92 protein-coding genes, 1 tRNA gene and 1 pseudogene (2 of these 94 running past the window's edge) are annotated in these 115,343 nt (G+C 45.2%); 42 read left to right on the top strand and 52 right to left on the bottom strand.

Translation table 11 applies throughout. The features are described 5' to 3' along the window. From C1S74_RS23970 to secF, 3 genes are all read left to right on the top strand, one after another. Positions 1 to 312, top strand: partial view of a hypothetical protein gene (locus tag C1S74_RS23970; RefSeq protein WP_045398405.1) — the 3' portion only. The gene continues 168 nt to the left of window position 1, outside the view; only the last 312 of its 480 coding nucleotides appear in the window; its start codon lies off the left edge, out of view; the stop codon is at positions 310 to 312. Positions 313 to 479: 167 nt separating this feature from the next. After that, positions 480 to 2,318, top strand: a complete 1,839-nt coding sequence (secD, locus tag C1S74_RS23965) for a protein translocase subunit SecD (protein ID WP_045398402.1) — start codon at positions 480 to 482, stop codon at positions 2,316 to 2,318. A gap of 3 nt (positions 2,319 to 2,321) precedes the next feature. Beyond that, complete coding sequence (gene secF / locus C1S74_RS23960) at positions 2,322 to 3,224, top strand: protein translocase subunit SecF (protein ID WP_045398400.1); 903 nt, start codon at positions 2,322 to 2,324, stop codon at positions 3,222 to 3,224. A 98-nt stretch (positions 3,225 to 3,322) separates the two neighbouring features. Here secF and C1S74_RS23955 read toward each other — a convergent pair whose 3' ends face one another. Beyond that, a complete protein-coding gene (locus C1S74_RS23955) occupies positions 3,323 to 3,589 on the bottom strand; it encodes a hypothetical protein (protein WP_045398917.1) in 267 nt (88 codons plus the stop codon). Between the two features lie 11 nt (positions 3,590 to 3,600). After that, a complete protein-coding gene (locus C1S74_RS23950; protein ID WP_045398397.1) occupies positions 3,601 to 4,221 on the bottom strand; it encodes a LysE family translocator in 621 nt (206 codons plus the stop codon). Between the two features lie 751 nt (positions 4,222 to 4,972). On the opposite strand from C1S74_RS23950, the gene C1S74_RS23945 reads away from it, so the two are divergent. The 4 genes from C1S74_RS23945 to phaC all read left to right on the top strand — a co-directional run bounded on the left by C1S74_RS23945 (position 4,973) and on the right by phaC (position 9,164). Next, positions 4,973 to 5,713, top strand: coding sequence for an SDR family oxidoreductase (locus C1S74_RS23945; protein ID WP_045398395.1), 741 nt, complete (start codon positions 4,973 to 4,975; stop codon positions 5,711 to 5,713). 9 nt (positions 5,714 to 5,722) lie between these two features. After that, positions 5,723 to 6,931 (top strand): acetyl-CoA C-acetyltransferase, encoded by a 1,209-nt coding sequence (locus C1S74_RS23940; RefSeq protein ID WP_045398392.1) that lies wholly within the window; start codon positions 5,723 to 5,725, stop codon positions 6,929 to 6,931. A gap of 43 nt (positions 6,932 to 6,974) precedes the next feature. After that, positions 6,975 to 7,322, top strand: a complete 348-nt coding sequence (locus C1S74_RS23935; RefSeq protein ID WP_045398390.1) for a phasin family protein — start codon at positions 6,975 to 6,977, stop codon at positions 7,320 to 7,322. A 66-nt stretch (positions 7,323 to 7,388) separates the two neighbouring features. After that, positions 7,389 to 9,164, top strand: a complete 1,776-nt coding sequence (gene phaC, locus C1S74_RS23930; RefSeq protein WP_045398388.1) for a class I poly(R)-hydroxyalkanoic acid synthase — start codon at positions 7,389 to 7,391, stop codon at positions 9,162 to 9,164. A gap of 267 nt (positions 9,165 to 9,431) precedes the next feature. Here the strand turns inward: phaC and C1S74_RS23925 are convergent, their stop codons facing one another. The 6 genes from C1S74_RS23925 to napF form a co-directional block, all read right to left on the bottom strand. Next, positions 9,432 to 9,566 (bottom strand): TIGR02808 family protein, encoded by a 135-nt coding sequence (locus tag C1S74_RS23925; RefSeq protein ID WP_009704753.1) that lies wholly within the window; start codon positions 9,564 to 9,566, stop codon positions 9,432 to 9,434. A gap of 15 nt (positions 9,567 to 9,581) precedes the next feature. Then, positions 9,582 to 10,160: a NapC/NirT family cytochrome c gene (locus C1S74_RS23920; RefSeq protein WP_038867399.1), complete on the bottom strand. Its 579-nt coding sequence runs from the start codon at positions 10,158 to 10,160 to the stop codon at positions 9,582 to 9,584. 28 nt (positions 10,161 to 10,188) lie between these two features. Next, positions 10,189 to 10,644, bottom strand: a complete 456-nt coding sequence (locus C1S74_RS23915) for a nitrate reductase cytochrome c-type subunit (protein WP_038867487.1) — start codon at positions 10,642 to 10,644, stop codon at positions 10,189 to 10,191. 78 nt (positions 10,645 to 10,722) lie between these two features. Further along, complete coding sequence (gene napA / locus C1S74_RS23910; RefSeq protein WP_045398382.1) at positions 10,723 to 13,212, bottom strand: periplasmic nitrate reductase subunit alpha; 2,490 nt, start codon at positions 13,210 to 13,212, stop codon at positions 10,723 to 10,725. Then, complete coding sequence (locus C1S74_RS23905) at positions 13,209 to 13,517, bottom strand: chaperone NapD (protein ID WP_038877602.1); 309 nt, start codon at positions 13,515 to 13,517, stop codon at positions 13,209 to 13,211. The genes napA and C1S74_RS23905 overlap by 4 nt, the downstream gene beginning before the upstream one ends. 42 nt (positions 13,518 to 13,559) lie before the next feature. Next, entirely contained in the window at positions 13,560 to 14,045 is a 486-nt protein-coding gene (gene napF / locus C1S74_RS23900) for a ferredoxin-type protein NapF (RefSeq protein ID WP_082037669.1), read from the bottom strand. 246 nt (positions 14,046 to 14,291) lie between these two features. Between napF and narQ the strand changes: the two genes are divergently transcribed. After that, on the top strand, positions 14,292 to 16,028 hold the full coding sequence (narQ, locus tag C1S74_RS23895; RefSeq protein ID WP_045398915.1) for a nitrate/nitrite two-component system sensor histidine kinase NarQ: 1,737 nt from the start codon (positions 14,292 to 14,294) through the stop codon (positions 16,026 to 16,028). Beyond that, positions 16,015 to 16,647: a response regulator gene (locus tag C1S74_RS23890; RefSeq protein ID WP_231565438.1), complete on the top strand. Its 633-nt coding sequence runs from the start codon at positions 16,015 to 16,017 to the stop codon at positions 16,645 to 16,647. Before narQ ends, C1S74_RS23890 begins: the two co-directional genes overlap by 14 nt. 51 nt (positions 16,648 to 16,698) lie before the next feature. Here the strand turns inward: C1S74_RS23890 and C1S74_RS23885 are convergent, their stop codons facing one another. After that, positions 16,699 to 16,872, bottom strand: a complete 174-nt coding sequence (locus tag C1S74_RS23885) for a hypothetical protein (protein ID WP_045398378.1) — start codon at positions 16,870 to 16,872, stop codon at positions 16,699 to 16,701. 263 nt (positions 16,873 to 17,135) lie between these two features. Between C1S74_RS23885 and C1S74_RS23880 the strand changes: the two genes are divergently transcribed. Next, positions 17,136 to 17,996 (top strand): DUF6279 family lipoprotein, encoded by an 861-nt coding sequence (locus C1S74_RS23880; RefSeq protein WP_045398375.1) that lies wholly within the window; start codon positions 17,136 to 17,138, stop codon positions 17,994 to 17,996. Between the two features lie 190 nt (positions 17,997 to 18,186). Next, positions 18,187 to 19,416, top strand: coding sequence for a peptidase T (gene pepT, locus C1S74_RS23875; RefSeq protein WP_045398372.1), 1,230 nt, complete (start codon positions 18,187 to 18,189; stop codon positions 19,414 to 19,416). A 69-nt stretch (positions 19,417 to 19,485) separates the two neighbouring features. On the opposite strand, the gene C1S74_RS23870 is transcribed toward pepT, so the two are convergent. Beyond that, positions 19,486 to 19,944 carry a dCMP deaminase family protein gene (locus C1S74_RS23870; protein WP_045398369.1) on the bottom strand — a complete coding sequence of 153 codons (459 nt, stop codon included), beginning with the start codon at positions 19,942 to 19,944 and terminating at the stop codon, positions 19,486 to 19,488. Between the two features lie 349 nt (positions 19,945 to 20,293). Here C1S74_RS23870 and vmeY point away from each other — a divergent pair, with 349 nt between their 5' ends. Continuing rightward, complete coding sequence (gene vmeY, locus C1S74_RS23865; RefSeq protein ID WP_045398367.1) at positions 20,294 to 21,421, top strand: multidrug efflux RND transporter periplasmic adaptor subunit VmeY; 1,128 nt, start codon at positions 20,294 to 20,296, stop codon at positions 21,419 to 21,421. A gap of 8 nt (positions 21,422 to 21,429) precedes the next feature. Next, entirely contained in the window at positions 21,430 to 24,582 is a 3,153-nt protein-coding gene (gene vmeZ, locus C1S74_RS23860; RefSeq protein WP_045398364.1) for a multidrug efflux RND transporter permease subunit VmeZ, read from the top strand. A 95-nt stretch (positions 24,583 to 24,677) separates the two neighbouring features. Here vmeZ and C1S74_RS23855 read toward each other — a convergent pair whose 3' ends face one another. Further along, positions 24,678 to 26,447 (bottom strand): methyl-accepting chemotaxis protein, encoded by a 1,770-nt coding sequence (locus C1S74_RS23855; protein ID WP_045398362.1) that lies wholly within the window; start codon positions 26,445 to 26,447, stop codon positions 24,678 to 24,680. A gap of 70 nt (positions 26,448 to 26,517) precedes the next feature. Then, positions 26,518 to 26,931 (bottom strand): alternative ribosome rescue aminoacyl-tRNA hydrolase ArfB, encoded by a 414-nt coding sequence (gene arfB / locus C1S74_RS23850; RefSeq protein WP_045398360.1) that lies wholly within the window; start codon positions 26,929 to 26,931, stop codon positions 26,518 to 26,520. Between the two features lie 76 nt (positions 26,932 to 27,007). Here arfB and C1S74_RS23845 point away from each other — a divergent pair, with 76 nt between their 5' ends. Then, on the top strand, positions 27,008 to 27,610 hold the full coding sequence (locus C1S74_RS23845) for a beta-phosphoglucomutase family hydrolase (protein ID WP_045398358.1): 603 nt from the start codon (positions 27,008 to 27,010) through the stop codon (positions 27,608 to 27,610). A gap of 67 nt (positions 27,611 to 27,677) precedes the next feature. Here the strand turns inward: C1S74_RS23845 and bamJ are convergent, their stop codons facing one another. Both bamJ and C1S74_RS23835 read right to left on the bottom strand, forming a co-directional pair. After that, positions 27,678 to 28,151 carry a BamJ family beta-barrel-assembly machinery protein gene (gene bamJ / locus C1S74_RS23840; protein ID WP_045398355.1) on the bottom strand — a complete coding sequence of 158 codons (474 nt, stop codon included), beginning with the start codon at positions 28,149 to 28,151 and terminating at the stop codon, positions 27,678 to 27,680. A gap of 14 nt (positions 28,152 to 28,165) precedes the next feature. Next, positions 28,166 to 28,798 (bottom strand): thiol:disulfide interchange protein DsbA/DsbL, encoded by a 633-nt coding sequence (locus C1S74_RS23835; RefSeq protein WP_045398353.1) that lies wholly within the window; start codon positions 28,796 to 28,798, stop codon positions 28,166 to 28,168. Positions 28,799 to 29,168: 370 nt separating this feature from the next. Between C1S74_RS23835 and C1S74_RS23830 the strand changes: the two genes are divergently transcribed. Further along, positions 29,169 to 29,795, top strand: coding sequence for an OmpA family protein (locus C1S74_RS23830; RefSeq protein WP_045398351.1), 627 nt, complete (start codon positions 29,169 to 29,171; stop codon positions 29,793 to 29,795). Between the two features lie 82 nt (positions 29,796 to 29,877). On the opposite strand, the gene C1S74_RS23825 is transcribed toward C1S74_RS23830, so the two are convergent. Continuing rightward, positions 29,878 to 30,237 carry a glutaredoxin family protein gene (locus C1S74_RS23825; protein WP_045398349.1) on the bottom strand — a complete coding sequence of 120 codons (360 nt, stop codon included), beginning with the start codon at positions 30,235 to 30,237 and terminating at the stop codon, positions 29,878 to 29,880. A gap of 215 nt (positions 30,238 to 30,452) precedes the next feature. On the opposite strand from C1S74_RS23825, the pseudogene C1S74_RS23820 reads away from it, so the two are divergent. Continuing rightward, positions 30,453 to 31,374 (top strand): annotated as a pseudogene (locus tag C1S74_RS23820) (IS5 family transposase). Between the two features lie 39 nt (positions 31,375 to 31,413). Here the strand turns inward: C1S74_RS23820 and C1S74_RS23815 are convergent. From C1S74_RS23815 to C1S74_RS23795, 6 genes are all read right to left on the bottom strand, one after another. Next, positions 31,414 to 31,605 carry a TraY domain-containing protein gene (locus C1S74_RS23815; protein WP_231578777.1) on the bottom strand — a complete coding sequence of 64 codons (192 nt, stop codon included), beginning with the start codon at positions 31,603 to 31,605 and terminating at the stop codon, positions 31,414 to 31,416. A 48-nt stretch (positions 31,606 to 31,653) separates the two neighbouring features. Then, positions 31,654 to 31,836: a TraY domain-containing protein gene (locus C1S74_RS23810; protein WP_038869329.1), complete on the bottom strand. Its 183-nt coding sequence runs from the start codon at positions 31,834 to 31,836 to the stop codon at positions 31,654 to 31,656. A gap of 5 nt (positions 31,837 to 31,841) precedes the next feature. After that, entirely contained in the window at positions 31,842 to 32,003 is a 162-nt protein-coding gene (locus tag C1S74_RS26570; RefSeq protein ID WP_167391156.1) for a hypothetical protein, read from the bottom strand. A 789-nt stretch (positions 32,004 to 32,792) separates the two neighbouring features. After that, a complete protein-coding gene (locus C1S74_RS23805) occupies positions 32,793 to 33,335 on the bottom strand; it encodes a hypothetical protein (protein ID WP_045398347.1) in 543 nt (180 codons plus the stop codon). After that, a complete protein-coding gene (locus C1S74_RS23800) occupies positions 33,322 to 33,867 on the bottom strand; it encodes a YaeQ family protein (protein WP_045398342.1) in 546 nt (181 codons plus the stop codon). The genes C1S74_RS23805 and C1S74_RS23800 overlap by 14 nt, the downstream gene beginning before the upstream one ends. Positions 33,868 to 33,940: 73 nt before the next feature. Then, positions 33,941 to 34,150: a cold-shock protein gene (locus C1S74_RS23795; RefSeq protein ID WP_005433440.1), complete on the bottom strand. Its 210-nt coding sequence runs from the start codon at positions 34,148 to 34,150 to the stop codon at positions 33,941 to 33,943. A 368-nt stretch (positions 34,151 to 34,518) separates the two neighbouring features. Here C1S74_RS23795 and C1S74_RS23790 point away from each other — a divergent pair, with 368 nt between their 5' ends. Continuing rightward, on the top strand, positions 34,519 to 34,815 hold the full coding sequence (locus tag C1S74_RS23790) for an alternative ribosome-rescue factor A (protein ID WP_082039025.1): 297 nt from the start codon (positions 34,519 to 34,521) through the stop codon (positions 34,813 to 34,815). Here C1S74_RS23790 and C1S74_RS23785 read toward each other — a convergent pair. Beyond that, a complete protein-coding gene (locus tag C1S74_RS23785) occupies positions 34,775 to 35,938 on the bottom strand; it encodes a threonine/serine exporter family protein (RefSeq protein WP_045398339.1) in 1,164 nt (387 codons plus the stop codon). The genes C1S74_RS23790 and C1S74_RS23785 overlap by 41 nt on opposite strands. Positions 35,939 to 36,299: 361 nt before the next feature. Between C1S74_RS23785 and C1S74_RS23780 the strand changes: the two genes are divergently transcribed. Both C1S74_RS23780 and C1S74_RS23775 read left to right on the top strand, forming a co-directional pair. Continuing rightward, entirely contained in the window at positions 36,300 to 37,742 is a 1,443-nt protein-coding gene (locus C1S74_RS23780; protein ID WP_045398336.1) for a transporter substrate-binding domain-containing diguanylate cyclase, read from the top strand. 632 nt (positions 37,743 to 38,374) lie between these two features. Beyond that, positions 38,375 to 39,265: a sigma-70 family RNA polymerase sigma factor gene (locus C1S74_RS23775; RefSeq protein WP_045398334.1), complete on the top strand. Its 891-nt coding sequence runs from the start codon at positions 38,375 to 38,377 to the stop codon at positions 39,263 to 39,265. A gap of 35 nt (positions 39,266 to 39,300) precedes the next feature. Here C1S74_RS23775 and C1S74_RS23770 read toward each other — a convergent pair whose 3' ends face one another. The 7 genes from C1S74_RS23770 to C1S74_RS23740 all read right to left on the bottom strand — a co-directional run bounded on the left by C1S74_RS23770 (position 39,301) and on the right by C1S74_RS23740 (position 48,846). Further along, positions 39,301 to 39,678, bottom strand: a complete 378-nt coding sequence (locus C1S74_RS23770; RefSeq protein ID WP_045398912.1) for a hypothetical protein — start codon at positions 39,676 to 39,678, stop codon at positions 39,301 to 39,303. Between the two features lie 107 nt (positions 39,679 to 39,785). Further along, entirely contained in the window at positions 39,786 to 41,924 is a 2,139-nt protein-coding gene (locus C1S74_RS23765) for an ATP-binding cassette domain-containing protein (RefSeq protein WP_045398329.1), read from the bottom strand. Next, positions 41,921 to 43,507, bottom strand: a complete 1,587-nt coding sequence (locus tag C1S74_RS23760) for an ABC transporter transmembrane domain-containing protein (RefSeq protein ID WP_045398326.1) — start codon at positions 43,505 to 43,507, stop codon at positions 41,921 to 41,923. Before C1S74_RS23760 ends, C1S74_RS23765 begins: the two co-directional genes overlap by 4 nt. Continuing rightward, entirely contained in the window at positions 43,497 to 44,921 is a 1,425-nt protein-coding gene (locus C1S74_RS23755; RefSeq protein WP_045398323.1) for a TolC family protein, read from the bottom strand. The genes C1S74_RS23760 and C1S74_RS23755 overlap by 11 nt, the downstream gene beginning before the upstream one ends. Then, positions 44,896 to 47,127, bottom strand: a complete 2,232-nt coding sequence (locus C1S74_RS23750; protein WP_045398320.1) for an ATP-binding response regulator — start codon at positions 47,125 to 47,127, stop codon at positions 44,896 to 44,898. The genes C1S74_RS23755 and C1S74_RS23750 overlap by 26 nt, the downstream gene beginning before the upstream one ends. Positions 47,128 to 47,130: 3 nt before the next feature. Continuing rightward, entirely contained in the window at positions 47,131 to 48,480 is a 1,350-nt protein-coding gene (locus tag C1S74_RS23745; RefSeq protein WP_045398317.1) for an HlyD family type I secretion periplasmic adaptor subunit, read from the bottom strand. A 12-nt stretch (positions 48,481 to 48,492) separates the two neighbouring features. Further along, a complete protein-coding gene (locus C1S74_RS23740; RefSeq protein WP_045398314.1) occupies positions 48,493 to 48,846 on the bottom strand; it encodes a hypothetical protein in 354 nt (117 codons plus the stop codon). Between the two features lie 204 nt (positions 48,847 to 49,050). Here C1S74_RS23740 and C1S74_RS23735 point away from each other — a divergent pair, with 204 nt between their 5' ends. The 4 genes from C1S74_RS23735 (at position 49,051) to C1S74_RS23720 (ending at position 70,593) form a co-directional block, all read left to right on the top strand. Further along, on the top strand, positions 49,051 to 67,170 hold the full coding sequence (locus tag C1S74_RS23735) for a tandem-95 repeat protein (protein ID WP_045398311.1): 18,120 nt from the start codon (positions 49,051 to 49,053) through the stop codon (positions 67,168 to 67,170). A gap of 167 nt (positions 67,171 to 67,337) precedes the next feature. Beyond that, positions 67,338 to 67,691, top strand: coding sequence for a hypothetical protein (locus C1S74_RS23730; protein ID WP_045398308.1), 354 nt, complete (start codon positions 67,338 to 67,340; stop codon positions 67,689 to 67,691). Between the two features lie 121 nt (positions 67,692 to 67,812). Next, a complete protein-coding gene (locus C1S74_RS23725; protein WP_045398306.1) occupies positions 67,813 to 69,813 on the top strand; it encodes a HAMP domain-containing methyl-accepting chemotaxis protein in 2,001 nt (666 codons plus the stop codon). Between the two features lie 300 nt (positions 69,814 to 70,113). Continuing rightward, entirely contained in the window at positions 70,114 to 70,593 is a 480-nt protein-coding gene (locus tag C1S74_RS23720; RefSeq protein WP_045398304.1) for a Dps family protein, read from the top strand. Between the two features lie 109 nt (positions 70,594 to 70,702). Here C1S74_RS23720 and C1S74_RS23715 read toward each other — a convergent pair whose 3' ends face one another. After that, complete coding sequence (locus C1S74_RS23715) at positions 70,703 to 71,317, bottom strand: HAD family hydrolase (protein ID WP_045398301.1); 615 nt, start codon at positions 71,315 to 71,317, stop codon at positions 70,703 to 70,705. A gap of 124 nt (positions 71,318 to 71,441) precedes the next feature. Between C1S74_RS23715 and C1S74_RS23710 the strand changes: the two genes are divergently transcribed. Next, the gene (locus C1S74_RS23710) at positions 71,442 to 72,437 is read left to right on the top strand and encodes a S66 family peptidase (protein ID WP_045398298.1); all 996 of its coding nucleotides are present in this window, start codon (positions 71,442 to 71,444) and stop codon (positions 72,435 to 72,437) included. Positions 72,438 to 72,465: 28 nt separating this feature from the next. Here C1S74_RS23710 and C1S74_RS23705 read toward each other — a convergent pair whose 3' ends face one another. The 4 genes from C1S74_RS23705 to C1S74_RS26565 form a co-directional block, all read right to left on the bottom strand. Beyond that, positions 72,466 to 73,542 carry a PQQ-dependent sugar dehydrogenase gene (locus tag C1S74_RS23705; protein WP_045398295.1) on the bottom strand — a complete coding sequence of 359 codons (1,077 nt, stop codon included), beginning with the start codon at positions 73,540 to 73,542 and terminating at the stop codon, positions 72,466 to 72,468. A 149-nt stretch (positions 73,543 to 73,691) separates the two neighbouring features. Then, positions 73,692 to 74,840, bottom strand: a complete 1,149-nt coding sequence (yiaY, locus tag C1S74_RS23700) for an L-threonine dehydrogenase (RefSeq protein ID WP_005388247.1) — start codon at positions 74,838 to 74,840, stop codon at positions 73,692 to 73,694. A gap of 334 nt (positions 74,841 to 75,174) precedes the next feature. Continuing rightward, a complete protein-coding gene (gene elbB, locus C1S74_RS23695; protein WP_045398294.1) occupies positions 75,175 to 75,825 on the bottom strand; it encodes an isoprenoid biosynthesis glyoxalase ElbB in 651 nt (216 codons plus the stop codon). A gap of 12 nt (positions 75,826 to 75,837) precedes the next feature. Then, positions 75,838 to 75,987 carry a hypothetical protein gene (locus tag C1S74_RS26565; protein WP_167391155.1) on the bottom strand — a complete coding sequence of 50 codons (150 nt, stop codon included), beginning with the start codon at positions 75,985 to 75,987 and terminating at the stop codon, positions 75,838 to 75,840. A 129-nt stretch (positions 75,988 to 76,116) separates the two neighbouring features. Between C1S74_RS26565 and yddG the strand changes: the two genes are divergently transcribed. Next, positions 76,117 to 77,019, top strand: a complete 903-nt coding sequence (gene yddG, locus C1S74_RS23690; RefSeq protein ID WP_045398292.1) for an aromatic amino acid DMT transporter YddG — start codon at positions 76,117 to 76,119, stop codon at positions 77,017 to 77,019. Positions 77,020 to 78,265: 1,246 nt separating this feature from the next. On the opposite strand, the gene C1S74_RS23685 is transcribed toward yddG, so the two are convergent. Then, positions 78,266 to 79,159 (bottom strand): cation diffusion facilitator family transporter, encoded by an 894-nt coding sequence (locus C1S74_RS23685; RefSeq protein ID WP_045398289.1) that lies wholly within the window; start codon positions 79,157 to 79,159, stop codon positions 78,266 to 78,268. 175 nt (positions 79,160 to 79,334) lie between these two features. Continuing rightward, positions 79,335 to 80,213: a LysR family transcriptional regulator gene (locus C1S74_RS23680; protein WP_045398285.1), complete on the bottom strand. Its 879-nt coding sequence runs from the start codon at positions 80,211 to 80,213 to the stop codon at positions 79,335 to 79,337. Between the two features lie 172 nt (positions 80,214 to 80,385). Between C1S74_RS23680 and C1S74_RS23675 the strand changes: the two genes are divergently transcribed. Next, a complete protein-coding gene (locus C1S74_RS23675; RefSeq protein ID WP_045398283.1) occupies positions 80,386 to 80,961 on the top strand; it encodes a class I SAM-dependent DNA methyltransferase in 576 nt (191 codons plus the stop codon). An 81-nt stretch (positions 80,962 to 81,042) separates the two neighbouring features. Here C1S74_RS23675 and C1S74_RS23670 read toward each other — a convergent pair whose 3' ends face one another. Beyond that, positions 81,043 to 83,013 carry an acetoacetate--CoA ligase gene (locus C1S74_RS23670; protein WP_045398280.1) on the bottom strand — a complete coding sequence of 657 codons (1,971 nt, stop codon included), beginning with the start codon at positions 83,011 to 83,013 and terminating at the stop codon, positions 81,043 to 81,045. Positions 83,014 to 83,234: 221 nt separating this feature from the next. Here C1S74_RS23670 and phhA point away from each other — a divergent pair, with 221 nt between their 5' ends. Next, the gene (gene phhA, locus C1S74_RS23660) at positions 83,235 to 84,029 is read left to right on the top strand and encodes a phenylalanine 4-monooxygenase (RefSeq protein WP_045398276.1); all 795 of its coding nucleotides are present in this window, start codon (positions 83,235 to 83,237) and stop codon (positions 84,027 to 84,029) included. After that, positions 84,019 to 84,357, top strand: coding sequence for a 4a-hydroxytetrahydrobiopterin dehydratase (locus tag C1S74_RS23655; RefSeq protein WP_005433587.1), 339 nt, complete (start codon positions 84,019 to 84,021; stop codon positions 84,355 to 84,357). Before phhA ends, C1S74_RS23655 begins: the two co-directional genes overlap by 11 nt. Before the next feature lie 95 nt (positions 84,358 to 84,452). On the opposite strand, the gene C1S74_RS23650 is transcribed toward C1S74_RS23655, so the two are convergent. Then, on the bottom strand, positions 84,453 to 86,222 hold the full coding sequence (locus C1S74_RS23650) for a choice-of-anchor I family protein (protein WP_045398274.1): 1,770 nt from the start codon (positions 86,220 to 86,222) through the stop codon (positions 84,453 to 84,455). Between the two features lie 232 nt (positions 86,223 to 86,454). Here C1S74_RS23650 and C1S74_RS23640 point away from each other — a divergent pair, with 232 nt between their 5' ends. Beyond that, entirely contained in the window at positions 86,455 to 86,799 is a 345-nt protein-coding gene (locus tag C1S74_RS23640; protein ID WP_045398273.1) for a HopJ type III effector protein, read from the top strand. 60 nt (positions 86,800 to 86,859) lie between these two features. Here C1S74_RS23640 and C1S74_RS23635 read toward each other — a convergent pair whose 3' ends face one another. After that, positions 86,860 to 87,168 (bottom strand): cysteine-rich CWC family protein, encoded by a 309-nt coding sequence (locus tag C1S74_RS23635; protein ID WP_045398271.1) that lies wholly within the window; start codon positions 87,166 to 87,168, stop codon positions 86,860 to 86,862. A 161-nt stretch (positions 87,169 to 87,329) separates the two neighbouring features. Between C1S74_RS23635 and C1S74_RS23630 the strand changes: the two genes are divergently transcribed. Genes C1S74_RS23630 through C1S74_RS23620 form a run of 3 tightly spaced genes read left to right on the top strand, consistent with a single transcriptional unit; the run spans position 87,330 to position 88,531 of the window. Continuing rightward, a complete protein-coding gene (locus C1S74_RS23630; RefSeq protein WP_045398269.1) occupies positions 87,330 to 88,028 on the top strand; it encodes a DUF3313 domain-containing protein in 699 nt (232 codons plus the stop codon). A 3-nt stretch (positions 88,029 to 88,031) separates the two neighbouring features. Continuing rightward, a complete protein-coding gene (locus tag C1S74_RS23625; RefSeq protein ID WP_005433583.1) occupies positions 88,032 to 88,247 on the top strand; it encodes a DUF3820 family protein in 216 nt (71 codons plus the stop codon). Between the two features lie 41 nt (positions 88,248 to 88,288). Then, on the top strand, positions 88,289 to 88,531 hold the full coding sequence (locus C1S74_RS23620) for a hypothetical protein (protein ID WP_045398267.1): 243 nt from the start codon (positions 88,289 to 88,291) through the stop codon (positions 88,529 to 88,531). A gap of 162 nt (positions 88,532 to 88,693) precedes the next feature. On the opposite strand, the gene C1S74_RS23615 is transcribed toward C1S74_RS23620, so the two are convergent. Together C1S74_RS23615 and C1S74_RS23610 are read right to left on the bottom strand one after the other, a co-directional pair. Next, positions 88,694 to 89,032: a hypothetical protein gene (locus C1S74_RS23615; RefSeq protein ID WP_045398265.1), complete on the bottom strand. Its 339-nt coding sequence runs from the start codon at positions 89,030 to 89,032 to the stop codon at positions 88,694 to 88,696. 484 nt (positions 89,033 to 89,516) lie between these two features. Beyond that, a complete protein-coding gene (locus tag C1S74_RS23610) occupies positions 89,517 to 89,765 on the bottom strand; it encodes a hypothetical protein (RefSeq protein WP_038869647.1) in 249 nt (82 codons plus the stop codon). 172 nt (positions 89,766 to 89,937) lie between these two features. Between C1S74_RS23610 and pcp the strand changes: the two genes are divergently transcribed. The 4 genes from pcp (at position 89,938) to C1S74_RS23590 (ending at position 93,837) form a co-directional block, all read left to right on the top strand. Continuing rightward, a complete protein-coding gene (pcp, locus tag C1S74_RS23605; protein ID WP_045398910.1) occupies positions 89,938 to 90,576 on the top strand; it encodes a pyroglutamyl-peptidase I in 639 nt (212 codons plus the stop codon). A 174-nt stretch (positions 90,577 to 90,750) separates the two neighbouring features. Beyond that, on the top strand, positions 90,751 to 91,014 hold the full coding sequence (locus C1S74_RS23600; RefSeq protein WP_038869651.1) for a hypothetical protein: 264 nt from the start codon (positions 90,751 to 90,753) through the stop codon (positions 91,012 to 91,014). A 64-nt stretch (positions 91,015 to 91,078) separates the two neighbouring features. Then, positions 91,079 to 92,062, top strand: a complete 984-nt coding sequence (locus tag C1S74_RS23595) for a CobW family GTP-binding protein (protein ID WP_045398262.1) — start codon at positions 91,079 to 91,081, stop codon at positions 92,060 to 92,062. A gap of 155 nt (positions 92,063 to 92,217) precedes the next feature. Then, entirely contained in the window at positions 92,218 to 93,837 is a 1,620-nt protein-coding gene (locus C1S74_RS23590; protein WP_045398261.1) for a sensor domain-containing diguanylate cyclase, read from the top strand. Positions 93,838 to 93,915: 78 nt separating this feature from the next. Here C1S74_RS23590 and C1S74_RS23585 read toward each other — a convergent pair whose 3' ends face one another. Together C1S74_RS23585 and C1S74_RS23580 are read right to left on the bottom strand one after the other, a co-directional pair. Beyond that, positions 93,916 to 94,191, bottom strand: a complete 276-nt coding sequence (locus C1S74_RS23585; protein WP_045398260.1) for a hypothetical protein — start codon at positions 94,189 to 94,191, stop codon at positions 93,916 to 93,918. A gap of 208 nt (positions 94,192 to 94,399) precedes the next feature. After that, entirely contained in the window at positions 94,400 to 94,642 is a 243-nt protein-coding gene (locus C1S74_RS23580) for a hypothetical protein (protein ID WP_045398258.1), read from the bottom strand. Positions 94,643 to 94,834: 192 nt separating this feature from the next. Here C1S74_RS23580 and C1S74_RS23575 point away from each other — a divergent pair, with 192 nt between their 5' ends. After that, positions 94,835 to 96,127 carry a DEAD/DEAH box helicase gene (locus tag C1S74_RS23575; RefSeq protein WP_045398255.1) on the top strand — a complete coding sequence of 431 codons (1,293 nt, stop codon included), beginning with the start codon at positions 94,835 to 94,837 and terminating at the stop codon, positions 96,125 to 96,127. 87 nt (positions 96,128 to 96,214) lie between these two features. Here the strand turns inward: C1S74_RS23575 and C1S74_RS23570 are convergent, their stop codons facing one another. The 3 genes from C1S74_RS23570 to C1S74_RS23560 all read right to left on the bottom strand — a co-directional run bounded on the left by C1S74_RS23570 (position 96,215) and on the right by C1S74_RS23560 (position 101,105). After that, on the bottom strand, positions 96,215 to 99,205 hold the full coding sequence (locus C1S74_RS23570) for a DUF6701 domain-containing protein (protein ID WP_231578774.1): 2,991 nt from the start codon (positions 99,203 to 99,205) through the stop codon (positions 96,215 to 96,217). A 319-nt stretch (positions 99,206 to 99,524) separates the two neighbouring features. Continuing rightward, on the bottom strand, positions 99,525 to 100,364 hold the full coding sequence (locus C1S74_RS23565) for an arginase (RefSeq protein ID WP_045398253.1): 840 nt from the start codon (positions 100,362 to 100,364) through the stop codon (positions 99,525 to 99,527). A 6-nt stretch (positions 100,365 to 100,370) separates the two neighbouring features. Continuing rightward, the gene (locus tag C1S74_RS23560; RefSeq protein WP_038869667.1) at positions 100,371 to 101,105 is read right to left on the bottom strand and encodes an IclR family transcriptional regulator; all 735 of its coding nucleotides are present in this window, start codon (positions 101,103 to 101,105) and stop codon (positions 100,371 to 100,373) included. Positions 101,106 to 101,555: 450 nt separating this feature from the next. Here C1S74_RS23560 and C1S74_RS23555 point away from each other — a divergent pair, with 450 nt between their 5' ends. Next, positions 101,556 to 103,022, top strand: a complete 1,467-nt coding sequence (locus C1S74_RS23555) for an EAL domain-containing protein (RefSeq protein ID WP_045398250.1) — start codon at positions 101,556 to 101,558, stop codon at positions 103,020 to 103,022. A 5-nt stretch (positions 103,023 to 103,027) separates the two neighbouring features. Here C1S74_RS23555 and modF read toward each other — a convergent pair whose 3' ends face one another. Then, positions 103,028 to 104,476: a molybdate ABC transporter ATP-binding protein ModF gene (modF, locus tag C1S74_RS23550; protein ID WP_045398247.1), complete on the bottom strand. Its 1,449-nt coding sequence runs from the start codon at positions 104,474 to 104,476 to the stop codon at positions 103,028 to 103,030. Between the two features lie 254 nt (positions 104,477 to 104,730). Continuing rightward, a tRNA-Ser gene (locus C1S74_RS23545) sits at positions 104,731 to 104,821 on the bottom strand. A gap of 330 nt (positions 104,822 to 105,151) precedes the next feature. On the opposite strand from C1S74_RS23545, the gene C1S74_RS23540 reads away from it, so the two are divergent. Next, on the top strand, positions 105,152 to 105,832 hold the full coding sequence (locus C1S74_RS23540) for a MaoC family dehydratase (protein ID WP_038866605.1): 681 nt from the start codon (positions 105,152 to 105,154) through the stop codon (positions 105,830 to 105,832). 64 nt (positions 105,833 to 105,896) lie between these two features. On the opposite strand, the gene C1S74_RS23535 is transcribed toward C1S74_RS23540, so the two are convergent. Next, positions 105,897 to 106,724, bottom strand: coding sequence for a phosphate ABC transporter substrate-binding protein (locus C1S74_RS23535; protein WP_045402586.1), 828 nt, complete (start codon positions 106,722 to 106,724; stop codon positions 105,897 to 105,899). A gap of 299 nt (positions 106,725 to 107,023) precedes the next feature. Here C1S74_RS23535 and C1S74_RS23530 point away from each other — a divergent pair, with 299 nt between their 5' ends. Next, complete coding sequence (locus C1S74_RS23530; RefSeq protein WP_045402583.1) at positions 107,024 to 107,380, top strand: DUF3024 domain-containing protein; 357 nt, start codon at positions 107,024 to 107,026, stop codon at positions 107,378 to 107,380. A gap of 24 nt (positions 107,381 to 107,404) precedes the next feature. Here the strand turns inward: C1S74_RS23530 and C1S74_RS23525 are convergent, their stop codons facing one another. Then, the gene (locus C1S74_RS23525; RefSeq protein WP_038877240.1) at positions 107,405 to 108,199 is read right to left on the bottom strand and encodes a helix-turn-helix transcriptional regulator; all 795 of its coding nucleotides are present in this window, start codon (positions 108,197 to 108,199) and stop codon (positions 107,405 to 107,407) included. Between the two features lie 72 nt (positions 108,200 to 108,271). After that, on the bottom strand, positions 108,272 to 110,275 hold the full coding sequence (rnb, locus tag C1S74_RS23520; protein WP_045402580.1) for an exoribonuclease II: 2,004 nt from the start codon (positions 110,273 to 110,275) through the stop codon (positions 108,272 to 108,274). Between the two features lie 379 nt (positions 110,276 to 110,654). On the opposite strand from rnb, the gene C1S74_RS23515 reads away from it, so the two are divergent. Then, positions 110,655 to 112,613, top strand: a complete 1,959-nt coding sequence (locus C1S74_RS23515) for a DEAD/DEAH box helicase (RefSeq protein ID WP_045402578.1) — start codon at positions 110,655 to 110,657, stop codon at positions 112,611 to 112,613. Positions 112,614 to 112,976: 363 nt separating this feature from the next. Further along, complete coding sequence (locus C1S74_RS23510) at positions 112,977 to 114,170, top strand: acetate/propionate family kinase (RefSeq protein ID WP_045402575.1); 1,194 nt, start codon at positions 112,977 to 112,979, stop codon at positions 114,168 to 114,170. Between the two features lie 82 nt (positions 114,171 to 114,252). On the opposite strand, the gene C1S74_RS23505 is transcribed toward C1S74_RS23510, so the two are convergent. Beyond that, positions 114,253 to 115,343: the 3' portion of a c-type cytochrome gene (locus C1S74_RS23505; RefSeq protein WP_045402572.1), read on the bottom strand. It continues 1,063 nt past the right edge of the window; only the last 1,091 of its 2,154 coding nucleotides appear in the window; its start codon lies off the right edge, out of view; it ends in the stop codon at positions 114,253 to 114,255.

The following is a 115,343-nucleotide window of genomic DNA, read 5'->3' as shown; positions in this document are numbered from 1 at the left end:
TCCGAGCTGACAGAAGAGTCTACTCAGTCTCCAGTTTCAGAAGGGCACGCCAGCCAAGATTCATTTGCCATTTTTAACTCTCAACGTTGGACATCGCACCTGCGTGAGAATATCGACGACGAACATGTTGATTTCGTTGGCGACCTAACCAGCCCTTTTTATGCTGATGCTGGCTATGCTTATAGCCTAATGGACATCAGTTGGCGTCAAAACCAATCTACCTTTCATCATTTTGTTAGTGACCATCGCATTTCTGGTTGGAAAGAAACCAATGCCATGTACGTCGCCCTCAATAGTCAGTTTTCAGCTTAAACACCATCACTCTGCACATCTTGTGCATTCTTAACACGACAACATTTTTACAGGGCGAGTGATCGTTCTGCGCATTCCGTACCTGCGTTTTAGTTAGGTAATTGTTTTGTCGTGTCTTGAATCTAACTATTTGAATCTTCGCTGATTAGTGAAGGGATGATGTTTACATGAAGAAAACACCGAAACCACAAAAAACCAGAAAAGTGCTGAACCATTACTCAGCATGGAAATATGTCGTATTGATTACGACCGTTATCATCTTAACCCTGAGTGCAATCCCAACTTGGTTTGGTGAGCAACCTTCTATTCAGGTAACGTTTGCTGACCAAAACAACAGTGCGATGTCAGTGGTTCAATTGGATCAGCTATTAAAGTCGCATCACATTCCTGCGTCGAAGATCATTGAGAAAGACGGCCAAACTACAATCGTTTTCGATGGCGAAGATGCACAAAGTAAAGCGCGGGCTCTGTTAAACGAACAATTGAACAAAGACGACAGCATTACGTTCTCTTACGTATCGGTTGCACCAGAGTGGCTAAATGAAATGGGCTTTAGCCCAATCAAGCTGGGTCTGGACTTACGCGGTGGTGTGCAATTCCTACTGAACGTAGACGTAAATAAAGCATTTGAAGAACAACGTGATGCACTGATTGATGAAATCAAAGCTAGCCTACGTGAAGAGCGTGTTCGTGGTGTTCAGGTTCGTGCCGAAGCGGGCAACCACATTGCGGTAAACAGTGAAAATGAAGAAGGTTTGAAAGCAGCAAGCCAGTTTCTTCGTCAAAACTACCCCGGTTGGACAATGACGAGCACAGACCGTGGCTTTGAGCTTCAACCAAGTGAACAAAACATCCAAGAGTTCCAAACTACAACACTACAACAAAACTTGAAGATCATGCGCGGTCGTATCGAAGAACTTGGTATTACCGAGGCGATGGTTCAACGTCAAGGTAAAGAGAGCATTCGTATCGAGCTTCCTGGTGTTCAAGATCCTGCGCAAGCGAAAAACGTAATCGGTGCAACGGCTAGTCTTGCGTTCTACGAAGTAAAAGATGCAAGCCAAGCGCACAGTAGTCAAGATCTTGTCCTAAAAGATAACGATGGTCGTGCTGTGACTCTCGCTAAGCGTCCTGTTCTAACCGGTGAGCACATCGTTAACGCACGTGCTGGTGTTGATAAAATGGGCATGTCAGAAGTAAACATCTCACTAGACCATGCTGGTGGTAAGAAGATGAGCGACTTCTCGGCGACTCACATTGGTAAGCCAATGGCGACCGTATACCGTGAGTACAAGACAAATGAACGTGGCATGACAGAGCGTAGTGAGCGTGTCATCAGTGTGGCAACGATTCAATCTCAACTTGGTAGTCAATTCCGCATCACAGGTGCTGGCAGTATGGACGAAGCACAACAACTTGCGTTGCTTCTACGTGCGGGCTCTCTAACTGCGCCAGTAACGATTGTTGAAGAGCGCACGATTGGTGCTTCTCTTGGTGCAGAAAACATCCAAAACGGCTTTGCTGCGCTTGCGCTAGGTATGGGCTTAACGCTCACCTTTATGGCGCTTTGGTACCGTCGTTTAGGTTGGGTTGCAAACGTAGCACTTTGTGCAAACATGCTTTGTTTGCTTGGCTTAATCGCGCTGCTTCCAGGTGCGGTACTTACATTGCCTGGTATTGCCGGTTTGGTATTGACCGTAGGTATGGCAGTGGATACCAACGTAATTATCTTTGAACGTATTAAGGACAAAATGCGAGAGGGTCGCAGCTTCGCTCAAGCGATTGACCTCGGTTTTGACAGTGCATTTGCAACCATCCTTGATGCCAACATCACCACCATGATCACAGCAGTGATTCTATACGCGATCGGTAACGGTCCCATTCAGGGCTTTGCCTTAACACTAGGCTTGGGTTTGATGACTAGTATGTTTACTGGCGTATTCGCTTCTCGTGCAATGATTAATTTAATTTGGGGCCGCGATGGCCGTCGTGATGTAAGGGTTTAAATCATGGTTGAAATGCTAAAACAAAATATCCGTAAGATTCGTTACTTTACGACGTTTGTCTCTGTTGTTCTAACGGTCATTGCGCTGGTTGCCCTTGGTATGAAAGGGCTGAACCTAGGTCTCGATTTCACTGGTGGTATGGTTACCGAAGTGAAGGTTGATAAACAACTGACGAATCACGATTTACTGAATGCACTGCAACCAAAGCTAGGTGAATCAACATCAGTAACACGTTCAGGTGAGGATGGTCGTTGGGTTATTCGTTACTCAGCACCAACAGAGGGTCAAACTTTGCCAAGCGTGGCAGAGACGCTTAAGCCGATCTCACATGAAGTGAAAGTGGTAAGTAACAGTATCGTTGGGGCTCAAGTAGGGCAGGACCTGTTTGATCAAGGTGGTTTGGCACTATTGGTTTCAGTACTGACAATCCTTGGTTACTTGTGTTTCCGTTTCGAATGGCGCTTAGCAAGTGGTTCATTGTTCGCTCTAGCGCACGACGTTATTTTAGTTCTTGGTTTCTTTGCGATTACGCAAATGGAATTCAACTTAACGGTATTCGCAGCGATTCTCGCCATTCTCGGTTACTCGCTAAATGACTCGATTATCATTGCAGACCGAATTCGTGAGTTACTGGTTGCTAAGCAAAGTTGGAAAACGGAACAAATTAACGATGAAGCGGTACTGGCGACGTTCTCCCGTACTATGGTGACGTCTGGTACAACGCTTATCACTGTCGGAGCACTATGGATAATGGGGGGCTCAGCTCTTGCTGGTTTCTCAACAGCGATGTTCATTGGCGTACTATCGGGTACGTGGTCATCAATCTCAATTGGTACGGTTTTGCCGGAATGGCTGAAACTAGAACCAAAACACTACCTACCGGTAGAGATAGACACTGCGCCATAATGCTTGGTGTGTAAGGTAAAAGTGCTTGCGCCACTCAACTTGAGTGGCGCTTTTTTATCTAGAGAAACGAAAAACGAGAAACAAAATAGAAGAAGGTGTTACTTAACGCGCATTAGACGATGCTTCACTGAACCAAGATCGAACTCTATGATTTGGGAACGCTTCATCGATTCAACTTTGGTGAGCATGGCATCTTGATAATCTTTCTTCTTCATCCACTGTAATGGTTCCGAAAAGCTGTCCTCATTCACCACATAAGACTCGCCTTTGTGCTCTCCCGTATAGACGTTTACTACCCACACGCGAGCCTGAAAATCGAGTGCCTCACGAATGGTCTGTTTGAACTTATCTAAGATGTGTGTCATTGCTTGCTGAATTAGCTCAATAACAACCAAACACCGACACCCATCATCAAAGTGCCTGCAATTCGGTTCATCAAGCGCACGTTTTTTGATTGGCCTAGTAAACGTTTAAGTCCTTTGCCACCCGTGGCGTAAAGAGACATACAGATGAACTCAAATAGCAAAATAATAGAGACGAGAACAACAAGTTGAGGCGTGAGTGCTGTGCTTTGATCGATAAACGGAGGGAGAAGTGAAATCATGAACGCCCACCCCTTTGGGTTTGCGATGGCTGTAATAAACCCTTGAAGTACCAAATCCCAGTTACCACTAGTCGGGACATCAATACTATCGACATTGATTGCGAGCTTACCTCGTGAACGCCACATTTCAATTCCCAGATAGAGCAGGTAGCTAGCGCCAATCAGTTTGAGCGCAGTAAACAGCCATGGGTAGTTGAGCATGATTGCGGCAATACCAAGTACTGCTGAGACAGAAACCAGCGCCACCCCAACTAATTCTCCTGCCATCATCCACAGGGTTCTTCGGTAGCCGATGCTCATGCCTAACGTGAGCGCGAGTGTCATACACATGCCAGGCGTGATAGAAACAAAGAAAAAGGTGGGGATAAACATGGTCAGCAAAGCGGTATTCATATTAGTGATTATTGTATTATTAGCTAGTCAGGCAACAAAGATAGTGCAAAGTGCTCTTCGATGCCATAGATAAAAGTCGTTACCTTCTTGGACATCCATCTACCTTTCAACTATTTAATAAAAATAAAATAGTAATTAAATGATTGCGACATATTAGTGCTTGCATGCACCAAATGGTGACATTTATAAAAAGTCGGTTTTTAAATAAGCCTATATTAAGGAAAAGATTTCAGAGATTTTATTTATTTTACGTTGATTTAATTGTCATTAAAGGTTTGATGCTAATTAAAGTTTTAATGCAAGATGGCATCTAAATAAATGATATATTTAATATTTGCAAGGTCATCTATTGGAACTATTACTCCAATGATTTAATTGCGAATTATTAGTTTGAAATTGAAAGATGATCTTAAACGCCTTGCTAATGTAATAAACACAAAAATCCATGTAAGCCTCTGAATTTATATTGTTTTCCCTTGATGTTGACAAACTTGTCTTTAAGTTAAATTTATTTTAATCAATGACTTATGGTGAATTAACGTTTCTATAACATTTCATGGCTAGTGAGATCTAAATCAATCTTATGTAAACGAACTAGCTTTTTATTTGAAATGTAATATTTCTAGGTTAACTTAAAATAAAAGGCAGCAGAGGATTTGTTGCCACAAGAATAATTTTACACGTCAGTTGGTGAAGTATTTCGCCAGTGTCTTAATTCGCTTTTAAAATGCCGTTAAGAATGGAGTCTTCAATGAAGAAAGTCGCTTTGATCACTGGATCAAAAGGCGGAATTGGTTCTGCTATTTCCTCTCAATTAGTCAATGATGGTTACCGTGTTGTCGCAACATATTTTACGGGTAATTATGAGTGTGCGTTGGAATGGTTTAATGAAAAAGGGTTTACTAAAGATCAGGTTCGCCTTTTTGAATTAGATGTGACTAACACGACTCAATGTGCTGAAAAATTGGCACTATTGCTAGAGGAAGAAGGGACCGTTGATGTCGTAATCAACAATGCAGGTATCACGCGCGATGGTGTGTTTAAAAAGATGACTGCACAAGCTTGGAACGATGTCATTAATACCAACCTAAACAGCTTGTTCAACGTGACACAGCCACTTTTTGCAACCATGTGCGAAAAAGGTGGTGGTCGTATTATTAACATCTCTTCTGTTAATGGTCTGAAAGGCCAGTTTGGTCAAGCAAACTACTCAGCGGCTAAAGCTGGCATGATTGGTTTCTCTAAAGCCTTGGCGTATGAAGGTGCTCGCTCAGGTGTAACGGTTAACGTTATTGCTCCGGGTTACACAGGGACGCCAATGGTTGAGCAAATGAAACCGGAAGTGTTGGAGTCCATTACCAATCAGATCCCAATGAAGCGTTTAGCGACGCCAGAAGAAATTGCAGCATCAGTAAGCTTCTTAGTGAGTGATGCAGGCGCGTATATCACCGGAGAAACACTGTCGGTGAACGGCGGCCTATACATGAGCTAGGAGAAGATGATGGAAAAAGTATTTATTGTAGCGGCGAAACGTACTCCGATTGGTGCTTTTAGCGGAAGCTTAAAAAATATCTCAGCAGGTAATCTAGCGGCAGTGGCGATTAAAGGTGCGCTTGAAGAGGTTGCACTTCCTAGCGATAAGATTGATGAAGTGATTGTAGGTAACGTTATTGCAGCCGGACAAGGCATGGGCGTTGGACGTCAAGCGGCATTGTTTGCTGGCATTCCTGAGTCCGTGCCGGCTTATGGTGTGAACATGGTTTGTGGTAGTGGCATGAAAACCGTTATGGATGGCGTTTCTCATATTCGTAGCGGCGACGCACAAGTGGTTGTCGCTGCAGGTGTGGAGGTGATGTCACAAATCCCTTTTATTGTGCCTAGCAATGTACGTGACGGCCACAAAATGGGCCATATGGAACTCCAAGATTTGCTTATTGCGGATGGTCTAACGGACGTTTACAACCAATACCACATGGGTGTCACCGCCGAAAATGTTGCGAAAGAGGTTGGTTTGACGCGCCAACAGCAAGACGAATATGCCCTAGCTAGCCAACAAAAGGCCGTCGCTGCGATTGAAGCGGGCAAGTTCAAAGATGAAATTGTGCCGGTAGAAGTTAAACAACGTCGCGAAACCGTCGTGTTTGATACGGATGAATACCCTAAAGCAAATGCAACACTGGAAGGCTTGAGTAAACTGCGCCCAGCTTTTGACCGTGAAGGTACGGTAACAGCAGGCAACGCTTCCGGCATTAATGACGGTGCTAGTGCCATTATCCTTGCTTCTGAGAGTGCAGTTCAGGAACTCGGCTTAACGCCAATCGCTGAAATCGTGAGTTATGCGCAGTCTGGTCTGGATCCAAAAATTATGGGTCTTGGTCCGGTTGAATCGGTAAACAAAGCGTTGAACAAAGCCGACCTGAAAACCAGCGATATTGACGTTTATGAGTTGAATGAAGCCTTTGCTGCACAAGCTTTGGGTGTGATTCATAAATTGGCAGAAACCAACCAAGTACCAGTGAGCTCAATTCAAAATAAAGCCAACTTTAATGGTGGTGCAATCGCATTGGGCCACCCTCTAGGTGCATCAGGTAACCGTATTCTGGTTACGCTAGTACACGAACTTCACAAACAAGACGGTCAGTACGGTGTTGCTTCACTTTGTGTAGGCGGCGGTATGGGCACGGCTGTGGTTGTAAAAGCAGTTAGGTAGTTATTTAAACGGATATTTTAATTCTTTCTCTAGGAGATAAACCATGTACACTGATTTCTTCAAAACTTTTAGCGATCAAACTGAAAAGAACCTTGAACCATACTTGAAGTTCAACAAGCTAGTGACAAAGAACGTAGAAGTGCTTACAGAGCTTCAACTTAACGCAATCCGCACTTACAGCGAAGTTGGCCTAAACCAAATGAAAGCAGCGTCAGAAATCAAAGACGTGACTTCTCTAACGGCATTCAACAGCCAGCAGCTTACGGTTCTTACTAAGCTTTCTCAGCAAATGATGGATGACAGCAACAAGCTGCAATCTATTGCAAAAGAATTCAAAGAAGACGTTGAACAAATGACTTCGGAAAATCTAAAGACTGTTACTCCTGCGTAGTAGGTCCACTTTACGCCGCCCGAATTATTGGGCGGCGTTATTCTTTCCGAATATAGGAGTAAGACTATGTTTCAACACTTCTTTTCGGACTATCTTGTTAAGCTTCAAGAAACCAATCATCAGTGGTGGCATGATTTCGAAGTCAACAAGGCAGTCGTGAATTCTCCTTTGAATAAGGCCATGCAAGAAGTGAACTTCGAAGATACGGCTAAACTGTTTGAACAAGCTGCCAATCAACCCGGTGCGATTTTAAAGCTCCAAGCTGAGTGGTGGGAGCAACAACTGCAAATATGGCAGAACGTGGCGTTAGCTGGCAATCAGGCACAAATCATCGAAGCAGAGAAGGGCGACAAGCGTTTCTCTAACGAAGCTTGGCAAAACGAAGCAATGTACAGCTTCATCAAACAATCCTACCTATTGTTTAGTAAGACTTATCTCGACACGCTGGATTCTATCGAAGGGTTGGATGAGAAGACGAAAGAACGCATTACCTTCTTCTCTCGCCAAGCCATCAATGCACTCTCTCCTTCAAACTTTATCGCGACTAACCCAGAGCTGCTTAAGCTGACGTTAGAGCAAAATGGTGAAAACCTTCTAACAGGTTTGGAAAAGCTGAAAGAGGACGTAGAGTCAAGCGCAGACATTCTGAAAGTACGAATGACAAACAACAATGCTTTCCGTGTTGGTGATGATGTTGCGACAACCGCAGGCGATGTTGTGTTTCAAAATGAGTTGTTTGAACTCATTCAATACCGTCCATTGACAGAAAAAGTCAATGCAACGCCATTGTTGATCGTTCCTCCTTTCATCAACAAATATTACATCCTTGATCTTACCGCGAAGAACTCCATGGTTCGCTGGTTGTTAGAGCAAGGTCACAGCGTGTTTATGATGTCTTGGCGTAACCCAGGTAAAGAACAAGCTCAGGTGGAATTTGGTGATTATGTTACGGAAGGCGTAGCCAAAGCAGTTACGGCTATCGAAGACGTAACGGGCCAAGAGCAGATAAATGCGGCAGGTTACTGTATTGGTGGTACGGTCTTGGCCAGTACCGTGGCGTACTATGCTGCGAAACGTATGAAGAAACGCATTAAATCTGCAAGCTTCTTTACGACGCTATTGGACTTCTCACAACCGGGAGAAGTTGGCGCATACATTAACGACACCATCATCAGTGCAATAGAATCCCAAAATAATGCGAAAGGTTATATGGACGGCCGCTCACTCAGCGTCACCTTCAGTCTATTACGCGAGAATAGCCTGTACTGGAACTACTACGTGGACAATTACCTAAAAGGTAACAGCCCAGTAGACTTCGATTTATTGTACTGGAATAGCGACAGTACCAACGTCAGCGCAGCTTGCCATAACTTCTTATTACGAGAACTCTACTTAGAGAACAAGTTGATAGAAGATAAAGGTGTGAAGATTGGTGGTGTTTGGATTGACCTTAATAAGATCAAAATTCCGAGCTATTTTGTGTCCACTAAAGAAGACCACATAGCACTTTGGCAAGGAACTTACCGAGGTGCTCTCAATACTGGCGGTAACAAGACATTCGTTCTTGGTGAATCGGGTCATATTGCGGGGATCGTTAATCACCCTGCGAAAAACAAGTATGGCTACTGGTCAAACGACAACCTTGATGATTCTGCTGATGAATGGTTTCACAATGCCAACCATCAGGAGGGTTCTTGGTGGACACACTGGCATCAATGGTTAATGCAGTTCAACCCAGAAGAGCAGGTCGAACCGTTCCCAGTTGGTTCTGAGCAAAATCCGGCTATTGATGAAGCTCCAGGTCAATACGTTCGACAAGTTCTGCCTATTAAAGAGTCCTAAACTGCTCCTCACAGCAGTATTATTTGGCGGCCTATAGGGTCGCCTTTTTTGTTTCTGGCGTACCTTAAGGGAGCTTAGGAGGCTTAGTGAAGCTATAAAGCGTGAGTAGTGGTAATGAGAGTTTGAGTCGGTTGTGGGTAGAAAAAAACTTCTTCGAGCTTTGTCAGTGCTATTGAATTGTCAGAACCACAAAGAAAAAACGCCAAGTAAATGCTTGGCGTTTTCCGTCAACAAAATAGGCAAAAATGTTGACTGACTAGAGGTAAATTACACCTCTTTATCCTTACCTAGTGAAAGTAGCCATAGAGAGACTGCTGCTACCCCCACAAAGCCGGAAAGAATAATCACGGGCATTGCGCTATATCCAAGGAAATGCCAGATAAAGGATTCTAGATTGCTCATTGTCTGTGTTTCTCCTTATTGCCAGCCTTCAACACCGTGCATGTCAGGCAGTTTGTGTGCGATACCTTTGTGGCAATCTACACACGTTTTTTCACCTGAGGCAAGCGCAGTTGAGTGTTGTTCAGCTGCACGTTTACCCTGTTGTGAGTAGTCCATAAAGTCGAACTCGTGACAGTTTCGACACTCAAGAGAGTCATTCTTCTTCATGCGCGCCCATTCACGCTCTGCTAGATGTTCGCGACGTGCTTGGAATTTCTCTGGCGTATCGATGGTCTTCGTCACGTAGTGAGCAAACAACTCTTTTGACGCTTGAACTTTACGGACGATTTTATCTGTCCATTCATGTGGTACGTGACAGTCTGAACAGATAGCACGAACGCCAGAACGGTTAGAGTAGTGGATTGTCTCTTGGATTTCAGCAACGATTGGTGCGTGACAGCCAGAACAGAATTCCTCTGTGTTGGTTGCTTCCATACCTGTGTTGAATGCCCCCCAAAAGAGAAGACCACCGGCAAAGCCAAGAAATAAAACGACACCAGCGGCAGCCTTACTTGGGCGTGATAGCCTCTTCCAAAACGCTTTAAGTATTTTCATAAGTAACCTCTTAGTACTCGCGTTTCAATTACTGAAGCGAATCGACTGCCTTAAACTCGTTTTCCACTAGTGGGGTAGCACTGGTTTGTGGAACGTGACATTGCAAACAGAAGTAACGACGTGGAGACATATCTGCCAGTACCGCGTCTTCACGGTTGACGTAGTGCGTTACACTGATTTTGGTAGCGCCTGCGTCTTTAGCGTTTTTCCAGCTATGACACGCTAGACATTTGTTTGCGTTCAAAGACACTTCATAGTTGCGAATGCTATGTGGGATCAGCGGTGGCTGATAAACAAAGCTGTCTTCAACGATTTGATCTTTTGGGAAGTCTTTAAAGTCATCCGCAGGACGTGTGTCTTCAAGTTGCGCAGTGCCGCGTAGCGAGTCTAGACCGCCTGTGCCGCCTGGGTTATCCAGTTCAGCTTGCGCTACGCCTGTCAACAAAGCACCTACAGATAAAAGTGCGACAAGTAATTTTTTCATCATTTCATCTCCGCCTTTAAGGCTAAAATTCTTTTCTAGGCCGCCGCGCTGGCGGCCTGTGCATTCGTTATTTGACGGTTAAGCAATCTTAGTGATTTTGACTGGACACTTCTTAAAGTCTGTCTGCTTAGACAGTGGGTCAGTCGCATCAAGGATCAGCTTGTTGATCAAAATACGAGCATCAAAGAACGGTACGAATACCAAGCCTTTTGGCGGACGGTTACGACCGCGAGTTTCAACACGAACGCGAACTTCGCCACGTTTGTTTGCCATCAGTACTTCTTCACCGCGGCGAACGTTACGAGCTTTTGCGTCCTCTGGGTGCATGTAGCACACCGCATCTGGAACCGCTTTGTATAGCTCAGGGACACGACGCGTCATTGTGCCTGTGTGCCAATGCTCAAGAACACGGCCAGTACATAGCCACATATCGAACTCTTCGTTTGGTACTTCTGGTGGCGCTTCGTATGGTGCAGAGATGATCTTCGCTTTACCATCGGCGTTACCGTAGAAGTCCCAGCCAGAACCTGCTTTCGCATATGGATCTGAGCCTTCTTTAAAGCGCCATTGTGTTTCTTTGCCATCAACGACAGGCCAACGTAGACCGCGAACCGTGTGGTAAACATCATACGGTGCTAGGTCGTGACCATGGCCACGGCCGAACGTTGCGTACTCTTCGAACAAGCCTTTTTGGATGTAGTAACCGAAGTGGTGTGCATCATCGTTAAGCTCACGCGCTTCTTCGATAGGGAACTTGTCCACTTGACCATTCTTGAACAGCATGTCGTACATGGTTTTGCCACGGTACTCAGGTGCTTTAGCAAGTAATTCTTCTGGCCATACTTCTTCCATCTTGAAGCGTTTCGAGAATTCCATTACCTGCCATAGGTCAGACTTCGCATCACCAATCGTGCCAACTTGTTGGTACCATGCTTGAGTACGACGCTCAGCATTACCGTAAGCGCCTTCTTTCTCAATCCACATCGCTGTAGGAAGGATAAGGTCAGCCGCTTGCGCTGTTGCGGTTGGGTATGGGTCAGATACGACGATGAAGTTTTCAGGGTTACGGTAACCAGGAAGGCGCTCAGCGTTGATGTTCGGACCAGCTTGCATGTTGTTGTTACATTGAACCCAGTAACAGTTTAGAACGCCGTCATGCAACATACGGTCTTGCAGTACTGCGTGGAAACCCGGTTTCGGTGGGATAGTGCCTTCTGGTAGCTTCCAGATATCTTCTGCAATCTTACGGTGTTTAGGGTTAGCAACGACCATATCTGCTGGTAAGCGGTGAGCAAATGTACCAACTTCACGAGCCGTACCACACGCTGATGGTTGACCAGTTAGTGAGAATGGGCTGTTACCCGGAGTCGCAATCTTACCGGTTAGTAGGTGGATGTTGTAAACCAAGTTGTTCATCCATACGCCACGAGTATGTTGGTTCATACCCATCGTCCATAGAGACATCACTTTCGTGTTTGGATCCGCGTATTGCTTCGCAAGCTCAATCAGTTTTTCTTTTTCAACGCCAGAGATCTCCGACGCTTTTTCCACCGTATATGGTGCTACCGACTTTTTGTATTCTTCGAATGAGATAGAAGTTAGCTTGCCAGAGTTCGGATTCTTCGCTGCTTTTTGTAGCGGGTCGTCGTCACGCAGGCCGTAACCGATGTCAGTATCTGCTTGAGTGAAGTTTGTGTGCTTGTTTACGAAGTCCCAGTTCACTGCATCATTTTCGATGATGTAGTTTGCGATAAAGTTAGCAATCGCTAGGTCAGACTGAGGAGTGAAAATGTAGCCGTGATCTGCCAACTCAAATGAACGGTGGTAATAAGTAGAAAGCACGTTCACTTTAACGTGAGGGTGACTTAGGCGACGGTCAGTAATACGAGTCCAAAGTACAGGGTGCATTTCTGCCATGTTCGAACCCCAAAGAACGAAAGCGTCTGCGTTCTCGAAGTCATCGTAACAACCCATTGGCTCATCGATACCAAATGCGCGCATGAAGCCCACTACCGCAGAAGCCATACAGTGACGCGCGTTAGGGTCGATATTGTTAGAGCGGAAACCTGCTTTCATCATTTTTGCAGCAGCGTAACCTTCCATTACTGTCCATTGGCCAGAGCCGAACATACCCACACTGGTTGGGCCCTTTTTCTCTAGAGAGGCTTTCCATTTTTCCGCCATGATGTCGAAAGCAGCATCCCAAGAGACCGGTGCAAAATCACCGTTCTTATCGTATTTGCCATCTTTCATACGCAGCATTGGCGTAGTCAGACGGTCTTGGCCGTACATGATTTTTGAAAGGAAGTAACCTTTGATACAGTTCAGGCCTTTGTTTACCGGCGCTTCAGGGTCACCCTGTGTTGCTACTACTTTACCGTTTTGAGTACCAACAAGAACAGAACAGCCTGTACCACAGAAACGACAAGGCGCTTTGTCCCATGTGATTTTGGTTTGATCAGAGCTTGCAATCAGGTTAGTTGCAGAAGCTGGTAGTGTAATACCTGCGACAGCAGCAGCTGATGCAGCCGCGTTTGCTTTCACAAACGCACGTCTTGTCATTTTCATACTTCACCCTCAATTTGGGAATGTTGTGTTCCAGTGTCTTTTTCATCCGTTTCTTCTAGCCCAGTTTCGATTTGGTGGTAAACCAAAACCGTGCTCAAGACATTCGGTAAATTATTAATCGCATCGATAGTGTCTGTGATGAAACCTTGGTTCTCTGTTTCAAGCACAACGATGATTTTGCCTTCAGGACTGTCGCCGTAGATTTCCGCATTTTCATATGTTTCGATCTGGGTTTTCGTCTCTGCTAAATGTTCAGGCAGAACATGCACTACCAGACTTGAAATATGCACTTCGTTTAGTGACATACGTCTCTCTCGTTTTATTGCCTTTCACCGACCACTGACGGTTTAGGCTGTTATATTGCTCACATTGATGGATGAAGTAGGGCACACTGAAACACATGCGCCGCAGCCGTTACACTCATCAAGGTCTAAATTTGGTTGTGCCACCTTGCCCAGTTCCAATTTGAACCGGATTGCCATTGGGTCACACATGTCCCCACAGCTTCGGCACTCGACATTTTGCTTAGCTAAACAACTATCGCTGATGCTCGCTTTTGCCTGCCATGGTTGTTCTGTTTCTGCTAAGAACAGAGGTTCAGGACAAACATTGGCGCATTGATAACAAAAGGTGCATTCATCAATAGAAAAATCGACCGCAGGATATCCACCGTCGCTTTTGGTTATAATTTTGGTCTCACAGGCTTCAACGCATTTACCACAGCGAGTGCAGTCATCCGTGAACTGAGTCGGCTTTGCTAACCAAGGAAGACGTACGGAATTATCCAACTGCGTTTTTCTTGCAAAAAGTCTTCTTCGAGAAAGGTCTACCACTTAGTCACCTCAAAATTTGAAACCCAAACTAAGCATAGTCCACAATTTCATTAATAAACTGTCATTTAAGTACACGAAATTGTAGTTTTTGACATATATGTATAAATACCTCTTAGGAGGTAATTGGGATGCAATATTGTTTTGGATCAATAAATTCCGACGCAGGTGATCACATATTGATAAAGTTGAAAGATAATGTGTGTTGTAGAAAAGCAAACATGGTTATCAAATGAGCGGAGTTCAAAGTTGTTTAAAAATGTGAAAAAGTCGGTCACGCGTACGATCGCGTTAGCCATGATGTTGATTTTGCTTCTTTCCGTGGCGACGACTGGTTTTGCAATTTTCACTTTAGCATCAAGCTTAAATGACGCAGAAGCAGTAAACGTTGCGGGCTCTATGCGAATGCAGAGCTATCGCTTAGCGCATGATATCCAAAGTGAATCCGTTGACTATTCTTCACATATTGACTTATTTGAAGCGTCAATCTACTCCCATTCGATGCGCGCGCTTCAACATTGGTCAGTACCAGAAGACATAACAAAAGACTACTATCGACTCATTCTTCGCTGGCACGAGCTAAAATCGGTACTAAAAAGCCAAGATCGAACTCAATATCTGGTGTTAGTGGCTGGTTTTGTTCAACAAATTGATGCGTTCGTGTTCAAGCTACAGAACTACTCTGAACAAAAACTGATTAACTTAGCGTGGATTGGTGGGCTAGGTTTGGGCGGTATTTTGTGTGCGAGTATGTTTGTTGTTCACTTTATTCGCTTAGAAGTAGTGAGACCATTGCGGGCTTTGGTGGCCGCGAGTGAGCAGATTAAAAACCGCTCATTTGATGTGTCACTTAACGTATCAAGCGACAATGAGATGGGGATTTTAACCCGAACATTCAATCGGATGGCGATGGATTTGGGTAAGTTATATCGAGGATTAGAGCAAGCGGTTGACGAAAAAACTCGTAAGTTACAACATGCAAACCAGTCGCTTCAAGTACTGTACGATTCGTCAAAAGAGCTGACGGCTTCGCGTATTCATCAAGAAAATTTTCAGGCGATTTTACAACATATTGCAAGTTTGGAAGGAATTCGTGCGGTTAAGCTCGAAATTGACCAAATTGGTGAGCCAAATTGGATACTGACCGAAGGGGAAGAGTGTCGACACGGTTGTGACACCGATTGCCACAGTGAGACGCTTACGTTAGATGGCGCGCACCTTGGTTACTTACATTGGAAAGCTGGTTTACCTTGCCCTAATGAAACATTGATCGACAACTTTGTGCAAATCTTATCTCGTGCAGTATATTACAACCGAGCGCAACGACAAGCCGAGCAGCTATTGTTGATGGAAGAGCGTGCAACCATTGCGCGAGAATTGCATGATTCGCTTGCACAGGCACTCTCTTATTTGAAGATACAAGTGTCGCTATTGAAGCGCAGTGTGAAGAATATTCCAGATGAAAAAGCGATAGCCCAAACCAATCAAGTAATTGCTGAGTTGGATACGGGGTTATCGGCTGCCTACACACAGCTTCGTGAGCTTTTGACTACGTTCCGTTTAACGATTAAAGAAGGTAGTTTTGGTCAGGCACTGCAAGAAATGGTCGCGACGTTAGATGAACAGACAGCCGCGGAAATCTCTTTGAATAATAAGCTCTCATCAACGGAATTAGACGCGCATCAACAGGTGCATCTACTACAGTTGATCAGAGAAGCGACAATAAATGCGATAAAACACGCTCAAGCTAAGAATATTAAGATCCAATGTCTTGACTCTGAAGGGAAAGTCACAGTGACTGTAGCTGATGATGGTATAGGCTTTGAGCAACAAGATGAAAAATTAAATCATTACGGTATGAGCATCATGCAGGAACGTGCTGCAAGATTGCACGCGGACCTCAGTGTTGAGGCGGCAAAGAACGATGGCTGTATCGTAAGACTAGAATTCCAACATAGTAAGGAAGTAAACATTGACAGTGTGTAAAGTAATGCTGGTGGATGATCACCCACTCATGAGACGTGGTATTCATCAGTTGCTAAGTTTCGAGCCAGACTTTGAAGTTATCGCAGAAGCCAGTAGTGGTGCCGATGCGGTCGCAAAAGCTCACGAACTTGAGCTGGATTTGGTGCTTCTGGATCTGAACATGAAGGGCATGTCCGGATTGGACACGCTGAAAGCACTTCGTGCCGATGGTTGCGAAGCTCGAATTGTGATCCTGACGGTTTCTGATAGTCCTGCGGATATTGAAGCAATTGTGCGCAGTGGAGCAGACGGGTACTTACTGAAAGATACCGAGCCAGATGAATTGGTTGAGCTGCTAAAACAAGCGCATGAGGGTGACAAAGCCTACAGCCAAGCAGTCGCGAAATACTTGAACGAACGCTCAGGACAAGAGGATGTGTTTGACTCACTGACCGATCGTGAAACGCAGATCCTACAAGAGGTAGCACGTGGCTTCCGTAATAAACAGATTGCTGACCGACTGTTTATCTCTGAATCAACCGTTAAAGTGCACATGAAGAGCCTCCTTAAAAAGCTAAAAGTACCTTCACGTACTGCAGCAACTGTGCTTTACCTAGAGCGCTTTGGTGAAATTAAGTAACTTACTTAGAGCACTTTAGACACAAAAACCGCCCAAATTTAGGCGGTTTCTTTATTTGTCTGGGCGAATAGAGTACAAATCGCTATTGTATTTGCCGCACTCTAAATAGTAATGATGTGCCGCTTTCTTATCTTCCGCGACCACTCTCATACTGTGCATTTTCCCCTGTTCAAAGTAACGAATCTCGTACTCTACACTCGTATCAAGTTGCTCAGCAGCAGCCATGCTACGCCTCCATAAACTATCCTGTTATTATTGATGCAATTTATATGCCATTTAAGGAACGCCATCTTGTTCAAGTTTTGGTCAATAATTGCGCACTAACTCACTTTTTTGCGGATAGTTGTGATAAAAAAGTTAATTTCAAACTCTATATACTACGAGGGTGGCAAAAAGACTTTGCCATACTGACGAAAGTTTGCCGCAATACTAAGTGATTTAGGTTGAGTATAGAACTTAATCAATAAAAAAGGGAATATGGATCGGTGATGAAATTTAAAAGTTTATCTAATAAAGCGGTTCGATATGGATTTATATTGACATCTATTCTGTTGTTAGCCGGATGTGCAAAAAAGTTTTTATACAGTAATATCGATTGGGTCGTGATTGAATATTTAGATGATTACGTTTCTCTTGATGGAGAGCAAGAGTCATTGCTTGAAGAGCGTATTTTATTGCTGGCTGATTGGCACAAGGAAGAAGAATTACCTATATATATCGATCACTTAAAAGAACTTGAAGCACTACAAAAAGAAGATGTCACTCCTGAAGCATTACAAAAGAACCGCGACCAGATGCATGAGCATTACCAACGTCTTGTCTCGAAAGCCGCGCCGGACCTCTTCTCGCTGAGTATGCAGTTAGATACTAAGCAAGAATCGGAGTTCGTCGATAGTGTAAAAGAGCGTTACAAAGAAAGAGATGAAAAATACGCAGGGAAAACGGAACAAGAGCTGCGAGAAATTATCTTAGAGAATACAGAAGAGTGGATGGAAGAGTGGCTTGGTAAATTATCTAACCAGCAAAAAGTGCGCGCGAAACAACTTTCTAAAGAAGTGATTATAAATAGTCCGTTATGGCGAGATTACCGCTCGTCAATAATTCAGGAATTAGAGTACCTTTTCGAAAATAAAACCAACACCGTGGTTTACCAGCAGGTATTCATGCAACTCTTATTCGATCCGGAAAGTTATTATAGTGATCAATTGAGGGAGAATATTGATCGTAATATTGAACTGACGGATCAATTCACTCTAGATATATCCCAATCGATGAGTGATAAACAATGGCGACATTTTCATGGAAAAATTCGTGAATGGCGTGAGCTTGCTGAAGAACTACTGAATTAATACTCGATAAAACAATCTGTTAGTGTGAGTGCTGGTAGGGCATACCAGCACTTTCTGATGAAAAACTGATTCAAAGCAAATTCTTATTGTGGCATAAGCGTAACATGGCTTGTCGAACCATGTTGGATAGGATCCTCGCACACCCATGTATCCCTTGTGCGGGCCTTCACCCAAAACAATGAGAATAATTATGAAGCATTTAGTTGAAAGATTTCTTCGCTACGTCACGTTCGATACTCAATCAAATCCCCACGAGAGCGCATGCCCAAGTACTGGCGGCCAGTTAGTTTTTGCTCAGCATTTAAAGAAAGAGATGCTGGAACTAGGACTGAGCAACGTAACCTTGAGTGATAACGGTTATCTAATGGCAAAATTACCATCTAATGTTGATTACGATGTGCCCGCCATCGGTTTTATTGCTCATATGGATACCGCGCCTGATGCTTCAGGCAAAAACGTAAATCCCCAGTTTATTGAAGATTACCAAGGTGGTGACATCGCACTTGGCTTGGGGGATGAAGTACTTTCTCCTGTGCAGTACCCAGATTTGCACGAGCTTCATGGTCATAACCTAATTACCACTGATGGCACAACGTTGCTTGGCGCTGACAACAAAGCGGGTATTGCAGAGATTCTATCTGCCGTTGCTATGTTGATCGAAAACCCAGAAATCCCACACGGTGATATTTGTATCGGTTTTACTCCCGATGAAGAAATTGGTCGCGGTGCGGATCTGTTCGATGTAGAAAAATTTGGCGCGCAATGGGCATACACTATCGACGGTGGTCCTCAAGGTGAATTGGAATACGAAAACTTTAATGCAACCAGTGCGGACGTTATTTTCCATGGTGTGAGTGTTCACCCAGGCACTGCAAAAGGTAAACTGGTTAACGCGATGAACTTGGCTGCGAAATTCCAAGTGCAGATGCCAGAAGATCAAACGCCAGAAACGACAGAAGGCTACGAAGGTTTCTTTCATCTTAAATCTGGTGAACTTGGTGTCGCCCGCAGTGAGCTAGGTTACATCATCCGTGATTTCGATCGTGAAGGACTTGAAAGCCGTAAAGCCTTTATGCAGAAGCTAGTCGATGACATGAACGCGGGGCTAAAGCACGGCTCGGTCGATTTGAAGTTAACTGACAGTTATTACAACATGCGCGAGATGGTAGAGCCTTATCCTCACATCATCGACTTAGCGAAACAAGCGATGGAATCGTGTGATGTTGAGCCTTTGATCAAACCAATCCGCGGTGGCACAGATGGCGCGCGCTTGTCGTTTATGGGCTTGCCTTGTCCAAACATCTTTACTGGTGGTTATAACTTCCACGGTATCCATGAGTTTATCTCGGTAGAGATGATGGAGAAGTCAGTCCAAGTAATCGTTAAGATTGCTGAGCTAACCGCTAAGAAGCATGCTTAACCGCAGTGCTAAAAACAAAAAGCCCAGACACAGTCTGGGCTTTCTTATTTTGGACGTTTTTAATCAGAATTAGCGAACGTCTTTTTCTTCAATGTCACTGACTGGCAGCCAGTTTACTTCGACGCCTGCTTGGTCGAACATATCTTGACTAACCTGAATCTTATCCCCCCATCGAGACAAAAAGTCTTCCGATTGTTCAGGGCAACTTACGCGTGCAATGCCAGTTTGGATGATCTTCGCTGCGCAGTTTGGGCAAGGGAAGTGTGTGACCCAAATATCACAACCGTCTAAATCGCGTTTAGAGAAAAGAATCGCGTTCTCTTCTGCATGCAGGGTTTTTAGATATTTTAGTTCACGTTCATCCGTATCCACGCTGTCAGAAACACCATGTGGGTAGCCGTTAAAGCCAACAGAGACAATACGGTTCTGTTTAGTGATTACCGCACCTACCTGTGTCGATGGATCTTTACTCCAAGACGCGACTAGCTCGGCCATTTGGTAAAAACGTTTTTCCCATTTAGAAATCATGCACATCCTCTCGGTCGCAAGCTTATATTAGCTGCATGATAACTCATTTTGTTTAAAAAAATAGTCAAATGATATGCCGACGATGCGAAGAGCCTCTTTCTTTATCTTACGAAGAGGTCAGTGTGCAAAAAAAACGTCAATGAATGAGGGTGGGGTTGAGATGATTTTCATGTTAATTCACGAACATGATCGCAACATTTTTAGCGTGGTTATTACGATGTTTGCGAGTGGTTTCATCAGCTTACACTTTGAAACACTTTCCCTTATTTCTCTTGAAGTTTTCGGACAAAGCACCCTGTAAGGTTAGGGTATTTTCAATTGAATCCTGTTCTATAAAGACGGTATATACATGCAAAAGAAACCACTCGTCGCACTAATGGCGGCAACGGCTATCCTCGCAGGATGCGGAGAAGCAAACAATGCCCAGAAGGGGGGCCAAGCTCCTCTTGTTGTGACTCAGGATGTCACAATTATCGACTACCAACCGAGTAAATCTTATATCGGTCGCATTGAAGCAGTAGAAGATACAAATATTACGGCACAAGTCTCTGGCTATCTTGAAGCTCGCCATTTTGATGAAGGTCAAATGGTCGAGAAAGGTGCGTTGTTGTACTCCATTGAGCCTTCATCTTTTGAAGCGCAAGTGGCGAGTGCGAAAGCGGCATTAGCTCAAGCAAAAGCGGCGCTGAAAAAAGCAGAGCTTGATCATCAACGCGGTAAGAACTTGCTTCCTCGTGGCAGTATCTCACAATCTGAATTCGATGCATTGACGGCAACGCTTCTTGGCGGAAGAGCGGAATTGGAAGCCGCGAACGCACAGCTTAAATTGGCTGAAGTTAATCTTTCGTACACCCAGATTCGTGCGCCATTCAGCGGCCGTATCAGCGACAGTAAAGTGAGTACTGGTGACCTTGTCTCTCCTTCATCTGGTATTCTTACTACACTGGTCAGCCTCGATCCTGTTCATACCTCTTTTAGTGTATCAGAGCGCGAGCGTCTGGCGATGGGCATGGACAGAATAAAAGGAGACGGGAGTGCTCAGTCGAGTGGTGTTGAAGTCCAGCTCGAGCTTGAAAACGGCGCGTACTTCGAACATCTAGGTCAGTTGGATTTCTTAGGTAACCGAATCAACACGCAAACGGGTACGATCGCAATGCGTGCGTTGGTACCAAACCCCGATCAGAAATTACTTCCTGGTCAGCACATTAAAGTGAACCTACGTGATAAGAATGCGAAAGACGTGATCGTTGTGCCGCGTCGTGCGGTTCAAACTGACCTTGAAGGTGACTTCGTTATGGTAACGGTGGAAGGCAACATTGCTGAACGTCGTAATGTGAAACTTGGTCCACAAGTAGAGCAGGGCATCATCATTAGCGAAGGTCTGGAACAGGACGATACGGTCATTACACAAGGTCTGCAACGTGTGCGTAACGGCGTAGAAGTGCGTATTCAAGCACCTGCTGAAGATAAGCAGTAGGAGTCGAAATGTTAAGTCGTTTCTTTATACAAAGACCAAAGTTTGCACTGGTTATTTCGATCATTTTGACGTTGGCTGGTGCCATCTCCTTAGCGATCTTACCCGTTGCTGAATATCCTAAAATCAGTCCGCCATCGGTGAGCGTGACGGCGTTTTACACTGGCGCGAGTGCCGAAGTGGTTGAACAGGCAATAGCCGACCCCATAGAGACTTCCGTCAATGGCGTAGAAAACATGATTTACATGTCTTCAAAAAGCGCGAATGACGGTTCGTACAGCCTAAACGTCACCTTTGATGTAGGCACAGACCCAGACATGGCGCAGGTGAACGTGCAAAACCGAGTGTCACAGATTGAGTCTAAGTTGCCTCAAGAAGTGCGTATGGTCGGTGTCACGGTGAAAAAGCGTTCTCCGGATTTGTTGATGGTTCTGAACTTCTACTCGCCAGATGGTAAGTATGATGACAAGTTCCTTATCAACTACATCAACCTGAACGTGAAAGATCAGCTTGCGCGCGTCAAGGGTATCAGTGAGGTTAACGTAATCGGTGGCGGTGAATACGCAATGCGTGTTTGGTTGGACCCAGAGAAGATGGCCAACCTCAACCTAACCACGAGCGATGTATACGCGGCGTTAGCTGAACAAAACGTTCAAGTTGCCGCAGGACGTGTTGGTGCAGCGCCATACAATAATCCGCAAGAAGTTCAGTTTAACCTAGTGACCAAAGGTCGTTTGGAAAGTGTGAGTGAGTTCGAAGACGTGGTTCTTCGTGCGAATTCAGATGGCTCAACGGTGTACCTGAAAGACGTTGCTCGTGTTGAACTTGGTAAGAAGTTCTACGACGGTAACGGTAAGTTCCGTGGTCAAGATGCTTCTATCGTTGCGCTGTCGCTGCAATCGGATGCGAACGCATTGGAAAGTGGTCAAGCGGTGATGGATCTGCTTGAGCGTCTGAGCACGAACTTCCCTGAGGGCATGGCTTACGAAACCAGTTACGATACGACGGTCTTCGTTGCTGAGTCGATTAAAGGCGTGGCAAAAACGCTGATTGAGGCGATTTTGCTGGTAATCGCGGTGACTTATCTGTTCCTTGGCAGTGCCCGTGCAACCCTGATTCCTGTGGTGGCCATTCCAGTATCGCTTATCGGTACCTTTGCGATCATGCAGGCTACGGGCTTTACCATCAACACGGTAACCCTGTTCGGCTTGATACTCGCTATCGGTATCGTCGTAGATGATGCGATCTTGGTTATCGAGAACGTCGATACCACCATGGCCAAAGACCCAACCATTTCACCGCGTAAAGCTACCTTGCTGGCGATGAAAGAGGTAACGGGCCCAATCATCACATCGACTTTGGTTTTATTGGCGGTATTCCTTCCAGTTGCCATGCTTCCGGGTATCACAGGCATCATGTATCGTCAGTTCGCACTGACCATCTGTATCTCAGTAGTTATTTCCTCGATTAACGCACTGACACTGTCTCCTGCGTTATGTTCGTTGGTATTGAAACAGGGTGGCGGTAATACGGCAAACTGGTTCCAAGCGTTTAACCGTGGTCTTGAGCGAGTGACTGCGCGCTATGGTCAAATTGCGAGCTTCCTAGTGAAGAAATCGATCCTACTGATCACTTTCTTCTTTGTTGCAGTTGCCGCAGTAACCTTCTTTGCGAAAACGACGTCAACGGCGTTTGTTCCTCAAGAAGATAAGGGCATCTTGCTGGTTAACGTGCAGCTTCCGGATTCAGCCTCGCTCTCTCGTACTGAGGAAGTGACGAATGATCTGATGAAGATGGTTGAGCAAGAGCCGGGTGTTGATGGCGTAACTGTGGCAAATGGTTACTCGTTTATGACGGGTGCAGCGGCTTCAAACGGCGCTTCATTGTTCATCAAACTTCATGATTGGGATACGCGAAATGGCCTAGACGGAGAGCACTCAGCAAATGCGATTGCTAACCGTATTAACGGACGAGCTGCAATGGAGCTTCCTCAAGCTATCGTTTTTGCGATGGGGCCGCCTGCTGTTCCGGGTATGGGCGCGGCTTCAGGTTTTGAATTCGTACTTGAAGATACGTTAGGTCGTAGCCGTACTGACCTATCAATGGTCATGGGTGAGATGATTCAGGCGGCAAACCAAGCGCCAGAAATCGCTTACACCTTTAGTACGTTCCGTGCAAACGTTCCGCATTACTACGTCGACATTGACCGTGAAAAAGCGCAACAGTTAGGCATCCCACTGTCGTCTATTTTCCAAACTTTACAAGGTAACCTTGGTTCACTTTACGTGAATGACTTTACCATGTTCGGTAAGAACTTCCGCGTAACCATGCAGGCAGACAGTGAACACCGCAGCAGCATGGAAGATTTAGAGCGTTTCCACGTTCGTTCTTCTGGTGGTGATATGGTGCCGTTGAGTACGCTAGTGAGTTATGAGCAAGTGTTTGAACCGGATGTAGCATGGCGATACAACATGTACCGCAGTGCCATTATCCAAGGTCAGCCAGCTCCGGGTTACTCAAGTGGTGATGCCATTGCGGCAATGGAACGCGTTGCGGCAGAAGTTTTGCCACAAGGTTACACTTACGAATGGACGGGCATGGCTTACCAAGAGGTGCTAGCGGGTAACCAAGCGATTTATGCGTTTGCGTTGGCATTGATCTTCATTTATTTGTTCATGGTAGCGCAATATGAAAGTTGGACGATCCCACTTGCGATTATTTTGGTCGTGCCAGTGGCAACATTGGGGTCCTTCCTCGCATTGAATCTGACAGGCACACCACTCAACTTGTACGCGCAGATAGGTCTCGTCCTACTCATAGCGCTCGCGGCGAAGAACGCAATCCTTATTGTGGAATTCGCCAAGCAAGAGCGTGAAGAGAAAGATGTGGATATCGATAGTGCGGCTGTTCAAGGTGGTAAACTGCGTTTCCGTGCGGTGAACATGACGTCTTGGTCGTTCATCTTGGGTATCTTCCCACTGATCTTCGCGGCAGGTGCTGGTCATGTGAGTCAGAACTCGTTGGGTATCTCGCTGATAGGTGGTCTGCTCTGCGTGCTTCTAGCGGGTACTTTCTTGATCCCAGGTTTCTACGCATTGGTGCAGAGAAAGCGTGAGAAAATCCATGGCGGAAGCACCAAGCTTGTTCCTCTCGATGATGAGTAAGTGCTGAGTTAGCTCTGATAATAACAAGCCCGAAGCATGTGAGTGCTTCGGGCTTTTTGTTTGTTTCAATAATAGCGATGTTAAGCGAACGTAGCTTACGCGCTGCGTGTCTTAAATTTAGCGACTGCATCGTCCATATCATGGGCTTGGGCAGAAACCGAGTTCACCTCGTGCAAACATTCTTGGGCAGATTGCATGTTGTTTTCTGAAATTACATTCAGTTCAGTAATCGAATCGCTGACTTGGTTCATCACAATGCCTTGCTCTTCAATAGCTGATGCAATACGCTCCGAGTTGCCTTGAATCGCGTGCATGTCGGCAATGATTTGTTGCAAGCTTGAATCCAATTGTTCTGACGCCGATAGGGTTTGTTGCCCTTGGTCATTACATTGATCAATATCTGAAACCACCATCGACATTTGCGATTGAATGTCTGACACCACGCGAGTGATCTCTTCCGTCGATTGATGTGTGCGGCTTGCCAATGCACGAACCTCATCTGCTACGACCGCAAAGCCACGACCTTGCTCGCCAGCACGCGCTGCTTCAATTGCCGCGTTGAGAGCAAGCAGGTTAGTTTGTTCTGCAATGTCTTGGATGATGTTTACCGCTCCCCCGATTTTCGCAACGTGTTCGTTCAGAGAGCCAATAGACTGCTGGCTGTTCGAAAGAATACCGGTTAGCTGACCAACATTCGTCACCGTGGTCTCTACGACAGTACGCCCTTGTTCTGCGTTGTTTGCTGCTTGATGGACCCCCTCTACTGCGACTGATGTACTTTCTGAAATCTCACCAATCGTCGCCACCATTTGTTGTACGGCGGTTGCCATAGAAGAAGTGTGGTCAGCTTGTGCATGGAATTGCTCCATCACACCTTCAAGTTCGCGGTGCATATTGTCTGTGCTAGCAGATAACTGCGCGGACTTTTCTTGTGTGCCATGAATCAAGTGTTCTAGTTTGTCTAGTAGATCGTTTAAGTGATGACTGATGTCTACCAGTTCGTCTTTGCCTGTTAGCTCTGAACGTAGGCCCATGTTGTTGCTTTCACTGATGTTTTTGATCGTGGCTAATAAGCTACTGACTCGTAAGTTAATAGAACGAGAAATTTGCAAAATCAGGCTAAATATCACTACTAATACCAACGCAGTGATGGTCTGTTTCACAATGGCGTTCTGATCATCGCGTTCTTGGGCTGCATTGGTCAGTGCTGACGAGAACGTCTTAAACTGTTCTTCCACAGTGTGAGAAAGGGCACGTGTTTCGCCCAATAAACCTTTATTGTAAGCGATGCCCATGGTTTGCTTCTGAGCGGCGAGTTGACGCGCACTTTCAATCAATGCTGGTACATACAAGCCTTGTAATAGGCGCTCATTAATTTCACCTGCTTTTACGAGTTCATCGAATTGAGTCAAAGCGATAATTTGTTCGTGGTCAGCGGTTTTTTTCGCTTCAGAAAGCGCTTGCTGATACGGTGCAAGTAGGCCGCTTTGAACATTCAATCCATAGTGTTCATAGGCTGCAACGAGATTTTGAAAACCAGTCTGGTAAGACAACAGATCTTGCTTGAATTGGTAGCTAGAAGGGAGGTCATAACGGTTAAGGATGCCTGCCAATTCTTGTTCGATACTAAGGAACCTATCAACGTTACCGTCAAATTTACCAAGGTATTTGTTATCGCCACGCAGTAAAAAGTCCTTCTCATTACGGCGAAGATTTAACAACCGGATCTCTAGATCTCCAACGAGTTTAATCGCGTGATTAAGCTCTTGGCTTTGGTTAGTGAAGTGTGACGAGGTAGCCAGAAGGGTTACGATACCCAAAATGGCGATCACTCCTAGGGAGTAGAGCTTGTGCCTGATAGTCATAAAGTTTGTCCTGAATAGTTGACTAAAGTAAGGAGCCCAAAAAGGTTCCCAATGGCTAGCTCTGACGTTTTTAGTACAGCACTCTTTGGCGTTGCTGTTTTTTTGTCGCTTGCTTGTTTTTGCTATCAAGTCTGCGACGTTGTGAAGCGCGAGTTGGTTTGGTTTTAATACGCTTCTTTTCCGTCCGGCTAGCAGATTGGATTAACGCTTGTAATCGGTTTAATGCGTCTTCTTTGTTCTGCTCTTGCGTCCGAAATTGTTGTGCTTTGATGATGATCACGCCTTCTTTGGTGATCCGGCTATCTGAAAGCGCAAGTAACCGCTCTTTATAGAAATCCGGTAATGTAGAATGACGTACATCAAAGCGCAAATGTATCGCGGACGATACCTTATTAACGTTTTGCCCACCATTTCCTTGAGCGCGGATGGGGGATAATTGGATTTCCCAGTCTTGAATTGTGACGGAGTTCGAAATTTTGAGCATGTTTACTAAATGCCAATATGGTTTGTTGCAATGGCTGATAAATTACCACTAGAGATGTACAAATAGAAGAATTGACATGAACACGATAGATTTAAGCCCCTACAAAGGTCTGATTTTCGATATGGATGGCACATTGATTGATACCATGCCAGCGCACTTAGCCGCATGGCAAGCAACAGCCGATCGATTTAACTTCCCGTTCCATCAAGACTGGTTACACAGCTTAGGCGGTATGCCAAGCTTCAAAATTGTAGGCGAAGTGAACCGTGAACATGGTTTGTCTCTCGATCCTAAAACCGTCTCTCGTTTCAAAATGGAAACCTTTGCAGAGATGGAACAGCATGGCGAAATCATTTCATGCACTAATACTGTTCTTGACCAACACCTTGGTGAAAAGAAGATCGCTGTTGGGACTGGCAGTCAACGTGATAGCGCACTGCGCTTATTGGCGAAAGCGGGCATATTGAAGAAGCTAAACGCAGTCGTGACGGCAACAGATGTAGAAAACCACAAACCGTTCCCAGACACCTTCCTGATGGCTGCAGAACAACTCGGCCTCAACGCAAAAGATTGTGTGGTGTTTGAAGATACCGAGCTTGGCAAAAAAGCCGCTCATGCTGCGGACATGGATTGTGTAATGGTGGAAGGGGACAAGTTGGTGTTTTATCCGAAAGCTTAATAACTTTACCTAATAGAAATAAAAACGCCGCAATCAATGCGGCGTTTTTGTTTCATCTTGTTTTAGATTATTGGATGTCCAATAGTTCCACATCGAAGATCAATACACTTGCTGGTGGGATTGGGCCAGAACCACTTTTGCCATAGCCAAGAGTGCTTGGTACGAATAGGCGGACCTTTTCGCCAACAACCATGTACTGTAAGCCTTCTTGCCAACCTTTGATCACTTGGTTAAGACCAAATGAGATCGGCTCTCCACGATTTACTGAGCTATCGAACACAGTACCGTCGATAAGTGTACCGTGGTAGTGGACTTTCACTTTGCTGTTTGCCGTTGGGTGAATATCACCAGTGCCTTTTTCTAGTACTAGGTACTGTAGGCCGCTTTCTGTTGTAATGACGTTTTCTTCTTTGCTGTTTTCTAGCAAGAACGCTTGGCCTTTGGCAAAGTTTTCATCTGCGACTTTATGGTTCGTCCAAGTGCGGTAGATAAAAAATCCCGCTAGGATGAAAATGATAAGAGGAAACAGAAATTTAGACACAATTGCTCCTTGTCTTATTTTGGTTGTTTTAGCAGATAGTTGATGGTGTCAGCCATCGCTTCAACGGTTTCATGACCACCAGTGATCACTTGGTATTTGCCGTTTACGATAAAGGCAGGAACTGAGTTGATTTGACCACGAGTGGTGATTTCTTCTGCCTTTGTGATGTATTTGAACAGTTCAGCTTGTTGCGCTTCATCTAATTGATATGGGCTAATTAGGTTACGAGATTCAAATGCTTTCTCTACTGCTGCTTGACGCTCGTCAGCCGTTGCTTCTGAACCCATTTGAACGGCAGCGAACAGCTCTTCCATGAATGCTTTGTCTGGTGTGCCATCTAATTGTATGACCGCTGTGTAGAAGATGATGGCACTGATTTGCGCGCTTTCATTGAACGTCACATGCATTTTTTGCACTTTCTGCTCAGTGAGTGATTCGATTTGAGGAACAAAGGTCTCCATCGTACGGCAGTGGCCACAGTTAAGAGAGAAGACTTCCGTTAGAGGCGCTAGATCGTATTCCGTCAATGATGTCGGCAATACTTCGTATTGTTTGCCTTGTTGTGGCTGAGAATTGCCGTTATCGCAAGCAGCAAGTGCCGCTACTGCGGCAAAAAGGACAACGCCTTTAGAAATGGTTTTAAACATGGGTGACGCTCTAGATTGTAAAGTTATCGATAGTTTATCGGTTAACGTTATCAACGAAAACCATTAAAACGGCTTGTTACACTAAAGTGAGACAATCGAAGAAAGTTTAGTCAAAACATGGGTATGGCGTGTAGTTTGTTGCTTTAAATCGTGTTAGCGAATGTTAGCTCATAAAATTTGGTCGCTATTTACTGATGTGCATATGATGGGGTAGGCGGTTGAGTCTTTGGGAACACCGATAAATTGTCGGATAAAAGAGAACATTGGCACGATAGGTGCTTGGAAATTAGATTAGAAAAACGAAAGCACTAAAGTTTGGACATTTTGAGCCGACACAGTGAACAAGAATTCATTCTACGTTGGTAACAGTATGAAGCATTGGTTTTTAGTGGCATGCGGTATGTTGGCCGGATGCACTAGCATGGATCCTAACATGGTCCCTGGGGGGAACATTCTTGATACCGCCCCTCGAACAAATTCAGAGCTAAGACATCCAGAGTGGGGCTATGCACCTACTTCTTATGTTGCTGCGCCGAGACAGGCTGCACAAGCGCCGAGATCGATGGGAAAAAAGTCACAGGGCGTGATGTCACTGGAGATGTTTTTAAATAGGCATCAAATCGCCCACGAAACCATCAGTGGTGAGCATCTTATGGTGCGATTGAAAGAGCAGGTTCATTTTCAAACGGGGTCGGCAAGGCTGTCATCACAATCTCAAGATTGGATTCGTAGTCTAGGTCATTATTTGTCAGGCAGAACGGATATTGACGTTGTGATCGATGGTCATGCGGACAGTACTGGCGCGGCAAGCTTTAATGACTCGTTATCTGAGAAACGGGCGCGCGAGGTGGAAAAGCAATTGCTAGCTACAAGCTTACCGCGTCAGCGAGTGTTTTCCCGTGGTTTTGGGGAATACGTCCCACAATGCAGCAACGCGACGTCAAGTGGCAAAGCTTGTAACCGTCGAGTGGAACTAATGCTGATTGTTGATCAGTAATACACTTTGCAGATAATGCCAGATAAAGAAAAGAGGCACCGATTGGTGCCTCTTTTACATCCGCCAATGTTCTTAGGGGGAACTAGGCAAATTCTTTTTCAATGTAAGCGACAATGTCTGATGACTCGTAAAGCCACTGTGTTTCGCCGCCTTTCTCAATTCGTAGGCACGGTACTTTCACACGGCCACCGCCTTGTTCAAGTGCTTCACGGTGTGTTGGGTCATTTTTCGCATCACGCAATTCAATGTTTACAGATTGACGCTTCATAGCGCGACGAACTTTTACGCAGAAAGGACAAGCTTCAAATTGGTACAGTGCGTAGTTCTTGGCTTTGTCATCAACGCTTTTCTGTGCCTCTTCAGAGCGTTTTACGCCACGAGGTGAGAATACTGCGTTGAGAAGTAGAATGATTTTTCCCAAAATCCAACGGATAAACTTCATAATGATCCCTTGATGTTCAGTGGATGAGTGTCCTTGAATGTCATGCTACGCACTTACGTAACGAAATCGTTGCATGATAGGGGGTAGTGTATCAGGTGTTATGTTTGGACAAAACCATGTTTTTACTGAGGAAAAGGGCTTTGTTGCTTAAATCGATGGAACTAAATCAAGAAGCTACGATCTGATCGGCTACATCCATTAATCGTCGTAGCCTCATGCCTAAACCTCGTTACAAAACAACTAACTGGAAACAGTACAACAAAGCCTTAATAGACCGTGGTTCTCTGACCTTTTGGGTTGATGAGGAAGCGATAGCCGAGTGGAAGCAAAACAAACAAGGCAAGCGTGGTAGACCTCGCCGATTTAGCGACTTAGCCATTACTACCGCACTGATGGTGAAACGAATATTTTCAATGCCGTTGAGAGGTCTGCAAGGTTTTCTAGACTCAGTATTTAAGCTGGCTAACATCCCGCTTGTTTGCCCGCACTACACCTGTATAAGCCGCCGAGCTAAGGAAGTTGAGGTTTCATTTAAACCCAAAACCAGAGGAGCAATACAACATCTGGCCATTGATGCCACTGGTCTCAAAGTTTATGGCGAAGGTGAATGGAAGGTCAAGAAACATGGCACTGATGGGAAGCGCAGAGTCTGGCGTAAGCTGCATATCGCAGTAGATACAAGCACCCACGAAATAGTCGCAGCAGAGCTGAGTTTATCTAACGTAACCGATGCCGAAGTGCTCCCCAGCTTACTTAAGCAGACACGTCGTAAAATCATCGAGATATCAGGTGATGGAGCTTATGACACAAGGAATTGTCATGATGCTATACGAATCAAGCGAGCGGTTCCGCTCATCCCGCCACGAGAAGGGGCAGCCTTCTGGGAGCAAGGACACCCTCGCAATTTAGCAGTAGGTTGTCAGAAGCTCCACGGCTCCAACAAGAAGTGGAAAAAAGCGGTATGGCTATCATAAGCGCTCACTATCAGAGACAGCAATGTATCGGGTGAAACAGTTGTTAGGTGGGAAATTAAGCCTAAGAAATTACAATGCTCAGGTTGGCGAGACTTACGCTATGATCAAAGCGCTGAACAAGCTTACAGGGCTTGGTATGCCTGAAACTCAGTATGTTGTTTAAGAACTGATCAATATGGGGCTGCCATGTCTTCTCACCGAATTAAGCAACAAAGCCAACTATCTCATCAAGCTTGCTTTGTGGACTGTGATGAAATCGTTGTACGTGGTCAATCAAGCGAAGGGAAGCTTCCTTTTTTAAGGAGCGAAAAGAACGCTTAGATGCTTGGTTGATAAGGTCATATGCTTGTTGGTCGAGGGTAAGTTTGCCCTCTATGAGCTCTTTATTATCCATGTGAGACTCCTTTCGTCCCAAGATTGGATGTTTTGGGTTAAAAAAACGCTAAGGTTTAGCGCGAGGGGTCATGTGTCGGTCGAACTTAGTCAGATGGTCACTTAAACGAAAGCTTGCTTCTTGCCGTTTTGTTCGTTTGTTGAACTCGGCAGATTCTTCTAGCTTTCGGTTGGTTTCAGAGTCCATCTTGAACCAAATTCCAGTTGTATCTTTTTCTGCGTTTTGTGGCATTTCATTTACCTCAGTGCTAAGAACTCACGAGCATGAAACCGTCTGAAGTGATTACGTGTTCGCTCTAGTTCAATGTCATGTGGCGTTCGTTCTTTTGTTGCTTTATCGACCTTTGATTGAGTTCTTAGGTAGCGATAAGAACGAAACTGTATAAGTTTCTCGGTCATAACTTTTTCTCCTTACGAGAATGCTCTTTCACTTTCATCGGCTCAGAGCAAAACCGAACCCAGCCCGTTTGCGAAACGTCGGGTGTGTTTGGGGAATATTTCTTTCCACTAAGTTTTTAGTGGGGCTTCCCCGTCGATAAAACTGATGCAGTGGAGCACGTTTCCAACGTTCTGTTGCGGCGTTTTATCTGCCTAGGCACAAATTAACAAAGAGCGATATTTATATGTATATTTATACATATGTTTTTTGAGTTGGTGTCAAAGTTAAGGACACCAATTTTGTGTACCGTAGTTCACAGTTTTTATATTCTATTTGAATGGTGGATTTTTGTGTAAGTGATTGAATTTTATAGGTAAAAGTTTGGGTTGTGTCGAGGTCGGCTTTTGTCGGTCACTGTCGGTTGTAGAAGAAACCAAGGGAAGGAGGCGTTGAAGTAATTGTTAGATGTTTTATCACTTCGATATCTAATGCGCAGAACCTTCTAAACTCTAAAGCATCAGATTTAGTGGCGGCACTCGTCATTTTAGGCCAGTTTTTATCGGTTATTTTGGTGTTTAATTACTGTGATTATAAACAGTTAAATTTAGATGATGTATTGATTTAAAAAGGTTTTATTGGTTTTTTATGAAGTCCAACGGATAAACTTCATAATGATCCCTTGATGTTCAGTGGATGAGTGTCCTGAGTTTCATGCAACGCACTTAAGTAACGAAATCGTTTAGCGAAGAAGGCCGTTGCATGAGAGGGCATACTCTATCAGGTGTTTGGTTTTGACAAAACCATGTATTTTATGAGGAAAAAAGACGTTTTACCCAGCCCAATAGTCCGTTTGATTTTGCTGGATTCGCTTCTTTCCCTAAGTAGAAACTCTGCATTAAATCTGTTCGGAAAGCGTCGAGATCCATACGTTTAATCACGAGTTCGTGCTGAAGGCTTTCTTGAGTCTGTTCTGCATGGTCATGAGCAAGACTAAAATCCATGTTCAGGTAGCCTTGCGTATATAGCCAAAGGTGAGTGATAAGCACCAAATCTTCTGCGGACTGATTGGTAAACTTGTCCGCATGTTCGTCACCTAAGGTATCACTCAGAACTTTCTGCATGTGCTGAGAAGACGTCGAGTGCTGCTCGTACAGTGCGCTGGCTTCAATATGAGACTTGGTCAAAAGTCCGAGTAAATGCAGGGCAGGTGCCGTTTCAGGTTTGTTTTCACATACTCTAATGAACAATGGGGCTTGTTCTTTGGTCCAACGTCGTCTTGCGGCTTTATGCTCGTTAACGAAAGGGATGTTTTTGAACCCCATTTCTTGGATCAGTTCATTAAGAGGCGTCATTACTTTGTAATTCCTTCACTGTCACTTCGACGTGTTGTTCGTTAATATCAACGAAAATTGAGGTGCCGGTAATCATAACAGAAAGGCTAGTGCCACGGTCAAGGTGTTGTGAAATCAAGTCGATAGCGTCGTAATCCAAACTTGCCACATCAACAGGAAGCATGCCAAATTTGCCTGCCAATTTGTCCCACCAAACCGATGCTTTTGTGTTGTAGGTATACACTTTCACACGTTTTGCTAGGCGAGTTGCTTTCTTGATGCGATCCGGTTCTGGCTCACCAATTTCAATCCAGTGAGTGATACTTTGATCGTCTTCCACACGCCACAAATCTGGTTCTTCGGTTGTTGAAAGACCTTTTGTGAACTCTAAATCATCTTGTGCATTAAGACAGAAAGCCAAAATACGCGCTAGCATGCGTTGTGGTTTCTCTGAGGGATGAAGGGCGATGGTCAGGTTCTTAGAATCGTAGTAGTCGTTGTTCATATCGGAGATCGCGATACGAAACTTGTAAATTGTCGGTTTCAAAGCCATAAGAGGTATCAATAAATTAAGGGCAAAAAAATAGCCAGCTTAGAGCTGGCTACCATATCAAAATCTTAAAGGATTAAACTAGAGTGATTTTCTCAGCTTGTGGACCTTTTTGACCTTGAGTGATTTCGAATTCTACTTTCTGGCCTTCAACAAGAGTACGGAAGCCGTCACCTTGGATTGCAGAGAAGTGAGCGAAAACGTCAGGACCGTTTTCTTGTTGGATGAAGCCGAAGCCTTTAGTTTCGTTGAACCACTTAACTGTACCAGTAGCTTTGTTAGACATGTCTATTTCCTAAATATCTAATTTATGTAAATCTTCGCCTAATACGGCGCTTATAGCGTGGAAAAATAAATTGCTATTGCGTACCACAGGACGGGGGAATTACGAGTAATCCAACGAAATGTGAAAACAAAGAACTTTCTTTCTAGCCGTGAGAGAGTCTAGGTTAAATACAGGCAGAGTCAACATATATTGGTGCTTATAGGGCAAATATTTGTATTTAGTCACTTTTTAACCACTGTGTTTTTGATGAAATTTCAAATAAATGACGTTGTTGTGAAGTTTTTGACGAATAAAATGAATTTAATTCTACAAATTTGACTATTTTCGAAAATTATTGTCCAATCTGGTTCGACCATTGCGGAGGACTTATGGCAAAGAAAAAAACGAATCCTCAGCTGAATGAATGTCATCAAGATACCGAATTCGGCCGAGGCGAAATCAAAGATAACGCACTAAAAGCAGTAGTAACCAGTCAACTATTCAGAACACGAGTAGTAAAAGCGAAGAAAGGGAAAGGCAGTTTTAACAGAAAAGCGAAGCATAGAGGCAAAGAGCCCTATTCAAAGTTCTCACTACAGTGGATTTTGAATAGGGCTTTTTTCATGTCTGAAGCATCGACGTTGGTTAGCGTTCGATTTTTGGCGAGTAGATGGAGTACGCGGTGATTTGTCCGGCAACGATGGCCGAGAACATAAACAGGGCAGAAAGGCCAATGCTTGGTATTGGCAGAATCGATTGCTCAAACACAGATTGGCTCGCGCTAACCAGCACGCGACTGCCCGGAACCAAAATGATGATGCCTTGGACAATATAAATGGACCCAGTTAGGTCCATCTTTTTCGCTATCCAAGTGCCATATAACGTGATCAACACCGTTGTTACCCAAGTGCCTACCACCCAACCACTTTCGAATCCAAGGTAAAAAGGACCCCACATCCCAAGCATAGCGACGGGCAAGCCCAGCAAAATGTCGATCATACGGGCATTAAAAATCACACCTAAGCAAGCAGAGATTAAAAACAAGCCGCTGATGTGCATCCAAATGGGGATCTCGTTGGTATACGCGATGGATTGCGCTTGTCCCCAAATCGCCTCGCCAATATTGAGACCCATAGTGATTCCGACAAACAGTTTGATTAATGTGAGCGCACATTGTCCGAGCAAACTTGTTCCGGAAACCAAATCATTAAACGCTAAACACTCAAGTGAGTTGGCGATCGATAATCCGGGCACGAATAAGACAATGGTAGCGATACACAATGCCCAGACCGGAATAGGTAAACCTGTGCTGGAAAGATAGGCGACGATGATGCCAGTAAATAGGGCGGCAATGAATTCTACGGCTATTGCGCGTCGAGCACGACAGACCTGCTGGCAGCCCCACACCATAAAACCGAGTATAAATGCGAAACCAACGGCTTCTAATGTACTGCCTACTAGCATTAAATACGCTGGTGGTATGCCCATGTTCGCAAGCGCAATGACCCAAGGCGGGTAGCCCGCAGGTTCAGGGACGGGATCGCTGCTCGGTTGATTGATCCGAATAATGGTGTTCGCCAACAAGCTTAGATTAATTGACGCAGGTTTTAGGCGTTTTAGGACTACGGCATTGTTGTCATCGGGAAACTGGTAGTTGATCGCAGTAGGCGTCGCTTGGATCATCACATCGACACCGTGCTTTTTTGCGTAGTGTTGAGTGTACTTCTCTACTTTGTATGGTGCGCAACCACTACGGTGCAATGTATCGCCAATTTCGACGATTTTGTTAATTCTATATTGAGAAGGCATAGCGAAAGCGAAAAATTCGGGTCACAAAAAATTGCGCGTAAGTTAACAAAACCGTTGTTATCGAGCGAATAATCATTACATTTTTTATGTGTTTTTGTGGGCTGCGTCAGGTGTTTACAATGTGGAATGGTATTCTGCATAACCATTACGGTTGCGGCCCACTTTCATTCATATAGATCTCATAACAATTTGCTATTGATTAATAAAATAATATCGCAAAAAAGTACCATTTTTCAGGATAAAGGCATTAATTTAGATTCATATCAATAAGCACTTCTTTCCAACTAAAAACTGTCTGCTATACCTTAAGTTCTATGCAAGTAGTAGAACTTATTTCTGAAAAGGTTGATGAGAAGTCGGTATGTCCCCCAGACGTTATAGTACTAATGGTCGAAAAAGCACGGTATTAACTATGTTATGGCTGCTCATAATTGTGTTATACAGCGATGTGTCTGTAAGCCATGAAGTCAAGCGGGAAACGCTTATCGTCACTAATTCTAAAGCATGGAAGCCATTTTCTTACTTAACACCAGATGGTGAGCCTCAAGGCATCTTAATTGATTTTTGGCGAGAATTTGCAACTCGTAACGATCTAGATGTTCAATTTCTTTTGCTTGACTGGGATGAATCACTACAAGCGGTAAAGGAGGGAAGCGCAGACATTCACGCCGGGCTAATTTATTCCCGAGAAAGAGACAAATATCTAGATTTTGGCTCAGTGATTATGCCAATTGAAACTCAGCTTTACGTCAATCAAGACGTACTCGGTGTCGATGTGCATGCCGTATTGGAGAGGGGAGAAGGCATGGATGTCGGTGTTGTAAAAGGAGGGTATGAAGAGTTCTTCATCCGGAAAAGGTACCCCAACGCGATCATTGAGCTCTACCCGAATAATGATGCAATGTTACGGGCTGTTGTAGAGAGAAAGATATTTTTGTTTGTCGCAGACATGCAAGTAGCGAATTTTTATATGGCGACATCGCCAGATACAATTACCTTCGTTCCAGCATTACACCTTTACAGCAAGGATTTGAGAATTGCCGCTAGTGAGAACAGCACCATGCCAATCAAAGATATCTCCCGGGCTTTTGATACGGTGCTAGAAACAGACCGAGACCGAATTCTAAGTCGTTGGATTCATGTTAGGACTGTTTACCCAACTTATCTTGTCCCTGTCGCGATCTTTGCATTAGTTGTTGCTGCGATGTTCCATATCTTTTCATTAAAGAGAACTGTCGAGCTACGAACCCGGCAGTTGACTCTCGCCAACCAACAATTATTCGAGCTGACCCTGACCGACCCTTTAACAAAGCTCAATAACCGCCGCCATTTAATTGAGCGGCTTTCTACCTTGAGTGGCATTCGTAGCAACCTTACTGTGATGGTGTTTGATATCGATGACTTTAAGTCAATTAACGATCAATTTGGTCACTTAGTTGGGGATAGAGCGATTGTTGCTGTCGCCAATACGGCGAAATCTGTTACTGATGAACGAATGACGCTTGCGCGTATTGGCGGGGAAGAATTCGCCTTGGTAACGGCGGCGCTTTCTGCTGAAGAGGCGGAAGTGCTAGCCAGAGAAATTTGTACTCAAATCTATTGCTCCCCCATATGGTTGGATGGAAAAGTCATACAGGTCAGTGTAAGCCTTGGCTGCGCTTTTTATCCCAAGTTTAACGCAGCAATCAACTTACAAGATGCTGACCAACTTATGTATCGTGGCAAAGCAAGCGGTAAGAATCGCGCCGTCTTTCAAATTATAAATAGAAGTAACGTTGAGCCGCTACTTCGTAAAGTTCAATAAATTTTTGAATGAGCTCTCGCTGTGTGTGATGCCACTCTTGCTCTGGCAATTTTAATTTCTTGTTTTTATTGTTATTTTTTTGGCATTCTGACCATTGATACCAAAACGTTGAGCTTTACAAGAAATGCCTACAATACCGGTCTGAGCTTTGACTTAAGCTCACTCAACCTCATGACCTTTTCAACAAGTTACTATGATGACCACTTGTGTTTTTTAGGTTTGACGAGCAGTTATTAACTAGCTGCTGTTCACCGTTATTCAAAGCTTCAATGGTGCAAGTTGTAGCTTATTCGGTGGAGCGCCTGCAACGTCGTTGTTCGTTAATATCTAAATTAACCCATAACATTTTGTTTAACATCGAATTTTTTGATGTTAAACAAAGTGAGATTGCTTTATCAAACCCAATGTTAACTCAATACCGCACGTCACTCCATAAATGACGTGTTGCTCACGCTTTTACTTTCTCGTTACCTATTTGGCATGAGATTACATGCAAAACTTTGGTAAAGCGACAAGCCTTGTCTACACTCAACATAAAATGAATGATATTCGTTTTGTGGCATATTGATGAGCCATGAAAGAAAGTAGTCATAGAACTAAATAAAAAAAGTTGGCTTGATAAGGACGGGGAAATGAACAACGAATGTTATGCTAGGTCCCGAGGTGTCACGGATAAGATGCCAATAAAAGATTCTATTGCTACCGCTAAAGATCCTTACGCGCATTATCTCAAAGATATTGTCGGTATTGACTTGCTTTCACGTGAAGAAGAGCTGCATTACGCCCAACGCAATCGCGCAGGGGATAAAGAAGCACGTGAGGTAATGATTGAATCCAATTTGCGCTTGGTGGTTAAGATTGCGAAAAGCTACTTAAAGCGCACAGGTAACAACTTTACCCTGCTTGACTTGATTGAAGAGGGGAACATTGGTTTGATCAAAGCCATTGATAAGTATGATCCAGAGCCGGGCTTTCGCTTTTCGACTTATGCTGTATGGTGGATTCGCGAAAATATCGAATCGGCATTGATGAATAATGGTCGCACGGTTCGATTACCAGCTCATGTTTGCAAAGAGATAAACAGTCTTGCATCTAAAAAGCACGATGCGAGTAAAAACATGAGTAAAGACATTTCTATCTCAGAGCTTTCAGATTGTTCTGGCGTAAAGGTAGAGCGAGTCGATGAATTGGTCGCTTTGAGTGGCTTTATTGATGTTTCTACCACGGTTGATTTGCAACAAGCCCCGTTTGTTCTTGACCAATGTGAGAGTGAATATACGCCGGACCCTCAACAAGACTGCGAAGACCAGTGCTTTACTCAAGCACTAGAGCATGTGGTCAACACGTTGCCAATCAAGCTTCAACAAGTGTTAATCCATCGCTTTGGCTTGTTTGAACACAGCGTTAAGACACTTTCTGAAGTGGGTGGTTTGCTTAATGTCTCGAATGAACGAGTACGCCAAATGCAGATAGAAGCCGTTGAGCGTATTCAAAAACGTTTGAAATTTGATGGGTGGGTGTAGGGCTGCCAATCCAAAGTGAATTGTCTTGAAGCCAGCTAGATATTAGCTGGCTTTTTCATTTTCTCGACAGACAGCAACACCAATTGCAATTGAGTTTTGGCAGCTTGTTCTCGACTCCATACGCTTAGGACTCTTTTAAGAGCGGCTTGGTAAACTCGACTTTTGAGCAGAAAGGCAAGGGTGGCCGTGTCTGTGCGTAAGACATGACTCTGGGTCTTGATTAATTTCTCTTTGTTGTCGATTTCAATGCGCTGGAGGTTGAAGTCAGGCAAAAAGGCATCTTCATACCAAACGTCTATGATTTCTCGTATCTCGAGCTCTTCCTCAGGGACGTCACAATTCTGAAATTCATGGTTGTCTGGAATCGCTGATAAATAAACGGCATCGAGTTTGTCAGCAACGAATGTGTACATTTCATCCCTTATCATACGCCTTGTCCATGCGAATCATCTCTTTGGTCTATATGTTTGTCAATTGCATTCACTAAGTAATGTTGGATTTGTGAATAAGCGCCACAGTCTTAACTTAAACTGTTTAAGTATTTGTCTGTTAAGCCAAAATACTTCAAATTCCCATCCGGCTCCAACACTAAACTCATATTTGATGTGGCAATTAATCCAGGATCATTAGTGGAGAAAATCACTGTTTTGTTGAGCAGTTTGTCGGTGAACAAACGGTTGAAGTATTGAGCGTTCTCTTGCTCGGCACCGTTAAAGGGTTCGTCAATAATGATCAGCGATTGCTCGCAACTGCCAAGCCCTAATGCAAGGCGAAGCTTCTGTTGAATCCCGTTAGGTAAGTTCTTACATTTATCTACGCTAAGCTGGGTGTTTAGCCCTTCTGGTAGCCATTCATCGAGCTCAAAGAAGCTCACCATTTCTTGCATTTTCTCTGTTGGGATAAGCCCGTTGTGTAGGATGAAGTTGGTTTCCAATGAACCTTCGAAGATATGCAGATTAAATGGAATGTAATTAATGGACGTCCGATAGCGATAACTGTTGAACTGTTTAATGTTGTATCCATCTACGGAAACGGCACCTTGGTAGCGGTCTTCTAGCCCCGCGATGATAGAAATCAGCGTTGTTTTACCGCAACCTGTTGGGCCGCAAATCACCACTTTCGCGCCTGGCGCAATCTTAAAGCCCAGATTGGTTAAGCCTGTGGCCGCGCCTGTATATCTATGGCTCACACCGCTGCCGACAATACTGCCTTGGAAGAGACGGATCGGAGGGCTTTTCTCCAGCGTCAGCTTGTCATCGTTCATCGACATGAGGTTGTTGATTTGTGCGGATGACGCCTTAATCGATTGGAATTTAGAAATGGAATTATAGATGCCCATGATAGGGCCTAATGCTTTCCAGACTAAAATGACCGTTGCCAGCATGGCTCCCGCGTCTGAAGTGCCGTCCATTACCCCAATTACCGCGGTTACGATGCTGGCCGTACCGATGACTTGAATCAAGCTGCCACCTGCGGCTTGAACTTTGCTGTTCGTAACTGCAACGTTTTCCGCATCATTGGTGCTTTGAAGATGAGAAGCACTGAAACGAGATTGAATCACTCGCAGTAGCGGTAAGCCCTGAACGGTTTTAATTCCGCGAAGAATTTCGTTCCATTGATAAGAGACCATGGCATTGGCTCGTGAACTTTTTGACGTGGCTTGCGAATAGATATAACGAGAGTAAACACAGAATACCAACATCAAGACTAAGCCCGCCATCACCACCAACGCCGCAGTACCAGACATGATTGCGATGGCAACGATGAATACGATGACGAAAGGCATATCAAAGTAGCTTAAGGTCGATTCTGCGGTCACTAATCGGCGGAAGGTATCAATGTCTTTTAAACGTGCTAACTGAGAAGAAACACCAGCGGTGGATGTCATGGCATAAGGGAGCCATAACAGCTTAGAGATGACTGCTTGAGAAATATGCACTGCCAAGTCTTTGCCGGAAGTGGCAATAATGTTGACTCGCATCTTCTTAAAAAAGTATTCGGAGAAACCAACAATAATCGCAAACAACGTCAGCCAGTACAGGGTTGCTTGAGAGCTAGACGTTAACGCAAAGTTGTACACGCTCATGATGAAGAAAGGTTGGAGTGCGCCCAGAATACTGATGACAAAACTGAGAATAATCAAGCTTTTGAGTTCATTGTTGTAGCGATAGAACGCGTACTTAATCCAGTTACTGCGGTCTTGTGACTCTGGTGGTGGTTCACGGAATAGGCGGGAGTACTCACTGATGGACACCAATAAACAAGGCTTTTTACACAATGGGTACTCAATCGTGTTGTTGTTGGTGTAATCAAATAGGATCAGTTTGCCATCTCTAGTACCCAAGAAAATCGCAGTAAGGTTTTCGATTTCAATAAAGCATGGGTGAGGGTGACCTTCGATGTGTTCCAATGTTTTTAGTTTGGTTACGTCACATCGGTAACCGAGTCGCTCTATGGTGGCGGTAAAGCTGTCACTGTCCTTTGGTTTTGGAATAAAAGCGTCGCTAAGAATGGAAGGCGTTCCTTCCCATTCGAGAGCGATTAACGTGTAAGCCAGTCCACGAAGCAGAGGGGATTGGTTATAACGTTCATCGTAGCTGCGTGCTTCGAAATCCAGTAAACGTTGAGGAACATTGTTGAAGTCGACCAGTATGCTCATTGGTCACCTCCGGTTAGTTTTACTCGTTTTAGGCGGTGATTGAGCTTGTCCATTTTGTTGCTCACAATGATAAGGGTTTTGTCGTTGGCACGGTAGGCAGTACTGGTGAGCACCAGACGAGCAAAATCATCGTCATAAACACAGTCAATGTCGTCGAAGATCAACACGCGTTTGTTGGCAAGTAGGGCGCGAACCAAGAGTAGGGCATAGCCGACTTGGCGAGAAAATGGATTGCGCATATGACCTTTCAATTCGGTATAGAAACCTGCAGGTAACGCATCGATTTGCGCCTTAATATTCATGGTTTCACATAAAGCAAAGGCCGTGTTGTTTAAGCTTGGGCGAAAACACGTCAGATTGTCGATGATGGTCCCTTCAACAAAGGAGCTGGTTTTATCCACCATCAAAACGCTGTTGCGCCAGACGTTGTAGTTCATCTCATCCAGAGGTGTCTCATTGATTAATATATCCAACTTGTTGTCGGTGTTTTGCCGGGTAATGCAGTTGGCGAGATGGGTTTTTCCTGCACCACTTTTTCCAGTGAGAAGATACGCTTGGCCGCGTTCGAATTCGATCCGTTGCTTTTCTGAATACTTGACCGAAATACGTTCAACTTCTGTTGTTTCATGTTGGTGTTCCACCGACGCTGCTAGTTCCAATAACTCCGCAATGCGCTGAATATGGAGTTTGTTCAATTCCCAACGACTGGCGGTGCGCATCACTTGTTGATAAGGGGCGAAGTAACGGTTCGTCAACATGATGATGGCCGCCATGATGCCTTGACTCGACTGCATATTGATAACCGCGGTAGCGAGTACTACGACCACACACGCAATAGAAAGCTGTTGAATGAGAGATAAAATCAAGCCGAAGTTAGATTCAATTTGCTCGTATTTGATGTTTTCGATTTCACGTTCTTCGACCATTTGGGTCATCAAGCTTTCAACTCGGTACTCCATGTTTCGTGCTTTGATATCCAGTGGACTCGATATGATTTCGATGATTTTCGATGTGGTTAAGCCTTCAATGTCGGACTTGTTTTGTAGGCTATCTATTTTTTGTTTAGACAAGCTTAATGCACATATTGCCAAGATGATGGACGCCAACAGAATGGTCACGCCAGCCCACACGTTGATGAGACCGATGATAAGAATGGTTAAGATACTCACGGCAAGATTTATTAACGCCCGTACTGACTCGCCACCAAAGAAAGATTTTATTTCCGGTATGGTAGAAATTCGTTCCAAGTATTCGCCCGGTTCCAATCGTCGAAATTTAGAAATCTCAGCCAAACAAATCGATTGAAAGACCTTGTTGGTCAGGTTGGTTTCGAATTGCTTCATGATCACCGAGGAGATCTTCTCTTCCTGATTCTTCAAGTGATAATCAAGGAAGATGGTGATCAGGATAATGGCGAATAGCAGGAATAAGGTATCTTTGGCTTGATTGGGTAAGACTCGGTCAAAGATGATCAGAATCGAAAAGGGCAAGACCAAACCAAACAAGGTCGAAATGACCGTGGAAAAGGTGAGGTAAAACTTATCGGCCACATTGATTTTTTGGGAAAAGTGCTCAGTTTGCATTGTGGCCTCCTTTCTTTATCGATGGATTGGAGAGAAGGTGTTTAGGCACCAAGTCTTGATTATTACGCCCGGCAATATCTTCCATAAGCTGCATGATGCTCTCTATTGACTGAATCGACAGGACGCCTTTGATTTGCTCAAGCTTGATGGTTTCGATGATATAGTCATAACGTGCGCTTTCGTAATCACGAAGGGCACTGAACAGTTTGCTTTCTGCTGCGAGTAAATCGGTGATGGTACGAGTACCCAATTGGTAGGCTCGCTGAATGCCCTTATAAGAGGCGTAGTTTGCACGAATGATATTCTCATAGCTGCCAATAGAGCGTGAGAAATCATTGATGTTCAGGACCGATGTATTCACACTATTGCGCGTAGTGAATAAGGAGTCTTGATAGAGAAGTTCGGTACGCTCGATCGCTGTCGAAGACTTTTGGTATCCGTAGTAGTCCGAGCCCCCAGAGAAAATCGGTACGGCTAAGTTCAACCCAACGCTGGTGGAATTACTTTCACCTGTGGCGGTTGGGTCGGTTCGGTCGTAGTTGTTCGCATCATCGTGTCGATAACTGGCTGAAAGTGACACTGTCGGTAAGAAGTTGGAACCGCTTTCTTTTAAGCCTCTGCGGCTGCGTTCGACGGTTTTCTTCGCGACTAATAAATCGTTGTTAAGCTTTAAGGCCTGTTCAAGAATTGCTCTTTGTTCGGATTCGCTGATTTCTGCTAATGGCACGCTTTCATAGATGTCTTGTGAAGGCGTGATTGGGTATTGGATTTGAATTGAAAGCCCATTGAGTATCACTCGGCGATCTTTCTCTAACGTTCTTAATCGGTTTGCTATGCCTTCTTTTTGTGCGATAACTTCGTACAACTCACTGGCTGCGGTATTACCTAATTCCACGTTACGACGCATTTGGCGTTCGCGAGTTTCTGACGATTTTAGCTCCACCAGTGTGGCTTTGATTTGAGCGTTGTTCTTCAAGTATTCGAAGTACTGAGACGCGATGTCTGAAATCGTGCTCTGGATTTTGTTCTCGTGTTTGATCTCTTCGATATTGAAGTCGAGCTTGGCGGTGCCGTATTTGAAGATATCGCCAAGATTGAATACCGATTGCGACAAAGAAACACTGTAGCTGTTTGAGTTGTAACTAGAGCTCGTATCAGGCGTGCCTGTTAGCAAGGTTTCGTTTTCATTCCATGTCGTATCGGCAGCGCCGTTAAGTGAAGGCAGAAACTTAGAGCGACTAATACCGATGTTGTATTCGTTTTCTTCCACGCCTTTATCGCTCGCGCGAAGAGAGAGGTTGTTTTCAAGGCCGAGTTGAACCGCCTCAAGCAAGGTTGTCGCCAGTGCCCAAGGGGATAGGCTTATCACTAGCGTGGCGAGCACGCCGCTAGTTAAGTTTTTGTACCGCCACATATTTGTTGATCACCTTGATGATTTCGTCGTTCTTATAAGGTTTACTGATCACGTAATCCATCCCAGCTTCGATACAAGCTTGGTGTTCATTACTGCTGGTCAATGCGGTTGCACCAATGATGGTGCATGGGTTTTGTCCGCTTTCTTGCTCGAACTGCCTAATGCGTTTGGTGGCTTCAATGCCGCCCATGCCGGGCATAATGCAGTCCATAAAAATGATGTCGGAACGCTGGTTCATGAAATGCTGAACCGCATCGGCACCATCGCCTACGGTTTCGGCTTCGTACTCTTGTTTACTCAGAATACGTTTGAGCAGAATCTGCTGAACTCGATCATCCTCTACGATAAGGAATGAGCTGTTCTCCATCTGTTCTTCAGACGCTTCTGCTTCCATGATGGCAAGCAGGTTAGGGATAAACTCATAAGGAATGGCAGGGGAGTTTATGATCTTGTCGACAAAGGCATGGCTTTCTTGGGCTTGTTGAGTGCTGGTCACAGAGAGTAACAGCTTAGTGTTCGGGTGATTGCGCAGTTGCGATTTCACGGTTTTGCTCAGTGAGGGCAGTTTGTTTGGCTCGAACGTATCGGTCAGCATGATGGCATCGTATTCGCCAAAGGTTTTTGCGGCAGAGAAGAGTTCGTTCGGTGTGCGAATCGGTGTGATCTCCAATCCCAAATTGACCAGCATTTTGTTCATCACATCAATGCGAATCTGAGAGTTGGCACACAGCAATAAACGTTTATTGTCGAAGCGAGTTTTCTCGGTGTGGAAGCTTTTGGCTTTTAAATCGAGCTGAATTTGAAAACGTTCCTGATTGCCCGATTGATACCAATGGCTCTCGTAATAGCCGTAATTTTTCAGTACGCTTTTCGCCAAATCGTCTTTGGTTGCGGTGTGCTGTTTATGGTCGCTCCAGTGCAGGGTATTGAGCTTGGCAAACGGCACATCCAGTGTGGTTAAGAAGTTTAGATTGATGGTCAGGCGGGTGTTTTCAATGTCTGACGCCGCGCCCGATTCAATGGTGACGAACAGTTTCTTATCGGCTTTGAGTTGGATGGCATTCGATAGTTGTAGGAACAATACCCAAAATAGGCTGGTGGATTGGCCTGCCACGCGGTTTGGCAGATTATCTGAGATCAAGCAATCCAGCTCACTTTCGTTACGCTGAACTTTTGCGTTGATGTGCAGCATCAATTCACTCAATACATTGAGCAGTGAAAACTCTTTGGATTTACTTTCCGTGCCTTGAGATATCAGGCGGTTGTAGTTCTCAGCCAGTTCCGAGAGCGTGTTGGCCGCAGAGGTAATGTCTTGCGCCATCAAAACTCCGCTTTCATTGGTTTCTTGCACCAAATATTGCACGCCGCCGTTAATGGTGTTGGTGATCCCGCGAATCTCATAACCGATCAGCGCATACAGCTGTTTGTAAAGATCGTTGTTTCGTTTCTGCTCTTCTAGCTTGGTGAATATTAATTTGAGGTGAGAATAGATCTGGCGTTGTTTCGGATTGATGCTCACTTCATTCAATAACTCTTCGAGTCTTTGCAAATCCAGTTGTTTGAGTTCTTGGTAAAGCACGTCGAATTCTTGGTCAATATCGCGCTCATTGGTGCTTGATTTTTTGAGCTTTAGGATCGCAATCAAATTGGAGAAAACAACGATAGCCACAAGAACCACTACTACCATAAATAACCAGATGAAGAACTCGTTCTTTTCTCGCATCAGATCGCTGGCGTGATTGTTAAACATGGTGCGATAGTTGTCGTCCATTTGTAGGTAATTATTGGTGAGCGATAGATACAACGCCAAAACATCGTCCCGTGTTTTTGAGCTGTCGGAAAAGCGATTAATCGCGAGTTCGAGTTGCGAGTATTCGGTCGCACCCACCAAGCTAAACTCGGTTTTATTCAGCGAAGCGAGAGACTTAAATTGGTCAATTTCGTTCTTTAGAACATCAAAATCTAGCTCCGTCGTACTGCAATAACGTGCACCTAAACAGCGCTGAAGCGTTTGAATATCGAGTTCGATGGTTTGATTCAGTTTCTGAGCTTGAACCAACAAAGGGGCGTTTTGTACTTGCTCAACCGAATCGACTTTTCCCCAAGAAACATACAAATAAAAGGCGAGAGCGGCCAGCACCATGCTAAATGCAATGGCTAGGCGCATAACCGGAACAGAAATATTATAAGAAGGTTTCCCGCTCATTCATTACCTCTCATCGAACGCATCTTCGATAGCCGACATCACTGGCTTCGCAGCGTATTCGATAACCCGACGAGAACCTGTTTTCACATCGGCGGTGAATTCCATATAAGGGGATAACTTGTATTGCGTGCCCCCTCGTTCTAGAAAATTTTGGCTGATTTGGATTTCAGCAAGATAGAATTCTGCATCTTCTTCTTCATAGGATGAACGGCTGATAGAGGCAATTCGGCCTTCTAAAAATCCGTATTTGGCAAAGTTGTAGGTGTCCATCTTCACTTTAACTGCTTGGCCGATTTCGACGAAACCCATGTCTTTACGTGGGATCTTCGCCTCACCGTGAAGGGAGTTATTAATTGGCGCAATGTCCGCAATACTTTCACCCGGAGGAATGACCGCAGAGCGGAAGTTGAAGTGCACTTTATCGACAACGCCATCGACGGGGGCGTATACTACGAGTCGATCGACTTTATCGGAATGTTGTGGGCGTAAGATACGTTTTAGCTTGAGATCTTTATTTGCCTGAATAATTTGAGCTTGGTATTCCGAGTTACGGTTCTCTACTAAATCGCGGTATTGCTTTTCCAGTTTGTCGAGCTGAAAGCGTTCGTTCATCACCGACTCATCCAAGTTTTCAATTTCTCGAACCATATTGGATTCTTGAACCTGCATATTGAGTACATCAACGTAGGAGGCCATTTCCTCTTTGTAGAGCGTGTTTTTGATGTTGAGCTGTTTGCGGATCAAAGAAAGTTGGTTTTCCGAGCTTTTACGACGTTTTAACATCGAGTCGATCAGCGAGTTTTTGTGTTTGATGTCGTGAGTAATCAGTTCTTCATTGGAACGGTTTTTAGAGAACTCTTGCTGCCACGTATTCATGTTGACTTGAACAAGTTCGGGGTATTTATCGATATAAGCGGAAAAGTCGGGCTCTAACATGTCACGCAAACTCTCATAACGAAGCTTATCCAGTTCTAATTGAGTAATTTCCGTGGTGACCGTATCGAGTTGAGTGTTGCGATCTAATGAGCGTAGGCGCGCAATCGGCTGGCCTTCGTAAACCACTTCACCTTTGCGTACCAGCATTTCTTCTAGAATCCCGCCTTCTAAATGTTGGACTTTTTCCACATCTGATTCCAATAACAATTCCCCACGCACTGACACTACAATATCGATGCGCGCTTGGGATGCTACCGCGATAGCCACTAGTGCAAGGAGAAAGATGATCAACAACGTTTTGTGTACGCTGGTCATGGCACTGGCGAGTACGATGGTGTCGTCTGCGGTTACCTTAGAAGCCTCATTGTTTGATACGAGCGCTTTTCTGAGGTGATGTTCGATCTGCTTATTGCTCATCATCCACCTCGGTTATTCATCATCGGTACCGTCATCGATTGAATTCTCAATGTCTAACATCTGCCTGATCTGTTGATTTACGTTTTGAAGTTCGGTTTTTATGTCCTCAATAAGTTCTTCCGGGGCAGGAAAGCAATGCTTACTCAAGTGTTCTAGTTTTGCCATCTTAGGTGGTAAGTCATCGTCACACAGTAGGACTAAGATGGTCTTTAATTTCTTTGCGTAGCCGTTTAACTCGTCGAAACGGTTGTGCTGATGGAGCATCTCGATGTTCATTGCCGCACCTGCGAAATCCTTGTAAAAATCTCCCAATAGCAATTGCAGCCCTTTGTGGCTGTTGTCGACTGAGCGCAACAAATTCGTCATGTTTATCATTGTTCAACCGCCCTAATTGCTTTAATGACAACAACTAAGGATCTTTAAACCTAGTTTTCAAATTTTTTTTCTACCTATTTTTTTGGGTTAAACCAAAAAGGTATAAAAAAGTTGTATAAAAAAGTTGGTTTTCCAGAATGGTGTCCTTTACTGCCTCTAAACACGATCAGTTAGCTAATAGCAACGGAGGCTGTAATGGCAGGTAACGACAATCAAAATAACCAAAATCAAGACCTAAATGATGCGGTAGAACAAACGGAAACCAATGATACGGGTACGCCCTCCCAGCAGCAGAATCAACAAAATCAACAAAATACGATTGCTTCTACGGTAGCAACTGGCGCAGAAAATACTGACGCGGCGGACGAAGCCAATCAGGCGATGGAAGACAACCCAAGTGGTGCAGGTGCAGAGGAAGAAGCCTCGGCCTCCGGTGGTGCAGTTCAAGAAGATTCACCAGAAAGTAGTGGTGGTTCCGATGCGGCCCAATCGAACGTTGTAGACAGTGTGGCATCAGACGGCGGATCTGGTGAAGAAGCGGCAGGCAGCAGCGGCGGTGCATCGGGGGCAGGCGCGCAAGCTGTCGGTGGCGGTGATGCCTCTGGTTCAGAAGGTGGTAATGATGCAGAAGGCAATGACGTGCAAGGCCAAGCGGTGCAGACATCCGCAGCGCCAAGTGCTTCCTCTTCGGATTCTGAAGGTTCGCAAGGTGGCGACAATTTAGATTCAGAAACCACAGAAGAAACCTTTGCGGTTGATGTGCAGGATTTTAGCGAAGAAACCACCACTCAGGTGGAAGATGATTTCGATTCGGAAACCACCAGTGAAACCTTCCAGATTAATGTAGAAGGTGAAAATGATGCACCAGAAGTTGAGCAAGATCTGGCTTACATCATGGACGAAGATGGCACAATTACTTTCACTCAGGAGCAACTACTCGAATACGCAAGTGATGTTGATGGCGATGATCTGGTTGCTTCGAATGTGCAAGTTGGGGCAAACGCAACCGTCCAAGACAACGGTGATGGCACGTTCACGGTTGTTCCAGAAGCGGACTTTAATGGCGAACTCGATTTAACGTTTGATATCAGCGATGGGCAAGAAACGGTATCAAGCTCGATTGATTTAACCGTTCGTCCAATCAATGATGCGCCAGTGCCAGAAGACAAGGCTTTTGAGGTGGAAGAAGATGGCACCTTGATCTTCACTGATGCAGATCTTCTTGCTGGTGCCACTGATATTGAAGGTGACAATCTATCAATTGAAGGCGTTAGCTACGACGGTGGCGACGGCATCCTGACCGACAATGGCAATGGTACATACACTTTTGCACCAAATGAAAACTTCAATGGCGATGTAAACTTCAGCTTTGATGTGTCCGATGGTACGGATACGGTCTCTGCCAATATTGATGTAAGTGTCACGCCAGTCGATGATGCGCCAGTTTCTGGCAACCTTGCTTACTCGGTAGACGAAGACGGCTCGATTCGTTTGAGCCAAGAGCAATTGTTGTCGCAAGCTTCCGATGTGGAAGGCGATGACCTAACCGCAACGGGTTTGACGGTTGATGGTAATGCCACAGTCACACAAAACGACGACGGCAGCTTTACCATCACGCCAGATGAAAACTTTAATGGTGACATTGATATCAGCTTCGATATCTCAGACGGCACAAATACCGTCCAAGCCACCGCAGACCTTACCGTTAATCCAGTCAATGATTTGCCAGTTCCTCAAGACCAGCAATTCAGTGTTGAAGAAGATGGTACATTGCAATTCACCGACGCAGACCTCCTTGCCGGTGCAACTGACATTGAAGGCGATAATCTGACGGTTGAAGACGTAAGCTACGATGGTGGCGACGGTATCTTAACCGACAACGGCAACGGTACTTATACCTTCGCGCCAAATGAGAACTTCAATGGTGAGGTGAACTTCAGCTTTGATGTGTCTGATGGCACAGATACGGTCTCCGCCAATATTGATGTGAGTGTAACGCCTGTTGATGATGCGCCTGTATCTGGTGACTTAGCGTACTCAGTGGACGAAGATGGATCGATTCGTTTGAGCCAAGAGCAATTGTTGTCGCAAGCTTCCGATGTGGAAGGCGATGACCTAACCGCAACGGGTTTGACGGTTGATGGTAATGCCACAGTCACACAAAACGACGACGGCAGCTTTACCATCACGCCAGATGAAAACTTTAATGGTGACATCGATATCAGCTTCGATATCTCAGATGGCACTAATACCGTTCAAGCCACCGCAGACCTGACTGTTAATCCAATCAACGATCTGCCAGTACCTCAAGATCAGCAATTCAGTGTGGAAGAGGATGGCACGCTTCAATTTACCGATGCAGATCTGCTTGCAGGTGCGACCGACATTGAAGGCGATGACCTTTCTGTAACGGGAATCAGCTATGAAGGAACCGACGGCGTTCTAACTTACAATGGCGATGGCACATATAGCTTCGCGCCAAATGAGAACTTCAACGGCGATGTGAACTTTAGCTTTGACGTGTCTGACGGCGCAGATACGGTTTCAGCCAATGTGGATGTGAGCGTCACGCCAGTAAACGATCCTCCGGTGGCAGGCTCAACGTCTTACACGGTTCATGAAGACAATTCCATTACCATTTCTGATGCGCAACTGTTGGCAAACTCTTCGGATTTAGAAGGCGGAGTTTCGATAGATAGCGTGAGCTACTCTGGCAGCGATGGTGTCCTTCAAATTAATGGCGACGGTACATACACCTTCTCTCCAAATGAAAACTTTAATGGCGAAGTGACGCTTGATGTCGTCGTCGCTGACGAAGAAGGCGCAACAGATGCTACCACTGCTGGTATTACGGTTCTGGAAGTGAACGACCCACCAGTAGCTGGTCCGACTTCTTACACCATTGATGAAGATTCAGTGCTGATCTTTAGTGAATCGCAAGTGCTGCTGAATGCCTCTGATGTGGAAGGTGATGTTGAGCTTGTTGGCATTAGTTATGAAGGTCCGGATGGTATTTTTTCGGTTAACGGTGACGGCACATGTAGCTTTGCCCCAAATGAGAATTTTAATGGGCAAGTTCAGCTGGATGTGACCATTCGTGATGAAGACGGTGCGGAAGTTGATACGGTGATCAACGTTAATGTATTGCCAATTAATGATGCACCAGTCTCTGGTGATTTGGCTTACAACGTTGACGAAGATGGTTCAATTACGCTGAGCCAAGCGCAGTTGCTTTCTCAAGCGTCTGATGTCGAGGGCGAAGACCTTACCGCGAGTGACCTGACCGTTGACGGTAATGCGACAGTCACGGCGAATGATGATGGCAGCTTCACGATTACCCCAGATGCGGATTTCAATGGTGACATTGATATCCAATTCAACATTGCAGATGGCACAGACACCATTCAAGCAACCGCCGATCTGACGGTTAATCCAGTCAATGATTTGCCAGTGCCTCAAGACCAACAGTTCAGCGTTGAAGAAGATGGCACGCTACAGTTTACCGATGCCGATTTGCTAACCGGTGCGACAGACATTGATGGTGATGACTTAACAGTTGAAAGTATTAGCTATACAGGCGGGGATGGTGTGCTGACTGACCACGGTGATGGCACTTACACCTTTGCACCAAATGAAAACTTCAATGGTGATGTGAACTTCAGCTTTAATGTGTCGGATGGTACCGAAATAGTCAGTGCAGACATTGATGTAAGTGTCACACCAGTGAACGATCCGCCAGTTGCGGGCTCCACCTCTTACATGGTGAATGAAGACAACGCGATTACGATATCTGACGAGCAGCTGCTTGCGAACTCTTCTGATATTGAAGGCGCGGTTGCTGTAGACAGTGTGTCATACAGTGGTACGGATGGTGTGTTCCAAGACAACGGTGATGGTACTTATACCTTCCTACCAAACGAAAACTTCAGTGGTGATGTTAGCCTTGATGTGATAGTGGTGGATGAAGAAGGAGCGATTGACGAAACGACCGCGGGCATTACTGTTCTTGAGGTAAATGATCCACCTATTGCTGGCCCAACGTCTTACACTATTGATGAAGATTCGGTACTGACGTTCAGTGAATCTCAACTTCTTGCCAACGCCTCGGACGTGGAAGGTGATGTTGAACTTGTTGGCATCAACTATGAAGGATCCGACGGTATCTTCACGGTGAATGGCGACGGCACTTGTAGCTTTGCACCAAATGAGAACTTCAATGGTCAGGTTCAATTGGGGGTCACCATTCAAGATGAGAATGGCGCAACCGTTGATACGCATATTAACGTCGATGTACTGCCAATCAACGATCCACCAGTATCGGGGGATTTGGCTTACACCATCAACGAAGACAGCTCAATTACCTTGAGCCAAGAACAGTTATTGGCGCGCGCGGGCGATATTGATAGCGATAACTTAGAAGCCATCAATCTGTCGAACGATGACAACGCAACCATTCAATATAACGATGATGGCAGTTACACCATCACACCAGATGCGGATTACAACGGTGACTTAGACCTCACGTTCGACATCATTGATAACGATGGTGGTTCGGTGCAAGTCGGTTTGGATGTCACGGTGAATCCTGTTAATGACTTACCACAAGCGCAAGATCAACAGTTTACAGTAGAAGAAGACGGCACACTGCTGTTTACCGATGACGATCTACTGACGGGTGCGTCTGATATCGACGGCGATGATCTGTCTATAGAAAACGTGCTCTACACGGGGACGGACGGTGTACTAACCGATAACGGTGACGGCACTTACAGCTTCGCTCCAAATGAGAACTTTAATGGTGATGTTCAGTTCACCTTTGATGTGTCTGACGGCACCGGTTCGACGCCTGCATTTATTGATGTAAGCGTGACTCCTGTGAACGATCCGCCAGTTGCAGGTTCTACGTCTTATACGGTTCAAGAAGATGGTCAAATTACCATTAGTGACGAGCAACTGTTAGCGAACTCTTCTGATGTGGAAGGGGACGTGGCACTGGCTGATGTGACTTACAGTGGCAGCGATGGTTCATTTGTCGACAATGGTGACGGAACTTACACCTTCACGCCGAATGAAAACTTCGATGGTAGTATTTCTCTAGACGTTGTTGTGATTGACCAAGACGGCGCAACCGATACAACAACAGCAGGCATTGATGTTATCGCTGTCAATGATGCCCCTGAGACTTCTGGCATCCAAGCAGAAGTGGATGAAGACAACGCGATTACGATTACTCAAGATCAGTTGCTGGCTAACGCAACGGACATTGAAGGCGATGATCTTGTTGCTTCCAATCTGCAAACCAATGATCCAGATGCAACTATCGTGGCGAATGACGATGGTTCTTTCACCATTACGCATACCGAGAACTTCAACGGTGAGTTGGACTTCACTTACAACATTAGTGATGGTGAGAATGATGTTCTAACCACGTTAGATCTGACGGTTAACCCTGTCAACGATGCACCGGAAGCGGGTGACGAGATCTTCATTCAAGCAGAAGAAGACCAAACCGTTGGGGTTTCTCTGCGTGAAGAGCCTGCGCTACGTCTCGATCAAGCACCAGAAAACGGCATCATCGAAGCAAATTTAAACGATGAATGGGTGCAACTGGAAGTGGGCCAAGAAGTGCCTGCAGATACCGAAGTACGCTTCATTCCAAACGATGAAGCGCTAGCTAATGGTACTCATACGAGTCAAATCGGTACCTTTGATGACAATGCCAGCCTTGATGATTGGGGTACAGAAGTAGATCCTTATACTCGCCAGTTCACCGATGGTGATTTGACCGTAACGGTACAAAGTAATGATGATCCACTGGGTGCTTGGAATGGCAATACACACATTGGTCACGGTATTGGTGATACTGACCGCCAAGGTTTGAGTGGTGATGAAAAACTCACCGTGACGGTTGAAGGTCAAGACATCAACGAAATCAGCTTCCACCTAGATGGCTTAGGCGGTTGGTTTATGGAAGAGTCTCGCCACTTTACGGAAGTCGAAATTCGAGCATTCAACTCTGAGGGTGACTTGATCGACTCAATGACTTACCACAAAGAAGATCGTGGTAGCTATGAGACGGATTACACCCTAACGGTGAACGAGCCTGTGTCTTACTTTGAGTTAGGAACGATTCAAGGTAATGGTACTTACGTGGTTCAAAACATGACGGTTTCGCAAACTTGTCATGATGAAGCGGTGTTCACATCTATTGGCGTGGACGGAACGGAAATCACTGAAACGGTAGAACTGAATATCCGTGAAGGTGACAGTGAAATCGAACTGACCGCTGATCTGCCAAATGTGACCATCGATACCGAAGGTTCTACGCAGTTTGCCTCTGTGGTTATTACAGAAGAGCAGCTTTTAGCACAAGCGAGTGATATCGATAGCGACGTTCTTGATATTCAGAACCTAGAGCTGGTGGGAGAAAACGCCGAACACGCTACATTGACCGACAACGGCGATGGCACTTGGACGGTCACGCCGGATGAGAACTTCTATGGTGAGATTGAACTTGGCTACCAAGTTACTGATGGTGAGTTAACTGACGACAACATCATCAACATTAACTTCGAATCGGTGAACGATGCGCCAATTGTTTCTGGTCCGATTGTGTTGTCAACCGACGAAGATGTGGGCATTACGTTTAGCGCTGACGATCTGCTTGCGAATGCAAGTGATGTGGAAGGCGATGCTCTGTCTATTTCTGATATCTCTTACAGCGGTGATAACGGTGAGCTTGTCGATAATGGCGACGGCACTTACACCTTTATGCCGAATGAAAACTTCAATGGTGAAGTCGACATCGATTACAAAGTCTTCGATGGCACCGATGAAGTAGATACCCACCTAGACCTGACCGTTATTCCAGTCAACGATGTGCCAGTTCCTGGTGCACCGCTGCATACTCAAATGCTAGAAAACGGCACCATCATCATCGAAGCAAAAGACCTGTTATCAGGTGCGACCGATGTGGATGGCGACATTCTGCATATCGAAAATCTACTGCTTGTTGACCAGTCACAAGGTACTTTGACGGACAATGGCGACAACACCTTTACCTTCGAGCCAACTTCTAACTTCTATGGTGAAGTGAACTTGACCTTCGACATTAGTGATGGTCAAGCAAGCGCACCAAGTACCGCGAAGATCGATGTTGAGATCGTCAACGAAGGTCCAGACGTCAGCGGTCCAGTTGATGCGGTAGTGGACGAAGATGGCTCGATTACTATCACCCAAGAAGACTTGTTGGCGAACGCAACGGACGTGGACGGTGACAACCTTGAAGCGGTGAACCTATCGACCAACGATCCTAATGCAACCATCGTTGAGAACGCTGATGGTAGCTTTACGATTACGCCAAGTGAAAACTTTTTTGGTGAAATCGAATTTACTTATGACGTGACGGACGCGATTGAAACCGTCGCTGCGGATCTGAACCTAACCGTTAACCCAGTTAACGACCTGCCAGATGTACCTGATTTGTCGTTCACCACAGAAGATGGTGAAGCAATTACCATCACCGAAGCAGAGTTACTGGCTCAAGCGACGGATATTGAAGGCGATGAGTTGTCAGTCGTGAACGTGAGCAGTTTAAGCGATACGGTTCAAGTGACAGACAATGGCGACGGTACTTACACGCTAACGCCGGAACAGGGCTTCTTTGGTAATGTCGACCTAACGTTTGATGTGAGCGATGGCACCGATGTGGTGGCGGCGAACATCGATTTGAAAGTTGAGTTCGTCAACGACGCGCCAGAAGCAACCCCAATCGTGGCAGATGTGGATGAGGATGGTTCTATCCTCGTGACACAAGAAATGCTGCTTGAAAACGCTAGCGACCAAGACGGCGATGACCTATACGCAACCGCGCTAGAAACCAATGATCCGAATGCCTCTATCGTGGACAACGGTGACGGCACCTTTACCGTTACGCCTTCACAGCACTTCAACGGAGACATCGAGTTTACTTATGAAGTGAGCGACGGTGAATTGAGTGTTGCCAATGAAATGACATTGACGGTGAACCCAGTAAATGACATTCCAATTGTTGCGCCTAGCATGTACCACATTGAAGAGGATGGCAGCATCCTGTTCACGCAAGAAGATCTTCTGAGTGGTGCGATTGATATTGATGGTGATGACCTCACCGTTACCAGCATTAACTACTCGGGTGATGAAGGTACTGTAACGGACAACGGTGACGGTACATTTAGCTTTGTGCCAGAAGAGCATTTTAGTGGTGATTTACAGTTTAGCTTTACCGTGACAGACGGCACCGATGAAGTAGAGCAAGACATCAATGTCCACATCGAAGCCGTTGCGGATGCGCCAGACCTTGTCATCACAGACGGCGATGGCGTGAACGTGGATGACCAAGCTATCTTGGTTGACCCAGGCGGCATTGTTGAGCTGAATATTGCGGCTGCGCTGGTTGACCAAGATCTATCCGAAACACTTACCGTTACCGTTGACGGCGTGCCAGAAGGTTCAGTAATCAGCTATGACAACGAAGGTGTACTGAATGATCAAGACAACGGTATAACCAGTTTCAATGATACTGAAATTACGGTTACGTTCGAAGGTGAAACCGCTGGCTATCAAAATGCTGCTGGTTACTACAAAGTTGACGAAGATGGCAACATCACTGGTGTTGAAGTCGTTTATGAAAATGCTTCTCAAGTCGGTGGTGGCGGTGATCTGGTTCCTGGACAAGACCAATTCAGCTTCCAAATCTCGGAAGGGGAAAGCTTCAACCTGTTCTTGATTCCAAACGGTCATAACTTTAATGACTTCTCATCAATGCAAGATGGTCAGTACGAGTTCCGTGCAGCAGATGGCTCTCCTGCAAATATGGATACGGTTGACCCACAACTTGTTTTTGTCGGCGCGGATGGCTCTGAAACGGTTATTCAAAGCCAATTTGGTGATGCAGTTTTCCATGGTGGTTCAAGTCCTGAGCTAAACCAAGATGGCATTGAGCATACCCGCACCACCGTCAATGAAGATGGTGAGCTGGTTTACGGTTTTGAAGACCTATATGGTGGTGGGGATGCTGATTATTCCGACTTCAACTTCACTATTGATGTGGGTGAGGTGAACAGCCAAATCTACAGCGGTGAAGTGACTGTCGGCCCAGATGGTTCGGTTACCCTACCGACAACTGCGATTGACCAAGAGTTGCAAATTCAGTTGCCGGAAGATTTCAATCAACAGCTAGAAATTAACGTAACTGCGACTGCAACAGAGCTATCAAATGATGACTCTGAAACGGTATCTCAAACCATCTACGTTAACGCAACAGGTACGCATATTGAGCACGCTCCTGAAGCCTTGCCTGTATCGGCACAGGTTGAAGAAGACGGTTCAATCATCATCACGCAAGAGGATTTACTGGCGAATGCACGTGATTTGGATGGCGATCAACTCACGGCACTCAACCTTGCAACGGATGATGAAAACATCACCATCACTGACAATGGCGACGGCACTTACACCTTAACGCCGGATGCTGACTATAACGGTGACATCACCTTTACGTTTGACGTGTCTGACGGTAATGATGTTGTATCAACAAACTTAGAGCTTACGGTTTCACCTGTTAATGATGCGCCAGAACCACAAGACCAAGCATTCATTGTTGGTGAAGATGGCGTCTTAACCTTTACCGATGGCGAGCTATTAGCCGGTGCAACGGACATTGAAGGTGATGACTTGTCGGTAGAGGAGGTAACCTATACAGGTACGGATGGTGTCCTAACTGACAATGGTGACGGTACTTATAGCTTTGCACCAAACGAGAACTTCAATGGTGAGGTGAGCTTCACGTTCGATGTTTCAGATGGCACGGATACTGTGACCGCAAATATCGATGTGACTGTCACACCAGAGAACGATCCTCCTGTCGCAGGTAGCACGTCTTACACCGTTCATGAAGACAACTCCATCACCATCAGTAATGAGCAGTTATTAGCGAACTCTTCTGATATTGAAGGGGAAGTTGCAATTGATGGCGTGAGCTACAGTGGTAGCGATGGTGTTCTAGAAATCAATGGTGACGGAACATACACCTTCTCGCCAAACGAAAACTTCAATGGTGAAGTGACCCTAGATGTTGTTGTCGTGGATGAAGACGGCGCAACGGATTCAACCACCGCTGGCATTACCGTGCTTGAAGTAAACGATCCGCCAATCGCTGGTCCTACGGCATACACCATTGATGAAGATTCGGTACTGACATTCAACGAGTCACAAGTTCTGCTGAATGCTTCGGATGTGGAAGGGGAGGTTGAGCTAGTTGGCATCAACTACGATGGCCCAGACGGAATCTTCTCAGTAAACGGTGATGGCACTTGCAGCTTCGCACCAAATGAAAACTTCAACGGTCAAGTACAGTTGGATGTAACCATTCGTGATGAAGATGGTGCAGAGGTTGATACTTACATCACTGTCGATGTATTACCAATCAACGATGCGCCAGTATCAGGCAACTTGGCTTACAGCGTCGATGAAGACAATTCAATCACGCTAAGCCAAGAGCAGCTGTTAGCTCAAGCTTCAGATGTGGAAGGTGATGCGCTAACCGCATCTAACCTAGTGGTTGATGGCGATGCAACGGTAACTGCAAATGACGATGGTAGTTTCACTATTACGCCTGATGCGAACTTCAATGGCGACATTGATATCACGTTCGACATCAACGATGGCACCGATACTATCGTTGCAACGGCAGATCTAACGGTTAATCCAGTCAACGACTTGCCACAGCCGCAAGACCAAGCCTTTACCGTGGGTGAGGACGGTATTCTCATCTTCACCGATGAAGCTCTTCTTACTGGCGCAACAGATATCGATGGCGATGACCTATCGGTAGAAGGGGTGACTTATACAGGCGCTGACGGTGTCCTAACTGACAACGGTGATGGCACGTACAGCTTTGCTCCGAACGAGAACTTCAATGGCGATGTGAACTTCACGTTCGATGTGTTTGACGGTACCGATACGGTTACTGCGAACATCGATGTGAGTGTGACACCAGAGAACGATCCTCCGGTCGCAGGCAGTACGTCTTACACGGTTCATGAAGACAACTCCATTACCATTAGCAACGAACAGCTGTTGGCTAACTCGTCGGATATTGAAGGCGACGTTTCAATTGATAGCGTGAGCTACAGCGGCGCAGATGGCGTGTTCCAAGATAATGGTGATGGCACGTACACCTTCTCGCCAAACGAGAACTTCAACGGCGAAGTCAGCCTAGATGTAGTCGTTGTCGATGAAGAAGGCGCAACGGACGCAACCACTGCGGGTATCACGGTTCTAGAGGTGAATGATCCACCAATCGCGGGCGTGACTAGCTACTCAGTCAACGAAGACGAAGTGATCACCATCAGCTCTGAACAGCTATTGGCGAACGCTTCAGATATCGAAGGCGAAGTCGCGATTGATAGCGTTAGCTACAGCGGTTCCGACGGTATCTTTACCGATAACGGTGATGGTACGTTCAGCTTCGCGCCAAATGAAAACTTCAATGGTGACGTGAGCTTAGACGTTGTCGTTACTGATGAAGATGGTGCAACCGTAGCAACCAACGCAAACATCGATGTATTGCCAGTCAACGATGCTCCGGTATCTGGTGATTTGGCTTACAGCGTAGATGAAGATGGTGCTATCACACTGAGCCAAGAGCAGCTTCTTGCGCAAGCAGGTGATGTGGATGGTGATGACCTAACTGCATCGAACCTAACTGTTGACGGCAATGCGACCGTTGTTGCGAAAGATGATGGTAGCTTCACTATCACGCCGGATGCAGACTTCAATGGCGACATTGATTTGAGCTTCGACATTACTGACGGTGATGCAACCATTCAAGCCACTGCAGATCTGACAGTGAACCCAGTGAACGACCTACCAACGGTTGGTCAGCCACAGTTCGTCACGCAAGAAGACACCAGTTTCACCTTCACCGAAGAGCAACTGCTGCAAAATGCAGGTGATATCGATGGTGATAACCTAACGGTTGAAAATGTTGCTTCTGACAGCGGTACCTTGGTTGATAACGGTGACGGCACGTACACCTTCGCACCGAATGAAAACTTCGATGGCAACGTGAACGTGACGTTTGATGTCAACGATGGCACCGCAACGGTTCCTGCAGAAGCAAACATTGATGTGCAATCTGTGGTCGATATGCCAGAGCTGTCGATTGCTTCGGATTTAGTGATTGCTTCTGATAACTTCGAGTCTGGCTCGAACGGTTGGAACGCGAACACTGAGAGTTCACAAGGCTTCGAAACGGGCGACATGCTGGGTCGTATTGGTGGCACTGGCGGTGATGAAGCGGTTAGCAAAACTTACGAGATCCCAAGCGATGTCAATGAAGTTAATATCTCATTTAGCTTCTACGAAATCGATTCTTGGGATGGCGAGTCGTTCCAAATCTTTGTGGGTGGCGAACAGCTAACGACCTTGGAAAACTCAGCGTTCCGTACACAAGATAGCACGACAACGCTTTACGACTCTAACGGAAACGAAGTTGGTGAAGTCGTCCACGGTTCTTCACAAGGCGAAGGCTTTAGCTTCTGGAATGATCAGGCACACCAAGTGAACTTAACCGTTCCGGTAGAAGACGGTCAGCTTCAGTTAGGCTTTGGTTCTACGCTAAACCAAAGTATTCCTGACGAGTCGTTCGGCATCGACAACATCGAAATCACGGTAGCAGATGCGGATTACCAAATCATTGGTACTGAAGATACACCAGTGCCACTTGATATCGATGCAGCGCTGACCGATACGGATGGTTCCGAGAATCTCGCTATCTTGATTGAAGATGTGCCAGAGGGTAGCTCACTATCAGCTGGTATTGATAACGGTGACGGCACTTGGTCACTACAACCGGGTGAGCTAGAAGGTCTGGAGTTCATTCCATCTGCAGACTTCAATGGTGATGTGACGTTAACCGTGAACGCAACATCTACGGATGTGGATACCGGAACAACAGCGACAGCAACGCAAGATGTGACTATTCATATCTCGCCTACCAATGATGCGCCAGAGGTGACGGGTGATATCAGTGCAGTCACTGCCGAAGACAACAGTATCACGCTGACTCAAGAGCAGCTGCTTGAACACGCCGTTGATATTGATGGCGATGATTTAAGTGCAATCAACCTAAGCACTAACGATGAAAATGCAACGGTTGAAATGAACGAGGATGGCAGCTTCACCATTACTCCGAGCGAAAACTTCTACGGTGATATTGAATTTAGTTACAATGTCACGGATGGCGAAGAAGTGGTTGCTGCTGGTCTTGACCTAACGGTAACACCTGTCAACGATGCACCAGAGCCACAAGATCAGGCGTTCACAGTGGGTGAGGACGGTATTCTCACCTTCACAGATGCAGACCTATTAACAGGTGCAACAGATGTAGAAGGTGACAACCTAACTGTTGAAGGCGTGACTTACACTGGCGCGGATGGTGTCTTAACCGACAATGGTGATGGCACGTACAGCTTCGCACCGAATGAGAACTTCAATGGCGATGTGAATTTTACCTTCGATGTGTCAGACGGTACGGATACGAACTCTGCCAACATTGATGTGAGTGTGACGCCTGAGAACGATCCGCCAGTTGCGGGCAGCACGTCTTACACGGTTCACGAAGACAACTCGATCACCATCAGTGATGAACAGCTGTTGGCGAACTCGTCGGATATTGAAGGCGATGTTGCTATCAGCAGCGTGAGCTACAGCGGTAACGACGGTGTGCTAGAAATCAACGACGATGGTACTTATACCTTCTCACCAAACGAAAACTTTACAGGCGATGTTAGCCTAGATGTTGTCGTTGTTGACGAGGACGGCGCGGTTGATACAACAACAGCGGGTATTACCGTTCTTGAGGTGAATGATCCACCAATCGCAGGCGCAACCAGTTACACCATTGATGAAGATGAAGTCATCACCATCAGTGCAGAACAGTTGTTGGCGAACTCCTCCGATATTGAAGGTGAGGTAGCACTTGATAGCGTGAGCTACAGTGGCAGCGAAGGTATCTTTACCGACAATGGTGATGGTACGTTCAGCTTTGCACCAAACCAAAACTTCAATGGTGAAGTGAACCTTGATGTTGTAGTCGTAGACGAAGATGGTGCGACCGCTTCGACGACGGCAAACATTGATGTTCTGCCAATCAATGATGCTCCAGTATCGGGTGACCTGGCGTACAGCGTCGACGAAGACAACTCAATCACGTTGAGCCAAGAACAATTGTTGGCTCAAGCGTCGGATGTAGAAGGTGATGCGCTAACCGCTTCTAACCTAGTGGTTGACGGTGATGCGACGGTTACGGCAAACGACGATGGCAGCTTTACCATTACGCCTGATGCGAACTTCAATGGCGATATTGATATCACGTTCGATATCAACGATGGCACCGATACGATCGTTGCAACGGCTGACCTAACGGTTAACCCAGTTAACGACTTGCCGCAGCCTGAGGACCAAGCGTTTACCATTGGTGAAGATGGCGTGTTGACCTTCACTGATCAAGACCTGCTTGATGGTGCAACGGATATCGATGGCGATGACCTATCGATAGAAGGTGTTACTTACACTGGCGCGGACGGTGTCCTAACCGACAATGGCGATGGCACTTACAGCTTCGCACCGAACGAAAACTTCAATGGCGACGTGAACTTTACCTTCGATGTTTCCGATGGCACGGACACCGTGACCGCGAATATCGATGTGACAGTCACACCAGAGAACGATCCACCGGTGGCAGACAGCACGTCTTACACAGTGCATGAAGATAACTCGATCACCATCAGTGACGAACAGCTACTAGCGAACTCATCGGATATTGAAGGTGATGTATCGATTGATAGCGTGAGCTACAGCGGTAACGATGGTGTGCTAGAAATCAACGGAGATGGTACGTACACCTTCTCGCCAAACGAGAACTTCAATGGCGAGGTCAGCCTAGACGTTGTGGTTGTCGATGAAGAGGGTGCTACGGATTCAACCACTGCGGGTATCACAGTACTTGAGGTGAACGATCCACCAATCGCAGGTGCGACAAGTTACTCTGTCAATGAAGACGAAGTCATTATCTTCACGGAAGAGCAACTGCTAGCGCAATCAAGCGATGTGGAAGGTGACGTGAGCCTAGAAAGCGTCTCTTACAGTGGTAGCGACGGTATTCTAACGGCGAATGACGATGGTACTTACAGCTTCGCGCCAAATGAAAACTTCAACGGTGGCGTAAGTCTCGATGTGGTAGTCGCTGATGAAGACGGTGCAACTGCGACAACCAACGCGAACATTGATGTATTGCCAGTCAATGATGCTCCGGTATCTGGCGACTTGGCTTACAGCGTCGATGAAGACGGTTCAATCACATTGAGTCAAGAGCAGTTACTGGCTCAAGCGGGTGACGTCGATAGCGATAATCTAGAAGCGGTGAACTTAACCGCGGTAGCCAATGCAACCGTTGTTGAGAACCAAGATGGTAGCTTCACGATTACGCCTGATGCGAACTTTAATGGCGATATCGATCTAAGCTTCGACTTGATTGATAACGATGGTGCGAGCGTGGAAGTGGGCGTTGACCTAACGGTGAACCCAATTAATGATGCGCCGCAATCAACGCCAGTGAACTTAGCTGGCACTGAAGATACCACCATTCTTATCACGCAGGACATGTTGCTTGCTAACGCGACAGACATCGATAACACCTACGACGAACTGTCTGCTGTCGACCTAGTGATTGATGAGCAATACGGTGACTTGCTAGACAACGGTGATGGAACTTGGTCATTCACTCCGGCTGAGAACTTCAACGGCGATGTGCCAATGTCGTTCGGCGTTAGCGATGGTGATTTGGTTACGCCGGTTGAAGGCAATCTCAACATCGAAGCGGTAAACGATGCACCAGAAGCGCCAACCATCCAGATGCAGGGCGAAGAAGATGTGGTCATGGTGATTGACCCAGCTTACATCGCGGATCAAGTCACGGATCTTGATGGTGACGAAATCAGCGTAGAAAGCATCACGGTTCGTGCTCCTGCAAACGCGACATTAACCCAGCAACCAGATGGTATGTACCACTTGGTAACCACTCAAGACTTTAATGGTTTGGTGGAACTGGGCTACACCGCGACGGATGGTGAAGAAGTGGTTGAAGGTTCGTTGAATGTGGATGTTATTCCAGTTAACGATGCACCATTCAATGTAGGTAATGCCTTTATGGCAACCGACGAAGATGGCGCATTCACCTTCGATGCTGGCGACCTGATGAACTTGTTCGGCGACATCGATACTGAAAACCTAGTCGTATCACGCATTATCACCGCAGAAGGTGAAGATGGTGGTGAGGTAACAGACAACGGTGACGGTACTTGGACATTCACACCGACTGGCGATTTTGCAGGGGTTTCTGACTTGCAAGTTGTGGTAAGTGACGGTGAGTTTGAGACGGTACTTGATGTACCAGTGTTTGTTCGCCCTGTTGCGGATGGCGCAGTCATCACAACCGACCATGATGGTCCGTTAGTGTTCGGTGAGGACGAAACGGGTCACCTAGGCTTGAATGTCGGTCTAATCGACGATTCAGAAACGCTAAGTAACCTAGTGATGACTGGTTTCCCTGTTGGCTTCGAAGTTACGGATGGTGTGAACACCATTACCATTACGGAACCGGGTCAATACATCGACTTGAACGAGTGGGATATTTCAGACCTGCAAATGACGCCTCCGGCTGACTTTAATGGCGAGTTCTTCGTAACCGTGACCGCAACAACGGTGGATTATGGTGACGAGCCAGAAGAGTTCGAAGATGGCATCGATTCAGGTGACTTCGAAACCCTAGCGGGTGAACCCGTTATCCTAACCGCTGATGACCTAATTGGATTGGCAGAAAACGTAGATGCTGACGCGGGTGATGAAGTGAAATTCGTTCACCTAGCTGATCGCAGCCAAGGTGAGATTGTCGATAACGGTGATGGCACATGGACATTCAATCCAGCACCAGGCTTTACTGGTGAAGCGGATATCGCTTACGTAATTGATAAAGACGGTGTGCTTCATGATGAGCAAACAGGTGTGGTCGTGAAAGAAGACGCACCACAAGAGAATGCTTCTCCAGAAATCGGCAGCGTTTCTACCACAGAAATGGCAGCGGATGGCACCTTGTCGTTCACCAATGATGACATGCTATCGACCTTGAGCGATGCAGAAGGCGACAGCTTGAGCATTGAGTCAGTGAGCCTAATGGAAGGTCAAGGTGTGATAGAGACCGATAACCAAGGTAACTACCAATTCACACCAGCAGAAGGCTACACCGGAGATGTTCAAGTTGGCTTCATTGCAACTGACGGTGAAAACCGCATTGAGAGCTTCTTTAATGTCGACATCCAAGGTGAAGGTGAAACCACAACCAGCGAAGGCTACGCACTGGCTGATGATGGTTCATTAACACTAACGGAAGCACAGTTGATTGATGAGCTTGGCATTAGCCCTTCAGCAGAAGTGTTGGATGTAGCCGATGCAAACGATGCTGGTTTCTTCGCGAAATCAGGTGATGAAGAGTGGACATACTGGCCGAACGATGACTTCGATAGCAATTTGGCTATGGATGTTCAGGTCAACGACAACGGTGAAGTATCGACTCAGAATCTGAGCATCCAAGTTGCGGACGATTCAGCGCAAAGCGACGAGCCACAAATCCAAACTGCTCAAGCATCATCAGAGCAGCAAGTCGGCGAAGCGCAACAGCCTGAAGAGCAAGCAGCAAACGGTGCAGACAGTGAAGAGGAGAGCGCAGCTGATGTGACTGCAGCACCAGGTGATACCATTTCTATCGCGGTTCCAGATGAGGTCAGTGGTAACGAATCGGTGGATTATGCAGAAATGTCCGGTCTACCTGATGGTGCATCAGTAAGCAACGCACTGGATAATGGCGATGGCAGCTTCACATTAAGTGGCAACCTGAACCAACCAGTATCGGTTGACCTACCAGAAGGTTACGAAGGTACGAGCGAAATCCAATTCCAAGGTTACGACGAATTGGGCAGCGCAGTAGAAGGTGCGAGTGGCACAGTTGAAGTTGAAGTCGATGATCAATACACCATGCAAGGTTCTGCTCAAGACCAGCAACCAGACATGGCGGGTATGGAATCTGGCGGCAGCGACTGGACAAGTGCGGGAGGTCAAGATCAAGGTGTTGACTTCACGGATGACTCTGGCAGCTTCGACTCGGATACTCAAACGGGTACTGACCAAGGCAACGATTTCGATCAAAGCTCAATGTAAACAACCATAGACGAGGGCAGTGTCATTACTGCCCAAACCAAAAGCCATGCGGAGCCTACTTTGCATGGCTTTTTTGTTGGGTTTCTTTCTATGAGCCGTAGAAAAAACTTGGAAATTGAAAAAAGTATTCTTAGCTAGTTAAAGAATGAATCACAAGGAGGAGCGACATGTACCGTTATGTCAGTTCGCCCAAGGCATCGAAGTACATAGTGACACCACCACAGCATCGTGAGTTGTCGAGTATCGATGTACCAGAGTCGGAACTTGAGATGCGTGAAATTCTGAACAATTGGTTTGCCGATGGATTGGCGCCCATCATTCAAAATGAAGACAATTATATCTCTGCTAATGAGCAACAGCGCTTTGAGCAGCTCAGCCGTACGGTGGGCGTGTTACTGCGTAATAAAGATTACTACTTTGCCACCAAGCGGATTCTTTCGTTGTGGGAGCAAGACTGCTTAGAAACGACTTACGTTAATTATCTGATTTTACGTAGTGAGCGCATACCATACTTCGAATAAGTCCCATTTCTTGTCTTGAAATAGTGGTTTACATGGTTTTCTTAGTAACTTTTGATACCCGTATTTAACATTTTTGTAAACATCGTTATATTTAAGGCTCATCGTTGTCAGGAGTTTATGGATGAACCTTACGATATCAGGGAAGTTGCAGCTCAGTTTTGTGCTGCTAGCCGTACTTTTTATGGCATCAGCGGTATTCACGTATCGCAACGTCACTACCGTAGAGCAACACGCCTCTTCGTTACTTAAATCCGATTTGCCTACTGTCGACACCAGTCGTGGTATTCAACAATCCGTTCAAGCGTCGCTTTCTTCTATCCGAGCCTACATGTTGTTAGGTGGTGATGAAGAGGCGAGCGTGCGTCTGAGTGAGGATGTGCGCAATATCATGACGTCTACTGACGAGTCGCTTCCAACTTTGCAGGCTTTGATCTCTGAACAGGATTTTCAAGCGATTCAAAGCCAGTGGGACGCAGTAAAAGTCTCTCTAAACAAGCTGATTGAGCTTAGCCACAGTGATGAGAACTTACCCGCGCACAATCTCTTTATTAACGAAGCGGCACCCATTGCAGAAGTGGCACTTGATCAGCTTCAAAGCTTAATCAACGAAGAGTCAGGAAACCCATTTGGTGGAGACAGAAAGCGCCTGTTTAAAGTCTACGCCGACAGCTATACTTCGCTCGCCAATGCACTTTCTGCTCTGCGAGATTTCCTGTTGTATGGGCAGCAAGATCATCTGGACAAATACCATGACTTGATTAAGTACCACAATCAGTCTGTGGCGGAAATCGACAGTAAACTGGATAGGCTTTCTGATAACGACAAATCACTTTGGTCACTGTTTAAAGAGATGCAACAACTGTACTTTCCTCTGGCAGAGCAGGTGATTGCGCTTCGTCAGTCACCAAAATGGAACGGATCAAACTTGCTGATGGCCAACGAGTTATTGCCCTCTGCAAATGCGTTGGAACAGAGTTTAGAGGCGATTGTTTCGGCTCAACAAGGTCGTGCAGACCAGAGCGGACAGGGCATTAACCAGTCGATCAAAAATGTGCTGACCACTATGTTGATTGCGGTAGCATTGGTTTTATTTGCTGCGGTAGCGATTTCAAAATACATGGGTAACACCATTGGTCGTCGTGTGAAGAGCTTGTCAGAGCGAGCAAAGACGATTGCCTCTGGGGATGTTTCTCAGCCACCATTGGTTGTTGTTGGTAAAGATGAATTGGCAGTTCTTACCGATTCCATAAACCGCATGAACCAATCGTTGGCAAGCATTGTGGAAGGGGTAAGTGGCAAAGCGCATCAGGTTGATACCAGTATGGGTGCATTGTTGGAGTCAGCGCAAGTCACATCATCGAACGTCGAACAGCAACAAATCAACATTGTTGAAATGGGACGTCAATTGGATGAGATTGCTTTAGCAGCAAGAAACACGTTAGATCAAGCCAATCAATCAGTGCAGAAGCTTTCCGACTCAAAAGGCGAGATTGAGCAAGGCCGTGATGCACTAGAGCAAAACAAAGTTACCATGGAAAACTTGCACGGCAGTATTGAAACCGCCAGCACACAAGTGACACAGTTGAGTAAAGAGAGCGAAGCCATAGGCCGCGTTACCGAAGTGATCGAAGGCTTGGCAGAGCAAACCAACTTGCTTGCATTGAATGCTGCGATAGAAGCTGCGCGTGCGGGTGATCAAGGGCGAGGCTTTGCCGTGGTTGCTGATGAGGTTCGTATGTTGGCGACACGTACCACTCAATCGACGACGGAAATCAACGGCATCATTAATGCGATTCAACGTTCGACCAACTCGGTGGTTGAGGAAATAGAACACAGTCAGACGCTTGCTGAGCAGGGTGCAGAGCATATTGAGAAAGCCGTCACTCGCTTGCTCGTCACGACTGAACAAATTGGTTCTTTGAATGGGCAAATGGCAGAACTTGCGGCGGCGGCAGAGCAGCAATCTCATGCGACCAATTCCATCACTGGATTGATGTCCAATATTACTCAATCAGTGGATGAAGTTTCGAATAACAGCCAACGTGCATCAGAGACGTCATTGCAAGTAAAAGAGCAAGTTACCGAGCTGAATCAACAGATGGCAACTTTTAAAACGGCGTAGATAAGGTTTACGTCTGTTCATCTACTTTTGAACGTTAACCAAATAGTAAAAAAGCCCCAATCCTTTTTACACAAAAAGGGTTGGGGCTTTTTGTTGGATGATACGCCGATATTCGTCTACTTGCTCATTGGATTTAGCTATTTAAATCATAGCTAAAACCAAATTTCTTTCACCGAGGCGGAGTCGTAATATGACTCCATCGGCAGCAAATACTGCAAAAGAATTTTTAAACTTTATACCAATCCCAGTAAGAGAATCGTTCGTTACTACGATTGGTATCATCCTTCTAGGAGCATGATTATGAATAAACAAGTAAGCCTAATTGGTCTAGATAGCGAACAGTCAGCACAACTAGCACAACAACTCAACCAGCTACTAGCACATTACCAAGTGTTGTACATGAACTCACGTGGTTACCACTGGAATATCAAAGGTCAGCAATTCTTCGAACTGCACGTAAAATTTGAAGAAATCTACACTGACCTACAAACAAAAATCGATGAGCTTGCTGAGCGTATTCTAACTTTGGGTCACACGCCAGCGCACGCATTCAGCAACTACTTGGAAGCAAGTGAAATTAAAGAACATCAAAACGCGACTTCTGGTGAGGAGTGTGTGCAAGGTCTGGTTCAAGGCTTTAGCGTTTTACTTCTAAAACAGCGTGAGATCCTACAAAACGCGAGTGAAGCAGACGACGAAGGTACAGCGGCATTGATGGGTGACTACATCCGTGAGCAAGAAAAACTAATGTGGATGCTGAACGCTTACCTACAAGGCTAAGCTGGGCATCACCCAAGTACTCACTTGGGAACGCATGAACAAATCGGGAATAAGTCATAAGGGGCGCATCAGTGCCCCTTTTTTTGTGTGCGTGTTTTATGTGAGTGCTTTATTTGCGTGGTAAGGATTGGAAATGGCTCAATAAATCGCTGAGTTCATTAAGCGCCAACGAGGCTGAGTCATTGAAGGTTTCCTTATTACCATGATGCACAAGGCAAGAGGGCATCTGCGCGTTATACGCCGCCTGTAAGTCGTAAAGGTAATCGCCGACATAAAGCACTTCATCCGGCATCAAACGCCACTCTTTCGCCAACACCTGCAAAGACAATGGGTCTGGCTTGGGCGGGAAGCATTCACGAGTGATGACTCGCTCCACTGAAATTTGGTTGTGTTCTAGTTTGCGCTGCGTGGCGATTTGGCAGTTGCGCGTCACGATAGCGGTTTTGATTTCGTTTTGATGCAAGTGGGCGAGCAATTCATGGCAGCCAATCATGGGGGTCGACTGCTCAGCATCAGAAATCTCGTAATCAAATATCACGTTATGAGCGTGCTCTCTATGGTGAGGATGCTCAAGTGCGTCGACAAAATCCAATAGATCTTCACTCTGCGGACAACCAAGCTGTTGTCGCAATTCGCCGAAGTTCATATCAGAACTCACCAAGGTGTTGTCTAAATCAAACACCACGGCTTTAATTTTATCGAGCTGTAAAGGGAATGGAATCATAATGACCTCGTACAACTTAACCGAACTATCGTTTTAAAAAACAAAAGGTTATTGTTAAGTTTAGATTCTTCTGCTTAGATTGTACGAAAATAAATAAACCATGTATCACAAAACAAGGACGCGCATGATCATTCCTAAACCATTGCAAAAAGGCGGTACCATCGGCTTTTTCTCGCCATCCTCTCCAGCCACGGTGTTCGCACCTGCGCGTTTTGAGCGTGCCAAAGCTTATGTAGAATCCCATGGTTACCAGCTAAAAGCAGGCAGCTTAACGGGCAAAACTGACCAATATCGCTCGGGTTCGATTCAAGAGCGAGTAGAAGAATTGAATGCACTGATTCGTGATCCCGAAGTGCGTTGTATTATGTCGACCATCGGTGGCAACAACAGTAACTCATTGTTGCCTTACATTGATTACGAGGCATTGAAGAAAGATCCCAAGATCATTGTTGGCTATTCGGATGTGACGGCGTTACTCATGGGCATTTACGCACAAACCGGCATCGTCACTTTCTATGGTCCCGCTTTGGTGGCGTCGCTAGGTGAATTCCCGCCATTGGTGGACGAGACCTTCGCTTCGTTCGAATCGATAGTGAATATGTTAGATGGCTTGGCGCATCAATACGCAATGCCTCAAGGCTGGACGGATGAATGGATAGAGTGGGGCGAACAAGATCGTGCAAAGCAAACCTTGCAAAACCAGTGGCACTTCAAAGGTGAGGGCAAGCTCACAGGGCGTTTGATTGGTGGCAACCTCAATACCATGACGGGTATTTGGGCAAGTGAGTTTATGCCGAGTATCGAACAAGGCGATATTTTGCTGGTGGAAGATTGCTTGCAGGGCATTGAAACGGTCGAACGTTCTTTTGCGCTGCTCAAGCTTTCCGGTGTGTTTGATAAAGTCAGTGCGGTTGTTCTTGGCAAGCATGAAAAGTTCAACGATAAAGGCACAGGGCGAGCACCTATAGACGTGTTGTTAGAAGCGCTTAACGGTCAACCACTGCCGATTTTGTATGACTTTGATAGCTGCCATACGCACCCAATGCTCACCGTTCCATTGGGCTCGACCATGACGCTCGATTTTGACAATGAAACAGTCGTAGTAAGTTTAAAGAGCTAGCTTTGTCAGACTAGCTCTTCAGAGAAAACTATTTCTCCTCAAGACGAAAGATTTTGCCGCTGTCGGTGGAAAAGTAGATATAACCATCGGGGCTGATGGTTATATCTCTTACTCGCTCACCAAGATCCTCCATCAATCTTTTTGATTCGGTGAGCTTGCCATTCTCAATCGAAACCACGTTGATGTGCGCCAGTTTCAATGCACCGGCGAGGATTTTTCCGTCCAACTCTGGGTATTTATCGCCACGGTACAAAATCATATTGCTGGGTGCGATAGAAGGGATGTAAACCAGCTTCGGGTCTTCCATTCCCGGTAACGACTTAGCTTCACCGACGTCCAACGGCCCCCAATATTCTTTACCATGAGAGACTTTTGCCCAGCCGTAGTTCGCGCCTTTCTTGATTAGGTTTATTTCATCGCCGCCGCGTGGTCCATGTTCAATCGACCACAGCTGTTTTGTTGCTTCGTCGTAAAACATGCCTTGTGGGTTGCGGTGCCCGTAACTCCATATTTCAGGGCGAGCTTGGGAAGGTTTGAAAGGGTTGTCTTGCGGAACCGAACCATCAAGGTTGAGGCGAAGAATACTGCCAGCATGGGTTCGAGTGTCTTGCCCATTATCACGTTCACCGCGGTCACCAATCGAGAAGTAAACTTTGTCGTCAACAAATGAAAGTCGACTGCCGTAGTGACGCCCTGTGTCGGTGATGGCATCAGCAACAAAGAGATCTTTCCAACCCACAAGTTGATTGTTTTGCAATTGCGCAGTCGCTAACGCCACCGTATTGCCTTTACTCGTGCGCTTGCTGTAGGTAAAGAAGAGTTGCGGGTTTTGCTTATCGGCATTCGGTGCTAGCGCAACATCCAATAAGCCAGCTTGTCCACTGGTGTTCACATCGGGGACATTAAACAGCTTTTGAGGTTTGCCTGATGTGATATCCAGTAATGAAACCGTACCGTTCTTTTCATTGACGATAACGCGTTGGTTATCTAAGAATTCGATCCCCCAAGGGATCTGAAATCCATTCGCCACTTCGTTGGCGCGGTATTCATCAGCGTTGGCAGAAAAGGATAAACAAGCGAGTAGGGCAGCAGCAATCGTTCTCATGGTTCCTTCCAATATGAATCGTGTTAATGCTTAAAAGCTAACACTAAAAGAGAACGTTTTGCAGAGCATGGATTGTATAAGAATGTAAAAAATCCCCGATACGAGATCGGGGATTGAATTAAGGCTAGAGAATTGTTTATGTAGCGAGATTACATCGCTTCTTCGAAGATCTTAGAGATTTCTTCGTGAGTTGCTTGTTTAGGGTTAGTGAAACCACAAGCGTCTTTCAGTGCGTTGTCTGCTAGTGTTGGGATGTCTTCTAGTTTCGCACCAAGCTCTTTGATACCTGCAGGGATACCCACATCTTTCGCTAGAGTTACGATTGCGTCGATTGCTGCTGCTGCACCTTCTTCAGCAGACATGCCTTCTACGTTTACGCCCATTGCTTTTGCTACATCACGTAGACGCTCAGGACATACTTGCGCATTGTAACGCTGTACATGAGGTAGAAGAATCGCGTTACAAACACCGTGTGGAAGGTCGTAGAAACCACCTAGTTGGTGTGCCATTGCGTGTACGTAACCTAGAGAAGCGTTGTTGAACGCCATACCCGCCATGAACTGTGCGTATGCCATTTGTTCACGAGCTTCTAGATCTTCACCGTTTTTCACTGCTGTGCGGAGGTACGCTTGGATAAGTTCAATCGCTTTGATTGCTACCGCATCAGTGATTGGTGTTGCCGCGATAGATACGTAAGCTTCAATCGCGTGAGTTAGGGCATCCATACCTGTTGCCGCAGTTAGCGAAGCAGGTTTAGCTAGCATTAGCTCTGGATCGTTTACAGAGATAAGCGGTGTTGTGTGCTTATCAACGATAGCCATCTTAATGTGACGCTCTTCGTCAGTGATGATGCAGAAACGCGTCATTTCAGATGCGGTACCCGCAGTCGTGTTGATTGCGATAAGTGGCATCATTGGTTTTGCAGATTGGTCTACGCCTTCGTAATCTGCGATTTTGCCGCCGTTAGAAGCAACAAGCGCGATACCTTTCGCACAGTCGTGTGGTGAACCGCCGCCTAGAGAGATAACGAAGTCACATTCGTTATCAGTAAGAAGTGCTAAGCCGTCGTTAACGTTGCTGATAGTCGGGTTTGGTTGAGTGCCATCGAACACAACAGTTGCTACGTCGCGTTCTGTTAGTAGATCTTGAACCTGCTTTACTACACCGATTTGGTTAAGAATCTTATCCGTAACAATCAAACCTTTTTTGAAGCCTTGAGATTGGATGCTGTCTGCTGCGTCTTTCAAACAACCAGCGCCCATTAGGTTTACGGTAGGGATAAAAAATGCACTTGTCATATTGGATTGCTCCGTCGTTATTTTTAATAATCTTTCTTAATCTGTCATTTACTCTTGCATACCCCGTTCTTGATTTAGATTGATCTAGGACAAGTTTAACCCCTTAGGGGTATCTTGAGGGCTGAAAGTGTGATGACAGTCTTGTTGCACAGTGAGGTGGTGCAACACCTACTTAACGTAGCTGAAATATCTCATTTATCACGCAAACGATTGGCCAAAATAACAAGATTCGTACGGTTTATATCTCAATTCGACTAAAGTATAAAAAACCCCCATTAATATGTAGTCTATCAATGGGGGTTCGTATGGTGTGCTTTAAGCAAACGTTTTCGATTTAGGCAATTTCGACTAACTTATCTACTAGTTTTTCAATACCTGAAGCGGCTTGAGATATATTCTCCGCTAACATATAAGCTGGTGTTGAAAGTACGTTGTGTTTTTCATCGAAATAGATTTCATCCACCTGACAATTGACGTGCTCACCCCCCATATGACCAAATGCTGCTGCAGTGGCTTCATCGTTACCAATTGTGCCTTTTACACCTTGATCGTAAATCATAGGGATAATGGTTGGTGCGATGCATAAATAACCTGCAGGTTTGCCCGCTTGAGCGAATGCACGACACGCTTGGGCTACGTGATTATTAATCGAACACTCTGCGCCCGAGACGGCGAAGTCGGTTAAGTTTTTCGCGGCACCAAATCCACCTGGAAGCAGTAGGGCATCGAACTCATCAACGTTAAGTTTGGCGACATCGTCAATGTTTCCGCGTGCGATACGAGCTGATTCGATCAGGACGTTGCGTGTTTCATCCATTTCTTCACCGGTAAGGTGATTAATGACGTGAAGTTGGCTGATGTTGGGTGCAAAGCAGTGCCAAGTAGCGCCAGCTTTTTCTATGGCATAGAGCGCCAGTACGGCTTCGTGGATCTCAGAGCCGTCGTAAACGCCTGAACCACTTAAAATGACTGCGACTTTTTTCATGATTGGATTCCTTTACTCTGAACGTTCCTTAGATTGTTTTTCACTATCTAGACCATGCGTTTCCGAATGTGTTTCAACGTTTTCACGCTCATCATCATCTTCTTCATAGTAGCGCACAACAAACGGTGTCAGCATGACACTCGAAGGCAGAAAATGTTTCATATCGACTCCAACCGCTTAATAGAGTGGTTTTTATACCGATTTTGGAAAAAGAGTACGTTGAAGCGGATCATTTTTGAGTTAAGCTGCAGTTTCCTTTGGCATTCATGAGCAGTAGGTCACATAGATAACATGCAATCCTATCAGTTTCGTTTCACCCTTTATGGTTGTATCGCCATTCTCTCTTGGAGCTGTTTGCTAGGCATTGCGAGATTAGTAACTGAAAGTTTGGGCCCCGTTGGTGGCTCGGCCATGTTGTACTCTTTGAGTGCTATCTTCTTACTGATAGTGGTTGGTATTCCCAAGCTGTCGTATTTCTCGCCCAAGTATTTGGTTCTCGGTGGGGCGATGTTCGTCTGTTACGAGATCTTTCTCGCGCTGGCATTAGGGTACTCAAACTCACGTTCTCAAGCGATTGAAGTTTCTATCGTCAATTATCTATGGCCTGCGCTAACCGTGTTGTTTGCTGTATTGGGCAGTAACAAAAAGCCGAACTGGTTATTGTACCCGGCAGTTATGTTGGCATTCATTGGGGTAGCGTGGACAGTCAGTGGGGATAGCGGTTTATCTCCTAAGCAGTTAGTCGCGAATATCAGTAGCAACCCGATTGTTTACTTCATGGCATTTGCAGGCGCAGTCATCTGGGCGGTGTATTGCAACTTGACTCAAAGACAACAATCTAAGCATAACGCGATCACTTTGTTCTTTATCGCGACAGCCATCTCTTTGTGGATCAAATACGCCTTCACTGATGAGCCGCCAATGGCATTCAGTTGGGAAGCTATGGGGTACTTAGTGGCGTCTGCAGCTTTAATGGCGGGTGGCTACGGATTGTGGAACATCGCGATTGTTGGCGGCAATATGGTGTTTCTCGCAACCTTGTCTTACTTTACGCCGATTTTCTCTGCTCTGTTTTCTTCTATTATTCTAGGCGTCACTCTAAGCCACAGCTTCTGGCAAGGTGTCGTTATGGTCACGGTTGGTTCGTTGATGTGTTGGTTAGTCACCAAAGAGAAGCGCGAAGCAGCTGGGTGAGTTATCAACACAAGAGCAGGGAGCTTAAGTTAGCAAAGAATAACTCTCCCCCTTTATCGCCGTATTCAAATGCATGGCAACGTTAGTCAATAAAAGGGGGAGCTGGAGAGGGGTTGCAAGTTCACAAGTCAAAGCCACAGCCACAGCCACAGTTCAGTGTACCAACCCCTCCTAACCTCCCCTTGTGCTAGGCATCTGAGCTATCAACACTCTGAGTTAAAGGGGAGGGACTGGTTTCGCACCCGAGAATAATCCATTGCTCACTATGAGCATTCGCAGGATCAGTCGAAAAGCGGCTAGTTGAAATTAGCAAAGAATAGCTCTCCTCTATGAACGCTGCGTCCAAACGCGAAGCAATTTCAGTCAATAAAAGGGAGAGCTGGTGGGGAGTGCAAGGTCACAAGCCATAGTTCAATGTACCAACCCCTCCTAACCTTCCCTGTATTGTGCATCTAAGCTCTAAACACTCCGAGTCAAAGGGGAGGGACTGGTTTCGCACCCGAGAATAATCCATTGCTCACTATGAGCATTCGCAGGGTCAGTAGAGGAGTGGCGATCTTAAGTTAGCAAAGAATAACTCTCCCCCTTTATCGCCGTATTCAAATGCGAAGCAACTCAAGTCGATAAAAGGGGGAGTTGGAGGGGGTTGCAAGTTCACAAGCCACAGTTCAATGTACCAACCCCTCCTAACCTCCCCTTGTATTTGGCATCTAAGCTCTCAACACTCCGAGTCAAAGGGGAGGGACTGGTCCTGCATGCGAGGTTAGTCCATTGGCCACTATGAGCATTCGCAGGATCAGTCGAAAAGCGGCTAGCTGAAGTTAGCAAAGAATAGCTCTCCCCCTTGAATGCCACGTCCAAACGCGAAGCAATTTCAGTCAATAAAAGGGGGAGCTGGTGGTGGGCAAGTTCACAAGCCACAGTTCAATGTACCAACCCCTCCTAACCTTCCTTTGTATTAGGCATCTAAGTTCTCAACACCCCGAGTCAAAGGGGAGGGACTGGTCGTGCATCCGAAAATAAATCCATTGCTCATTGTTAGCATTCGCGATGCTACCAGAAGAGCGGTGAGCTCAAGTTAGCAAAGAATAGCTCTCCCCCTTAATCGCCGTATTCAAATGCGAAGCAACTCAAGTCAATAAAAGGGGGGAGTTGGAGGGGGTTGCGAGTGCATCAATCGAAGAAATAAAAAAACTCCCGATATTGGGAGCTTTTCTTTTGAGTTCTAATGATTTTTGGCGGTGCCTTAATAAGCGACGTTCAATTGTAGTTGAAGCTTGAATCTGTGCTTCGATAATCGCTTAGTAAGCTGCTTGCGAGTGTGTTCTAGCGTATCAAGCTCCAGTGTGTCGTCATCCACATGCATGTCCACATTTACTCGCAGCTCTTGACCAACTTTAGTTACGCCAGCCAGTTTCAATTGGTGCTCAGTAACCTTTTCAATCTCAAGAACGTCTTTACCAACGCTCTGACAAAGTTCTTTGCTTGGTGTCATCATTAGCAGTTCACGTAGCGCACCAACTAGCATATCAAATGGTACTTTAAGGAAGTAGAAGCCCATCAATACCATCATCATAGGGTCTGCATAGACTGCGTAGTGTGCGTATGGTGTTAGCGATACTAACCATGCAGCGATAAAACCAACGGTTACTGCAACGCTTAGCAGCGTATCCATTTGCCATTGTTTTTTCTCGGCCTCGATAAGACCTGATGAGAAACGACGACTTTTCTTCGCCATAAACCACCAAGCGTAACCACAACCAACCACATTAACTACACCGAAGATAGTTGCAATAGAAGCATCAACCTCCCGGCCACCTGACATCAGCGCGGTTACCGCTGAAAACAATGAGAAAGCAACCACAATTAGAATAACCGCTGCTTTGATAGCGATAACGATAGGTTCAAGTACAGCTTTGCCGAAAGGAAAAATAGATTTTGATGGCTTGCTGATGTAGTAAGAAGCTGCCAGTGACAATAAAGTTAACAGCAGACTGACTAGAGAATAAACACCGTCAAATACAATGACGATCGACCCAACAAGCAAGCCAAGTACCATCCCACCGACTGCAAACCCAGAAGCTAAAAGGGCAGAGAAGGTTAAGATTCGGTTTTCGTTTTTGCTTGTCCTGTCACACATAAAATATGCCTTTTATTTTTACACCCTTACATTGTTCTCTTCTGGGCGGATTTAAGCAAATTAAAACTGCGTGACATTTAATCGATATGAGATGGTTTTTCGGTGGTTTCCTTATTATTCAGTGGTTTATGTTAATTTTTGTCTGTCAATATATTTGACGCTCAGTGAAATATGTTTAGAAGTCGAATAAATACTCGCTTAACTTATCGGCCAACCAACTCATTGCAGGGTGCTCCGTTTGCCCGTTTGGTACGAACATACAGTAGTCTTCTTGCGTCAAACCATAGGTGTGTTTGATTACCGCAAGCTTTTGATGTCGAAGGTAGTGTCGAATCAAAGGTTCTGGCAGTACACCCCATGCATCTTCTTCCAAAATGGTGTTTAGCATGTAGTCAAAACTGGAGAAACCAATGTATCGAGTAGAAAAGGGGTGGAGTTCCGGGTTGTCTTTTTCATTCAAGTACACCATCAAAGCTTGCATCTGGTTACGCAGGTCTTCATCGGTTACGCGGCGCATTTTACTCAGTTGGTGATCAAAGCCACAGACCGACATCATTCGAATTTTGCCTAATGGATTGTAGACAATATGCGGGTCGTCGACACGTTCGTAGTCTACACCAAAAGCAAAATCGACTTGTTGTGTACTAACTAGATTTGAAAGGTCGCCACTGGAAGCCAATATCAAGTTGAAGGTGGTTGAGGGGAAGCGATTATTGAGTGTGTGAGACAGTTCTTGCCATAATTCATCAGGAAGGGAGTCATCACGTGCGACCCAAACTTCTGCGTTGAACCCATCAGAAACTTGAGCGCAGGTTTTCTTGATACGTTGAGCTGTAACAAGCAGGTTTTCGCAATCTTTATAAATCGCCTTTCCTGCTTCAGAGAGCATGAGTTGATTGCCCGTGCGAAGGAATAACTCAACATCTAAGTCTTTTTCAAGCGCCTTAATCGACATACTGAGTTTGGTTCGATTGCAGTCTAATTGGCGTGCCGCCTCTGAGACGGAACCACACTCGGCAATGGTACAAAAAGCTTCAACTTGAGCTAAGTTCATGATTAGACGAGACCTAAAGTGAAATGGTAATAACGCGCAGTACGTCGGAATTGACTTTCTAATGGTAAGAAAGATTATCGAAAAAAACACGGATTCGCCAGATAAGTCTATGGTGTTTTAACGTTTTTGCGGTAATCTATGGGGGTTACAAGAAGTGAACATGGAGGCCACGATGGCACAAGATTGGGACGGCTTAGCAAAGAATTGGGAATCAAACCCAGCAACAGAACAATTTGCTCAGTCGGTGTTTGCACAGTTACAACAGCTTACTCAGCTTGATGGCATTAAAGTATTGGATTTTGGATGTGGGACTGGGCAGTTAAGCCAGCTGTTGTCAACATCCGCTAAAGACATTGTGGCATTGGATGCGTCCGAAGCTATGATTGAAGAGCTCGATAAGAAAGAACTTGTAAACGTTGAACCGGTAGTGGATGTGTTAACCCGTGGTTTGGTTGCCCAACACCCTGCGTTTCGTAATCAGTTTGATCTTGTAGTGGCATCTTCTGTGCTTGCATTCATTGATGATTTTGAAACCGCATTAAAGATTTCGCATTCATTACTCAATAAAGGTGGCTATTTTGTTCACTTCGATTGGGTTGCAGATTCAGCGAAAGAGGGTTTCACTCTAGCGAAATCAGAGAATGCACTTATCAAAGCAGGCTTTACTGAGGTAGAAACGAAGAAGGTCTTCGAAATCACATCAGATGGTCACACAATGTCAGTATTAATGGGCGTAGGTCGCCGTTAATCTCCGATAAAGAACATAAGAAAAGCGAGCAATCTAGCTCGCTTTTTTTGTTGTCTTTTTCCTATAAAATCAAGAGAGTTACTACGCCAGTGTTAGCTTTCTAATTTCGTCTAAAACTTCTGGATTCGCAATCGCGCCTAAGTTCTCGACTTCCTTACCATTTATGACTTGTTTGACCGCAAGTTCAACCAACTTTCCTGAGCGCGTTTTAGGAATGTCGCTGATGGAAAATACTTGGCTTGGCACATGCCTTGGCGAGCAAGAGATTTTGAGACGCGACTTAATTTCTGCCACTAATCCGTCATCTAAAGTGATGCCTGAAGTGGTCTGCACAAACAGCCAGATTTGCTCATTGCGCTCGATCTCTTTACCTACAGCGATAGAATCAACGATCCCTTCAATAGCATTCACTTGCTGATAAATTTCTGCAGTGCCGATACGTACACCACCTGGGTTCAGTAGAGCATCGCTTCGACCATAAAACACAAACCCTCCGGTATTACTGCGCTCTACATCATCCCCGTGGTGCCAGATATTATCGAACTTGTCCCAATAGGCGTTGTGGTAGCGTTCACCTGTATCATTCCAAAAGCCGACAGGGAAGTTAGGCATGGAATTGGCGCAGACGAGCTCTCCGCGCTGTTCATTGACGCTTTGACCTTGCGAGTCGAACACTTGAACATCAATACCCAAGCCAGCGTACTGGCATTCACCACGAAAAACAGGCGAGATAGGGTTGCCTAATACAAAACAACCACAGATGTCAGTTCCGCCTGAAATAGAAGCCAAGTGCAAATCTTGCTTGATGTGTTGATACACGTAATCAAACTGCTCTGAAAAAAGCACTGAACCCGTAGAGCAAAGGGTTCTTAAAGCAGGGAATGAGTAATCTTTGATGGGTGACAATCCGGCTTTTTCTATCGCCTCTAGGTACTTAGCGGCAGTACCAAATAGACTTACCTCGGCGCGCTGCGCTAAACCCCACAACACATTAGGCGTTGGATAAACTGGGCAGCCATCAAAGATAACCAAACACGCGCCGCTTGCAAGGGCAGACACGTGCCAGTTCCACATCATCCAGCCACAAGTTGTGTAGTAAAAAACACGATCTTTAGGCTGAACATCTGAATGGAGTTGGTGCTCTTTGAGGTGATTGATAATCGTGCCGCCAACCGAATGGACAATGCACTTAGGTTTACCTGTCGTGCCTGAAGAATAAAGAACAAACAGAGGACTGTTGAATTCCACGCGAGTGTAATGCAACGTCGCTGGTGAATATTGATTGATGATGTTTTGCCAATCGTGAGTACAAACATCACACTCAAACACATGCGGTTTGAGATAACCGATCTGACACACTTGTTTTAGCCCATCAAGGTGATCCGCGATGTGAAGGTTTTTATCCGACATATCGAAGGTTTTGCCATTGAAGGTATAACCATCGCAGGTAAAGAGAACTTTTGGTTTCACTTGTCCGAAGCGCTCAATGACGCTTTCTACGCCAAAATCAGGGGAGGTAGACGTCCAAGTTGCGCCTAAGCTGGTGGTGGCTAGCATTGCAATAACGGTTTGTGGCATATGTGGTAAATAACCTGCAACCACATCACCTTGCTTGATGCCACATTCGACTAACCACTGCTGAACGCTCGAGACCTCATCACACAGCTGTTTCCATGTGTAAGTCTGTTTGTCACCGCGTTCGTTTTCAAACCAAATCGCCAGCTCATCGGCTTGTTGCTCTGCCAAACTGAGCAGGTTCTCTGCGTAGTTAACTTGAGCTTGAGGGAACCACACTGTATCTCGGTTTTGCATTGGTGACTGCCAACGGCTTTCGCCTTGCGCTTTAACGGTATCGCCTTGCGTGCCAATCAAGTCGCAGAACTGCCAAACTTCTCTCCAGAAATGCTCGGTATTTTCCAAAGACCATTGGTGCAAATCAGAGTAGTTTTTGAGCTCGAAACCTTGTCGATTAATGTGCTCGATAAACTGCGTAATATTGGCTTGCTCGATTCGATCTTCCGTCGGCTGCCAGACTTTGTTGCTCTCGCGCATAGCTCCCTCTATAACAAAGTTTTAACGTTTTCAGTCTGAAGTGAACCCTGAATAAAGTCAAACTCATTGGGGAAACTGGCTTCTTATGTATATCAATGTGTTAAGTGTTGATGTAAAGAAAATGTTACACGTGCATGTTGAGTGGAAAATGGCCAGGGGATTGGAAGGTGAAAAGAGTGTAGATAGGCTTAATGTAAAGGATTTGTTAACGGAGATGTGCGATGACTCAGTATCATTCAAAACTCGTCAATCAGGATGGAAGGGTAGAATGGAGCCATGAAGAGGATGCCATTTGGCGCGACTTGGTAACAAGACAAATGAGCGTGATCCAAGACCGTGCATGTAGCGCTTATCTGCATGGACTCAAGCTGCTCGATTTATCTCAGGACCGCGTGCCGCAACTGCCCGAGATCAATCGAGTTTTGATGGAAACAACGGGCTGGCAAGTGGAGCCAGTACCAGCGTTGATCGATTTTGATCTCTTCTTCAATTTGCTTGGCAATAAACGCTTCCCAGCCGCGACTTTTTTGAGAACACGAGAAGAGTTTGATTACTTGCAGGAGCCGGATTTCTTCCATGAGATTTTTGGTCATTGCGCCATGTTGACCAACCCTGATTTCGCCGCCTTTACCGAGCATTATGGACAGCTTGGACAAGCCGCGACACCGAAGCAGCGAGGATACCTTGCGCGTCTATATTGGTTTACAGTCGAGTTCGGCTTGGTTCAAGAGGGTAATAAAACCAAAATCTACGGCGGCGGCATCCTTTCATCTCCGGGAGAAACCATCTATTCATTGGAAAGCGACATTGCGATTAGAGACGAGTTTGACCTGCAGACTGTGCTAAGAACCCCTTATCGAATCGACATCATGCAGCCGAAATACTACGTGATTGAAGATTTGTCCCAGCTTTTCCAAATCAGCCAACTGAATTTATTGAAACAAGCCGATCTAGCGATTGAAGCCGGATTGCTTCCACCACTTTTTGAACCAAAGGAACCTGCTCATGTTGAATGAACAAAAATGCGAAGCTTGTAGTATCGATGCTATTGCACTTAGTAAAGAGGAACAACAGTCTCTGCTGCTGCAATTGTCTGATTGGCAGATCATTGAGAGAGATGAGATTCCTCAGCTTGAGAAGGTCTACAAGTTTAAGAACTTCAAACAAGCATGGGCGTTTAGCAACAAGATTGCTGAGCTTGCAGAAGATGAATTCCATCACCCATCTATCTTACTGGAGTGGGGTAAAGTGACCATCACGTGGTGGAGTCATTCCATTAAAGGTCTGCATAAGAACGACTTTATCTGCGCTTCGAAGTGCGATGCTTTGGCTATTGAAGAATAGAGCTGGGTGATTATGTTCACTCGTCATAAACAAAAAGCGCCCGGAATTAAGTTCGGGCGCTTTACTTTTAATTTTGTCGTCTTGAAGAATGAGTATTAAAGCTCAATTCGAAATACAGACGTCGTACCTGACACTTCATTCCCCACTGCAATAAAGTGTTGTCCGTTACGAGCAAAGTAGTTGATTGACTCCGGCGCTAAATCGCCTGATTTTGGATTGTACGTATCGTTCGCGCATTCACCATCTTCTACTTCAGTACAGACTGGCTGATTGTAATCACGACGGTTTACGTAATGCAGGAACTGCGCTTGTTTTGGGTCTGTGATGTCATAAATCATGATGCCGCCTTGGCGCTCTAAACCGATAAACGCGTAATGACGACCATTGATTTGTGCTACTTCAATCGCCTCTGGCTCAATGCCTTTGTCATCGCTACGGTCATCGCCACTGTCATTGCTATCGTTGGTGCTGTTGAAGTTCTTACTTTCATTCATCAACGCGATAGTCGCGAAATCGTCACCACTATCGAAAACCAACTCGCCGTTTTCATCCCAAATAGAGAACGAACGTGCGCCAAAGGCTTGAACGTTGTCTTGTGCAGAAAGTGTTTGTTTAGGCTTAATCACTTTAAGGCGCGCGAGTTGTTTGTTGTCTTTTAGTGCCTCTGCCAATGGGTGATCTGCTGCGACTTTTAGCTTCTTACCGCGTACTTCATCAACATGGCTTAAACAGGTGCTTTGCTCTGAAGTATATTCATCTGTACCGAGATAATCGTCTTCATCCCACTTAAAGCCCGCTTGGTCACATAGAGCTTGTGTTGCTTTGAAGCCATATTCACGACCGTCACCTTCGTTGGCAGAGAGTATGTAAGTTTTGCCACCTACCGAGTAGCTGTCGAGGGTATCTGGCATGTACAGACCAACCAGTTGAGGGTAGCTCTTAAAGTTGCCAATGATTTTGTCTTTGTTCGAAGCATCCAGTTTTGAGTCAGACCAAGATTTCTCGCCCAGACCGACAATTTTCTCTACCGATTTACTTTCTGGGTTCACGATTGCTATCGCGTTGTTTTCTTGAAGCGCAACGTAGATTTTGCCGTTGTCTGCAAAAGTGAGGTATTCCGGCTCTAGATCTTTTGCTACCGTTGCGTTTGGACCTGAAATTCGAACATCAGCAGGCAATTCAGACTTACGTGCACCATCAAACTCATTGAAACCAATCTGCGTTACTTCTGCTTGGTTGACGCCTTGGCTCAAATCGATCAGTGTGATGCTGCCTTCTGGATCGACACTGTAGTCACCATTTGGCTCACCTTCGTTTGCTGTTGCAATGTATCTGCCGTCTTTTGAGAAGCCAACCATGTCTGGCAGTGCGCCAGTAGGGAAGGTGGTGATCAGTGACAAATCGTCCGAGCGGTACAAGCCGATAATGCCATTAGCTTGTTTATTGCTATTTTCAATCGCAACAGCGACTAAACCATTAAAGACTGCAACACTGTTTGCCGCACCAATTTCAACGCCTGCCGCTTCGCCTGCGCTGTTGAGATCGATGAATGCTGTTTGCGTTGGTGCACCGTTGTCATCCATAGAAAGCACATCGACACGCTTTGCTTGAGCATTGACCACGTAAAGTTTGTCAGTACACGCATCATATTGAACGATTTCTGCTGCCGATGTATCGAATGGTGCGTCAGCGATAGACGTTCCCATAAAGGTCAAACCTTGGATGGATGTCTCTCGAGCAACAGGTGCTACTGGCACTTTACATTGGGCTGCAAACGAAGAAAGAGAATCGTCAGGTTGAGATGAGCATGCGATGGCAAGTGAAGATAATGCCAATACACCTATTGCCTTAAATGGGGTGGTCATGATATTTCCTTATTAAACGGATACAATGTCGCTCAATGCACCTAAGTTAGATATCTATTCATTCACTACAACAGTGAGGAATAGCGCATTGATTGATGTGTTATTAAATAAGGCTCTGAATATATTTATGATTTATGACTCTTATATTGGCTTTTGATGAAACAAATGTGTCATTTTTAATCTGAACGTATGTCGAACACTTAAGATGAAAAGACACTAGGAACTAGAAATAATGGAACTTAAAGAATTTTTGGATGCGCTAGCGGCATCACCTGAGACAGTAGAATTTGAAACGACAATGGCAGCGATTGAGGCAAACTACGAGTTTACGCCAGCGGCTTTTGTGAATGGTGAAACGCAGAATAATGCAGGTGAGAACAATGGCTCGTGCAAGATCTTCGCTTTTGGTCAATTGAACAACCTAAGCAAAGAAGCAACGTTGGCGTGTTTTGGTCGCTTCTACCGTGAAGACGTATTGGCACATCCAGAGAACAGCGACCATCAAAACATTCGTAACTTTATGGTGACGGGTTGGGATGGCGTGAAGTTCGAATCCCAAGCGTTAGCGCAGAAATAGTTCGTAGAACTCACCTTCATTTCAATGATAGCCGGTCCGTTATGCCCTATATTCGATAGGCTAGGCGACTGGCTTTTTCTCCAAACATTTACGACACAAACAAAGCTGTCCCGCTTCTGGCTTTGGTAAATCTCTGGTCTCAATATCAAAGCACCAACACGTATCTTTCCCTGCAGCAATATCGCAATGCGCGTTCGTGCCACACTCAGGGCAAGAGTGGGTTGAATCATTCCCAACCAATTGCTCGATGATCGCGTCTCGTTGAGCATCGGACTTATCTTTCCACTGCACGATTTCTTCTATGGTTCGGTGACAGCCAGAACAGATTCCGCCGTTGTTTTTACAGGCTGCGCGGCAAGGTGACTTCATTATTTTTCTCGTTATGCTTTCCAGTAAGCGGCGTACTTTAACATGAAATTGTGCAGCGGGAAGCTCAATCCTTGATTCAACAAAATATCCATTAAGTGAATAAATACTGGTCAAATTTATATGGAATGATAAACTGTATATTCAAAGTTTGAGGAGTCGGTATGTTTAAGTCATTGGTTGAGCGTTTGTATAAGGCAACGGTAGTTGTATCTCTGGGTTTCATTTTGAGCGGATGTGCTGGTGGTCCTGTCGTCAGTGCGACGAAATTCACGAGCTATGAAGATTTTCGTCCCGGACCAGAGGGTGGGGTTGATCTTGTTTGGGCGAGAGTAGGCTTGCGCGATGCCACTCGTTTGAAAGAGAAAATGGATGAATACGACAGCGTGGTGATTGATCGAGTGATGGTTGTGGTTCAAGAATCTGAGCTCGATGATGAAGAGATCCACGAACTGACAACTTACATGGTTGATCAGTTAAAAGCGCGCATCTCACCAGTCAAAAAGATTGTCGCCCAACCCGGTGAAAAAACACTTCGCCTGAGCATTGCAGTCAGTAATGTAGAGACGCCTAACCCTGTTCTTGCGGTTACCTCAAGCATTCTGCCGGTTGGTTTAGGGATCTCGACCATCTCAAAAATCACGACAGGTGAGCACACCAATGTAGGCTCCGCGACAGTGGAGTTACTTGTGAGCGATTCAGAGAGTGACATGCCGCTGTTTGCTGCGATTGATCGCCAAGCAGGAAACAAAGACTTCTCAACCATGATTGATTCTTTAGACGATGCTAAAGATGCAATTAACTGGTGGGTCGATCGCTTGGGTGTTACTCTTAGCCAAGATTTATCCCAACAGACCCCGTAGTATATGTTAGAAAAAGAAAACCTTATCAAACTCGCTCGAATGCAAATGCCGTTTGGCAAATACGCTGGGCGTGTTCTTATTGATCTTCCAGAAGAATATCTACTCTGGTTCGATAAAAAAGGTTTTCCGGAAGGGGAGCTAGGCGAACTGCTAAAACTCTGCCTCGCACTTAAAATTGAAGGTTTGGACAGTGTCGTTAAGCCTTTAAAGCGAATGTAACCTGCCACAGAAACTCCCTATTTTTAATTTAAAGAATGACCATGAATTTTGATTTTAATGCACTGAAACACCACCAACTCGTCGAAGATGGCCAACTAGAAGGGTGTTACCTTCATCAGCCCGCTCAAGGTAGTCAGCAAAATGACAAAGCTGTTTTGGCAGAACGCCAAGCGTTGGAAAAGATGGGGTACAAGGTGATACAGGTTCAAGCCAAAGGCGGGACAACAACGTTTGCTGAGGCGATGCAAAAGTTTGTTAAGAAGACTGGCCACCAGCCTCAGTAATAATCGGATTCAACAGACCAAAGCGTCTGAAACCTTTCCCGGAATACCTCCTGTTTCATACAAAAGAGTCAGACCCTCAGGCTGATTCTTTTTTACCCCATCCCTTGCAAGTAATGCTGTTCGCCAGTTAACCGCAGCATTGCCTTTCTTATGGAATTATTTTCAGGTCATTCGGGTAATAAAGGTTTGCTCGTCATCCACAAAAGCGACAAATCCGCCGTGATAGATAAACACGCGACCGCGCCCCTCTACTAAGCATGCTAGCTGTGGGTTCAAATCTTCTTCGTTATCTTGGCTTTGAAAGGTTCCGGTATCTGTGATTACGCCGCTGAGAGTCGGCAGATATCCATAAGTACGCTTGGCTTGATCAATGAGGTTTAATTCGCTGTCGATAGAGAAGCAGGAGGGGATAGCACCAGCGTCTTCGATGAATATAGGCTTCAGTTCTTCAAAAGCTGTAATCACCAGCCAGTCGATGCCGTTTACATGATGGATAAACATAGAGTTGCTCGATAATTTTGATGCGGAGATTCTATCACTATCAGGTGCAGAACGTAGTAGAAATTTAGTTGTTCAAGGCGGTAATTCTGTGCCATTTCCTGACATTCACCACGCCAACTTGAGACACGTTTCTGTCTAGTATTAAGTGACAAAAACAAGCAAACAGAAATCTCTAAAAAAGCCCCGTATAGCCCAAGGCTGTCAAGCGGACTATAAGGGGCAAACAGAGCAACTAGGATCACTGCTCTGCGATGGTGTCTGGAAACGACAATTAGAAATCGCCTCCGAGATAAATTCTAGGAGTTTCTAGTGCTGTTTTGTCAGCAAAATGTCACGACTGGTTACCATGCAGACAAGCTTATTTTTTATTTTTGAACAACAGCTTAGAAAGCCAGCGGGCATTGTAGGAATGGGCTGAAATGCCTTACAGAGGGTGCAAAAAAGCTCGCGAAATAAGCGAGCTTTTTGTCATTTAAAAGCAGGGTTAATGCTTGCGCTGTGGGCCGTGACGAACGATGTCTTTTCCGTGTTCGTAAACGTGTTGAGAAACCCAACGTCCAAGAACTAATTGATGCTTTTCGTCCAATACTGCAACAAATGGACGGCCATCAGTGTTGGTTGTTGCTAATGCTACGCCAGCGACGCCTTCAAGACCCAGTGCGCCACTTTCAATTAGGTGTAGGAAAGCTTCTAGCTCTTCCAATGTTTCGATTACGTGATTATCAATGTTCATCGTCTTCAATCTCTTCGAATTGTCGATATTCAATGGTCGCGTACTCTACCTAAGTTGCTTGCAGAAACCAAGGAAGGATTTGCATACAATAATGCTTGGCGTTATCACGCTAAATTGTTGTAAATTCGAATTCCAATCATACGTCGAACAAAAATTACAAAGAGTCACATTGATGAAGAAAGTGTTAATCACCGGTTTTGAGCCATTTGGTGGCGAGTCAGTTAATCCTGCATTAGAAGCGGTAAAGCGATTAGAAGGCAAAAAGCTCAACGGTGGTGAAGTGGTGATTTGTCAAGTGCCGGTAACCCGTTACCAATCCATTGACACTGTGGTTAATGCTATCGAGCAATACCAACCAGATATTGTCATCACAGTAGGGCAGGCCGCGGGGCGAGCAGCGATTACACCAGAGCGTGTGGCGATCAATGTAGACGACTTCCGTATTCCTGATAATGGCGGTCGTCAACCAATCGATGAGCCAGTGGTTCAAGATGGTCCAGACGCTTACTTCACAACGCTACCCATCAAGGCGATGACAAACGCTTTACAGAACGCGAGTATTCCATGCCAAGTATCAAATACGGCAGGGACGTTTGTATGCAATCACCTGTTTTATGGTATCCAGCATTACTTGCGTGATAAAGCGGTACGTCATGGCTTTGTGCATATTCCTCTTTTGCCAGAGCAAGACGCTTCAGGCAACCAGCCAACCATGTCGTTAGATGTTATTGTTGAAGGGTTAGCGCTCTTGGCTCAAGCAGCGATTGACAACGAATCTGACATTGCAGTCAGCGCAGGCCAAATTTGTTGATACATAAGCCAAATTCAAATCCTTAGATGAACGCCGAGCACCATTAAGCTCGGTGTTTTTGTATCTGTTAAGTCGCTCAAATTTTGTGGGGTATGAAAGGAGTAGCATTGAATTGTGAAATGGATAAGTAACACCGATTCACTTTGATCTCTCGTTCAAATAAGGCGAACTATCATGAAAAGCAATAGAAGTAAGATCATTGCACTTTCCTCTGCGGTTGTTTTCGCTTTGGCTATTGCCGCTTTAAAATTTGAAAACACCCTCGGACTGCTTCCAATCCTTGTAGCGATTGTCGCGTTTTTTACTTGTGTGATTCACACCAGCATGCACCTTTCTGGTGTTAAAAATGCGGATGCATTTGGTTATTACCAACAATCTCAGCAGACAAAAGCGAATGCGTTGCATAAAGGCTTAGACCCTCGCGATAAAAAGCGTTGAAGCAAGTCACATTCTCCGTATACTTTGGCAAAAGCATTTAAGCACAAGCTTGTCGGAGAAGAGCATGTCAAATCGAGTACCAACCAATATACTGACAGGATTTTTGGGTGTCGGTAAAACCACCGCTATCTTGAATTTATTGAAAAACAAACCAGAGAACGAGAACTGGGCTGTGTTAGTCAATGAGTTTGGTGAAATTGGTATCGATGGCGCGATGATGACTGATCAAGGCGCGGTGATCAAAGAAGTGCCGGGCGGTTGCATGTGCTGCACGGCTGGCGTGCCTATGTCTGTTGGTATTACGGCTTTGCTGCGCCAGAACCCTGACCGTCTTCTTATTGAGCCGACGGGTTTGGGCCATCCAAAGCAAGTGGTTGCGACGCTAACGTCTGAGCAGTACCAACTGTATGTGGATCTTAAAGCGACGATTGCGCTGGTGGACCCGCGTAACCTAAGTAACGAGAAGTACCTTTCTAACAAAAACTTTGTTGATCAGCTTGATAGCGCAGATGTGGTCATTGGTAGCAAAGTTGACCTGTGTACAAGCCATGATATTGATGTTTTCAATGACTGGGTGACAGCCCAAACGCCTTCTAAAGTGTTCAGTAAGCTGATTCACGACGGTGACTTACCGATTGAAGTGCTAGATATCGAACGGGTGCACGGCAGTGCTTCTTCTCATATTGAAGCGCATCATCATGATCATGCTCACCAAGAGCCTCAATTCCAACTACCTCCGGGTGAAGCTTTCATCCGTAAAGAGAACAAAGGGCAGGGTTACTTCAGCTGTGGTTGGTTGTTCGGCGCGGAATACTCATTCAATTTTGAACAACTGTTCTCCATGCTATCTGAGCTAACGGCTGAACGTGTGAAAGCGGTGATGAACACAGACCAAGGTTGCTACGCGTTTAACGTGGCGAATGGTGTGGTTTCAGTCAATGAAATGAGCCTACAGGGCTTCGAATCACGCCTTGAGGTTATTGACTCACAATTGATGCCTTGGGACCAGTTGGAAGACATTCTGCTTAAACTTTGCGGGATTAGCTAACCGTTGCCAACAAAGCCCTAGTTCATGCTTGGGCTTTGTCTGTTGATTTTCATTGTTGAGACGATAGACGCTTATTGTCGAAACTGCTCTGTATATATTTGATTTGTATAACTATAATCGCCGGTTTTTTTAACTAGCAGAAAACTGGAGACCTCTTGAATTCAACCTTAACCCTCTCTGAGTTGAAGTTTTTCTTCTTGCGCTTTATCGCTATTTTCTTCTTATTGGTTGCCGTGTTTGGCACCATTCTGCATTACGATATGTCCTCTTCAGAAGACACGATGAAAAGTAATATCAGAGTTCAACAACAAGCTCTTCTTGAAGGGAAAAAAGAATATATTGAGTGGGTTATGGGGTCTGTGGTTCGAGAAACAGCCTTACTTGCTGACTTAATGGCTGCGAAGCAGATTTTTAATCTTGTTGATTTAGAACCTGCGACAAGGAGAAGTACGGAGTTATCTCGACTAAGCTCGGTTCTAGAAATCGTTAGCCAGCGAAAAGAAGTGTATGACCAATTACGCTACCTAGATATGGAAGGGAACGAGGTAGTGCGCATTAACTTCAATGAAGGGCACGCGCAAATCGTACCTGAAGAGCAATTGCAGAACAAAAGCCATCGTTACTATTTTGCCAAAGCAATGCAACTAGGCTGTCGTAAGATTTATGTGTCTCCTTTGGACTTGAACATGGAGCATGGTCAAATAGAAGCCCCACTCAAGCCAATGATTCGTCTCGCGGCGCCGGTATTCGATAAAGAAGGCAATAAGCGTGGGATTGTCGTGGTGAACTATTTAGCGAAATACCTTATGGACGGTATGCAGTTATTCAGCCTAGATGCGAGTAGTAACTACATGCTACTCAATAAAGACGGCTACTTTCTATTTAATAAAGATCATCCAGACTCTGAGTTCGCCTTTATGTATGAAGGCGGAGAAAAAGACACGATTTACAACGCTTTTCCTGATATAGCCGAACAAATTCGTGAAACCCGTTCGGGTCGTATTGAAAATGATCAAGGGATCATGACCATTGAATCTGTTGGGGCTGTAGGGCGAATTAACCCTTATTGTTTTCAGGATTACCACGTTAGTGAAAACAGCTCAACGGCTTGGAAGTTAGCCTCTTACGTGAATTTCGATACACGCAAAGAGTTAAGTGGCGCAATGTATGAACGTAAATGGTTGATGCAAGTTGGTATTTTGTTGAGCATTGTTTTGGCATACTTTATTGCTCGGTTCCAGCTTCGTGCTTTTTCTGATAACCAACGCATTCACTATTTAGCACATCACGACAGTTTAACGGGTCTTGTTAATCGCGCTGCTTTTCAAACTCAAGCGCTAGAAACATTGTTACAGAGTGCGAAAGCAGAAAAAAAAGCGTGCTTGATGTATCTCGATCTTGATAGCTTTAAATTGGTTAATGATCAGTATGGCCACGCTGCTGGGGATAAAACACTTAGTCATGTTGCTTCGGTTCTACATCGAGTCTTTGGAGACAATGCTTTGCTGGCAAGACTTGGTGGAGATGAATTTGCGATCCTATTGAGCAGTTCTGAGCATATGGAAAATCCGGAGCATTACGCGGCATCCTTAATCCAATTGATACAAGATCCAATAGAAGTGATGCCAAATTCGTTTTATCAAGTAACTACGTCGATTGGGGCATGCTGTGTCGCTACACATCACTGCACTTTAGACGAACTAATGCACAAAGCTGATATGGCGATGTATGAGGCCAAGAAGAGTGGGAAGAATCGTTATTTCTTTCTTCAATAACCAACTCAAGTCCTAAACTACAAGGCGTATAGACTGCAGGTGGTCTGTACGCCTTTAAGATACAATTACGCTAGATACCTATAACTCAAGTGATAGCAACGGGATGTTCGTTCGATACACTATGAGTTGCTCTTTCTCTAGAGTTGGTGGTGTCCAGTTTAACTTATCTATCGACAACGCTTGATGAATGTGTTTTTCGTCGAGATCGTAATCAATATAACCTGATTTAACTTCAACGTTGCTAGGCTGAACAGCAATAGACTTTACTTTCCCAGACCAGTTTATAACTGTTTCTGCAGCATTTACGTTTAGCGGTAGCGTAAATAGTATTAATGCTAATATTTGTTTTGTCATGATAACCTTCCTTGTTACTGAGACATCTTTTATATCGGCCAGAAGAGAAAGTTCTTTAACGTAAATATCACCTAGAATGATAAATTACCTTTGATCTATTTCTTCTACGTTTGAGGTGACTAAAGAACGTCAATATTAAAATGGGGTGTTAGGAAGGTGAGAGGCAGGCTTGAAAGGAGCGAAGAAGAGCCAATCCTTGGCAAGTAGATTATAGATCTAAAGCTATCACAGGGACGTTAGATTTAGAGAGGGTTATCTGCTCTTTTTCTAGATTATTTACTGATAATTCAATGTGTTCTCTGTAGAGGTCTAATTGTACGACCCCATTTTTAGCCTCAACATTTTCTGGACTCTGTGCAATAGAAGGTGCAATACCAGACCAAGTTAAAGGGATACTTGCGCTATAAGTATTCAAAGAGATGAAAGCAAGTGCCAACAAACCAGTTTTCATAATTTGATTCTTCTGAGTTAGATTAAACGAGCTGGTTAAGGCGCGCAGTGTATGTTTATAAACGTATAACTAGTTTGATATACATCAAGTGATAGGCATTATGAAAAAAGTGAGATAAATCACTTGAATTCGGGTATAGTGCACCGCTAAATTTTCAAAGCTATCTAGTGGTTTGTTTAAGGAATACGCTCAATGTCATTTTCATCTCAAGGTTTTGCGCCAGAAGTGGTTACAGCACTGGCAGAATGCGGTTATGAGAAGTTAACGCCAATCCAACAGAAGGCGATTCCAATGGCTCGTCGAGGTCATGATATTTTCGCTACTGCACAAACAGGTACGGGTAAAACCGCGGCCTTCTCTTTGCCAATGATTCAACGCTTGTTGGACAGTGGTCGTAACGCGTCTCGCAAAACGGCACGTGCACTTATCATGGCTCCGACTCGTGAATTAGCAGAGCAAATCGCTGATAACATCAAAGCTTACACCAAGTACACGAATCTCTCTGTTGCGGCTATTTTTGGTGGTCGTAAGATGTCATCACAGGTGACTGCGTTAGAAAGTGGTGTGGATATTCTGGTTGCAACACCAGGACGTCTAGAAGAGCACATTGAGCAAGGTAACGTTTCAGTAGCAAACATTGAGTTCCTTGTGTTTGATGAAGCAGACCGAATCTTGGACATGGGTTTTATCCATGCGGTTCGTAAAATCATGTTGGATGTGGATACCGATCCACAGATCATGATGTTCTCTGCGACGACATCTAGCCAACTAAACGTGTTAGCAAAAGATATTCTACGTAAGCCAAAGCGTATCGAAGTAGAGCGTGCAAATACCACTGCGCAAACTATTGCTCACGTATTGTATCCAGTGGATCAAGAACGTAAGACAGAGCTACTTTCTGAGCTTATTGGTCGTAAAAACTGGAAACAAGTGCTGGTTTTCGTGAACTACAAAGAAACCGCAAACGATGTAGTAAAAGAATTGAAACTGGATGGTATTAAAGCCGTAGTTTGTCACGGTGACCGTGCGCAAAGTGCTCGCCGTCGTGCTCTGGAAGAGTTCAAAACTGGCAAAGTACGTGTGATGGTGGCAACAGACGTTGCTGCACGTGGCTTGGATATTGAGGACTTACCACACGTAGTCAACTACGACATGCCATTCCTAGCAGAAGATTACGTTCACCGTATCGGTCGTACTGGCCGTGCAGGTAAACAAGGTCATGCAGTATCTTTCGTGAATCGTGAAGAAGAGCTAACTGTAGTCCAGGTTGAAAACCTGATTCAACAACATATTCGTCGTATCGAACTTGCTGGTTACGAGCCAAAACAACGCGAATCGTACATTGAGAAGCTAAATTCGAAGCCTGCATTTAAAAACCGTCAAGGCCGACGCAATAATCCAAACCAGTCTGCAACCGATCAAGGCAGTGCTGAACGTCGTTTAGCGATGGTGAAACGCTTGAAAGCTCGCCGTTCATCAAGCTAAGAATTGTTTACGACGTAAGAACAATATAGTAAAAAGCGCCCCTCACACGAGGGGCGCTTTTTATCTCCGGACTATAAGAGGAGGAAGTTAATTCATACCAATAAAGTTTGGCTCCCCTCGATAGATGATTCTGTCGTTACCACGATGAATACCAAATGTCACAACCGTAGGTGGGTTGTCCTCTTCCGTATCGGTTTTATCCCAATTGTACTTCAACCAAGGTAAGTTGTTGCCTGCGCTACTCAGATCTAAATGAAAGCGCACCTGTTCTCGTGCTGAGTCTACTTGGCTTGCGACAATGTCATACGTCCTGCCAGCGAGCATCGTACCTTCACCAGATAAAAGAGTGTTATTTGGTGAAGAATTTGACCAAATAGGGGTGCGAGAATGATGTACGCCATTAGCGGTTGTTGCACTGTCTTCAAAGTGAGTAACGAATCGTCCGTTTTGCCACACTTCCACATCCAGAGGTACCTTAATAGTCATACCTTGGTTACCTCCGACGTCTTTAAAGTTCAGCCTACCAAAGCGAATGTCGGGCTGCTCTTCAAGGATATGTCGATCATCGAAGAAGTTTATTTCATCGATCACTGCGATGTGAGTTAAACCAATCTTGCTGTTCGTCGAGCCTGAATCTTTATTGAATGGACCATCTGGATATTTCCCGTCAGTCCCATCTTTTTCCCAGCAAGGACTATTATCACAATTGGCGTTACCCATTGCTTTATCGATAGTGAAAGTACCGACGCTTGCATCGCCAACCAAGTTCCATTCAGCCGATTCTGCTGCTGGTGGTATAAAGCGGTCGACGTAGTCACTCAGTTCACCCAAATGGAAATGCTCTCGCAAACTCGCATCAAAATGTACGTAGTTTTTGATGTCTTCTTTTTTCGCGTTGAGTGCGACAACGTCATAGCTGACTCGCTCGAATGGTTGATTCATGTAGATGAAACTCTGCTTAGTCGGATATGTCCATTCAGCATCACGAGCTTTGAAGTATTTGGCGTAGAAGCGGCCAACATTTCGGTAACCTGTGTTGACTGTCATATCGAGATATTCGCTGGTTAGGCTGGCTTTAATCTTCAAACTACCGACTTCTTCCCAATACAAATCAGAAAAGGTGTATTGTTCGTTTTCGCTCTCAGTATGACTACGAGTGAGTGACAAGGTACTTTCCAGTAACTTCTCGGATTGGTTTGCCGTTTCAGTCGGCGTCTTTTGTTTACTACTTAATACGATGCTTGCCGCGGGTGCATCTTCCAACATAAAGTTGCGAGTAACATCTGCGTTGCAATAACTCTTTGTACTTACTTCACCAGTAACAGAGCCACCACTTTGCCAAATGATGGGTTTAATGGTTAGCGAGAAGTATTCGCCAGCAGCAATAAAGCCCGGTCCGCTCTCTGACGTACCGGAAGCCAGTGTTGTTGAACCATCACAAATCGCTAACGTCCATGGTCGGGATTTGACGTCAAACGTCCCCTCGACTTTAACGGAACCTTCTTCTGGACATTCTTCGAAACCCTTACATTCGAAGGTATCGGATAGGTTTACAGAGAACAATCCAGATTCATTCGTGATTAAACCATGGCTAGAAAGACCATCCGAAAACTCCGCAGAGTAACGAAAGTTTCCTTCGCTACCACCCGCTGGCTTGATGATCGGGTGGGCGACCTGAGGGGTACCATTGTAATTAGTAGCAATAACTTGTTCACCGGTTGATGCGCAAGCTAACAAGCGGGTATTTACGGTTTTTGATTTACCAGCGACAACGTGAATCTCTTTAAGTGAGCTGAGGTCTTCTGCGTACGCTTCAAACATATATGGTGTAAACATGAACTGCACGGTTTGTGCTTTGTTTATGTCGTCAACCATGGTGAAAGTCAGTGTGTAATTTGAATCTAACGCAATCGAATCGATATCATTCGGGATAACTTTTATTATGAGCGTCCCGTCATCCTTCGAGACAAAGTTGTTGTCGTCAATTTTCTGTTTTCCTTCGACCATCTCAAGAGTGAATAGGTCAGGATGAGAGAGAGAAGCCAACACTTGAGCACTCGTTACTTTACCATTGTTGGTTGTAGTTACGGTAAACTGAGGGAGTTCATCACCACACATTAGTGCGATGTCTTCTGCTGGTGTGACGACAAGATCGAAATCGTCTTCTGATGGTGGGGTAATTTTACAAACCGGAATCGTTTCTGGAACCGTGCAGACTTTCGGGCTTTGGTTTGCGTAATCACAGTTAGGGTCTTGTATTCCACAGAAATGTTTAAAGTTGGTTCCCGCATCAAGGCTAGCAGTAACTTGCCCACATACTGAAACATCGGTGCTATTCATCGAAAAATGGTGTGCAGTAATGGCTTGTCTATCAGCATAAACGTTCGTTGCTTTGAATCCGGTATCCACGGTATGACCGAGAGACGTTATTGAGCCGAACACTTCTACATTGTTTAGTTCAATTGTGGACCTTGCGTTGATATCACCTACAACAATAGGCCTGTTAGATGAATTAGTATCCGTCGTATTGATCTTTACATTAGTGCCTGTTGACTCGATCTTTCCACAGAACATGCCTGATTCAATATAAACTTCGCTTTGAGCGATGATTTCACCATTTAAAACATTTTGCATACCGTGAAACTCAACGGATCGGCCATTAGGTCCTACGCCATTTGTTTTTATTTTTCCTTTTACTTCACTGTCCGTAATTTGAATGGATCCGAGTGCAGAAATATCGCCAAGAACGTAGCTATTTCCTTCCACTTTAAGCCAAGTACCCAAAGCGTTAATGTTAATTGGATTGTCTGTGGCTCCAACGATATTCGAGCCTTTCAAGGTAATCGAGCTCTGAGCGGTGAGTGTTGCGGCGTTGTGGTTTCTGTTGAGAATCCAATCGCCAGTTTGCAGTTCAATACTAGTGCTACAGTGGTAGGTCGAACCTGTAACAGTAATGCTGCCATTAGGGCAAAAACCGACCTCTTCACCGGTTTTAATGTCAGCTAAGTCAAACACTGTTGCCAGAGCGTAGGGGGAAAAAATAGATGCGAGTGTGATGAATATTTGTTTTAGCATCATCAAGTATCCTAAATCTAGTGGAACTTAATGGCACCAAGCGAGTGTGAGCAAAAGGCTCATCGAAGTTAAATTTGCGGTTTGATTTTTAGTTGTAATATGACCGCTTAGTTATTGAACTTTGGTTGTTTTTTATTCGTATGTCATACCAAGTTCATATCGTGTCTATTAGAACGTGAATGTGATCTTAGTTCAATAGTTTGGGTGGGTATGCGTCGCACTTTTTGCGTATTAAATTGTTAATAAATAATAAGAAAGGGCTATATGCGATAGTAATCCCATGAGACAACATTTTATGATGGCTCATGGGTAGAAGTAAGAGCTATGCCGCGTGGTCGATCAACGGTGCCATTTGATATAGCTCTTCGAGAATGGCTTTCGTTTGCTTGGAATACACAAGGCGATCTCTATCACCAACGAGGTGAACGGCTTTCACCTTCCCGGATACCAAACATAAACGAATCGTGCGAAGTACCATTTGCATATCTAACGCAGGTGTTCCATCCAGATTGTTCTTTGTTACTAGTGATGCCAGGTCAATCGATATAACGATTTGGTCGCAATGGTCTAGGTAACTTCCCACTTGTTGCTTGAGATGATTGCGGTAGCGAAAGGAAAATTCACGATCGGTAACCCAATCGCACCCTTGGTCTTCGGCGTAGTCCCACGTTTCTTGCTTGGTCTCTTGCTCATTTGCACCAGCAAAAAACAAGCGTACGTTTCGATAGCGAGATAATGCAAAGTGAAAAGCTGAGCCAAGGCGAGGCTCCAAGGTTGGCTTGAGATTAATTCGGTGTCCAATATTGATGATGCCAATTTCATCGTTATCGCAAACCACAACGGGCAACATCGATAGAATCGCTTCGGTACAATTCGAAAGCACCACGGGTATTGAGTGGCGTGAAAGAGACAAACTTAACGCCTCTTGAAAGTCGCCACTCTCGATTTGGTGATGAGAAAAGTGTCCTAAGTTCGCAGCCGAACCTTGATCATGTTGCTGGTAAAGCCAGTCACTGGCGTTCTCTAAACTTTGATCAGCTAAATCAAAAGCGCCACTGCTCATCGGGGCTAAATGCTCACAAACCGTCATGAAAGAAAAAGGGTAGTGATGGACGGGTTTCTGAGCTCGATGAAGTTTATAGCGTTTGAAAAAGCCTAACATGATGAATTACCTTTCTGGCGGCAACGCCCTCGCTGCCTGCAACACATGCAAAATGATACGCTGCTTATCCTTTTCGACTCGGTGAGCCGGAGCCATTACCGAGACTGCGCCAATCAATTTACTTCCTTTCATGACTGGTGCGCTGATGCCAGAAACACCAGGATCAATTTCTGATGTACTAACAGCGTATCCGTTCTTACGTATGGTGCTGAGCTCTTGTTCCCACTCGCTGAGACGATGGTCCTGACCAAAATGACGCAGGATTTTTTCGCATCGGCTTTGGGGCATAAAAGCCAGCATCACCTTAGATGAGGCGCCACGAAGCAATGGTTGACTTTGACCCTGGACGTAGCTGCATCGAAGCGCCTGCATACTCTCTTTTTGTCTGACGCAAAGCGCGCGGTAACCAGAAGGCACCATATAAGCCGCCATTTCACCGGTTTGTTGAACCAAGCGAGCCAAAATGGTTTCTACCATGTCTAAGCCATGTTGTGCGGTTTCATAGCTGTGCATTAGCAGCAAAGCGGCTGGGCCGACTACAAATGTCTTGTCGTGTACGCTTTCTTCAATCAAATTCCACTCTTTAAGCAGCTTTAAATGTCGATAAAGACTACTCAAAGGTACGGCCAGTTGTTCACTGAGCGTTTTCGCAGAGACTGGGAATGGACTGACTGCGACTTGCATGAGCAATTGCAGCGCCTTTTCGTTTACCTGATTAGCGTTGGCTTTGTTTGTCGTCATGAGTGTGTTGTAACGTGATAATTGGTATGCAACAACTATAATTCTTAAACACTGAGAAAAGGAAAATAATTGGTGGCGGATATTCTCATATAATGAGAAAAAGCCATATTAATATTTTTACCTTAATTAAGAACGACCATCATTCAAGCATAAGGACATGATTTTTCTTCTAGCAGGTTTCATCTTTACCTATTGGCAGAATTGGCAATTTTTGTGTGAATTTACCTTCACAGATCGCAATACAATTAAGAAAGTTGTTAAACTCTGTCTCTCAAATGAGCCATGTATCAATAACTCATTGTTATATTTGCGGCTTTATTGCTTATTACCCATACTCAATCAATGGATTCAGCTCGGAAGATTACTTTCGAAAGAGTTTCTTAAGTGTTTGATAGGGACGCGTTATCGGTGTTTTATTTATAAATTTGATTGAGTAGAGACCATTCCTCGATGATAAATAAAGAGCTTTGGAAAAAAGCCATCATTTACCTGCTTCCGTTGCCTCTGATCGTTGCGCAAGTTTTCTATTTGGCACATCAAAGTGTTCAGCGTAATCTCGATCATATTCTTGATAAGAATCTGCAAGTTGCGGATGAAATCCTGTTTCAAATTGAGACGGAAAACCGAACGGCCTTGATCTATCCAGAACGTTGCGAAGCGATACAACAGAATTTAATGTTTGAAAGGCATATCGATGAAACCCTGATTGTCAAAGATGGCCAGATTATTTGTTCCTCAAAGCTGGGGACAATGAATCGTCCTATGGATAGCTATGTTGAGTTGTATCGTAAAGGTGAGCTCACGCTTGGACATATCACCGGCTATGGCGAGCAAGTCTTATTCCTAGTGACGCCAAAAGAAGATGCACCTGAATACAAAGCGGTCACTATTGTTGATAGAGACTACTTTGGAGCCACTATTGGCTACCGTAATGACGTTCGTTTAAAACGTTCAGCCATGTTTGTGGGTAATGCTTCTGCGCCTAAATATGCGTCTATGCAGGGAGAGAATGCGGTGTCACTCGGCTACTCAAAATTGTTCGACTATGAGGCACTAGTGGAAGCCAGCGACTTTTACGTTGAGCAAAAGCGCTTTTCGTACGTGGTTTCTGCGGTTCCAATCTTATTGCTCTTTTATCTTTTTATTTTCTTTATCAACCGCTTCATCGATCCTCAACGCAGCTTAGTTTCTGACCTACGCAAAGCAATAAAAAAGCGTGAGCTTTTATTGTATTACCAACCTCAAGTGGATTCGAGCACAGGCAAAACGTTTGGTTATGAAGCTTTAGTTCGTTGGCCCCATAAACAGCGGGGGTTTATCTCACCGGATGAATTTGTACCCGCAGCTGAAGAGAGTGGGTTAGTGGAAATGTTGACTGACTTTGTATTAGAAAGAGCGTGTGAAGATTTCTCTCAAGCGAAATTCAAACTGCCTGTTCATTTAGGCGTCAATGTTCCACCGGGTTATCTAGCTAATTCCCATGTGATAAGAAAAATCGAGACTATCCACCGTAAGCTTCAACAATACAACGTCGAAATGAGTATCGAGATCACAGAAAGACAATTGATCGACGGAGAAGCGAGGAGTCACATTGCGGCGCTGAGGCTGCATGGGATTCAGGTGTTGATTGATGACTTTGGTACAGGGCAAACCGCGTTGGCGGTACTGCAACATATGAAAGTCGATTATCTGAAAATTGATAAGTGTTTTGTTGATACAATCGGGATTGAGAGCGTTAATTCAACGGTGTTGAACGCTATCGTTCGATTGGCGGAAGATCTGCATGTCGACCTGATCGCGGAAGGTGTAGAAACTCGAGAGCAAGCTGCACACTTAAAAATGTTAGGTGTGAAGCTACACCAAGGTTATTTCTACGCCAAACCACTTCCTTATTCGGAAGTGGTTGCCACTCAGTGAATGCTTTACTCAATGCAACCTTTATAGCACTGGGCTTGCTTGTCAAACTTGAATTCTAGGTAGTTCTGAACACTGCCTAAGTCATCCTCTTGATAGTGAGAAACATACAGGAGCTGGCTTAGATTTTCTTTCGCGATTAACTCAAGTGTGTTTTTTACCAACACACGACCTAGGTAATCCAAACCTTGATAAGGCTCATCCAATATCAGCAACATAGGCTGCTTTACAATGGCTCGTGCAATAAGTAGAAGTCGCTGTTGACCATATTCCAATCGCTTGAATGACGTCTTCTCGTATTGTTCCATGTGCAAGATCGTAAGCCAGTCTTTAGCGATATTTATTTCCTTTTTACTTGGTTGCGAATACAAGCCAATCGAATCATAGAAACCTGATAGAATCACTTCTAGTGCACTGCAATTAACACGATATTGAAGGTGCAACGCAGAAGAAACCATGCCAATGTGTTGCTTGATTTCCCATATGGTCTCGCCACTACCGCGTTTCTTACCAAAGATCTGAATATCGTTACTGTAACACTGAGGATGATCACCAAATATCAACCCTAACAGTGTACTTTTACCACAGCCGTTGGGCCCTTTGACTTGCCAGTGTTGGCCCTTATCAATACGCCAATTTAAGTCGGTAAAAATGGTTTTCTCTGTATATTCCACTTTGCCGTTTTTGAGCTCAAAAATTGGATTGTCGAAGTGCGTCGAATGTTGGTGTTGGCGAATCAACGTCATCATCTCTTCGCTTTGTTTTTCTGACTGCGATTTGATCTGCGCAATGATAGGGTGCTGGTCCCAGCTTTGCTTATCCATGGTGCTATCAAGCTTGCCAGCGTTGAACAGCGCAATATGTTCTATCCAGTCAGGCATGTCAGATTCACGAGAGAAGGTGATCAGCATTTGCACTGATTGAGAGAGTGTTTGGAGATATGTTGCCAATGATGCACGGTGCGCGACATCCAAACCAGTCAACGGGTTGTCTAACAATACTAAGTCAGGCTTGGTAGCTAGCGCTCGGGCAAGCATAACGCGTCGTGTTTCACCCGTTGAAAGCACTCGAAAACCGCTTTCTGCTAAATGTGATAAGTCGAGATCTTCAATCAGAGTCTGTGTGAAGGCTTCATCTTGGCAGGCTTCAAAAATCAACTGGTAAACGGAACTGCCTTGGTCAATACGGTCGAGAAAGTCGGTATCGTCCTTTTCTATCTCCAGTTCCAACAATCGTTGTTGCTCGGAAAGGGAGACCTGAGCAATATGGCAACCTTCGATGTTGAGTTGACCTGATTCAGGTTTAATCTCACCACACAGTAAGTCACCAAGCATCGAACCAATATCGCCCTCAGAACTGAATATGCCCCAAGATTGCTCGGCTTCAATGTGCCAACCACCGATAGAGAGAGTAGAAGTGTTTTCTTTGGCAGTAAGCTGATGAAATTGAATCGGCATTGTGTCTTCCATGAATTGTTATTGTGTTAATGCTAGTTATAACAAGTCTTACGTTAGGATAGAAAGGGGAGAGATGCAGATCTTTTCAACAATAACAATAAATGAGGAACTGGTTAGTCAACTAGTCGAGAGGAAAAGAGAATAGATATTGACGGAGTGCTGGGGTCGCACACGACTAGGGATTTAGAAATACGGTCATTTTACAGGAGCTAAAACGACGAAAGCTCGCAATAAATGCGAGCTTTCTGAATAAGTGGCGGAGAGATAGGGATTTGAACCCTAGATACGCTATTAACGTATGCCGGTTTTCAAGACCGGTGCTTTCAACCACTCAGCCATCTCTCCGTTGCGGGACGTATAATAGGGTGAGTAGAAAACGTTGTAAAGTATTGATCTCATCTAAAAGAACTGTTTGCGCGTTTTATAGTCACACTTTTAGAAGGTGAATATCACAAATTACCGTAGAAAAGATGATTGTTACGATATATTGTAGAGTATTTACTTTATGTTGTGGTTACTTAATAAAATAGTGTTTTATTGGTATCTTAATGAAAAATAAGAATTAAATGACTTTGAGTATACATGTGTTCGCCCGAAAGTATTTGCAACATAGTGTGAGTTAATTCAAAATTAACTGGTATAGCCAGTTGTGCTTGAATTTATCGAAGGGTTTTTATGAAAGTCACGAATCTATTTAAAGACAAAGTTGGTGCGATCTCTGCTCACCAATCAGAGTTTATGAATTGGATGTCTCCAACGCTACGCGATTATTGGGGTGACTTTTTAGGTCGAGCACAAAGCAGCTTTCTTTTTTCTAAAGTACGTGATCATCAGCAGCCTGCTGTGAATGAGGAAGTGATTTCTCAACCTGATCCAATTGTCCTAAAACCAGAAGCGCAAGTGCTTTTCGATGAGTTGAGCGACAAGGTTGGTGAAGTGATCCACGTGGGTGATTGGGTTCATGTTTCTCAAGAACGTATCAACCAATTTGGTTCGGTAACGGAAGACATGCAATGGATCCACACCGATCCAGAACGTGCTTCAACAGAATCACCATTTAAAACTACGATTGCTCATGGTTTCCTGACGCTGGCACTTTTGCCGAAGTTGACAGATTCTGTTGATCCAGAAAAACCAATGTTCCCAACAGCAAAGTTGGTCGTGAACCTGGGTTTAAACCAAGTACGTTTCCCGTACCCTGTGAAGGCGGGTAACAATGTACGTGCATCAAGTACGCTTACTAAAATCACACCAATCAAGAAAGGTCTTGAGATTGAGCGTGAAATCAAAGTAGAAATTGAAGGCATTCGTCGACCTGGAGCGGTGGTTGTTTCTGTGATTCAATTGCACTTCTAATCGGAATAAAAAGATTCAAACAAAAAAGAGAGCCCAACTAGGCTCTCTTTTTTGTACCTGCGGTTTACTGATTGAAGCTTTTTACCGGTGTGTAGCCGTAATCTGCAATCGCTTTTTGACCTTCTTGCGACTTCAGGAACTTCACGAAGTCTTTGCCTGCTTTTTCCAATCCATCAACTTTGTACAGAACTAAGAATGGGCGAGCTAATTTGTATTTGTGATTGGCGATGTTGCTCGCTGTAGGAGCAGTGCCTTCGAATTGAATCGCTTTTATTGAGCGATCAACTGACCCAACAGAGATAAAACCAATCGCGTGGGGGTTATGGTTTACGATGGTTTTCACCATGCTATTGCTGTTGACGACAAGGTTGTTTGGATTGATGTCAGAGACCAGACGGTCGTTCACGATCTTGGTCAATCCAAGTAGACTTTCAAAGCTGTAACGAGAACCGGAAGAGGCTTCACGCGTGACGACTGCGATAGGTTGGTCTGTACCGCCAACTTGCTTCCAGTTATCGATTTTACCTTTGTAGATATCAAACAGTTGTTGTTCTGAAAGGTTGATGACAGAGTTGGTTCGGTTAACAACAACAGCAAGACCATCATAAGCGATAGGGAATACGTTTAAGTCTTCTCCTTTCTCTCTTTCTGTTAAATAGCGAGAGCTCATCCCCATCTCAACCACACCTTTATTTACCATAGTGATACCAGCGGTTGAGCCAATACCTTGCACGGCAATATAATCGTCAGGGTGTGTTTTATTATATTCTTCTGCAAGTACATCCATTACTCGTGCAACGGAGGTAGAACCTGAAATATTCACTTCTTTTGCCACAGCAGAAGGAAGGGAAAGAGCCATGGCTAATACAGTTGCCACAGTAAAACGTAACATATTGAACTCCATATACGGTATATCGCAGCGCTCATCATATTTCGTTCAGGTTACACTTTTGTGAATGCAGATTGATATCCATAGCGAATGATCGATTGCTCTCGTTTTATGTTGATAACTATCAATAATATCGGATGGGAGGGTTTTACTGATTTGAAGTGAAAGAGGTGACGCAGTTAGCTTTTCGGCATCAAATGCGATGCTATTCTACACTTGAGCGGGCGCATGCCCCGATGGTGATTTCTGCCTCTCTCAGGCACTTGGGTATATACTAAGAACAACATATCAGGAGTACGCTCATGTCCGTGTCTCAAATGGCGACCAGTCGCCTGCACAAGTTGGTTCAAACGCTCTGCGCTAGGCGCAATGTCAATTTGCCAGTAGAAGCGCTAGGGAAGTGCTTATACGAGCCTATAGAGAACGGTGTCGAGCTTTATCACGCGCACTTCTTACTTGATTCACAACACAGTGAATACACATCTCCCATCGCTAAAATCCTATTTGATGCTAAAGCTCAGCTTTGGTGCTTTTATGTTCCGATCTATCGTGAAGAAGAATTGGTATGGGTACCTTACGAGAAGTTACCAACTAGTCAAACGCTTGAGGTGCTTCTCGCCGAACTGGAAAGCGATCCTCAAGCGTGTTTTTGGGATTGATGGCTAACTTATCTTCAACCCCTATTACTTTGCGATTTGACTACGAAACTCTTTTGGCGTGATGCTGTAAATCGATTTAAACGCGGTACTAAAGTGCGCTGCACTCTTAAATCCAGATTCAAAGGCAATTTGAGTGATGGATTTCTGAGAGACACGAAGTTGGGTTGCGGCATGGTTGATGCGTTTCACTTTCAAAATATGTGAGAACGAAAGGTTCTCCGCTGCCAATCTACGTTTGAGTGTGGCGATAGACATACTCATGTGCGTTGCTAACGCTTCTAATGTGATGTCTTTTTCTATGTTCTTTTCAATGTACTTAATCGCCTTCTGGGACGCGGTTAGGCTGCTTGCGTCATCAATGATAGATAAGATGTCTGGCTGAACTTCTACCATCAGTGACAACAGGGCGAGGGCAATATGGCTTTGAGCGTATTGTGGCGCTTTGTTATCTGCTAATTCAATTAACGCGCTCTTAAGCTGCGAGATAACTAGGTGGCCTTGAGCTGAAAATGGATAAAAGCGACGATCGTCGGTGTCTGATGTAATCGTAGGGTGGGCCGATTTGAATTCACTGAACAAACCAATGTCAAAGACCAAGGCAATCGCTTTAAAACCACCAGGTTTGGCTTCTGCACTTCTTAAGTCCGCTGAATTATAAAGGGTGAAATCTCCTGCTTTCAGTTCAAATTGTTCGCCACTTGGCTGGTTGATAACAAGGGTGCCTTCCTCAACAACATATAAGCCGTTGTGGGTGGCGGTGTAGCGTTCACTTTTGCGAGCAGTGAAGTGATTAAAGCGAATGATCTCAATGTTCGGCATATTCGTTCTTATCGTTTTTACATGACAAATAAAAAAGGCGCTCAGTTGAGCGCCTTTAAACTTTAACCGGTATTATTCACTCACAGATTCTTCTGTTTGTGTCGCTGGCTTATCAGCGAATACCTGGGTCGGTTTTGCAACTAAACTGCGGTTTTCTTGGTTTACGTCCGAAAGAACAATTTCCAATGTATCACCAAGTTTGTATACCACTTCTTTATCGATAGAAATGGTACCGTTGTCACCGTTACACTCAATTCTTTCTTTATTATCAAGAATCAAGCTACCAGGAATAAAGGCCGCTGCGCCATTTTCGAGAAGTCGAACACGTGCACCAGCACGATTAATATCGAAAATCTCACCTGTGAAACACGTTTTCTTACTTGGCTCTTCTGCAAGAGTACGAGCATATAACCAATCTGACACGTTTCGCTCGGCAATTTTGTGGTGCTTACGGTGCAGTGCTAATTCTTCGCCGACTTCATCATCAGGTGTTTGAACCGGTTCTTTGCCAAGAATGACGGCTTTCAGCATGCGGTGGTTGATCATGTCGCCGTATTTACGGATTGGTGAAGTCCAAGTCGCGTAGATATCTAGACCCATTGCGTAGTGAGGAAGTGGTTGGTTGCCTACTTCACTGTACGTTTGGAATTTACGGATACGGTTATCTAGGTAAGTCGTTTCTTGTTCGCCCAACCAACGACGAAGTGCCGCAAAGCCTTCTAGTGTCGCAACTGATTCTGCTGTGAATTCAAGTGTACCTTCAGGGTTTACCATTTGAACGACTTCTTCGATTTTCTCAGCTTTCAAGCCTGCGTGTGTGTTGAACACGCCCGTTTCAAATTTGTCACGTAGTGTACGGCCAGCACAGATGTTTGCAGTGATCATCGATTCTTCTACAAGACGGTTTGCGCTGCGGCGCATGTCCGCGTGAATAGCAATAACGTCGTTGTCTTCGCTTAGTTCAAAACGGTAGTCTGGGCGATCTGGGAAGATAACGGCATTCTTTTCTCGCCAATCAGCGCGAGCAAGAGAAAAGTCATATAGGTCGCGAACGATGGTTGCGATTTCTTCTGATGGTTGCCACTTGTCTGAGCTGCCGTTTTCTAGCCAATCTGACACATTGTCATAAGCAAGGCGCGCATGAGACTTAATGTTTGCTGCGAAGAAGTTGATGTCATCACCAACGACACCTTTTTTGCTTACTGTCACAGTACAGCAAATCGCAGGGCGTACTTCACCTTCAATCAGTGAACATAGGTTATCTGCAAGGTCACGTGGAAGCATAGGGATGTTACGACCTGGAAGGTAGATAGTGTAACCACGTTCACGTGCTACCTTATCCATTTCGTCTTCTGGTGTAATGTATGCAGTTGGATCGGCAATTGCGATGGTCAGTTCAAAGTCGCCAGACTCTGTCTTCTTCGCAAACAGCGCATCGTCCATGTCTTTGGTTGATTCACCATCAATGGTGACGAAAGGCACGTGTGTCATATCAACACGTTCAAGATCCGCATCGTCTTTCAATTCCCAATTTTCAATGCCAGCAGGCTCTGAGTTTGGCAGATCGTTTTGTGCGAGCGTTACCCACCACGGAGCAATCTTGTCGTTTGCATCGGTAATCTTCTCAGAAATCTCTACGAAGAATGAGTTATCACCTTTAAGAGGGTGACGAATAAGATGAGCAACAACCCAGTCGCCTTCAACGAAATTGTCAGGCTTTAAGCCTTTCTTTAATTTCGCTTTTAGAGAAAGCTTTTTCAGCTGCGGATGATCAGGCACAACATTTAATTTGCCTTTGAACATTTTTACTCGGCCAATAAAGCGAGTAAGTGATTGTTCGATCAATTCTTGTGGTTCTGCAACTTCGCGTTCGTTCTCAGTGCGGATGATGGCAACGACTTTGTCGCCGTGAATGCACTTTTTCATGTACGCAGGTGGGATGAAGAAGCTGGTTTTGCTGTCCACTTCCAGGAAGCCAAAGCCTTTATCAGTTGCTTTGATTGAGCCTTCTTTTTTAGGCAGGTTTTCTTGGATTTGTTGCTTAAGCTGAGCTAATAGCGGGTTATCTTGAAACATCTTTTCTTAACTTACCAATGGAATTGGGCACACTATAATCATTGCGAGCTATTATTACTACCTAAAGCCCCCAATTTCACTGTGAATTATTGATGAATTGAGCAGCGTTGTGGTGCTTTTCTCTACGGAGAATGGAGGGGTAGGTGGAATTTTATGCGAATATTACCATTAGTGAGAATAAATTGTGATGTAATTCAATTTTTTCTAGCTTTTTTTATGCATTTAAGGAATAATCCGCCTCCCTTAGTCGTCCCTAATGGCTTATCGCGGTTGTGTACTGTGCTAATTCCTTTCTGAATGGATTTAGTATCTGGATGGATCAGTATCGAATTGGAAGAGCATATGGGACTGTTTTTTTGTTTAATTAAGTAGGATCCCAATGCAAGATTCTGTTATTCAATTCAGTGATTTATCTCTGAATGATTCTATCCTTTCTGCTCTAGACGGAATGGGTTTCGTGTCACCAACTCCAATTCAGGCTGCGGCAATCCCACACCTATTGGAAGGTGCTGACGCGCTGGGCAAGGCACAAACGGGTACAGGTAAAACGGCAGCATTCTCTCTGCCTCTTCTAAACAAGCTAGATCTTGATCAACGTAAACCACAAGCAATCGTTCTTGCTCCAACTCGTGAGCTAGCGATTCAGGTTGCGGCTGAAATGAAAAACCTTGGTAAAAATATCAAAGGTCTTAAAGTTCTAGAAATCTACGGTGGTGCTTCTATCGTGGATCAAATGCGTGCTCTTAAAAACGGTGCACACGTTGTTGTAGGTACTCCTGGCCGTGTTCAAGACCTTATCAACCGTGAACGTCTACATCTAGACGAAGTTAGCACTTTCGTACTTGATGAAGCGGACGAAATGCTAAACATGGGTTTCGTGGACGATGTAACTGCAATCATGGAGCACGCTCCTGAATCAGCTCAACGCGTTCTATTCTCTGCAACTATGCCACCAATGCTGAAAAACATTGTTGAGCGCTTCCTACGTGATCCTGTAACTGTTGACGTTGCTGGTAAAAACCACACTGTAGACAAAGTTCAACAACAGTTCTGGGTAGTGAAGGGTGTAGAGAAAGATGAAGCGATGTCTCGTCTTCTTGAAACTGAAGAAACTGACGCGTCAATCGTATTCGTACGTACTCGTCAAGACACTGAGCGTCTAGCTGATTGGCTATCTGCACGTGGCTTTAAAGCTGCTGCACTGCACGGTGATATTCCTCAGTCTCTACGTGAGCGTACTGTTGATCACATCAAGCAAGGTGTTATCGACATCCTAGTTGCAACAGACGTAGTTGCACGTGGTCTTGACGTTCCACGTATTACACACGTATTTAACTACGACATCCCATTCGATGTTGAGTCTTACATCCACCGTATCGGTCGTACTGGCCGTGCTGGACGTAAAGGTAAAGCGATTCTTCTAGTTCGCACTAACCAAATCCGCATGCTTCGCACTATCGAGCGCGTAACTAAGTCATCTATGGAAGAAATCCAACTTCCTCTACGTGACCAAGTAGCTGAAGCTCGTCTAAGCAAGCTAGCAGCAGAGTTAGAATCTGAGAAAGAGCACAAGTCACTAGACAAATTCGCTGAGCTAGTAGAGAAACTACAAACTTCTCTAGAAATCGACCCAGCGATGCTTGCTGCAATGCTTCTTAAGCGTCAGCAAGGTAAACGTCCTCTATTCTACATTGGCGAAGACCCAATGGTTGAAGCGATTGAACGTGACAAGCAACGTCGTAAAGAGCGCCGCGAAGGTGGTCGTGAAGGCGGTCGCAGCTTCAATACACAAGATTGGGATACTTACCAGCTTCAAGTTGGTCGTGAGCAAGGTGTTCAAGTTAAAGACATCGTTGGTGCTCTAGCTAACGAGCTTGGCCTAGGTAAAGGCTCTATCGGTGCGATTAAACTAGCTCAAGGTCACACATTTGTTCAGCTACCAAAAGCAATGACTTCAGACGCAGCAAGCAAGCTAAGCAAGCTTCGCATCCGTCAACAAGAAGTTGGCGCTGTAGTTTGTGACTTCGATGACTTCCGCGAGTCTCGTGGTGGCGGTCGTCGTGACGGTGGTCGTCGCGATGGTGGTCGTCGTGATGGCGGCGGTTACCGTGGCAACCGCGAAGGCGGCAACGGCAACCGTGGTGGTGATCGTCGTGAAGGCGGTCGTCGCGAAGGTGGCTTCCGTGGTAACCGCGATGGCAACCGTGAAGGTGGCAACCGCGAAGGTAACCGTGAAGGTGGCGAGCGTCGTTTCGATCGTAACCGTGGTGGTGATCACCGTGGTGCACACCGTGGTGAACGTGGTCACGGCCGTGGTCGTCGCACGCAAGACGCATAATATCTGCACACTATTGCATTAAAAAATAGTTGAATATGAAAGCCGAGCGAAATGCTCGGCTTTTTTGTCTCTGCTCTTCTATACTCTATTCATTCAAAAAAATTCGTAATATTTTTGTTTTCTTACTCATATATTGATGATTTTAAGTGTCTAATTCCACTTTAGTTGAGTGAATTCGATATATTTCACTGCTCAAATAAATTTTAAACTTGTCATAGATCAACAAAATTTACGCAAACGAGCAACTAACACTAAAAGATAGTTGAAAGATTAAAAAATTATTGAATAATAGAGAGCACAAACAAGAAGTACGAAGCGCGGATGCGCAATTACAACCTTTGCTCCACAACAGGAAACTATTTCATGTCTAATTCGTTTGTACTGGTGATCAACTCAGGTAGCTCATCACTAAAATTTGCAGTCATCGACTCACAATCTGGCGATGCTGTGCTAAGTGGTCTGGGCGAATGCTTTGGTCTATCAGACGCTCGTATGAGCTGGAAATTCAACGGTGAAAAAACGGAAATCGCAATCGAAGGCGATGATAGCCATCACAAGATTGCTATTGGCAAGCTAGTAGGTTTAACTGAAGAATTTGGTCTAGCTCAAGACATCGTGGCTGTGGGTCACCGTATTGTTCATGGTGGCGAGAAATTTACTCAGACAGTACGCATTACTGAAGATGTTACAGCGGAAATCGAAAAACTTGCTGACCTTGCTCCACTACACAACCCGGCTGGTGCTATCGGTATTCGTGCTGCTATTGAAGCGTTTCCAAGCCTTCCTCAGTTTGCTGTATTCGATACTGCGTTCCACCAAACAATGCCTCAGCGTGCGTTCACTGGTGCAATCGCGAAAGAGCTTTACACTGATTTCGGTGTACGCCGTTACGGGTTCCACGGTACGAGCCACTACTTCGTAAGCCGTGAAGCTGCGAAGATGCTGAATAAGCCAGTGGAAGAATCAAGTTTCATTTCTGTTCACCTAGGTAACGGTGCTTCTGTTTGTGCAATTAACAACGGCGAGTCTGTTGATACGTCAATGGGCTTCACGCCACTGTCTGGCCTAATGATGGGCACACGTTGTGGTGACCTTGACCCAGGCATCATTGAGTACCTTCTTAAGAAAGGTTGGTCTCAAGAGAAAGTGTTCAACTCTTTGAACAAAGCTTCTGGCTTCTTAGGTGTTTCTGGCTTAACAAGCGATGCACGCGGTATTTTGGAAGCGATGGAAGAGGGTCACGAAGGTGCAACTCTAGCATTCCAAGTATTTACATACCGTGTGTCTAAATACATTGCGTCTTACCTTGCTGCTCTTGATTCATTTGACGGCATCATCTTCACTGGCGGTATTGGCGAGAACTCTATGCCAATTCGTCGTGAAATCTTAAACAACCTTAAACTGCTAGGTTTTGTTGAAGATGTGAAAGGTAACGAAGACGCTCGATTTGGTAACGCAGGTGTTGTTGCTACATCTGAGTTGCTTGGTGCGAAAGCACTGGTTATTCCTACCAATGAAGAGTGGGTTATCGCTCAACAGTCGGTAGAACTGCTGTAAAACGGCAAAAATTTTGGGAACTAAGTCAAAGCCCTTTCCGATTGGAAAGGGCTTTTTTTGTACCTGATACTCGCCACTTTAGTTACTTGATATGGATGTTGTTATCTCGTCGGTCATACATATCTGGTGTGGTATGCAGTCCTCCGGCATAACCTGCGGCTTCTAAGGTTTCCCTTACTTCTCGAACGTCTGCTGGCGTAACAGGCGATTGTTGATCGCCAAGGTGTTTACGTACGAAGGTAATCAATTCTGCCAAGCGAGCGTCTGATAAGATGTCTTCAAAGCTTGCCATTGGCATAAAGTTACGTTCAGGGTCAATGTAAGTTGGTTGTAAACCTCGTACCGTTACTGCAATGGTGTTAAACGGGTCACTGTGCATGATAATGCCGTTGTTCAAGAGCGTTGGTGCTATCGGATCTCGTCCTTTACCATCGTTACCATGGCATGCTCCACATGTTTGCTTGTAAGTTGCATAGATTGGCTCTTGATAAGCCGCTTCATCAAACCCTTTAGGCTCCAAAGGAACGGCATCGGCGGCAATGAAGTTGTTTACGTCACCATTGAGTAGATAGTAGGACATAGACTCAACGTCTTCACGAGTCATTAAGCTCAAACTGTTTTTGACCACGTCAGCCATCCCAGCAAAAGCAGTGCCTTTGTCTGAGTGACCTGTGTGCAAGAAGTCGGTCAGAGTCTTCTCATCCCAACCGCCCACATACAGCTCCGTAGACGTAATGTCAGGTGCGTTCCAACCGTCAATCAAGTTACCTTGGAAGATGCGTTCAGGAATCAATGCTTGAGCAATATTCCGCGGCGTATGGCACTCTGAGCAGTGTCCTAAGCCTGCAACCCAGTATTTGCCTTTCTGCCACTTCTCTACGTCATCCACCGCACCCTCAAGCTCTGAAGGTAGGTTGTAGTCGATAGGGTCGGTGTCCATAAAGACAATGTTCCAACCAAGGAGACCAAGACGAATGTTCGATGGGAACATCATGTGGTTTTCATCGTTACGACGCGCCACGGCAGGAATAGACTGCATGTACTCCCACAAATCCGTCATATCCTGTTCGGTGAGATATTGATAAGAGGTATACGGCATCGCCGGGTACAAGTAACCATGTTTACCTTTACCGTGTACCAGAGCATCACGGAAGTTGTCGTAGTCGTATTCAC

This window comes from Vibrio hyugaensis (genome assembly GCF_002906655.1).
In the GTDB taxonomy this organism is placed as follows: domain Bacteria; phylum Pseudomonadota; class Gammaproteobacteria; order Enterobacterales; family Vibrionaceae; genus Vibrio; species Vibrio hyugaensis.
This window is presented reverse-complemented; position numbering and strand designations above follow the sequence as displayed.

Excerpts from the sequence above, each read along its gene's own strand:
- secD (WP_045398402.1), top strand. The coding sequence starts at position 480 with ATGAAGAAAACACCGAAACCACAAAAAACCAGAAAAGTGCTGAACCAT.
- secF (WP_045398400.1), top strand. The coding sequence starts at position 2,322 with ATGGTTGAAATGCTAAAACAAAATATCCGTAAGATTCGTTACTTTACG.
- C1S74_RS23955 (WP_045398917.1), bottom strand. The coding sequence starts at position 3,589 with ATGACACACATCTTAGATAAGTTCAAACAGACCATTCGTGAGGCACTC.
- C1S74_RS23950 (WP_045398397.1), bottom strand. The coding sequence starts at position 4,221 with ATGAATACCGCTTTGCTGACCATGTTTATCCCCACCTTTTTCTTTGTT.
- C1S74_RS23945 (WP_045398395.1), top strand. The coding sequence starts at position 4,973 with ATGAAGAAAGTCGCTTTGATCACTGGATCAAAAGGCGGAATTGGTTCT.
- C1S74_RS23940 (WP_045398392.1), top strand. The coding sequence starts at position 5,723 with ATGGAAAAAGTATTTATTGTAGCGGCGAAACGTACTCCGATTGGTGCT.
- C1S74_RS23935 (WP_045398390.1), top strand. The coding sequence starts at position 6,975 with ATGTACACTGATTTCTTCAAAACTTTTAGCGATCAAACTGAAAAGAAC.
- phaC (WP_045398388.1), top strand. The coding sequence starts at position 7,389 with ATGTTTCAACACTTCTTTTCGGACTATCTTGTTAAGCTTCAAGAAACC.
- C1S74_RS23925 (WP_009704753.1), bottom strand. The coding sequence starts at position 9,566 with ATGAGCAATCTAGAATCCTTTATCTGGCATTTCCTTGGATATAGCGCA.
- C1S74_RS23920 (WP_038867399.1), bottom strand. The coding sequence starts at position 10,160 with ATGAAAATACTTAAAGCGTTTTGGAAGAGGCTATCACGCCCAAGTAAG.
- C1S74_RS23915 (WP_038867487.1), bottom strand. The coding sequence starts at position 10,644 with ATGAAAAAATTACTTGTCGCACTTTTATCTGTAGGTGCTTTGTTGACA.
- napA (WP_045398382.1), bottom strand. The coding sequence starts at position 13,212 with ATGAAAATGACAAGACGTGCGTTTGTGAAAGCAAACGCGGCTGCATCA.
- C1S74_RS23905 (WP_038877602.1), bottom strand. The coding sequence starts at position 13,517 with ATGTCACTAAACGAAGTGCATATTTCAAGTCTGGTAGTGCATGTTCTG.
- C1S74_RS23885 (WP_045398378.1), bottom strand. The coding sequence starts at position 16,872 with ATGGCTGCTGCTGAGCAACTTGATACGAGTGTAGAGTACGAGATTCGT.
- C1S74_RS23880 (WP_045398375.1), top strand. The coding sequence starts at position 17,136 with ATGAAATTTAAAAGTTTATCTAATAAAGCGGTTCGATATGGATTTATA.
- pepT (WP_045398372.1), top strand. The coding sequence starts at position 18,187 with ATGAAGCATTTAGTTGAAAGATTTCTTCGCTACGTCACGTTCGATACT.
- C1S74_RS23870 (WP_045398369.1), bottom strand. The coding sequence starts at position 19,944 with ATGATTTCTAAATGGGAAAAACGTTTTTACCAAATGGCCGAGCTAGTC.
- vmeY (WP_045398367.1), top strand. The coding sequence starts at position 20,294 with ATGCAAAAGAAACCACTCGTCGCACTAATGGCGGCAACGGCTATCCTC.
- vmeZ (WP_045398364.1), top strand. The coding sequence starts at position 21,430 with ATGTTAAGTCGTTTCTTTATACAAAGACCAAAGTTTGCACTGGTTATT.
- C1S74_RS23855 (WP_045398362.1), bottom strand. The coding sequence starts at position 26,447 with ATGACTATCAGGCACAAGCTCTACTCCCTAGGAGTGATCGCCATTTTG.
- arfB (WP_045398360.1), bottom strand. The coding sequence starts at position 26,931 with ATGCTCAAAATTTCGAACTCCGTCACAATTCAAGACTGGGAAATCCAA.
- C1S74_RS23845 (WP_045398358.1), top strand. The coding sequence starts at position 27,008 with ATGAACACGATAGATTTAAGCCCCTACAAAGGTCTGATTTTCGATATG.
- C1S74_RS23835 (WP_045398353.1), bottom strand. The coding sequence starts at position 28,798 with ATGTTTAAAACCATTTCTAAAGGCGTTGTCCTTTTTGCCGCAGTAGCG.
- C1S74_RS23830 (WP_045398351.1), top strand. The coding sequence starts at position 29,169 with ATGAAGCATTGGTTTTTAGTGGCATGCGGTATGTTGGCCGGATGCACT.
- C1S74_RS23825 (WP_045398349.1), bottom strand. The coding sequence starts at position 30,237 with ATGAAGTTTATCCGTTGGATTTTGGGAAAAATCATTCTACTTCTCAAC.
- C1S74_RS23815 (WP_231578777.1), bottom strand. The coding sequence starts at position 31,605 with ATGGATAATAAAGAGCTCATAGAGGGCAAACTTACCCTCGACCAACAA.
- C1S74_RS23810 (WP_038869329.1), bottom strand. The coding sequence starts at position 31,836 with ATGCCACAAAACGCAGAAAAAGATACAACTGGAATTTGGTTCAAGATG.
- C1S74_RS26570 (WP_167391156.1), bottom strand. The coding sequence starts at position 32,003 with ATGACCGAGAAACTTATACAGTTTCGTTCTTATCGCTACCTAAGAACT.
- C1S74_RS23805 (WP_045398347.1), bottom strand. The coding sequence starts at position 33,335 with ATGACGCCTCTTAATGAACTGATCCAAGAAATGGGGTTCAAAAACATC.
- C1S74_RS23800 (WP_045398342.1), bottom strand. The coding sequence starts at position 33,867 with ATGGCTTTGAAACCGACAATTTACAAGTTTCGTATCGCGATCTCCGAT.
- C1S74_RS23795 (WP_005433440.1), bottom strand. The coding sequence starts at position 34,150 with ATGTCTAACAAAGCTACTGGTACAGTTAAGTGGTTCAACGAAACTAAA.
- C1S74_RS23790 (WP_082039025.1), top strand. The coding sequence starts at position 34,519 with ATGGCAAAGAAAAAAACGAATCCTCAGCTGAATGAATGTCATCAAGAT.
- C1S74_RS23785 (WP_045398339.1), bottom strand. The coding sequence starts at position 35,938 with ATGCCTTCTCAATATAGAATTAACAAAATCGTCGAAATTGGCGATACA.
- C1S74_RS23780 (WP_045398336.1), top strand. The coding sequence starts at position 36,300 with ATGTCCCCCAGACGTTATAGTACTAATGGTCGAAAAAGCACGGTATTA.
- C1S74_RS23775 (WP_045398334.1), top strand. The coding sequence starts at position 38,375 with ATGAACAACGAATGTTATGCTAGGTCCCGAGGTGTCACGGATAAGATG.
- C1S74_RS23770 (WP_045398912.1), bottom strand. The coding sequence starts at position 39,678 with ATGTACACATTCGTTGCTGACAAACTCGATGCCGTTTATTTATCAGCG.
- C1S74_RS23765 (WP_045398329.1), bottom strand. The coding sequence starts at position 41,924 with ATGAGCATACTGGTCGACTTCAACAATGTTCCTCAACGTTTACTGGAT.
- C1S74_RS23760 (WP_045398326.1), bottom strand. The coding sequence starts at position 43,507 with ATGCAAACTGAGCACTTTTCCCAAAAAATCAATGTGGCCGATAAGTTT.
- C1S74_RS23755 (WP_045398323.1), bottom strand. The coding sequence starts at position 44,921 with ATGTGGCGGTACAAAAACTTAACTAGCGGCGTGCTCGCCACGCTAGTG.
- C1S74_RS23750 (WP_045398320.1), bottom strand. The coding sequence starts at position 47,127 with ATGAGCGGGAAACCTTCTTATAATATTTCTGTTCCGGTTATGCGCCTA.
- C1S74_RS23745 (WP_045398317.1), bottom strand. The coding sequence starts at position 48,480 with ATGAGCAATAAGCAGATCGAACATCACCTCAGAAAAGCGCTCGTATCA.
- C1S74_RS23740 (WP_045398314.1), bottom strand. The coding sequence starts at position 48,846 with ATGACGAATTTGTTGCGCTCAGTCGACAACAGCCACAAAGGGCTGCAA.
- C1S74_RS23735 (WP_045398311.1), top strand. The coding sequence starts at position 49,051 with ATGGCAGGTAACGACAATCAAAATAACCAAAATCAAGACCTAAATGAT.
- C1S74_RS23730 (WP_045398308.1), top strand. The coding sequence starts at position 67,338 with ATGTACCGTTATGTCAGTTCGCCCAAGGCATCGAAGTACATAGTGACA.
- C1S74_RS23725 (WP_045398306.1), top strand. The coding sequence starts at position 67,813 with ATGAACCTTACGATATCAGGGAAGTTGCAGCTCAGTTTTGTGCTGCTA.
- C1S74_RS23720 (WP_045398304.1), top strand. The coding sequence starts at position 70,114 with ATGAATAAACAAGTAAGCCTAATTGGTCTAGATAGCGAACAGTCAGCA.
- C1S74_RS23715 (WP_045398301.1), bottom strand. The coding sequence starts at position 71,317 with ATGATTCCATTCCCTTTACAGCTCGATAAAATTAAAGCCGTGGTGTTT.
- C1S74_RS23710 (WP_045398298.1), top strand. The coding sequence starts at position 71,442 with ATGATCATTCCTAAACCATTGCAAAAAGGCGGTACCATCGGCTTTTTC.
- C1S74_RS23705 (WP_045398295.1), bottom strand. The coding sequence starts at position 73,542 with ATGAGAACGATTGCTGCTGCCCTACTCGCTTGTTTATCCTTTTCTGCC.
- yiaY (WP_005388247.1), bottom strand. The coding sequence starts at position 74,840 with ATGACAAGTGCATTTTTTATCCCTACCGTAAACCTAATGGGCGCTGGT.
- elbB (WP_045398294.1), bottom strand. The coding sequence starts at position 75,825 with ATGAAAAAAGTCGCAGTCATTTTAAGTGGTTCAGGCGTTTACGACGGC.
- C1S74_RS26565 (WP_167391155.1), bottom strand. The coding sequence starts at position 75,987 with ATGAAACATTTTCTGCCTTCGAGTGTCATGCTGACACCGTTTGTTGTG.
- yddG (WP_045398292.1), top strand. The coding sequence starts at position 76,117 with ATGCAATCCTATCAGTTTCGTTTCACCCTTTATGGTTGTATCGCCATT.
- C1S74_RS23685 (WP_045398289.1), bottom strand. The coding sequence starts at position 79,159 with ATGTGTGACAGGACAAGCAAAAACGAAAACCGAATCTTAACCTTCTCT.
- C1S74_RS23680 (WP_045398285.1), bottom strand. The coding sequence starts at position 80,213 with ATGAACTTAGCTCAAGTTGAAGCTTTTTGTACCATTGCCGAGTGTGGT.
- C1S74_RS23675 (WP_045398283.1), top strand. The coding sequence starts at position 80,386 with ATGGCACAAGATTGGGACGGCTTAGCAAAGAATTGGGAATCAAACCCA.
- C1S74_RS23670 (WP_045398280.1), bottom strand. The coding sequence starts at position 83,013 with ATGCGCGAGAGCAACAAAGTCTGGCAGCCGACGGAAGATCGAATCGAG.
- phhA (WP_045398276.1), top strand. The coding sequence starts at position 83,235 with ATGACTCAGTATCATTCAAAACTCGTCAATCAGGATGGAAGGGTAGAA.
- C1S74_RS23655 (WP_005433587.1), top strand. The coding sequence starts at position 84,019 with ATGTTGAATGAACAAAAATGCGAAGCTTGTAGTATCGATGCTATTGCA.
- C1S74_RS23650 (WP_045398274.1), bottom strand. The coding sequence starts at position 86,222 with ATGACCACCCCATTTAAGGCAATAGGTGTATTGGCATTATCTTCACTT.
- C1S74_RS23640 (WP_045398273.1), top strand. The coding sequence starts at position 86,455 with ATGGAACTTAAAGAATTTTTGGATGCGCTAGCGGCATCACCTGAGACA.
- C1S74_RS23635 (WP_045398271.1), bottom strand. The coding sequence starts at position 87,168 with ATGAAGTCACCTTGCCGCGCAGCCTGTAAAAACAACGGCGGAATCTGT.
- C1S74_RS23630 (WP_045398269.1), top strand. The coding sequence starts at position 87,330 with ATGTTTAAGTCATTGGTTGAGCGTTTGTATAAGGCAACGGTAGTTGTA.
- C1S74_RS23625 (WP_005433583.1), top strand. The coding sequence starts at position 88,032 with ATGTTAGAAAAAGAAAACCTTATCAAACTCGCTCGAATGCAAATGCCG.
- C1S74_RS23620 (WP_045398267.1), top strand. The coding sequence starts at position 88,289 with ATGAATTTTGATTTTAATGCACTGAAACACCACCAACTCGTCGAAGAT.
- C1S74_RS23615 (WP_045398265.1), bottom strand. The coding sequence starts at position 89,032 with ATGTTTATCCATCATGTAAACGGCATCGACTGGCTGGTGATTACAGCT.
- C1S74_RS23610 (WP_038869647.1), bottom strand. The coding sequence starts at position 89,765 with ATGAACATTGATAATCACGTAATCGAAACATTGGAAGAGCTAGAAGCT.
- pcp (WP_045398910.1), top strand. The coding sequence starts at position 89,938 with ATGAAGAAAGTGTTAATCACCGGTTTTGAGCCATTTGGTGGCGAGTCA.
- C1S74_RS23600 (WP_038869651.1), top strand. The coding sequence starts at position 90,751 with ATGAAAAGCAATAGAAGTAAGATCATTGCACTTTCCTCTGCGGTTGTT.
- C1S74_RS23595 (WP_045398262.1), top strand. The coding sequence starts at position 91,079 with ATGTCAAATCGAGTACCAACCAATATACTGACAGGATTTTTGGGTGTC.
- C1S74_RS23585 (WP_045398260.1), bottom strand. The coding sequence starts at position 94,191 with ATGACAAAACAAATATTAGCATTAATACTATTTACGCTACCGCTAAAC.
- C1S74_RS23580 (WP_045398258.1), bottom strand. The coding sequence starts at position 94,642 with ATGAAAACTGGTTTGTTGGCACTTGCTTTCATCTCTTTGAATACTTAT.
- C1S74_RS23575 (WP_045398255.1), top strand. The coding sequence starts at position 94,835 with ATGTCATTTTCATCTCAAGGTTTTGCGCCAGAAGTGGTTACAGCACTG.
- C1S74_RS23570 (WP_231578774.1), bottom strand. The coding sequence starts at position 99,205 with ATGATGCTAAAACAAATATTCATCACACTCGCATCTATTTTTTCCCCC.
- C1S74_RS23565 (WP_045398253.1), bottom strand. The coding sequence starts at position 100,364 with ATGTTAGGCTTTTTCAAACGCTATAAACTTCATCGAGCTCAGAAACCC.
- C1S74_RS23560 (WP_038869667.1), bottom strand. The coding sequence starts at position 101,105 with ATGACGACAAACAAAGCCAACGCTAATCAGGTAAACGAAAAGGCGCTG.
- C1S74_RS23555 (WP_045398250.1), top strand. The coding sequence starts at position 101,556 with ATGATAAATAAAGAGCTTTGGAAAAAAGCCATCATTTACCTGCTTCCG.
- modF (WP_045398247.1), bottom strand. The coding sequence starts at position 104,476 with ATGCCGATTCAATTTCATCAGCTTACTGCCAAAGAAAACACTTCTACT.
- C1S74_RS23540 (WP_038866605.1), top strand. The coding sequence starts at position 105,152 with ATGAAAGTCACGAATCTATTTAAAGACAAAGTTGGTGCGATCTCTGCT.
- C1S74_RS23535 (WP_045402586.1), bottom strand. The coding sequence starts at position 106,724 with ATGTTACGTTTTACTGTGGCAACTGTATTAGCCATGGCTCTTTCCCTT.
- C1S74_RS23530 (WP_045402583.1), top strand. The coding sequence starts at position 107,024 with ATGTCCGTGTCTCAAATGGCGACCAGTCGCCTGCACAAGTTGGTTCAA.
- C1S74_RS23525 (WP_038877240.1), bottom strand. The coding sequence starts at position 108,199 with ATGCCGAACATTGAGATCATTCGCTTTAATCACTTCACTGCTCGCAAA.
- rnb (WP_045402580.1), bottom strand. The coding sequence starts at position 110,275 with ATGTTTCAAGATAACCCGCTATTAGCTCAGCTTAAGCAACAAATCCAA.
- C1S74_RS23515 (WP_045402578.1), top strand. The coding sequence starts at position 110,655 with ATGCAAGATTCTGTTATTCAATTCAGTGATTTATCTCTGAATGATTCT.
- C1S74_RS23510 (WP_045402575.1), top strand. The coding sequence starts at position 112,977 with ATGTCTAATTCGTTTGTACTGGTGATCAACTCAGGTAGCTCATCACTA.